Below are 115,343 nucleotides of genomic sequence, written 5' to 3'. Positions count from 1 at the left end.
TCAAGGAACGGTTGAGCCTGGAAGGCACCGATCTTCAACCAACCAAGATACGCTATGTACCGCTCGTCGCTGAATATACGCTGAGTGGCGGAAACGTGAGCGAAACCTATGGGCTGACGCTCGGCGTTACTGGCGGCCTCCGGGTGGTTAGGCGCAATGTTTGCTTCGAATCGCCCTATTCGGAAGGCTTCATTCCAGAAGGTGTGCCGACCTGCTCTCTGGGCAACGGACAGACCGGCATTCCGCAAGATCAGTTCACCGGCCGCGCCGTCGATGCCAGTGAAAACTTCGTTCATCTTAAGCTGGACCTGAACTACACTCGTATGTTGCGCCGCGACTGGCAGGTTGGGCTGCGGTTCGCCGGCCAACTGGCCGACTCCAGTCTCGTCACGAATGAGCAATTCTCGCTTGGCGGTATGTCCAACGTTCGGGGCTACTATGTCTCCGAAGCGGTCGGTGACGACGGTTTCGTTTCGTCGATCGAAGTGCGCACTCCGAATTTTGGGACATCGCTTGCCAGCTTTGTCGACGAAGTGCGCGTCTTTGCCTTTGGCGATGCGGGTTATGCCCGTGTGCGCGCACCCTCCTCGGGGCAAACCGAAGAGTTCCGGCTGTTCAGTGTCGGCGGCGGCTTGCGGTTTGATCTGCTCAAGCTGTTCACCGGTGAAGCACTGATCGGCATTCCGCTGCGTGCCGGGCCGACCACCGACAAAGGCGATCCGCGATACAGCTTCACCATCAGGGGGGAATTCTGATGGTGATGCAGGGTTACATGGCGACGCCGCATTCGGCCGTTTCGGTGTTCAGTGTTGGTCGGAGCCCGCCTCACCGGGTCGTCTTCCGGCGATCGCCCTTCTCCGACCAGTCGGGGCGATCGTGGCCATCGATCGGGCCAGGATTTCCCCACGGGCAGCTTGGACGCTCCCCCAACTCCCAGCGCCAGGGATCCCCGGAAGGCAGGTTGGAGCAATCCGGCCAAGGCGAACGAAATCGACATGAGGGGAGGGCGGCGAACCGTCGCCCTCCATCGGCAATGGGCGCCATGAGCGCCTGCAGATTCAACGCCCAAGCGAGGGCAGTCAAGTGACAGGAAGCAGGGGCGGCAACATGGGTCGACTGAAACTAAAATGGCTTATCCCGGTGGTTGCGATGACCGCCTTCTCGACGCCAGCCATGGCGTGGTGGGAGGCGGATTACAGCTACCGCACGAAGATCAATCTCAATGTGGATGCGGCGGGCATCACAGGTGAAGTGTCGCGCGCGCCGGTGCTGGTACGTCTGCACTCGGGCAACTTCAGCTTCAAGGACGTCAAGGCAGACGGGTCTGACCTGCGGTTCGTGGCGGGCGACGATCGCACACCCTTGAAGTTCCACATCGAGAAGTGGTCGCCAGCGGACGAGCAGGCGCTGGTCTGGGTCGACGTGCAGGGTCTTCAGCCGGGTGCGGCATCGGCGATCTACGCTTATTATGGCAATGAAAAAGCGGCGGCCGCGCAGGATGTGGCGGGCACCTATGGGGCGGATTACCGCCTTGTCTATCACTTCAACGACGAAGGCGCCGCCAAAGACGCCACGTCGAACGGCAATAATGCCACAGGAATAGCGAGCCGCAACGGCGCTGGTCTGATCGGGTCGAGCCTGCTGCTCGACGGCACGACGCCGGTGGGCCTGCCTGCTGGCGCGTTTGCCAATGGCCCGCTGTCGATCAGCTTCTGGGTGAAGCCGGGTGGCAACGGCACGGTGTTCAGCCTGCCGGGCAGCGTCAGCCTGGTCGCCGAAGGTGGTCAGCTGTATATCGATCAGGGCGGCAATCGTTCGTCGGGTGGAGCTCTCGCCGCTGACAGCTGGGCGAACGTCGCGCTGGTCAATGACGGCACGAAGAGCGCGCTCTACATCAACGGTCAGCCTGCCGGTGAAGTGACCGGTGCGCTGGCCGCCGCCACGGGCGCTGCCGTTCTCGGCCAAGGCTTTGCCGGTGAAATCGACGAACTGCGCGTCGCAGGTGCTGCGCTGCCGCAGTCGGCATTCCAGCTAGCAGCCGCCAGCGAAGGGCAGTTGTCCAAGCTGGTCACGACAGACACGCCCCAGCAGGTCGAGACCGGCGGCGGACATGGCCATTTCGGCATATTGTTCGGCGCGCTGACGTTCGACGCCTGGGTGGTGATCATCATCTGCGCGTTCATGCTGCTGGTGGCCATCGCGATCATGATCAGCAAGGGCCTGCTGATCGGCAAGGTTCGCTCGGCGAATGAAGCGTTCCTCGAAGCCTACCAACGTTACGTGAACGAGAATGGGCGCGGGCCTCGCAATCCTCATGACGGATTGCCGGCGTTCGATCCCGGATCGGCGGCGACGGACTCCACCTTGGGGCGTCTGTATCAGATCGGTCGTCGTGAACTGACCGAGCGTCTGAAGGAAGGCAAGGCGACCGGTAGCCGGTTCGCGATCCGCAGCCAGTCGATCGCGGCGATCCGCTCCGCGCTCGACGCTGGCCGAGTGCGCGAGGGGCAGAAACTGAACGCGCGGCTCGTGCTCCTGACCATCGCCATCTCGGGCGGCCCGTTCATCGGCCTCTTAGGCACAGTGCTGGGCGTGATGATCACGTTCGCAAGCGTGGCTGCCGCCGGCGAGGTCAACATCAACGCGATCGCGCCGGGTATCGCGGCGGCGCTGCTGGCGACGGTGGCGGGTCTTGCGGTCGCGATCCCGGCGCTCTTTGGCTACAACTATCTGCTCAGCCGCATCGAGGAGATCACCGCCGACCACGACATCTTCGTGGACGAGCTGGAGAAGCGTATCGCCGAGACATGGCAGGATGTGCCTTCGGCTCCCACCCCAGTTCCCGCGCACGCGGCCTGACCCTAGGGCAAAGGAGACTGAGCCATGGGAATGCAGGTCGGGGGTCCGAAGAAGCCCTACAATGAGATCAACATCACGCCGTTCGTGGACGTGGTGCTGGTGCTCCTCATCATATTCATCCTTATGACGACAGCGGCGGTGCAGGGGATCAAGGTGGACTTGCCTTCCGCCTCCTCGGCCAAGACGCTCGAAGCCCAGAAGAGCCGGGTGATTGCGGTGAGCAATGACGGGACGGTGTCGATTGATGCGATCCCGGTGTCGATGAGCGAACTCGAAGCGCAGCTGCGTTCCTCGATCGCGACGACACCGGACCTCGCGGTGATCCTGCGCGGTGATCGCGCTGTCCAGTACGACAAGGTCATGCAGGTGCTCGACCTGTGTTCCAAGGTCGGTGTGCCGAGCCTTGGCATGGCCTCCACGCGTCCGCCTGGCGGCGGGGCTTGAGAGGGAGCGATGTTGACCATCGACCCTTCAGCCAGCCTCAGGGCAGTGGAAAAGGTCGGGTGTGTTTCCCGACGTCTCCCTTATGGCCTGCTGGCGTCAACTCGGGCGACGTATAGCGCACCCGATGAACGTCAGTGCGTGCTCATGCGAGGAGCACACTGATGGCAGCCGCATCGTTGATGCTACCGGAAGGTCCTGACGGGCAGCGTCGCAAGAAATCGCCGATTACCTTCGGACGAATACTTGCGGTGGTGGCCGTTGGGCTTGTCCTTGCGATAGGCTATAATTTCCTGGGCACGCAAACGGTCAGCGATCGACCCAATGAAATGAAGACGACGCAGGTTATCCTGCCGCCGCCTCCACCGCCACCTCCGCCCCCTGAGACCAAACCTGTGGAGCAGCCACCCGAGCCGACGATCGCACCGCCGATCGAGCAGCCGGTCGATACGCCGCCGCCCGATCAGGCCAACAGCGACCCCACTCCTGGAGACAACGCGCTTACGGCGCGTGAAGGCGCCGGGCCGAGCAACTATGGCCTTGGGGTGGGCGATGGCGGCGGCGTTCGCATCGGTGGGCGGCCTGGCGGCGGTGGAGGCTCAGGCGGCGGCATGTCCGTCGGCATGTACACCAGCTACCTCAAGTCCACCTTGCAGGAGCGTGTTCAGGACGATCCGCGGCTCAGTCGGCTCGTTTTCTCGGCCGATTACACCCTGACGGTTACACGCGATGGTCGCATCACCGGCGTAACCTTCAGAGATGCGAGGGGTGGAAGCGATGCGGACATGCGGAAGCTGACGGCGCTTCTGCAGGAAGTTCGCGGGCTCGATCCACCGCCATCGACCATGGTCTTTCCACAACTTGTCACAGTTCGAGGGCGCAAAAGCTCTCTCTGATTATCGAAGCCCGCGCGGGCAAAGGGGATTTGGAATGTCACAGCGATTGAAGTTTCTGCGAACAGGGCGGTTGATGCTTACCACATCGCTGTGCGCAGCGGTGTTGTCTGCGGCGCCGGCGTTCGCGCAGGAAGCTCAAGGCCAGGCCGCGCAGCCTGACAGCGCCGTGGCGACCATGGTGAAACTCCTCGTAGACGAAGGCATCGTCACTCCGGAAAAAGGCGCAGCGCTGATGCGGCGTGCTGAAGCCGAGGCGGCTCAACGTGCGGTGAACGCGCCGCCGCCACAGTCTGCCGAGTTGGCGCCGCCCCCTGCCGGTGCGGTCCGTGTACCCTATGTCCCTGAGACGGTGCGTGCCCAGATCAAGGATGAACTGCGCCAGGAAGTGCTGGCCCAGGCTCAGGCCGAACGCTGGGCTGCGCCCGACAAGGCTGCGCCGGACTGGGTCGACAACATCCGTATCCATGGCGACTTTCGTTTTCGCTCGGCATCGGATTTCTATTCCAAGGACAATGCCATCGGCCACTATGCCGACGTCGCAGCCTGGAATGAAACAGGTCCCTATGACCTTTCCGGCATATCCCGGCAGGCCTTCCCGTCGCTCAATACGACGCGCGACAAGATCAACAACATGCAGATCCGCGCGCGTATCGGCATCGAGGCGACAGTGGCAAACCGCTTCCAGCTCGGTTTCCAGCTCGCCACAGGTGATGACGCTGGGCCGATCTCGACAAATTCGGGGCTGACTGGCGGATTCCGCAAACGCGATCTGTGGATACAGAACGCTTATGTGAAGGGCGAAGTCTATCCCGGTCTGACAGCAATGCTGGGCCGGTTCGACAATCCTTTCCGTACCACCGATCTCATGTTCGATCCCGATCTGGCGCTGGACGGCGTTTATGGCGAGGCGAACATCACGAAACTGCTAGGAAATGAGGATTTCCGCTTCGCGGTCCGCGGCGGCGCGTTCCCGCTCCAGTTCGAGCCCGGCAATTTCCCGTCCACATCGACGGCCAAGCGCAACTGGCGTGATCGCTACATGTTCTCGCTGCAGGCTGAAGCCGGCAAGGAATTCGCTGGCGGCATAGACGTGAACCTCTCCGCTGCTTTCCATAACTTCACCTACATGCGCGGTCATGTCTCGACACCCTGTGACATCTTCTCGACCGTCAATGTCGAATGTTCGACCGATATCTTGCGGCCACTCTGGTCCAGCAAGGGCAATACGCTCATGTATCTGCGTGACATCGACTATACCTATGCCGACCCTGGCGATGAGCGTGAGCCTCAATATCTGGGCCTGAAGTATGCCTATCGCGTGCTTGATATCAACGGCTCGGTCACGGTCCCGATCAGCGAACGCGTCAAGGCGCGGCTCACTGGCAGCTATCTGTACAACTTCGGATTTGATCCGGAGAACAACTGCCTTCGCGGCAACGTCGGCGCACCGATCACCAACGTCGAGATCACCGACCCGACCAACGTGAACCAAGGGGTCTGCGACGCAACCAATCCGGCGAAATTCGTAGGCGGCAATCAGGGCTACGGCGTTTACTTCTCAATCGGCGACCCGGCGCTTTACAGCGTCAATCCCCGCCGGGCAAAGCGCGGCTCGTGGGCAATCAATGCCGCGTACAAATATCTTGAAAGTGACGCCGTCCCCGACGCGTTCACCGACTCCGATTTCCGGCTCGGGGGCACCAACGTCAAGGGTTACGTGATAGGCGGGGCTTATGCACCGTTTGACGGCGTGACGCTCGCCGCGCGCTGGTTCTCGGCGAACGAAATCGTCGATGCGCCATTGAGGATCGATGTGCTGCACGTCGATCTGGGCTTCGCCTTCTGAGGTCGCGATGATGATGCCTTTTTCCTCCCTTCCTGAACAGGCCGGACGGTTAGCGAGGCGTCCAGATTCAATCCTCATGAATGTATGGCGGCAGGCTCCTTTTCCAGGCTGCCCTGCACGCGTTCCCAATCAATTTATCTTTGCCAGAGCCGAGATTTTGTCGGCTGGAGCCTTGTCATGATCGCATCTTCGTCCCTGCGTCCGGCCTTTGGTCGCCGTTTTCTCTTCCTGGGTGCGAGCCTTGCGGCGATTGCAACCGCACTGCCCGTGGAGGTTCAGGCGCAGACGCTGGGTGCTGCCGTTGGCAAGCAGACGCAGGTTGGCACGCCGCGACCGCAGACCACGGTGCCGGTACGTTCGGGGACAATGCAGGGCGCACTCCAGCGACAGCAGACAACGCAAGGTCGGGTTGACGAGATCCGCGCCTACATCACCTCTATCCGGGAAGCAGCCAACCGTGGACCGGTGGTGGACGGGCTCGACCGCAATGGCCTCGACCCTACCGACGCGATCCGCGAGGCGATCGCCGCAACGCGCGCGGGTAATACGCAGCGCGCCAGCGAACTGCTGGTCAGCGCCGGTGCGCAGTACGACATCACGGGTCTCAAGAGCTGGCAGGGAGCGGGATTACCTTCGCAGACCACGGGCGCAAACGGACATGTGACGGTCACGATCGACCAGACGCAAGAGCGGGCGCTTCTGTCGTGGAACCGGTTCGATATCGGTGCCAACACGACGCTCCAGTTCAACCAGAAGAGCAACGGCACCGCGCAGCCGGGCTGGGTCGCGGTCAACCGGGTCACCAACGCCACCGATCCGAGCCTCATCCTAGGCAACATGAAGGCCGACGGCACCGTCGTCGTGCTCAACCGCGCCGGGATCATCTTCGGCAAGGACAGCCAGGTCAACACGCACTCACTCCTCGCGTCGACGTTGGAGCTGGGGAACGCGGCGCGGTTCGTTGCGGGGAGCAACACGACCCTTCGTGCTGCAACTATTGCAGAACGCAACTTAACGTTTCTGGAAGATGGTCTTTTCACAGCACCGGACGGAACCGCCTTCGCCAAAACCGGCAACGATGTGTCCCTCCTTGTGTCGTCCGATTTGGATCCGACTTCCGGCGGCACTGGTGGTCCTACGAGCTTTGTTGATCGTCCCGAAGGAGGGATTGTCGTCGATGCTGGAGCCCGCATCGGGTCCGGGCAGGGCGGATATCTGTTGCTCGCCGCTCCCTCGATCAGAACTGCAGGCGCTCTCAGCGCTATCGACGGCCAGGTCAGCCTTCAGGCTGGGCGCGCCGTCAGCTTTGCGCAAAGCTCCGGTGCGGCGACTAGCCCGGACCCCAATGTGCGGGGCTATTTGTTCAACAGTTTCGTTTATGATGGCTCGTCAAATATTCTCGTAGATCGCCCTGCAAATCCGAGTGACGGTCACATTCAGGTATCGGGATTGATCGAATCCCGCCGCGGCTATCTTTCTCTCGGCACCAGCGCGTTCGGGTCCATTGATCTCTCGGGCCTGCTGTCCACGACCACAAGCGTTTCGCGCAACGGGAAAATCACGCTCTTTGGCGGCGACATCACGCTGCATGGAAATGCCAATCCCGCACTCGCCAGCGGGATTGCAATGTTCGCTGACACCAATGGTGAAACGATACCGATCGGGACGCCGAATGAACCTGCGGGCTTCAAGAGGTCGCAACTCGAGATCGGCGCTCAAATCAGCGCTCCTGGGGTACCGTTTGGAGGGTTGGTGCCGGCCAACGTCTCGATTGGCCAGAATGCTGTCATCTACGCTCCAGGCGCAGATGTTTCGGTTGGTCGCACCACGACGAATCTCGTGCCTGCTCTCGGTCGCGGCAGCGTGCTGATCGCGCCAAATGCCATCATCGATGTAAGCGGCTTGAAGGACGTCAAGCTGGACGCTTCGAGGAATTCGATCGAGATCACTCCGGTAAAACGAAATGAGCTGCGCGACACCCCTAACTACCGCGAAGTCGAAGTCGACGGCAACTTCTCGCTCAATGGCAAAACGATCTTCATCGACCCTCGCCTCTCGGGCGTACGCGAGGATGGCGTCGCCTGGGTCGGGTCGCCGCTGATCGAAGCCGCCAGTATCGCAGGTCAGCTCCCGGCTACAGCCCAGGAACTGATGACGAAGGGTGGCTCGATTTCATTGCAGGGCGAGCGTGTCGACGTTGCCAATGGCGCCACGGTCGACATCTCCGGGGGTTGGGTAAGCTACGCCGCCGGCGCACTCAAGACAAGCAAGCTGGTGACCTCCGATGGCCGTGTAGTCGATATCTCGCGGGCAAATGCGAACGACGTCTATGTGGACGTGATCACCAGCACTACCGAGGTTCGCCAGCCCCGCTCGGGCATGCTCCGCAACTGGATGATGGGCGTCGGCCAAGGGCAGAAGTTCGATGCCGCCTACGATGAGGGGCGCGACGCCGGCGCGCTGACGATCAGCGCCGCGGCTGTTACGATCGATGGTGCGGTCCATGCCAACGCTTTCGCCGGTGCACGCCAGATAGCCAAAGGTGACCGACCCAGCGTTGCGCCTTCGGGCTTGGGTCGCGGGTTGCAGGCGTCGACATATGAGCTCCCGGCAGGCGGGGCGCTCAGTGTCCAGACACTCGGCGATGTTCTAGTCTATCATGGCACACGTGGGACGGGAGCAGCCTACCCCGCGGAACTTCTGCTTTCTGACAGTATGCTCAACCTTGCTGGTCTCGCGCAACTCGACATCGTTGCTGCGGGGAACGTGACCTTTGCGGATATTGGCGCGCAGAATTTACAATCGCCTGATGCGTTGTCGATTACGGGCAAGTCCCATCTCATTCTCAGCCCAGGTGGGGTTTTGTCCGTACTGGCGGGCCGAACGATCCGGTTCGACGGGACGGTAGAAGCCCCCTCAGGCTCGATTTCAGCACGTACCGTCAACGGGTTCGAACCGAGCGAAGAAGATTTTCCGATCGTTTTTGGCGCGGCGGGCTCTATTCACCGCTCGGATGATGATGTCGCCACGCTTTACGCGACCGACCCCGGAACGCTGAGGCCCTTCGATATTATCGTCACCGGCAAGCTCTCAACCGCCGGACAATGGGTGAATGATAATAACTCTCAAAGCGGGCCGCGCGGAGGCGCCTGGCGCGACGGCGGCAGCATCTCACTGCGATCTGCCCGAAATGTCATCGCTGCGGTCGGCGACAGTCTCGAGACGGCAACTCAGGCTGTAGACCTTTCGGGCAGCATTCGCGTGAGCGGAACACTCGACGTCAGCGCGGGCGGCTATGTCACGCCGACCGGCAGCCTGATCCTCGACGGCAAGGGCGGCGATATCTCGCTGCTCAACGAAACGGTGTACGCATCGTCGAAGCTGACCAATACGGACCCGAGTTCAGCTATTGGCTTGCCTGCCGACGATCCTCTCTATGGGGCCAACCAATCGGTCGAATTTACGCCGCGCCCGTCAGCCGGCTCCGGACTTTCAGCGACATTGCCCCATCTGGTCGCAGATCCCCGTTCAACAGTCGATATCTCGCAAGCGTCGATTCTGGGGTTCGGCTTTGCCGGTGGCGGGACGTTCAAGCTCGTCGCGCCCGATGTGAGCTTCGGCTCGGACACTCGCGCCGGAAGCACGCACATCGGCCTCGATTTCTTCCAGCGCACTGGGTTCGGCACGCTCGACGTATCGAGCTACCGCTCGCGCATCGTCGATGATCTCTTCGCCAATGACCGGGTAGCGAAGTCCGCTTTCCTCGAGACCACCCGCTTTGTGGTCAAGAAAGGTGAGACGTTCGACCTCACGCAATGGATGCTACCGACGCTATTGACGGCCGATCAGAGCAAGGCGCTGCGTGGGCTCGAAACCGGGTCTGATCTGCTGACCCAGTCGTTCCTGGTGCCGACCACCAACGTCGCCCTGTGGGACCGCAAGGCCGCGCATCTGGTGCTCGGGGGTCTGACCGAACTCGACGTGATGGCCGGTGGTTCGATCATCGGTGCGCCTGAAGCGTCAATCACTATCGGCAAGCTCTACAATGCCGGCAATATCACTCTGCACGGCGGGTCGATCCGCCAACGCAACGATCTTTCTGACAGTCTGATCGTCGGCGGCTTTGGCGTTCGCGATACCGATCTTGGCGGGAACGGTCTTGCCGATGCCTTCGGCGGCACAGTGGACAGCCAAGGGCGCTTTCTGGAAAGCGCGGTTAGCGCAGCTGATCCCAGACTGACCAATGGGCAATTGGTGTCGGAAGTGGGCGCAGACCGGATCGTTCATATTCTGGGCGTGTTGGATGCCGAACAGGGCATTGTACTTGATCGTGGCAGTGTCACCGATCTTTCCGGCGTGGCTCTTTTCGATCCCCGCGCGGTCACGGTTGGAGGAAGAATACTTCGCAGCGGCCGTGTGGTTGATGGCGGCACGATCGCGCTTGAGGCCGTTCGTCTGATCAACCGCGTTCCGGGCAGCGGAAGCGCATCTTCCGGGCGCACTCTCGTGCGCGACGACCAGGCCCGTCTCGACATCAGCGGAGCCGCTGCAACATTCGAGATCAGCAATGGCAGAGGCGGCTTCAGTCCTTGGCTCGAATGGAGCAGGGGCGGGTCCATTTCTGCGCTTGGCGGTGGATCGCTCGGCTCTACCGCAATCGACGCCCGCGGCGGCGATATCCGTGCCGAGGGTGGGACGCTGGAATGGCTACGACCGACCGTGGGGACAGGTTCGGCCGACCAAGCCGATTATCTTCCTGTCGGTTTGATCCAGGGTAGCGATTTCGACACGTTGATAGCGCGTGGCTCGCTCACGCTTGATGGCGATTTCGATCTTTCACTGCGCAAAGCTCTGATGGTGACGTCGCAGGATCGCACCCAGTCCGCGAACATCGGAAGCGAGGCAGTCAGTCTGGGGGTAACGGCGGGTTCGAATGTGCGACTGGCTTCGAGGTACATCAGGCTTGCAAGTACCTATTCCGTCTCGACGGCAGGCATGGGCGGCGACGCCGCCAGTTCGCTCGTTCTTCAAGGCGGTCTGCAGGGGATTGATGTCGTTGGCGGGATTGCAATCGGCCAGATCGGATCATTCGAACTACGCACGCCGGGCGATGTCCGCTTTACCGGCGTGTATCATCCGTCCACCGGCCAGATTGCCAACTATTCGGGCCAATTCAGCGTTGTCGGCGACCTCACGATCGACGCGCGTCGCACCTACGCCACAACTGGCACCGGTAATCTCCAGGCACTTCTCGAGAACACAAACGGCACCATTAAGACGCCCTACGATATCGCCGTCATCGGTAACCACACCATACGGTTTGGGAATCGTTATCTCGACCCGGCGGCGCCGCTTCCACTCACAGCCGGTACCCATCTTCGTGTGTTGGCGGCCCGAATTGTTCAAGATGGATTTCTGGCGGCGCCACTTGGTCAACTGACGCTTGGCAGCACCTCGACCGTTTTACTTGAGGGCGGAGATTTGCGACAGGTCGCACCAACCGAGACGCTCACTTTCGGTCGTGGCAGCGTAACGTCTGTATCCGGTGCGGGCCTGACGGTGCCCTATGGCACGACCACAGATGGGGTTGAGTATTATTTCCCGACCGTAGCGACCCCGCTGACCAAACTCCCTGTCGGCGAGCTTGCGTTGTCAGCAGGTTCGATCGTGCAATCCGAAGGTGCGCTGATCGATGGCCGGGGCGGCGGAGACGTCTACGCCTATGAGTTCCAATCGGGCATAGGCGGCTCACGCGACGTCCTCGACCGCTTCAACCGCGACGCGTTCAGCTCGAACCACTACGATCCCGTCACCGGGACGGGCTACCAGTTTCCCGACCAGCGGCAGGTTTATGCGCTGGTGCCGGTGTCCGATGCTGGCAAGATCGCGCCGTACGATCCGATCTATTCGGCCGATTATGGCGATCTCTATGGCGCGCAGGCGGGCCGCTCGGTGCATCTCGAGGGCGGCAACGGCATCGCTGCGGGCGAGTATCTGCTGGTCCCGGCGAAGTACGCGATGGCGATCCCCGGCGCGCTGCGCCTGGTCGAGAATACGGGTGCTGCATCCCCGCTGCCTGGAAAGAGCACGAAGCTGCTCGACGGCTCGATCGTGCTCGGCGGCACCTTCGCCTTTGCAGGGACCGACATCGCCGAATCCACGCGGCATAGCTTCACCGTGCAGACGAAAGACGTCTTCACCAAATACTCCACCATCAAGACCACGCCGGGCTCGGACTATCTGACCGGCCTCAACCCGGATGCGCGGCCGCGCCTACCGCTCGACGCGGCGCGCGTGGTGCTGGCCCCGCTCAATGAACTGAAGGTCGCCGGGGTGTTCGACCTGACCGCGGGCGAAGGCGGCCAGGCCGGGCAGATCGACATCCTTGGCTCCAACATCCTGATTGCGGCGGCCGATGCCGAAGCGGCCGAAGGGATGCTGCTGATCTCGGATACGACGCTGGCCAAGCTCAACGCGCCCAGCCTCCTGATCGGCGGGCGGCGCACTGACAATGCCGACGGCACGACAAGCATCGCGGCAACTGCGACCAATATCACCGTGGCCGGAGGCGCGAGCCTGCAGGCCTCGGAACTGCTGCTCGCGGTCGGCGGCGACGGCTCGGCGCTGGCCATCGAGGACGGCGCGACCCTCACCGCGGTCGGCGATCCCGGCATCCTGACCGATGCGGACTACAAGGCCACTGGCGCCGGCTCGATCCTGCGCCTCGCCAATGGCCCCGAGCGTCTCGTGGCGCGCACGAGCAGCGGCACGTCGACCCTCGACATCGGCGCGGCGTCGCTCACCGGTGAAGTCCTTGCCCTCGACACCAGCGGCAACTTCGTGGTCGCCGAAGGCGCGACGCTCGATGCCAGGTATGCCGCGATCTCCGGCGCGGACATCCGCTTTGCCGGCGGTGGCGATGTTGCCGGTGAACCCGGCGCGATCGGGACCAGTCTCGCTGCCAAACTCGGCGCGGCCGAGCGCCTGACCGTGCGCTCGCCGGGTTCGATTCGCTTTGCGGAAGGATCGTACCAGTTCAACGACCTGGTGCTCGACACCGCGAGCCTCGCCGCCGACGCGCAGGCAGCAGCCGGATCGGCCGTGCGGATCGAAGCGGGCAACGTGCGCCTCGCCAACAGCGGCAATGCGGCCGATGGCTGCGTCAGCAGCGCGCTGTGCGGCTCGGCGGGCAGCCTGACCCTCGATGCGACCACGATCAGCCTCGGCAACAATGCCGTGCGCGCGGCAGGGTTCACCGACAGCCTAACGCTGGCGGCCAGCGATGGCCTCTATGTCGAGGGCAAGGGCAGCTTCGATACCGGCGGCGCCGGGCTCACGCTCAACACGCCGTTCATCGCCGAACGCTCGGCCAAGGCAGATCCGCGCAATCAGACGGTGCGGCCCGACTATACGTTCCTCAGCACGGGGACCGTAGCAATCTCCTCGACCGGCGCGAACCCTGAGGCAAAGATCGAGGGCAACGCGGCCCCCGGTGCGCGTATCGCGTTCGGCACGATCGACGATCGGGTGCAGTCGCTGGCGATCAGCGGCACCGCGATCCGCGCGACGGCGGGCATCATCGATGTCCAGTCCGCAGGCGATGTGAGCCTTACAGGCGCGACACTCAGCGTCCTCGGCTACGAGAAGGTGTTCGGCGACGAGGTCGATCCGGTGACCGTCGCTGCCGGTGGCGGCACGATCAACCTGTTCTCGGCCAATGGCGGCATCACCACCGATGCGGCATCCGCGCTGATCACCGACACCGGCAAGGGCAATGCTGGCAGCCTCAACCTGCTGGCTGGCAACGGCGCGGTCACCCTGCTCGCCGCGCTCAACCCCGGCCTCGCGGTCGATCCCGAAGCGGAAGGCGTTGATCCCGACGCCAAGCCGGTTCTGCGCAGCGGCTCGTTCACGTTGGACAGCGGGACCGGCAGCTTCGACTTCGGCGGCTTCGTCGAACGCTACGGCACGCAGTTCGGCGGCGACGTCTGGGTCCGCACCGGCGCGGGCGATCTGACGCTGGCCGAGGGTCAGTCGCTCAAGGCCGAGAAGGTCACCCTCACCGCGGACGGCGGCAGCATCGGCATCGCTGGCACGCTCGACACATCGGGCGTCGACGTCACCGGCATGACCGCCGATGCCGCGCGCAACGCGCGGGTCAATGGCGGCGATATCGCGCTCTGGGGCCAGAACGGGGTGACTCTCGCGGCGACCGCGAAGCTCGATACCCACACCAAAGGCTATGCCGATACCGACAGCCGTCCGGCCAAGGCCGGCGATGTCATCCTCGGCATCGGCTCGGAGAGCGCGTCACTTACCATCGCCAGTGGCGCCACCATCGATGTTGGCGCGCGCCGGACACAGGCAGCATTGGTAGCAGGAGAAAGCGGCGGCCGACTGATCCCCAAGATCGTCACCGATACGGTGACCGGCAATGCGGTGACCGTCTATGAGTATGCTGCCCCCGATCAGGGTGGTGACGTTATTTTCCGGGCTCCAGTCATCGGGACCGATCGCAACAAGGTCGCGCTCTCGCAGCGCGGGGCCATCGTCGGTGCTGACAGCGCCCAGCTCGAAGCGTTCCAGCGCTACGATCTCGACGCGATGGCTGACAGCGGTTTCTACTCGGGCATCACGCGCGACGCCGATGGCGCGATCCTGCTCGACTTCGGCGCCACCGGCGCGAACCCGTTTACCACCGATATGGCGCTTGCCGACGGCACATCCTCGCTGGTCCGGTTCATCCAGGACTTCGACGTATCGACCGTCGACGGCTCGAGCCTTGATAGCATGCGCCTGCGGCCCGGCGTGGAGCTCGCCTCGAAGGGCGCGATCGAAACGGTCAGCCAGTGGAACCTCGCCGCCGCCACCTTCTCGCCGGAGCAACTGCAGGCAGCGGTCGATGCCGGCGTGCTCGAACTCATACCCGAGATCTCCGGCGGCACACCACGTTACAAGGTCGTGCCGGGCAAGGAAGGCCAGCTGCTCGATCACCACGCCACGTTCCTCTATCGCACCGATGGCGGCTCCGCGCGCGGCGAAGCGCCTGTCGTGACCCTGCGCGCAGGCAACGATCTCACAATCAACCGCTCGATCTCCGACGGCTTCTTCACCTTCCGGGATCAGTCAGATCCCAACTATATAGATCAGCAGCTCGGTGGCGGTGATCGGACCTACCAGCCGGCGATCCAGTTCGGCTGCGGCAATAGTAGCTCGACCGGCGTGTGTGGTGAGATCGCAAACTATGTTGTCGGCGGGCCCCGGCCGACTACGAACGCTCGTATCAATATCTCTCTCAATCTCGCTGCGCAAAAGGGCAACACGTCGGGCGGTGGCGGGGGAGCGCCGATGACACTCGCCGGCAATGCAGCCGACGCTGGCGGCGAAGACCGGAATTCGCTGGCCTTCGCTGAACTGTTCCCCCTGCTCGACGGCGATGTCGCGATGCACTCCTCGGACCTGCGCCTTGTGGCAGGGACCGGAAGCACCCTGTCCGCAAATCCTCTTGTAACTGATCGCGCAAGTACCGCCGACCTGAAGATACGAGGTGAGTATAGCTATGACGTCACCGCGACAGCTGGAGCCATAGGCTATGGCGGAGCCTTGCAGTTCCGCCTTCAACGTCCAACCGGATTCGACGCGATCTCGGTGGATATCGGTGATCTGCTCTCGGGCTCTGATCCCGATGGCGGCCTGGGGGCGCTCGACCCGAACGCCTATACTTTCCTGAACTGGGGAACTGGAAGCAGCGGGCTCGCCGCCGATACACGGGCTGCTGCTCGCGCATATTTCGCAGGAAAAGGCTACAGCTTCATTGGGAGCGCGACAAATCCAAGCGGCATCGATGCTCCGCTGAGCGAAATTGTCGGGTTTCTCCAGCATTTTGAGAGCCGCTATGTCGCAGGCGTAGTAAGTGGCGCCTATGCGTCGGATCGGTCCGCGCCTCCACTTCTGGCATACGAACAGCCCAAAGCCTATGTTCGCTCGGTCGTACGCAGCGGAGACGGAAGAATTTCCGCAGCGGCCGCGCGCGACATCGATCTTCGTGCGACGACCGACACTGTCTACCGAGACGACAAAGGAATTGAATTCGCCGCTCCGAACTATGGGAACCTGCAGGAAGCACTGCAAGTCGGTGGAAGCGCGCTCTATACGGCTGGCATCCGCGTTTCACCCGCCGCTATTTCTGCCCGGATCGTCGGCGGCGACACCGTTTCGATCCTTCCGGACAGTGTCTATTTCACGGGTGCTGCAGAAGATCCCGATTTCACGGTATCGCCCAAGTCTTTGAGCAACATCGGGCCGGTCCTTGCCCACGGTGGCGGGAACGTCGAGGCTAGTGCGGGCCGGGACATTCTCGCTCGCCGTGACGTGTGGAGCGAATACTTTCTCCGCACGGGCGGTCAGCTCACGGGACGTCGAAGCACGCGCGACGAGAATCTGATGGGGAGTCCCACGCAGCCTTGGCGTGTGGGAACGATCGGTTGGGACACTGAAATAGGCATTGCGCCGCAGTATTTCACGAGCGGGATTGCCGCGCTTGGCGGCGGCGATGTGTCGATTTCCGCTGGGCGCGATATTCGCGAACTCATTCTCGCCCTCGATACGAGCATAACGACCACCACGACTTCGGTCGGCGCCGCGATGCTAACTTTTGGTAGCGGTGATCTCACCGTTGCGGCAGGGCACAATATCGCTGCTGGCCGGTATGATATCGCAACGGGTCGAGCAACAGTCCGTGCCGGACAAGACATCACTGCGTTCGGAATTGAGCCGCAAGCCGGGAGCGTGGCAGCGCCCCAGCATCTCCGCATTCGGCTTACGGATGCCGTCGTCGATGTGTCAGCCGGGGGATCGGCTACCATCGCGAGTGTATCAGCCCTCGGTGCCGGGAGAGACATGGCGTCGTGGGGAGTGAATGGTTTCTTCTCTGCAAGCGGGGCATTCAGTCTCAGTGCCAACGAAGATGTCGCTACGGCTCCGACCGGGAATTTGGTCTACCCCGATCAGCGGACCTCGCGAGGGCGCCATATCCTTGATTTCGGGCAGAGCGAGCCAGACGTCGAGTTTCGCTACACACAGATTCTCCCGCCCTCAGTCTCGATGACTTCGCTATCGGGCAGTGTGAAGCTTGCCGAAGGGGTTCCTCACCTTCTGTTCCCTTCCTCGCTGGGACAACTGCGGATCTACAGCGCAGGAAGTGTTCGCAATCTGGCAATAGCGATGAGTGATGCCGACCCGTCGCTGATGGGCGGCGCCTGGTCGGATCAACGGATCCAGCGCGTGAGGTTCGAACTTCCCTGGGTCAATGCGCTCACCAGCAATGCCGAATTGCGCCTTCAGCACAATCGGCGGATCACTCACCTCGGAGACCCTGAGCCCATCCGCATCCACAGCGGCGGCGATATCGACAGCTCGGCGCTTTTCCTGCCGAAGCAGGCCCGCGTCACTGCTGGCGGCGATATCGTCGATATGTATTTCATCGGTCAGAATATCGACGCCGAGGATATCACACGGATCAGAGCCGGCGGCGATATCAAGGGCACGATCCTGGGGAACAGCGGCACGCTACCCTATGTGAGATCGAACAATTTTGTTCTGGGCGGTCCTGGCTCGCTTATTGTCGAAGCCGGGCGGAATATCGGGCCATTTGTCACTTCGGCAAACATCAACCAGATAGAGTTCAATTCCGATGGCAGTTCCGCCGGCACGATCGCCGTCACTTATGCCGGCGGCATCCGGACGGTTGGCAACGACCTCAACCCCTGGCTGGACCGCGACGGCGCTGATCTTAGCGTGCGTTTCGGTATGGCGGGAGGTGCGAACTATGCCGCGCTACGCGAAACCTATCTCAACCCGGCAAACTTCGCGAAACTTGATGGTGATCTGTTTGAGCAGGTGACCGATACTCTGGGGAACCAGCGTCCAGATCGCACCAAGCCGATATACGCGCCGCTGCTTGCCACATGGCTGCGTGAGAACCAGCCGGAGGCCTTTGCTGCGATATTCGCCGGCGAGAGCTTCGAGGATAGCGCCAGTGGGCAGGCGGCGCTCGCAAACGCGGCCTATGGCAAGAGCGGCGAACTGTATGCGGCTTTTGCGAAGATCGACCTGCTCCGCCAGCAGGGTTTCCTGATCGACCAGCTCTATTTCAATGAACTCGCCGCTCCAGCGGACCCCAACGGGTCATCCTATCTTCAGTATGTGCGCGGCTATCGGGCCGTTAACACGCTCTTTTCGCCGGAGCGTGGCTACACGGATAACCTCGCTCCCTATACGCTCGACCCATCGACCGTGAACGAAGATCATCCGCTCGGCGTTCCGGTTCGAAACATCGTAAATGGTCAGCCGCAAGCGGCTGAGCGGATCGTAACGGGTAATGCCGATCTTCGCCTCGCGACGATCCAGACCGCGCGTGGAGGAGACATCTCCATCCTGGCCCCGGGCGGCGACATGATTGCGGGTTCGGTGGTTCGCACCTCCGAGCAGGTGGCACGACGCTATACAGCGTTCACGGGCTACAATCCCGCTGGACTCCAATCATTGCCAACCGGCAATTTTGCACGGCCGGAGTCGGCCCGGATCGTTTCCATTCCGGCTGGGTTCGAAGGTGTCCTGACGCTCGAGGGCGGCAAAATTTTCAGCTTTACTGATGGCGACTTCATCCTGAACCAGAGCCGCGTTTTCAGCCTTGCGAATGGCGACATCACCATGTGGTCATCCAATGGCGATCTAGCCGCGGGTCAGGGACCGAAGAGTGCTTCGAGTTTCCCGCCCGTGACGGTCCGCTTCGATGAGAACGGGTTCACAGAGGTCGACAGCGCAGGGAGCGTATCCGGTGCAGGAATCGGCTCGTTCAAGCGCGCTCCGAATGATCCACCGTCAAATGTTGTTCTGATTGCGCCAGTTGGTGAAGTGGATGCGGGCGATGCCGGCGTGCGCGCATCAGGCAATATCATCGTTGCGGCGGCACGCGTCGCTAATGCCGACAATTTCAAAGCATCCGGCGATATTACCGGCGTGCCCACGACTACGGCTACGATGGCGGTGGCAACGCCGCAGGACGCGGCCTCGTCGGTCGCAGCACAAGCCGCTCAGGCCGCTCAAACCAACAGGCAGAGCGATCAGCGCTCGTTGATCACGGTCGATGTACTCGGGCCGGCAAGTGACGGGCGCTGCGATCCCAACACCCCCGGCGATCCGGATTGTAGATAACAGCATAGTTTTTAATATTTGGCCGGAATTTCTGGCTTAAGAAATGGGAAAGGTAGAGCAAATGGCTACTAATATCGAAGACCTGTCCGGAATGGTCGGATTAACGTTTCGTGCCGACTGGGAGGCTGCATACATTAATCCCGCGCAGCTAAACGCAAACGGGGATGGATCTTATACAATAGGCGCGTTTGATGTAAATGACCATTCGGCCAATCCAGAGAGTTGGAGTAACTTTACCTTGGATATTCAAGGCGCAACAGGTGACGGCTTAGATATATATATACCTGAGTTCGATATGGCCGTGGCGGCAAATGTTCTGGCATATTCCCAAGAAACCCTTCTAATATACATACCAGACTTGGATGAGCATCGATTGTTATTAACCGAAAACTGGCGTAGCGATCCGAATTACAATTTCTCACATTCTAGTGAAGGATCAGGATTTACAAAGTATTATGGCGCCATCTCGGTCTCGGAAACAAGCCCTGATGCACCTTTTGACCTGCCGGTTGTGTGTTTCGCGGAAGGCACGATGATTGCGACCGCCGAGGGCGAGCGCCGTGTCGAAATGCTAGAGCCGGGAGATCTTGTTTTGACTGCGTCTGGTGCGCTTCGCCCAGTGAAGTGGATCGGAACGATGCTGGTGCGCCCGTCGCGCCGCGCGAATCCCGTGCTTGCTCATCCAATTCGCGTCCGGGCTGGCGCCTTTGCTGACCACTTGCCGAAGCGCGATTTGCTACTCTCGCCGGGCCATGCGGTTTATGTCGACGGGGTGTTGGTGCCGGTTGGCCTGCTTGTAAATGGTGCGACCATACTACAGGACGAAGTGGAACAAATCCGCTACTTCCACGTCGAACTCGATAGCCATGACGTGCTACTTGCAGAAGGGTTGCCTTGCGAATCTTATCTCGATGACGGCAACCGTGCGAGCTTTGTCAATGCTGGTCAAAACACGGAGCTGGTCGGTCGCCTAGATCCAAAATCATGGGACGATGCCTGTGCCCCAATGGTTGCAGCCGGGCCGCAACTCAGTGCGGTGCAGCAGATACTGGTGGAGCGCATGAGTGAAATGGGTTGGATGCAATGCGAGGAAGCCGATCTACGCCTTCTGGCTGGTGGGACCGAGATCTTTCCAACGGCTGTTCACGGCAATCGCTTCTGCTTCCGGGCGCCGATGGCTGCTTCGCTCAAGCTGTCATCAACTAGCGGGATCCTTAGCCATGTGATACCCGCACTCGCCGATACGCGCCGTCTCGGCGTCGCTGTCACCGAAGTGAATATCGACGGAAAAGCTCTTCCACTAGACGATATAGCCTTTGGAGCGGGGTTTTATCCACTCGAAAGCCATGACGCGCTATCTTGGCGCTGGACCAACGGTGAGGCTGAGATTTGCTTGTCGCTTGCGGCGACTGCGGAGGTGGAGGTGGTAGTGGCTATGGTCGCGCCAATTTGGAGAACTCGATTGCCGAAGCCGGCCTTGGCGGCGGCCTAGTATCAATTGAGCGGAAGTAGTTCCCCGCTGTTATTTTGAAAAAGGCGGGGGATTGCTGTCTTAGATGTTCGCTACTTAGTTACGTGCGTGTCAGAGTACGCAGCGCTCAATACATGAAGTGTTCAACGGTCTTCACTATATTGTGAAGGCGGGTGCGTCGGTCATCCACAGCCGGACATTGGGATCCACGCCGGAGGGCGGCAAAAGGACTTGCCATAGGTGCCAAATGAAAGAGTGGGTCAATGCTGCAAAACACGGCATTATTCTGCTGCCGCCCCCCTTACTTGGTCAAATGATCGTTCATCTGGGCAACCCGATTTCGAAGGTTCGTCAATGACTTCGAGTCATAGCTAGGATCAAGCCCTCGGTGGGCACCATCTTGTTGCCTTCAGCACTCACGACCAAACAGGCGACTGTTATCATCGGCGCTTTGACGTCTCGTGGACTGGACTATCCGTAAGATTGGGCACTGGCCTGTGCGCGTTCCCCGCAGTTGATGACTGACAGACACCGAATACACTAAGGCCAATGTCTTCAGTTCACCAGGTACACGAAAGCGGCCCCGGAATGATCCGGGGCCGCTAAGACTATCTAATGGACTGCGGCCTCAAGCGCCGATGGCCGAACTGCCACTGCCACAGACCGTCGTGTTCGCAACGGTAGTTCCGCGAGAAGTGCTGTTCTGCATCCAGAGGTTCAGGGCGCCGAGGCCACCCGAGGTGTTCTGGAAGAAGGTTTCGCGGATCGCACGCTGCCAGTTGTTCGGCACGACGCCGATGTTCGAGTTCGAAACAATGCTGCTCGACCCACCACCGAACATATCCACCGGTAGTGCAGTTCCGGTGCTCGTGGTGCCAAATAGATCGAAGGTGTCCATGACGAACTCGACGATCGAGCGACGGTTGCCAGCCTGATAGCACTGGTGACCCAGGAACTGCGTCGTGCCGGTGATTGCGTAGCCATTGTTTGGATCTGGCAGGATCGACATTGGATGGTAAAGCAATTCATACCATGCGAGTGGATTGTTTCGGCGTGCCTGGATAGGAGGGCCGCCCTCCGGGTTGCTGACCATGCGGCCGTCGACAGGGTTGTAGCTGCCGTCCGCATTCGACTGTGGGGGGAGAAGCGTGATGCCGAAGGCAGATTGTGCGTTACCAGCAGTCGGCATATGGTAGGAGTTCGGCGCGACTGACGGCTTCTGCTGCAGGGCGGCAGCGAAGAGAGCCGGATTGGCTGAAGCTGAACCAGCCACGAAAGGTGAACCAATATAGCCGATTTTGCCGTTCACCCTAAAACCGGTGCCGATATCGGGTGCCGCGAGGATTGCATCACGAAGCCCGCTACTGCCGTCAGCCATCAAAAAGCGCCCGGTTCCACTCGTGCCCGGAGATGGGTTTGAGGGCAAACCGCCGGATACAGACAGGATAGTACCAGTTCCCCGGTTGAAGTACTGGTTGCCGATCATCGGCGCCGTGCCGGAAAGCGCAGCGGACGAGCCGAGCGAGTAAGGCGTATCGGCTCGCACACCGCTGAAGTCAGGCGCCCCGGCGACACGAGCATAAGGAAGAGCTTCGGCGTTCGTCACGTAGTTGTTCGTTCCGTACGAGTCGCACTGCTCGGCGAGGGCACGCGTGAAGATATCCGTTGTACCAGAGCGGTCGAGACGGCCGACAAGCCGGACCGGAATGCCCTGGACTCCCCAGCGACCCGGATTGTCGATTTCATCCTGCGGATCGCGCAACGGCATTCCGCCATTGGCGGCGGTGAAGAGCGCATCGTTCCAATTCAGGACGGTGCCGTTGAACACCTTGCAATACAGTTCACGCGAGAGACGCAGGCCGCCGGCGTTGACAGAGTTGATCGTCTGAGGGTTGGTGACGTTGAAGCGATAGTTGGTCGCTCCCTGCGTCGCGTAGATGGGATTGTAGACGACCGCGACAGGCAGAACATAGATTGGGAACTGGATCGGTGCGCCACCAACGGTCACCGCGCCGGTGCTCATGTTCTTGTACGCCCGGATATCCGAGGGGCTTGCACCACCTTCAGAGAAGGCGAACTGCACATGCGACCAGAGGGGTTTACCGCTGATGTTCACGAAGGGGTTGTGCACACCAGCCATGCCCGTGCCGGCGTTGAAGAACTGGTTGCTGTTCGAGCGCCAGGCTTGACGGCCGAAGCCTGAGCCCGTGGCAACATACTTGCCCTCGAAGTTCGGTTGAACTTCCGTGGTGGCGCAGTTGAACGAGCCGATCGTAGGCTCGGCGATCGTGGTCAGCTGACCGTTGGGGTTCGGTGAGGAGACGCCGAGTTGATTGTTGCCGCCGATGCAGTTCAGTTCCTGTACCAGGACGTTCTGAATTCCACTGGCGCCGGCGCCATGCAGTGCGCCGTCGCTCTGAGAAGGGCTAGGAATAGTTTGAGAAATTGCACTACCACCTGAAAATACGCATAGGGTAAATGCCCAAAAATACATTGATGTATCGCTCTTCATTTGCGTACTCCGAGGCTGTCGTAACTATATAGGTTTCGTGGAACTATAATCGTGAAATACGGTGTGCCGACGATGAAACGCTTCCCGTGATTTGGCGTTAGTACGCTTCGAAAGGTGCGGCCCCGGAATGATCCGGGGCCGCTAAGACTATGTAATGGACTGTGGCCTCAAGCGCCGATGGCCGAACCGCCACTGCCGCAGACCGTCGTGTTCGCAACGGTAGTTCCGCGAGAAGTGCTGTTCTGCATCCAGAGGTTCAGGGCGCCGAGGCCACCCGAGGTGTTCTGGAAGAAGGTTTCGCGGATCGCACGCTGCCAGTTGATCGGCACGACGCCGATGTTCGAGTTCGAAACAATGCTGTTCGACCCACCACCGAACATATCCACCGGTAGTGCAGCTCCGGTGCTCGTGGTGCCGTATTCGTCAAAGTTGTCCATGACGAACTCGACGATCGAGCGACGGTTGCCGGCCTGATAGCACTGGTGACCCAGGAACTGCGTCGTGCCGGTGATAGCATAACCGTTGTTCGGATCTGCCAGCGTAGCGACCGGATTGTAGAGCACGTCGTACCAAGCAACCGGGTTGTTCCGGCGTGCCTGGATGTCCGCGCCGCCTGCCGGGTTCCGAACCAGGCGGGTGTCAGTGGTTACGTACGCACCTGCCGAGTCCGACTGCGGCGGCAAGATCGATGTGCCGAAGGCAGATTGTGCGTTACCAGCAGTCGGCATATGGTAAGAGTTCGGCGCGACTGACGGCTTCTGCTGCAGGGCGGCAGCGAAGAGAGCCGGATTGGCTGAAGCCGAGCCGGCCACGAAGTCAGATGCGATGTAACCGATCTTACCGTTGGCGAACAGCGTTGCGCCGGTGGTTGCATTGGGAACATCGGGTGCCGCCAAAATCGCGTCACGGACACCGCTGCTACCATCGGCTACCAGGAAGAGACCAGTCCCGTCACCGATCACCGAAGGCGTAGATGCCGATCCGCCGCTCACCGAAACAATCGTACCAGTTGAACGATTGAAGTACTGGTTGCCGATCATCGGCGCCGTGCCGGAGAGTGCAGCCGACGAGCCGAGCGAGTAAGGTGTATCGGCCCGAACGCCACTGAAGTCAGGCGCCCCGGCCACACGGGCATAAGGCAGCGCTTCAGCATTTGTCGTGTAGTTGTTCGTGCCATACGAGTCACATTGCTCGGCGAGGGCACGGGTGAAGATATCCGTGGTGCCGGAGCGGTCGAGACGACCGACCAGACGTACAGGCACCCCAATCGTGTTCCACCGCGTCAGATTGTCGGCGGTATCACGCAGCGATGTTCCGCCATTGGCGGCGGTGAAGAGCGCATCGTTCCAGTTCCGAACGGTGCCGTTGAACACCTTGCAATACAGTTCACGCGACAGACGCAGGCCGCCGGCGTTGACAGAGTTGATCGTCTGAGGATTGGTGACGTTGAAACGGTAATTGGTCGCACCCTGAGACGCGTAGATTGGATTGTAGACGACTGCGACCGGCAGCACGTACTTCGGGAACTGGATCGGTGCGCCACCAACGGTCACCGCGCCGGTGCTCGTGTTCTTGTACGCCTGGATATCCGAGGGGCTTGCACCACCTTCGGAGAAGGCGAACTGCACATGCGACCAGAGGGGATTGCCGCTGATGTTCACGAAGGGGTTGTGCACACCAGTCGTGCCCGTGCCCGTGCCGGCGTTGAAGAACTGGTTGCTGTTCGAGCGCCAGGCTTGACGGCCGAAGCCTGAGCCCGTGGCAACATACTTGCCCTCGAAGTTCGGTTGAACTTCCGTGGTGGCGCAGTTGAACGAGCCGATCGTAGGCTCGGCGATCGTGGTCAGCTGACCGTTGGGGTTCGGTGAGGAGACGCCGAGCTGATTGTTGCCGCCGATGCAGTTCAGTTCCTGTACCAGGACGTTTTGAATTGCACTGGCGCCGGCGCCATGCAGTGCGCCGTCGCTGTTGGACGGTGCCGGGATCGACTGTGCCGAAGCACCCGAGGCGAGCGCCATGCTGGCGACTGTCGCCAGGAAGAGCGCGGAATTGATACGCTTCATTGAATTTCTCCAAATTGAGGTTTGAAAACAAAAAACGTCCATTCTTCAGCGCGCAGATCATCGTTCACCAACCCGAAGATCGGCGCGCCTGATCCTTGCAAATTCCCGGTCACGCAAAGTCCCGACCGCCAAATCGCAAGAAGTGGCGCGGACCCTCGTTCTATACGCAGCGCCAGCAGGCTTCGTCGCAAGGACTTCAACCTACCCGCCATTACCCGAATATTCGGGCGACTCATCCGAAAGTAATATTCGGATTAACATAGTTGCCGGATCACGACTCGATCATTTTCCGACAATCACATGCTATCGAGTCTAAATGACATTTTTGTTATAGTGAGGTTTTGATTGTGCTTGGCTTGGATATTTATTCTGTCCATTATGGTTGGACATTATTGATATAGTAAAATTCGCAATCGTGATGGTGCAACTATACTGTAGCAATACGCGGATATAACTTGTATCCAATTAGTTCCTTTGGAACTTTCCCTTGCCCTTCACTAGGGGCCGCAACAGGAGGCGCGGGTAGCGATAGCATGATCCGAGCGGCAAATATTGCACGATCCTGGCATAAAGTTCGGGGTGCTGAGGAGGTGGGCGAGGGTGGCTCAGGCCCCTTGAATCCTTCGGGATTCGAGGAAATGTTGCGCGCGCGGGCCTTGCTCTCGGACGACGCTCTGCAACGCGCGCTTCTGGTTCAGGCCGAGACCGGAGAGCGACTGGATGCTGTCGTCACCCGCCTCGGGCTTCTGTCGGAAGATCGAGTCGCAAGCGAGATGGGCGCTTATACCGGGCTGCCGGTGGTCGATGGCTCTGCCTTCCCGTCCCAGGCGATCGAGGGACCGGATCTGCCCTCTGATTTCCTACGCGAGAATCGCGCTGTGCCAATTGCGGCGGAAGCGACTTTCGTGCGCGTCGCGGTCAGCGATCCGTTCGATTCCTTCGTCGAACAAGCCTTCGGTTTCACCTTCGGGCGTCATGTCGAGCGCGTCATCGCCCGGTCAAGCGATCTCGATGCTGCGATAGAACGCCTCTATCATGGGGCAGGTCCCGTCGCCGAAGACGCTGATGGGGAGATCGACAGCGACGATCTTGAACGGCTCAAGGACCTCGTTAGCGACGCACCTGTGATCCGCGCCGTCAATAGACTGATTGCGCGTGCGTCCGACGAGCGCGCATCCGACATTCATATAGAGCCCAGCGATGACGGCCTGGCAGTCCGGTTCCGAGTCGATGGCATGTTGCGCGAGGCTGCAAAGCTGCCGCTCGCGATGCGTGCGCCCCTGGTGTCACGTATCAAGGTGATGGCGGGGCTGAACATCGCCGAGCGGCGCCTGCCCCAGGACGGCCGTCTGCGCATTTCTGTGCGCGGCCATGAAATCGACCTTCGCGTCGCAACCTCACCCTCCATCCATGGCGAGAGCGTGGTCATGCGTATCCTTGATCGGTCACGCCTGGCCCTCGATTTTACCACGCTGGGCTTCGATCCCGAACTGACAAGCCGGATGCGTGAAGCGATCGCCCGCCCGCACGGCATCGTGTTGGTGACCGGTCCAACCGGCAGCGGAAAGACCACGACCCTTTATGCCGCGCTTTCCGAGCTGAACGCGCCCCACCGCAAACTCCTCACTGTCGAAGATCCGATCGAATATCGTCTCCCGGGCGTGATCCAGACGCAGGTCAACCCCGCGATCAGTTTCACCTTCAGCACCGCGCTGCGCTCGTTCCTGCGCCAGGATCCGGACGTGATGATGGTGGGCGAGATTCGCGACGCCGAGACAGCTCAGATCGCTGTCCAGGCCGCGCTTACCGGCCATATGATTCTTTCCACCCTCCACACCAATACGGCCGCGGGCGCTATATCGCGTCTTCTCGATATGGGCGTGGAGCCCTTCCTTCTCGGATCGGTTTTATCTGGTATTCTGGCCCAACGCCTCGTGCGGCGCCTCTGTCCGGATTGCCGTCGACCCTACGTTCCGGACGACGACATCCCCGAAATCCTTGTCCCCATGCTTCATACGGTTGGGCCGAGGCAGTTCTATCACGCTGAAGGATGCAACCGGTGCGGGGGCAGCGGCTACTCCGGCCGTGTCGCCGTTCTCGAATTTCTGCGCGTCGACGATGCGGTGTCCAAGCTTATCCTGCATAGCGCTGATACCCCTGAAATCCAGGCGGCAGGCGAGGCCGGAGGAATGCGCAGCCTTTTTGCCGATGGCGTTGCCAAGGCGGCTATCGGCCTCACGACGATTGAAGAAGTGCTTCGCGTAAGCAGCGGGGAGGGGGGATGACCACTTTCCGCTACCGCGCCGTCAAGGATGACGGTTCGAGCCTCACAGGTGAACTTGAGGCCGGTGATCGCCGCGATGCCGTCGCGGCTCTACGCCGCAATGGCGCACGGCCACTCGACTTGGTCGCGATGCCGGCAGAGCGCGGAAGGAAGAGGTCGAAGGCGGGCGGGAAGGGGCGTGAGGCAGCGGCAATCACCGTCGGGGAGCTTGCGGTTTTGCTCGAAGCGGGGTTGCAGCTCGACCGTGCGCTCGCTCTCGCGGTGGAGAATGTCGAGGACAAGGCAGTCGCCGCCCACCTCGCCGATATCCTGCGTGAAGTGCGCGAAGGCGCGCCTCTGTCACGCGCTATGGCCCTGAAGCCCGACCTGTTCTCTCCCACAGCTGTCGCGATGGCGGAAGCCGGCGAAGCGAATGGCCGTCTCGGCGAAGCCTTGACCCGGCTTGCCGGCGCACTCGAGCAGGAGGCTGAATTGCGCCGCCTGGTTGTATCGTCGATGATCTATCCGATCGCGCTCATCGTCATTGCCGTCGGCGTCGTTCTGCTGATGCTCCTCTTCGTCGTGCCGCAATTCGAGCGCATGTTCACCAGCACGGCCCAGAAGCTACCGACCGCGACGCTGGTTGTCATGACAGCCAGCCAGATCGTCCGGCAATACGGCCTTGTCATGCTCTTGGCCCTAGGGGGGGCGATCATCGCTGGCGCCTTCGCGCTGCGTCAGCCAGCAGTCCGGCTCGCTCGCGACCGGATCGCGCTTCGTATGCCGCAACTGGGCGAACTCATCCGCCGTATCGAAACCGCCCGGTTCGCTCGCACGCTCGGTGCGCTCATCGAGGGAGAGGTGGGACTCCCTGCGGCGCTGGCGCTTTCCCAGCGAACCCTGTCCAATCAGGTGTTGGCCAGCGCGATCGGCAAGGTCGCCGATGGCGTCAAGGAGGGTGGGGGCCTCACCGCACCATTGGCGGCTTCCGGTGTGCTCCCCAGGCTGGCGATCGGCTTCCTGCGGACCGGCGAAGAAACGTCGCAACTCGGCATGATGCTGACGCGCCTTGCCGACGTACTCGATCGCGATGTTCGAACCCGCCTCGAACGCCTGATCGGCATCCTCACCCCCGCCATTACGGTCCTGCTGGGCGTAACCGTCGCGGCGATCATCGCATCCATCATGTCGGCGATCCTCGGCTTCAACGACCTGGCGCTGTCTTCATGAAGGGAGAAAGCAGAATGAGAAAGAGACCCGGAAAAGACACCGGACAGGAAGCCGGCTTTACGCTCCTGGAGCTCCTTGTCGTGCTGGCGATCCTTGGATTGCTAGCTGCGATCGTCGGCCCGCAGGTGATCAAATATCTCGACAGTTCCAAGTCGAAGACAGCCCAGGTCCAGGCGAAGAATGTCGTTGCCGCGCTCAACCTCTTCAAGCTCGATGCCTCGCGCTATCCCACGGAACACGAGGGCCTGGAAGCCCTGGTAAAGGCCCCGCAGAACCTGCCGAGCTGGAATGGGCCATATCTTCCCGAACAGTCTGCGATCATCGACCCCTGGGGGCGGCCCTATCTGATGCGGATCCCCGGCGAGCATGGTGAGGTTGACGTCTACAGCCATGGATCGGACGGGAAGGCTGGCGGGACGGGGGAGGCCAGGGATGTGGGGAGCTGGTGAGCATTCCTCGATCCATTCCCACGCGGAAGCCGGTTTCACGCTGATCGAGGCGCTGGTCATTTTGGCGGTACTCGGCCTCGCTGCTGGAATCTCGTTCCCTGCCGTTGGCGCAGCCCTACGCTACCAGGCATTCATGGATGGTGCGACGCGCTTCGAGGCGTCGTTACGCAGCGCCCGGATGCAAGCATTGCGCCGGGGCATCATTGTTCGATTTGAGGTGTCTTCCGACCAGCGCGGCTTTGGCATCGGCGAGGCAAGGGACCTCCTCCCGGACCGGCTACGCGCCATTCCGCGGGCCGGCGGGATCACCTTCTATCCGGATGGCACCGCCACGGCCGGCGAAGTGGCGGTCGAAGACGGTGTGAGGGCACGGCGCTGGCGTGTTCGCCCGACAACCGGCCTGATCGAGCGCATATCATGAGCGGCAGGGCTGCAGAGGCAGGCTTCAGCCTGATCGAGGTATTGGTGGCACTCGCCGTCATCGCCGGCATGTCCTCGATGTTGTTCGACTCGATCTCGACTCATGCCCAGGCTGCGAGCCGAACCGCACAAAAGCGCGAGGCGGTTCTGCTCGCGCGTTCGCTGCTTGCCCAGGCCAGTATCGCCCCCGGACCCGGCGAACTGGCAGCTACCGGTCATTGGCGCGATCTCTCATGGCGTTTCACGCGACATGGCGTCGGAGGCGGCGCCCGCGATACCGCAGTAGCCCTCCAAAGGGTTCGGATCGATGTCCTGGATCGCGGGACAGGGCGCAGACTCGTTCGCGTCGAGACGCTGCGGTTGGATCAGTGACCGATGGCGGCAAGGGACCATATCCACGCAAACTGCGCCGCAAAGGAAGATGGCTTCACACTTGTCGAACTGCTGGTCAGCCTCGCGCTGATGGGACTGGCGGCCGTTCTCCTCGCGCAGGGGTTGGCTAGCGCCGGGATCATTGCCCAGCGCAGCCGGGCGGTGAACAACAACTTCGAGGAAATCGTCGCGGTGCAAAATGTGCTGCGAACCTCGATCGAACGATTGCGCCCGATTACCCGCACAGATTCCGCGATTCCGATCGTGGAAATGCGCGGAACCACCGGTGTGTTGACCTTCGTGGGTCCATCTTTCGACCGCGAAGGCGCGGATGCGCTGCAGCGCTATCGCCTGACGCGCACTGCAAATGGCGATCTCGTTCTCTATACGGCCCACAGCCGAAAAATGGGAATTGATCGCAGTGGAACGGAGCTCGTTGGCTGGACTCCCAACAGGCTCCTCTCGGGCGTGCGTGATCTTTCGATCAGCTATTTTGGCCCGCCCGAGCCTGGCGCGCAGCGGGTCTGGCAGGACAGATGGTGGGACCGTTCGACGACCCCCGAGCTTATCCGCGTCCGGCTTGTTTTCGGAGAAAGGGACCAACGGGTCTGGCCGGACCTCGTCATACGGCCTCGATCAACCAGCTACGGCCCCTGCCGGATCGATGCCCTTACCGGAAAATGCGGAGAAGAGCGATGAGCGCGAAGCGCATTCTTGACGCCGATATGACGACGATCGGTAGCTGGCTCTCGCAGGGGCTGCGCTGGTGGGTCAGCGAACTGGAACAATTGCTACCCACGCGTTTGCGTCAACGCCGTGTCGACAGTCTGGCCCGGTTCGCTTTTGCGGAGGGAGGTCTGACACTGTTTCCGAACGGAAAGAAGGTCAATCGGGAGAGAGAGCCTCAGCCGGGCGAACGGATCGCCGTCGTCGTGCAACCCGACCGGTGCCTCACTCGGACGATCGAGCGTCCTGCCTTGAGCGACCGGGATTTACAGCGAATGGTAGCATTCGAGGGCGAGAGCCTGCTGCCTTTCCCGAACGGCGCCATCATGGTCGCCGCACGGCGGCTTGGCCCGGCCGCAGATCCCGCACGAGTGCGTGTAGAGGTTGCCGGGCTTCCGGCCGATACGGCCCGCGCGATCGCGGATGCCGTCGCCGAAACAAAGGCGGTCGCCATGCGCGTCCAGCTTGAGGACAACGGTACTGTGGCGCCGATCGATTTTGCACCCGCCATGCGTGACGCGAACCTGATTGCACGGCCCCGCAGTGCCACGCCGATAGTCTGGGCGGCAGTCGGCTGTTTTGTCTTGCTCAACATCGCCTTGTTCATCTGGAAGGACGTGCAGGCGGTGGAGCGGCTTGAGCAGGTTGTGCAGGAACAGCAGCCGGCCGTCACCGTCGCACAGACCATCATCAAAAGAACCGAACAGGACCGCACGTTGGTTGCGCGATCCCTCGGGAAGCGCCGGCACCATGATGCGCTTGGCGGGCTCGCGGCGACCAGCGAGGCTCTGCCGGAAGGAGCCTGGCTTCAACGCTTCGTCTGGGACGGCGCTACGATGAAGATCACCGGCTACAAGCCGCCCCGCACGGATGTCGCGAGCGGTTTGCGCCAGTCCGGCGCCTTTACGGATGTTCGCGCCCTCAACGACGAAATCCAGGCCGAGGTTCCGGCAGGCGAGCCGTTCGATATTGGCGCGCGGATCAATCGCCGATGATGCGCCCGGTCTCTCCTCGCGAGCGCCGTCTCGTCGCGTTGCTCATTCTGGTGGGGCTCATCGCGCTTGTCTGGTTTCTGATCGTGGCGCCCATCGCTGCCGGCTTTTCCGCCCGGGCCGAGAAGCGCAACGAGTTGAACCTTCTCTACCTGCACAATCAGCGCACGATCGCGGCCGTTCCGCGGTTGCGGCGCCAGGCCGAGGAGGCTCGGCGGCGGATCGATACCTATGTGATTGCCGCGCCCAATATCGAGCAGGGGCGGGAAGCCTTGAAGCAGCGCCTGCAGCGCGTCGTCGAGCGAAGCGGCGGCGAAGTTCGCGCACTTGGCGATGCCGAGGGCGACGCGGGATGGGCCCGGGCAAGCATCAGTGCGCGGATGACGCTGCCCCAGCTCGTCGCGACCCTCGACCAGCTGCAGAACACGCCACCGTGGCTCGTTGTCGAAACTCTTTCGGTCGAGGCGAACGACGCCCTCGTCACCGGCCAATCCTCCATCATGGATGTTCAAATTGAAGCTGCGATTCCCTTCCGCGCTGCCGCCGCTCGATAAGACGGCGAGCCTGCCTCTGGTGCTCTGCGCGCTGCTGGCGGGCGCTGTTGCTATCCAGTTGGCGGGTGGCGGTGACGTAGAGCTGCCGCCCCCCGGTCCAGTCGGCCGTGGGGCGCAATCAGCCTTACCCGCTGGCGAGCCTGAACGCGCAGAGGGCGGCGCGATCATTCTTGCCCGATCGATGTTCGCTCCCGCGGGCGGTCCCGCCGCAAGCGGGGCAGGGCAGGTTGGCGATCGCAAGATCGTTGGATCTGTCCGCGTCGGCCGCGCCATTTATGCCGTCGTGCAAGGGGCTGACGGACGCGCTGTCAGCGTGCCCCTCGGAGGACGCATCGGTGACTGGAGGCTGATGGCGGTTCGTACGAACGAGATTCTCCTCACGCAAGGCGAAGAGAAGATCATTGTCCCATTCGGTGCAGGGGCCCCCCTTCCTGCAAACGGGGCGACGACGGGGAGTCCAAGATGAAGATCAAGCCGAATTTGCTGTCAGGTATTGCCCTGATAGCCCTCACTCTGACCGGATGTGCAGCCCAGCAACAGCCACTGCCGATCCAGATGCCTCAGCCGCCCGCAATCGTCGCGGAAGCGGAGCGGGCGGAGCCACAAGTGCGTTCGACCCTCGTTGAAGGGGAAGGGACGATTCCACGCCCCGGTGCCGGAGCGACGCCGCGCCCGGTTCGTGGCGGCAATGTCAGCCTCAATCTCCCTCAGGCGGACGTCCGCGCCGTGGCATCGTCTGTCCAGCAAGTGACGGGTATTCCGGTCAGCGTCGATCCCGGTGTGAATGCACAGGTCTCGCTCGTGACGCCGGGATCGGTCGCGCGCTCAGAAATCATCGGTCTGTTCGAGACGGCACTTCGCTCCGCGCAACTCGCCCTTGTTCCCATCGGCAATGGGTTTGTTGTTCGGCCCGAGGCATCCGCCCGTGTGCCCGTAGCGCCCGATGCCCTCGGATTTGGGACCGAAGTCATCACGCTCCAGTTCATCAACGCGGAAGAAGTGCGCAAAGTGCTCGATAGCGCGATTCCAGGTGTGGTGTCGGATATCGACCCTGCCGGCAATCGGGTCACGATCGCGGGCACGACCGGCCAGCGCAGCAGCGCGCGTGACATGCTCAAGCAATTCGATGTGAACTGGCTCCGAAATATGAGCTTCGGACTCTATATTCCGGAACGCACCGACGCCCGACTGATCGTTCCCGAACTCGACAAGCTCATCAATGCCGAGAACGCGCCGACACGCGGGCTTGTTCGCCTCATCACCATGGAGCGGTTGAACGGCATCCTCGCGGTCAGTGCGCAAGGCCAATATCTCGAAGACGTCCGCCGCTGGGTCGAAATCCTGGATCGCGAAGGCGAGAATGCCGAGAAACGCATCTTCGTCTATCATGTCCAGAATGGCCGTGCTCGCGATCTCGCGCGCACCCTCAACCAGGCATATGGCAACAGCAGCGGAGAAAGCGACGATCTGTCCGAGCCATTTGGTGGAACCGATGACGGACGAGCGCGCTCCTCGGGCAGTTCGTCCTCGCAGACGCCTCGCGCCGCTGGCGCCGAGGGTTCGTCCGGCAATCGGAGCGGATCCCGCGACGGCGCATCGGACGCGGATCGCCAGGCATCGTCGTCGAACGGCAGCGGCGGGAAAATCACAGCCGACGAGATCAACAATGCGATCGTCGTGCATGGGACGCCGCGCGAATATGCGATAATCGAAGATGCCTTGCGCAAGCTCGACATCGCGCCGCTGCAGGTCATGATCGAAGCGGCGATCACCGAGGTCTCCTTGACCGACACCTTGCGCTACGGTGTGCAGTGGAACTGGCTGACCGGCGACAGCAACTTCCGCGTCACCGATGGCGCGGAGATGCCCACCGGTCCCACCCAGTCCGGCTTCAGCTACTATCTTGCCGGAACCAGCATAAACGCCGCGCTCAACGCACTCGAGCAACGCACCAATGTTCGGGTCGTGTCAGCGCCCAAGCTTGTCACGCTCAACAACCAGACGGCGGCGCTTCAGGTTGGCGATCAGGTTCCCGTCTCTTCGGGCAATGCTGTCAGCGTCACCAATCCGGACGCGCCCATCGTCAACGCAATCGAGTACCGCGATACCGGGGTCATCCTGCGCGTAACGCCTCGGGTCAACGGGAGCGGCACGGTGCTTCTCGACGTCTCGCAGGAGGTGAGCGACGTCAATGTCAGCAGTGCGGTGGCGAGTGCCGGTGCCGCAATCGCGACACCGACGATCTCCACTCGGCGGATATCGACCACCGTCGCGGTGCAAGACGGGCAGGTCATCGCACTCGGTGGCCTCTTTCGGGATTCGCAGACATCGGGCAAAAACGGCATTCCGATCCTTTCGCGGATTCCTGTCATAGGTGGTCTGTTCGGCAGCCATGACAACCGCCAGAACCGGACAGAGCTTATCGTGCTGCTGAAGCCCCAGGTCATTCGGACGCCGGACGACGGGCGTGCGGTCACCGAGGAACTGCGCATGAAGCTTCGGACACTGGAACCCTTCCGGACTCATGGCACCATCCCGTGAACAAGGGAGAGGAAGGCTATGCGCTGGTCGCAGCAGTAGCCAGCATCGCTGTTTTTGCAGCCATGGCGTTGACTGTTCTGACGGCGACACGGATGGGGATCGATGAAGTTGCTGCGGAACATGATCAGCTTCAGGCTGGTGCTGCGGCGGACGCCGGCGTGGCGCGCGCGCTCAGCAGTCTCATGGCCACTGATATCACGCAGCGCTGGCCCATTGACGGTCGCGAGCAACGGTTCACCTTCAACGACGCCCGCATTCGCGTAAGGATCGAAGACGAGCGCGGCAAGGTGCCTATCGGCCAGCTTGACGAGGCGATGGCGACGCGCCTCCTCGAAGAGGTCGGTCTTGAAGGAGACAGGCTGCTGATCGCGCGAGATTCGCTGCTCGACTGGACCGACGGCGACGATGAGGTTCGCCCGTTCGGCGCGGAGAGCGCCTATTATGAACGGGCGGGAATTCGTCCCGCGAACGGGTTCCTTGCATCGATCGAAGAGCTCGGCAGCATCCGCGGTTTCGATACCCGGCTCGTGGAACTCATCCGCCCGATAGCGACCGCCTACACCGCGAGGGCGGCGTTCGATACAAAATTTGCCGATCCGCGCGCGATCGCCGTCATGGAGGCAGGAGGGCAGGTGGGGAGCCCCGTCGCCATCGATCGTGCCCGCGAGCGCGCCGGGCAGCGCACCGCTCTGGCGTTTACCGACGCCACCGATGTTATCGGCAGGCCGCTCACGATCATTGTCGAAGCGAGATTGCCAGATGGTGCGCGGGCTGTGCGCAGGGTCGTCGTGGAGATAACAGATCGACCTGAACGGCCATATTTGATCAGGGCATCGAACTGAACGAAAGGCACGTAGAGACACCCTCGACACGGTCTGCGCTGGTTTACGCATTCTCGATAAGGCTAAGTTTAGCTTAGCAAATGTCGGAATAGGTTAAACCGACCGCAACAGAAACTCCCAGTTCCAAGACTTTCGTAGCCGTTTCTACGTCTGCACGGGAGCTCCGCGTCTTGGGAATTCGCTTGCGTTCCCGCTGCGCTAACCCGCAAGCTGGGGCGCTATGAGGTTCCAGTCTTTCGCCTTGGACGTTTTGCTGTTGCCCACTCCTTTGATAGTCACGATTACAGCGCAGATTGGTGGCCTCGCCCTGGTGATCGACGCAAGGGAAACCGCCGCCGCCCGCTGGTATGGGCGTTTCGGCGCAATGCCATTGCTGGACGGAACGTCGCTGAAATTCATTCTGCCGTCGCAGACGATCACTAATGCTTTGGAAGCAATGAAGGCCGAAGCCATATCGCTGCAATGACAGGAGTTATGCCGATGAACTGCGGCTCATGGGGCTCGGTATAACACTCAAGACTCCCAACAGCTCGGGAACCTCCAACACTGACAGCAGGTTCCGATAAGACACCGGTGTGGGTCTTGAATTTGTCGGTATATTGCCGTACATGGGTGGCGAAGGAGTATTGTTATGGTCGCCGGGGTTCAGGAGCGCCGTTCGGAAAGACTTGAGGTGCGAGTGCCGCCCTCGCTGCACAGCCGGGTAAGCCATGCGGCAGCGTTGCGCGGGCAAACCCTGGCAGCGTTCGTCACCGCTGCGGTGCAGGATGCCGCGCAGCGTGCGATCGACGACGCCGAGGTGACACGACTCAATCGAGATGATTTCGCGGCGCTGATACGCGCGCTCGATACCGAGGCGGAACCCAACCAGGCACTGAAGGCTGCCGCAACGCGGCATCGCGCAATTACAGGTCATGTGTGAAGGGTGAGATTGAGGTCCGGTTCGAACGGTTGTCTGCGGCGCATGACCGAAGCGGGTTCGTCTGTGAACAACCATCGCTCACCGACTATCTGTTGAAATTCGCTGGCCAGAACGAGCGCGGTGACATTGCTGCCTGCTTCGTGGCGGTAGCGCCGGATTCCGCCAAAGTTGTAGGCTATTATACCATCTCGGCACATGCGGTGCTGGAAAACGAACTATTGCCTGAACAGAAGAAAGGCTTGCCGGGTTATGATCGGATTCCGGCCTTTCTCATAGGCCGGCTCGCGCGTGACGTCACGATGAAGGGCAAGGGGTTGGGCGAACTGTTGCTGATCGACGCGCTGACGCGTCTCTGTTCGATTGAGGCAGCTGCGCGCATGATTGTCGTCGACCCGATCGACGAGAATGCCGGAGCCTTCTACGACCGTTATGGGTTCACGCCGCTTGGGCAAGGAACGACTCGACTCTCCTTGCCGATGAAAGTCGCGCGCAAGGCGGTAGCCGCATTGCGATCAGGACCCGCCAGCTAGCGAGGTTCAGGTTCGGAAATCGCAAATCAGTCCGACATCTGCAGCAGTCGAACTTGCCAACGATGTACATGCCGAGATCGCGGCGCTCGTGGAATTTTGGTCTCGGTTTGAAACGCGCCGATTATCGAAACTATTCACACCGAGCTTGTCCTGCTTCCTGCCTGATCGCTGATTTACGGCTCCTGGGCTGCCATTGCATCCAGACCGAGTCCCCACGGAGCGAAATTGGCGGGCGCCGCCTTCAATGTCTGTGTGTTTGTGGACGAACTGCGATAGGCGCTCGCCGAAACGGGCGTACCCGCAAAATTGACCGGACCGTAGGGGGCGGGTTTTCCAGGCGTATGGTAAAAGATGTGCGCCCCGATCTGAGTTATGCGGGTGAGGCTCGGCGCCCAATAGGGACTGACATAGTTCGCATGATAATGTGTCGCGCCTGGAGCGCGCGCGGGAATGCGGTTTGCAAGCGCGTCCTCTGCGACCATTCTGGCTTCAATCATCACGCGCTCCGGCAGCCTGCGCCTGAGCGAGCCGTCGCATGTAAAGCTGAACTGGCAGCCCGTGCGCCGGGTTGATCCCTCGAAAACCACGTCGCAGACGGTGCCCTGGAACGATCCGCTTCTCAGCCGGTTGAGCACAACCTCCGCGACCGCCTGCTTCCCTTCCAGGCTCTCGTAGCCGGCTTCATAGGCAATAGCGAGCGTCAGGCATTCCAATGCCCGCGGATAGTCCTCCATTGCTGGCGGAACGGGAAGCTGGGCATGGGCTGGAATAGTGCTGGCAAGCGCGACCCCGGCAGCGAAAGCGCCGATGGTTCTGCTCGACTTTGCGATTGCGCTCGAAATTCGATGCCGACCACCAGCCGCTCGGAAACTGGGAAGGGCGATCCGGATGGTTTCGCGGGGTACGGCATATCCATCCTGCATAGTCAATCAACCCTAGTGCAACACGCCTCCTCAAAGAAGTCCGCGTCTATTCGAGATTTTGTGATTCGATTTTCTGTAGATGTATTTATAATACACATTACAATTTGTGGCAATATATATAGAAATAGTTATGAAAAAATGCGGTTTAATTTGAATGTGTCATCTAATTGAAAGAGTGAATTGCGATATGTCTCGATCACTATTTCATGGAATCGTGATGTAATCGACGACAGAATGATGAAATTTGTAGAATCCTGGCATAAAATTATCTCCATTCTGGCTGCTTGCGGTGGCCCATTCCGTCATGACTGATCCTGGGAGCAGAAAAATGATCTTCAAGTTGGGCGCGATCGCGGCGGTGTCGGCTCTCGGGCTGTCCCTATACGCATTTCAGTCGGCACCTGATGCCCGACCCGTTGAAGCGCAGGGCGCTGCATCGGCGGGAACCGCCTCCCAAGGTGCCAAGATAATCCCGGCGCGTTTGCTCGACTGCACGCTCGGACGGATTTCGAATTTCGACACACAGCGAGAGCAGGATCCATCGGAATATACCTATTCCAGCCGCCACAAGTTCAGCCTTTTCCTGCCCGAAACGCCGGTTCGCACCACACCGCCGCCTGAGGCGACCGAGCGGCCAGAACCGGTTAATCCTCAGACCAGGATCGTCGCCGATCCTGACGGAATCGCGCGTGATGCAGAGGCTCACGCCTTTGATCGTGTCGTCGATTTCTGGCCGCAGCGTGTCGAAATGACCAAGCCCATCAGCAATATCGCGGTGAAGCTGGTCATCATCGATGGCGTCGATCCAAGCCAGTCCTCGGCGACCATGTTTCTGACGAGCGCCAACGACGCGGTCACCTTCGATCTCAAGAATCTCTATTATGGTCGTTGCAGCGTCAAACTCGGGAAACAGGCGCTGGTCCCTCAGGCATCATAGATTTGAAGCCCGATCAGCTTTGCTAACCATGCATCTGATACACCTTGCTCTAAGCAGGGCGTGTCCGATGCATCGGCGCTCAGTTACATCTGGGCATGCCGGGAGTATCACGGGGGCGAGGCCATGTCCGCTTTTCAACAATCACTGAGGATTGCGGATTTTTTCATCCCTCATCGTGCACCATTGTCGAAACCGTTGCGCGATTCCCCTAGAAGCGGCGATTCCAGCGGGTTGGCGGGAGTGCGTCGCAACCTGCTAAAATATCAGGATAATTTGTCAACGGCGGAGTAAAAGTCGGCCATTGGGCGGCGCAAAATCAGGCCGGGTGATCCGTGTGCTGGCGAGCGCCGCGAGGGCGTAGCCCGAGTGGGGGTCGCCAACACACGGATGGTCTTTTCTGTCAGGGGTTGGAGCGTGCCTTGCGCGCCTGGCTTTGGGCCAGACGATAGCTCTCTCCGTTCATCTCGAGTATGGAGACGTGGTGGGTAAGCCGGTCGAGGAGCGCGCCTGTCAGGCGCTCGGAGCCGAACGTTTCGGTCCACTCGTCGAACGGCAAGTTGCTGGTGATCAGCGTCGAGCCGCGCTCGTAACGCTGCGAGATCAGCTCGAACAGCAGTTCCGCGCCGGTTTTCGAGAGCGGCACGAACCCCAGTTCATCGATGATGAGGAGCTTGTATCCGGCCATTTGCTTGTGGAGGCGCAGAAGGCGGCGTTCGTCGCGTGCCTCCATCATCGCGCTGACCAGCGCGGACGCGGTGGTGAAGCCGACCGTCAGGCCCTTCTGGCAGGCGGCAAGGCCGAGGCCGATCGCCACATGGGTCTTGCCGGTTCCCGAGGGACCAAGGGCTATGACGTTCTCGCGGCGGTTGATCCAGTCGCAGCGTGCCAGTTCCAGCACCTGCATCTTGTTGAGCTTGGGGATCGCGGCAAAGTCGAAGCTGTCGAGGCTCTTGGCGGCCGGGAACTTCGCAGCCTTGATCCGGCGCTCGACCATCCGGCGTTCCCGGTCGATCAGCTCCAGTTCGACAAGCCGGGCAAGGTAGCGGACGTGATCTGCGCCCTCGGCCGCGCATCGCCGGGCCAGCTTGTCATGCTCGCGCAGGAAGGTTGGTAGCTTGAGCGTCTTGAGGTGGCTGGCCAGTAACAGCTCGGGGGACGGACTGCTCATGCCGCATCCTTCGCATCGCCCGAGAGCAACTGCATGTAGGAGCGCGCCGATGTCGTCTCCACCCTGGCTCTGGGCAGATAGGGATAGATCGCCATGTCCAATCGGGGTGGTCGGCGCTCCACCCGGCACAGCAGGAGATGCTTCACGGCATCAAAGCCGATCGCCCCGATATCGAGAGCCTGCTTTACGGCCGCATGCAGATCGGCAAGCGTGAAGCTCTCCAGCAGACGCAGCACCTGCACATACTCGCGCCGACCATGCTTGCCCATACGAGCTTCCATGAGGCGGCGCAGCGTTGCAAACGCTTCGGGCAGGTGCCAGCCTTGCAGGGGCGCTGCCTGATCGAGCGCATTGATCTTCTGTTCGATCAGGGGAAGGTAATGGATGGGATCGAAGATCACGTCCTCGCGCTCGTAGCTGCGCACATGACGGGCAATGACCTCGCCCCGGCAGCCGATCACCACCTCGCCGACATAGCCCCGGATCCATACCTCCTGATGGCCGAAGCGCACCGGCACCGAGTAATCATTGGTCCGGTAACGCACCAGCGCCTGCGACGAGACCTGGCCGCTGGTCTGGTCACAAGCCTCGAACGGGGCAGCCGGCAGTTCCTGCATCGCCGCCAGATCGCGCTTCAGCCTCTCGCCGATCGTCTCGCTCTCGCCCCGCAGCCGGTCGTTCTGACGCTTGCGGCATTGCTCCTCGAGCCACAGGTTGAACGCCTCCCACGTCGCGAACCGGGGGATCGGCACCATGAAGTTGCGGCGAGCATAACCGACCAGCCCTTCAACACTGCCTTTGTCGTTCCCCCTGCCGGGACGGCCGTAACGATCGCGGATCAGGTAATGCGACAGGAAGCCGCTGAACAGCCGGGCGCGCTGCCTCGTGCCGTCGGGCAGGATCTTCGAGACCAGGCAGCGGTCGTTATCGTAGACGATCGACAGCGGCACCGCGCCGAAAAACGCGAAGGCGTGCACGTGGCCGTCCATCCATGCCTCGGCAACGGCAGCGGGATAGGCGCGCACGTAGCAGGCGTCGCTGTGCGGTAGATCGAGCACGAAGAAATGCGCCTTCTGCACAACACCGCCGATCTCGACCATGGCCTCACCAAAATCTGCCTGGGCATGGCCGGGCGCATGCGCCAGCGGCACGAACATCTCCCGGCTGCGCTGCTCGCGCTGTCGGATGTAATCCTTGATGATCGTGTAGCCGCCGGTGAAACCGTGCTCTTCGCGAAGGCGGTCAAATACCCGCTTCGCCGTATGACGCTGCTTGCGCGGAACCTGACGGTCACCATCAAGCCATGCATCGATGATCGGAACGAACGCTTCCAGCTTGGGCCGCCGCACCGCCGCCGTCCGGCGGTAACCGGGGGGCTCCGAATACGACAGCATCTTGCGGACCGTGTCGCGCGATACGTTGAAATGCTTCGCCGCCTCACGCTGGCTCATGCCGCCCGCGCAAGCAAGACGCACCTTCAGGTAAAGATCCACGGTATATATCTCCACGCCCTCCCTGCTCGCGCAAAGAAGGCAAAGTGGACGACTTTTACGCCGCCCGCAGCAGCACTTCGCCGCCGCCACCGTGGTCTAATTTTGCACCGCCGTTCTCACGCGATCTCTCTGTTCCGCGAGGGCAATCTGACCGTGAGATCGCAGCACTTGCAGCAAATGTCGAACGGCGACCCGCAGTTCGTGGCGCAATTTGCGAACTGGCGGATGGCATGCGCAGGTTGGCAGATGGGTGTCGAGAAACTGCAGCTGGACAGTCTCATCGATCTGCAAAAGCCCCAAACCTTCCTCGGTGACCCACTTCGCGAAATGCGCCACGCAGGCCAAATACACGCGCACGGTGTTGGAATGATACCTGCCAGCACGGAGATAGGAGACATACTCTCCTTCGATCGCTGCAAGGACACTGGTCGATAGCCAGCGGCGTGGCTCTGGCTGCAAAAGATCCGGTTCCATAAAATCGCTCCTCTCCAGGTGGTCGGATGGAGAGGAACGATATTATGTGGAGTGGAAATCAGTCAGGCCGCGCCATAGCCGGCAGAAAAACGCGGGTTGGCCCCATCAGGCAGTGCCCACCTGCGCATAATCCGTCGCTGCGCATAATTGCGATTTAGGGCAAGAGGCCTAATCGACCGCTCGACGATGTTCGTGTCGAGATCGACGCGGCCGTCGTCGAGGAAGCGAGAGAGCCCGTCCCAGCGGCTTAGTGCATAGCGGATCGCATCGGCCAGTTTGCTCTTGGCGCTCACCTGCCGGAGCCGCGCTTCCAGATAGAGCTTCAGATCATCCACCGCCACACGGCTATGTTCAGCACGCATGGCGCGGCGCTGCTCGGCCGACGTGCCCCGGACCTCATCCTCGACGGCATAGAGCATGGCGATGCGACGCAGAACTTCGGTCGCAACCGGCGATTTAGCCGCGAGCTCAAAGAATTTACGCCGGACGTGCGACCAACAGAAAGCGAGGCGGACCTGCTGGCGGCGCTTGGCAAGCGCCGTATACCCGCCATAGCCATCCACCTGCAGGATGCCTGCGAAGTCTCCGAGATGGGCGTCGGGCCGTTCGGCCTTGCGGTCAGGGGCGTAGACGTAGGCGACCATCGGCGGATCGCTGCCACCCCATGGTCGATCATCGCGGGCATAGGCCCAGATCTGGCCGGTCTTGGTGCGCCCACGTCCGGGTTCTAGCACCGGCGCCGTCGTCTCGTCGGCAAAGAGGCGCTGCGATCTTCGTAGTTCTTCGAGCGTGCAATCCCGCAGGGGTCTCAGGTACCAGGCTGCTCGGCCGACCCAGTCCGCCAAGGTGGAACGGTCGAGCTTGATGTCTTGGCGGGCGTAGATCTGCGCCTGCCGGTACAGAGGAACATGGTCGGCGTACTTCGATACCAGAACCTGAGCTATCAGCGCCTCAGTCGGAATGCCGCCCTCGACTATCCTGGCCGGTGCCGGCGCCTGGACGACCGCCCCTTCGCAAGAACGGCAGCCGTAGCGTGGACGACGCGTCACAAGGACGCGGAATGTGGTTGGCACGACGTCGAGGCGTTCGGAGACGTCCTCGCCGATCACATGCAGCGCGCCGCCACAGCAGGGGCAGGCCTTGTCCTCTACATCGACCACCTGCTCGATCCGCTCGAGGTGGACGGGAAGCGAGCCGCGGTTGGTCTTGCGCGACTCATGGCTTTGAGCGAGCTGCGAGACCGCATCGCGGATCGCGCGTGCTTGACCTAGCGCCGTCTCGACATCCTCCAGGCCAAGCTGGAGCTGGTCAGGATCGAGCTGCTCGGAACGGGGGCCGAACCGGTGGCGCATGAAGGCGTCGATAATCGCCTGTAGCCGCTCGATCTCGGCATCGGCCTCACCTTTGGCAAGGGTCAGCTCAGCGACCTGGGCCTCCTTGGCGACCTGCACCTCGGCAAGCATCCGGGACTGCTCGAGGACCAACGCACGTAGCGTGGCAACGTCCTCGGGTAGGTCCGCTTCGGTGAGCATGAAGGCAGTGAATCAGTACGCGAGAGCCCCGTCAACCGGCAATCTGCGGCGCCTGTGGCCGGCGCCCACCATGTACGCGGCGCCAGTCCAAACCTTCCAGCAAAGCGCCGAGTTGGGCCGCCGTCACACGCATCGCGCCGTCCTGTATCCCAGGCCAACGAAAGCCGCCCTGCTCGAGCTTCTTCGCCATCAGGCACAGACCAGTGCCGTCCCACCAGATCAGCTTGATCCGGTCGCTTCGCTTCGCCCGGAAGACGTAGATGACCCCGGAAAAGGGATCGCCGCCGTACTCGGCTCCGACGAGTGCAGCCAGAGCATCCGGCCCTTTGCGAAAATCCACTGGCCGCGTTGCGATCATGACGCGCGCGCCAACACCAGGTCCGATCATCGCGTAGCCTTGAGCGCTTCGATCACTGCGGCGATCAGCCCTTTATCGGTACCGCGGGCAATCCTCACCGCTACACCATCTATCTCCAGCTCCACCGCGCTCGAAGGCGATCGGCGCTGACGCCGCGGACGCTTGGCAACGGCAGGCACCTCGCTTGGCGGCGACGGTTCTATCACAGCGGGAACGAAGAGAGATGCGGGCGCCGGGGCAACAGGAAGCGCGAAACCTTGGGCTTCCATCTGCTTGCGCAGTTCGCGGCGCCAGGTGAAAAGCTGCGAGGGGATCATGCCGTGCCGCCGAGCAACGGCGCTGACGGACTCTTGGCCGGAATAGCTCTCCGCGACGATCGAGACCTTGACCTCGGGTGGCCAGTCCCGACGCTTCCCCGCGCCGGTGAAGACCTCGAACCGCTGAACCTCGCTAGTGCCAGCATCGTCACATGACATCGTCATAGCACTAACGACCTCCGCCTGATCAAAGGCGGTGAAACTCGGCCATGCGCCTCACGCCCGCAAGGTGGGGCTCAGGCTTCGCTTACGCATTCCGGCGCCTGATTGGCATTACGCCGGGGAGGTGGCGCAGAAAACTCAGAGCCGGAGCGCTTCGTATCGAGGAAATGATCAAACTGAACTAGCTGGAAGGTTCAATGGGGCTTTTGCCTGCCATGCTCGCCGGAACGCCCTCTCGCCGTAATATCCGGTTGTTGGCCGAGCGTCCGGTCAATGGCCAGTTGCAGATGGGCGGTCGCCTCGTCATCATGGACACTGTCGAGCAGGCCGAGAGCCTCGATCATCAAGGCGATGGCCTGCTGGCGGGTTTGGGCGGACATCTCCGATTGCGGGTCGCGCTGAAGGCGCTGCTTTTTCCGATCGAGATTCTTTATATCCGTGTCGAGTTCGCGCAGGCGGCGCTCCACGATCAGATCGATCGCCATCGGCGAAAGACCGGCCCCGACGATGGTGTCTTTTGTTCCCGGCGCTCCTGTCGCTTCCGCGCGATCAACGCAGATATGCCCATCATTGACCAGCAAGGTCAGCGCGCGTTCGAGATGGGGCATTGCGATCGACGTTCCCGCGCGCACCTCCCGCAGGAGCAGGATCGCGTCGTTTACGGACTCAGCGGCAACCGCACAGAGGAATTCGTCGTTTTCCTCATTGTCTTCGGCCGGGGGCCCAGATTCAGGCGACTTCTCCATGATCAATCCTGCATGACTTCAAGTAAACACGTTCGTCCGTCTCGATTGGGCAGCCGGAAGCACGTTCCGAAATTGGAAGTGCTATAGCCCCGCGAAACCGGGCATTGGAAACCTGAGACTCAGTTCAGGCGCGAACGCCTTTAGGCCGGGGCCTTGGACATACGCGTCCGCTGCCCGGTAGCCAAAGCTGGCCGGCTCTGAGTCATGAGGAGGTTTCCACGCCTCCGCTCGCGTCTCCACGAGCAGCAAGGTCGGTAGGCAAAACCACGAGTGATTGCAAGAAGACGGCGTCTCACAACTGTCTCGCGGGGGTACACCGGAAACCCGACCGTGTCGCTGTGGCATCTCGAAGCTCGAGCGCGCTGCTTACATCCCGCACCTCCACCGGTTTACGATGCAAAATCCCCCTAGGAGAATCCCTAGCGGAAAATCTCTAGTGGGCTGGTGTGTCGCATGGATGACTTGGAGCGATCGCGACCGGCCAAGTGGCCGGGCCATCTCCAATGTAGTCGGATTTCGCCGTCTCGCGCGCTGCCGAACGGCTCTCCGAGGCTTTGAAGCACCGCCTCATAGAGAAAGGCAGGTCAGTTTTCCCGCCGAATTATTATCGGATTGCGGGAACCCGCAAATGGAAAGCTGACAAGAACCTGCTTCAACAGATCCCAGTTAGGCGTGCGTCTGTCGCCGCCGGATCTGGACAGGCGAGCAGGGGGCGTCGTGCGAGATATAACGCGACATATGGAACTTTCTTGGCAAAGACGTGCCGCGTCAGCGCGTTCTTCGCTGATTCCAGGCGTGGACCGCCAGTGCTTCGTCAATAGTCTCGTAGAAGGACAGCTTGCTGTCAGCGAGGACAGCACCGCGCTGGCAATATTCGCGCAGCGTTTCGGGCGCGTGGGAGGCCATGATAAGCGTCCCCTCGCGTCCGCGGCTCGCCAATGCCTCCTGCGATCGCTGGCGGAAACGTTCATCTCCGGCAGCGGTTACCTCGTCGACGAGGTAGCAGTCGAAGCGGATGGCAAGGCTGATTGCAAAGGCAAGTCGAGCCTGCATGCCGCTGGAGTAGCTCTTTACTGGCTGATGCAGATAGGCGCCGAGCTGCGCGAATTCCTCCACATCAGCGAGCAGGGGGGCTGTAGGACGGCGATAGATGCGCGCGATGAACCGCGCATTGTCAGCACCGGTAAGGCTCGACTGGAAGGCGCTGGTGTATCCGATCGGCCAGGAAACGCTCATCTGCCTGCGAATCTTGCCTGCGGTCGGATATTCGACGCCCGCAATCAATCTCAGGAGCGTCGACTTGCCGGCGCCATTGGCTCCGCAAATGCCGATCGATTCGCCGCGTCGGATCGAAAAATTGGCGTCGCGCAGGACCGTTTTTCGCAATTTCCGTGCGTGATAGGTCATGCCGACGTTCGAGAAGCGGATCATTGCACCGGCCCCTTGCAGAATAAACTGGGCTCTCTTGCCCGATCCGGGTTGATGCTACAACAAAAAAATTACCGATTTGGATTGTATGGTAAGTATAAATTCACCGGAGAGGTGAATTGACACAAGATCTCAGCAATATCGAACGACTCTCTCGTCTATATGACCCGACCTATGTTCATCGCGTCGAGACACTCAACGGGGGCGCGCCGGTCCAGGTCTGTATCGAGGGCAGAATGCTCAAGGATGGCCAGGGAACAGGTGTCAGCAATTATGCGCGGACTCTTAGCCAGTGCTTGAGCGAAGCGGGCGCAGAACCCTTGATTCTGGGTGATGGCGACAGCGATCGGCCACGCTCGCGCGCACTTCGCTGGCTCGCGGCAACACGGCGAGCGCCACGACTTGCACAAGCGCCCGTCAACGCACCCAATATACCCGCGGTCCCAGACCTCTTTCGGGAAGCGCAGGTCTTCTTCAATCTGCATGGTCGCACGCTGCCGGTGGCCTTCAAGGAGCCCCCGGTCGTGATGCACTGGACCTATCCGGTGCCACTTCACGTCATGGGGGCGCGAAACCTTTACACAATCCACGATCTTATCCCGCTCACCCACCCTGATTTGACGCCTATCCCACAGGACCGACACGCACGTATCCTTAAGGCGATCCTTGAGCAGGCGGATCTGCTTGTCACGGTGACGGAAGCGATGCGGGCGGAGATAATCGACCATCTCGGTGTCTCTTCGGATCGTGTCGTCAGTACCTGGCAAGCGGTCGATACCCCGCTCCAAGCCGATCCACCTTTGCCCCCAGGTATCCGAAGTGGGCGCTATTTTCTTTTTTGTGGAAGGGTCGAGAGCCGGAAGAATTTGATAGCCCTTGCCGAGGCTCATGCGCTTAGCAACGGAACATTGCCTCTGGTCGTGGTCGGGCCTCGCGTTCCCGGCGAGGAGGCGCTTGAGGAGATGCTAGGGACGTATCCCAGGGTTCGCCGGCTCGATTATCTGCCACGCCCTGATTTGCTTGGTCTGATCCGCCGGGCCAGAGCATTGCTATTCCCCACACTCGCAGAAGGGTTCGGCCTCCCGATCGCAGAAGCGATGACACTGGGTTGTCCGGTTTTGACCAGCGCACGCGGTGCAACGGCCGAAGTCGCTGGCGGTGCCGCCCTGCTCGTAGAACCCGACCGAGTGCCTGCAATTGCAACGGCTGTCGCCAGGCTCGAGCAGGATGATGCACTATGCGCGCGCCTCCGGACGGAAGGCTTTGCGCGAGCACGCAACTTCACGCCGGAGCGCTATGCCCGAAGATTGCGTGCCCTTTATGCGCGAGCGCTCACACAAAGCGACGAAAGCACATTGGTGCAATGACCGTTCCGCCAAACCTTCGCGTCGGAATAGACGGCTTCAATCTGGCGCTTCCGCATGGCACTGGCGTCGCGACATATGCGCGGACGCTTGCCGAAGCGATGCGCGGGCTCGGACGGCGTATCGATCTGGTTTATGGCTTGACCGTCAATCCCAATAGCACGCCGAACCAGCGGGAAACCCTTTTCTACGCCGCACTCGCCGAAGGTCATTCGGGGGGCGAGGCACCCGAACGAGTCACGCCCTGGGGGCGCTTGCGTCGCAACTTTCTGAACCCGGCGCCACGTGATCTTATCGAGATACCGCTTTCTGGTCGCGTGGTGCGGCGCGGTGTCGCCACACGAGTGCCGGATTGTGACCGGTTGTTCACGTTCAGCCGCTTGTTCTATGTCGGTCGCCGCTATCTGCAGCGTTATGGACGGCTGATGCCGGTTCGTATGGCTGAGCCGCCGGCGATCATGCATTGGACTTATCCAGTTCCCGTTCGGCTCCTCGGCGCCCGTAACGTCTACACGATCCATGATCTCGTACCGCTGCGACTTCCGTATCTGAGCCTTGAGGACAAGAGCTACCACGAACGTCTTCTGCGAGCTTGTATTTCCTCCGGCGATCACGTTCTCACTGTGTCGGAAAGCTCTCGGTCGGATATATTGACCTATCTGGAAGTGCCGGCCGAAAAGGTCACGACAATCCACCAAGCCGTAACAGGTCTTCCGGGCCTTGCCGCTGTAGAGGAAGCCGATAGGCGGCGATTGCGCGCGCTGTTTGATCTCGAACCGCAGGGCTATTTTCTTTTCTATGGAGCTACTGAGCCGAAGAAAAATGTTGGACGGCTTATCGAAGGCTATTTTGGTGCCTCGATCGACACGCCATTGGTGATTGCCGGGCCGACGGCATGGCTAGCGGAAGGTGAGCTGCGCCTGCTTGGGCGCGGAAACGGCACAACCCTTACACGCTCTGAGCGTGTACGCCGGGTCGACTATCTAACTCGAGAGCATCTTGGCATCCTGTTGAGAGGCGCTCGAGGTCTCGTATTTCCGTCGATCTATGAGGGCTTCGGCCTTCCGCCTGTCGAGGCGATGCAAGCGGGCGTCCCCGTGATCGCCGGCGACGCCGGAGCACTTCCTGAAATTCTTGGTGACGCCGGGCTGCTCGTCGATCCCTATGATCCAACCGCCATTGGCGAGGCCATGACCCGCATCGACGTCGATCCCGATTTGCGCGCAGAGCTCATATCGAAGGGCCGGCGTCGAGCCGCAGCCTTCGCTCTCGAACCATATCAGAAGGCCCTCGCGCGGTTCCATGCCGAACTGATGCAGATGCCCACAAAGAATCGTTCTTCAGTCTCAACGGGAGCCAGTCAGTGAATTTACCCGTCAAGCGTATGACAGGCCAACTGGCGATCATTCTCCTTCCTGTGTTGCTGGCAGGCTGCGCTTCGCTTTCCTCAAGCGGACCAACGGCCCACGAGATTACGAGGGCACAGCGCGACCTTGGACAATTCGAAATTGTCGAACTCGATGAGGCCGTCGTCACCGAGTTGGAAGCGTCGCCGTCGAGCGGGAGAGGGCGATTGGCGGTCCTAGCTCAATCCGGCGACGTCGACAGGATCGGTCCCGGTGATATCCTTCAGATATCGATTTTTGAGGTCGGCGCCGCATTGTTCGGTGCCCGGAGTGCCACGCTCGACCCTGCGGCCCCGGCAACCGGTTCAGGGGAAACCCTGCCACCCGTAATCGTCGGTCGCGACGGGATGATCACGCTTCCATGGGTCGGTCGAATCCAGGCGATGGGATCGACCCCGGACGAACTCGGTATGGTTCTTACCGGGCGCTATCGCGCAAACTCGGAAAACCCCCAGGTGATGGTCGCCATCAGAGAGAATGTGAACAACACGGTTGTGGTCCAAGGCGATGTGAAGAAGCCCGGACGTCTTCCTCTCACACTTGCCCGCGAACGCGTTCTGGACGCGATCGCGATCGCCGGAGGTCTTGCCAATCCCACAGCGGACTCCCTGGTTAACGTCAGCCGTGGCGACCGTAGCGCGGAAGGGCCGCTGAGCGCGATTGAACCTGGGTCGGCCGACGACCTCGAACTTCTTCCGCAGGACCGGTTGTCCATCACATTTCGTCCTCGCACCTACACGCTGCTAGGCGCGGCAGGAAAGCCGGCCGAAGTGCCGTTCCAGAATCTTCGTGTCTCGCTTGCCGAGGCCTTAGGCCGTGGTGCGGGCCCCAATGACAATCAGGCCGACCCGCGCGCCGTGTTCGTGTTTCGCTATGAACCCGCCAATCTCGACGGCTCTCCCGCCGAAGGAGCCGTGCCAGTCGCCTACCGGGTAAACATGCGCGATCCCATGGCCTATTTTCTGGCCCAGCGCTTCGAGATGCGCCCGCGCGATGTCGTCTATGTCGGCAATGCTGCAGCCAACATCCCCACAAAGGCAATGCAGATTCTCAACTTGTTTTTCTCGCCTTTCTATACCGCAAAGGTCGTGACCCAATGAGCCAGGAGCATGGAACGGCCGAAGCTGTCCAAACGCCGCTTCAGAACCAGCGGCGGCCGACACTCCTTGACGTCGCAAGGGGTTATAGAATGTTCCTTGGGCGCGAACTCGAAGGCACGGCTATTGCGGGTTTCCATATCTCCAATTCGCCCGACCTTTGGGACCTGATCGAAACGATCTGGCAATGCCAGGAAGCCCAGAACCGCCGCTTGGCGGATGCGATGCAAACGGCCCGACGTTATCAAGAGGCCGATATCGTCAACCTTGACGTCTCTCCCGAACAACTCGACCGACTTTACCAGATCACGTTTGAAGCGTGGCGTTTACGCGGGCTTGGATCTTACAGGGACGAGTTCCGGCGCAACACGGCCAGATTTTCGGACAGAAGCGGACGGTGGAACCGCGCTCACATCTTGGAGGCGGGGCGGTCTGAATTGCAGCAGCTGGCTACGGCTCTCTTCCGCTTTGGCTGGGAAACCGCGCCAGGTTCCGTCATCATGACAATGGGCCCGGAAAGCTTTCGGTTGTTGTACGGGGCGTCGGATATCGGGGCGAGATTGATCGGCTTCGAAATGCTCGCGAACGACCTGGCAGGTGCAGGTCAAACTCAGCTTGCCGAGGGCCTTTCCTCACCCAGTTTCCACCCGGTTGCGGACTTTCGCGATCATACGGACACGGCCGATCTGTTCTACTCGGTCGGTGGGCTCCAATATGCACCGCCGCCGATCGCGATCGATATCCTGCGGAACGGTATCAATCGCCTCAAGTCTGGGGGCATGGCGGTCTTTCAGGTTCCGAGTTTCCTGCATGAGTACAGCTTCAGCGCGGCCGAGTATCTTGCAGGGAAGGGCCAAGCTCTCAGCGGCGAACTGCACGCCGTACCGCAACATGCAGTTCTGAACCTGCTGGACGACGAGGGAATGCGGCTGCTCGAGGTGATACCAGATGCCAGCATTGGCATTCATGGTCTCTCCTACCTCTACTACGCGCGGAAGATCATTGGTCATGACGTGCAGCAATCCACGGGATCGGTGCCCGTGAAACTTCCAATCAAGAAGGACAACGACGTGGAACAGACTTTGACGGACAATGGACTCGAACAAATGGTTCAGTCGCGGCCCTGGTTTCATCGCATCGATCTGGGAAACGGCGTGAGCACACCGGGATCCGATGATACGCCCCACAAGCTATCTGCGATCGCCCTGCCAAGTGACCTGTCGGGGAAAACCGTGCTCGATGTTGGCGCGTGGGACGGCTTCTTTTCCTTCGAATGCGAGAGACGTCGCGCCAGTCGCGTTGTTGCCAGCGATTCCTATTGCTGGGATGGAGACGGAATCCAGGATGGCGGCGGTTTCCGCATGGCTCATGCGGCGCTTAATTCGCAAGTCGAGCGTCTGAATGTCAGCGTGGAGCAACTGGATCCAGCCATCCATGGCACGTTCGATTATGTGTTGTTTCTTGGGGTACTATATCATGCGCGTGATCCCCTCGGTTATCTTGCAAAAATGCGGTCATTGTGCCGCGAGGTGACCGTCATCGAAACCTGGGTCGACGGGCTTGAGATCGAACGTCCAGCGATGATCTTCTACCCCGGCGCCACCCTCAACAACGATGCGTCCAACTACTTCGGGCCGAACGAAGCAGCGGTGATCGCTATGTGCAGGGAAGTGGGCTTTTCCGAAGTCGAGGTTGTCAACCGCCACTATTATCCCAATCGGATGGTTTTTCACGCACGCGTCTGAATCCCAACATCGCTTCGCGTTGATGCCGGCCGAAGGGCGTATTGACAATCATGCTCCGGAATCCAACCCCAGCAGCCTGCCGCCCCCGGATGCGGCGGGGCCAACGGAATTCCGGAGCAGGTTGCCTATTCATTACCCGGATTGCGCGGAACTCGCACCAAACCACTACGCAGCCTTGTTGCCGCCCGTGCCGGTGCGAGAGGCTGTTCCAATATAGGTCCGAAGCATTGCGTTTGATGAAGGGATCATAAATCCCAAGTGTCTGACCATGTTCGTCGCTGCCAGTGGAGGCGCAACGCCTCGGATACGAAAGAGGATATGTGACACATGATAGCTAGTCTGGGCACGCACTGCTTTACGGCTCACCTGTTCAAGTCGTTGCCGTTCCAGAGAGTGAAATCGCCGTTTGACTGGTTGTTCTCTTGCCCGGCAATGGTGACTCATGTCTTGAGCGATAATTTCAATCTTTTGATGGATCCGAGCCAGCAAGTGACGGTACCCATAGAGCGCCGGCCAAATCCGAACTTCGGTCTATCGTTAGCGATGCGAGCGCCCCACGTGGACGGCGCTGATTGCTGAGCCAATGACCCTGCCTTTGAAATGGTAGCGGAGATGGCAAGATGCTCGACAATGACATCGGCGGTTTGAACGGCGATCTAAACAGTGCGGCACAGTGTGCGAATGCGGATTGGGACGGTGTGCCGCACAGTACGAAGTCGGATTTAGCTGAAGCGACAATTCTCGCCCCGCAGAAGCGCAACCGACGGTGGGATCCACGCGAGAAGGCGCGGATCACGGCAGAGAGCTTTGAGCCGGGCGCCAACATCAGCGCGGTGGCGCGGCACCACGGTGTGAGCCCTGGACTGCTCCATTATTGGCGGCGAACGGTGCGCGACCGGGCAGCGATGGAGCCGATCTCGTTTGTGCCGCTGGATGAGAACGGCGGTGCAAAATTAGACCACGGTGGCGGCGGCGAAGTGCTGCTGCGGGCGGCGTAAAAGTCGTCCACTTTGCCTTCTTTGCGCGAGCAGGGAGGGCGTGGAGATATATACCGTGGATCTTTACCTGAAGGTGCGTCTTGCTTGCGCGGGCGGCATGAGCCAGCGTGAGGCGGCGAAGCATTTCAACGTATCGCGCGACACGGTCCGCAAGATGCTGTCGTATTCGGAGCCCCCCGGTTACCGCCGGACGGCGGCGGTGCGGCGGCCCAAGCTGGAAGCGTTCGTTCCGATCATCGATGCATGGCTTGATGGTGACCGTCAGGTTCCGCGCAAGCAGCGTCATACGGCGAAGCGGGTATTTGACCGCCTTCGCGAAGAGCACGGTTTCACCGGCGGCTACACGATCATCAAGGATTACATCCGACAGCGCGAGCAGCGCAGCCGGGAGATGTTCGTGCCGCTGGCGCATGCGCCCGGCCATGCCCAGGCAGATTTTGGTGAGGCCATGGTCGAGATCGGCGGTGTTGTGCAGAAGGCGCATTTCTTCGTGCTCGATCTACCGCACAGCGACGCCTGCTACGTGCGCGCCTATCCCGCTGCCGTTGCCGAGGCATGGATGGACGGCCACGTGCACGCCTTCGCGTTTTTCGGCGCGGTGCCGCTGTCGATCGTCTACGATAACGACCGCTGCCTGGTCTCGAAGATCCTGCCCGACGGCACGAGGCAGCGCGCCCGGCTGTTCAGCGGCTTCCTGTCGCATTACCTGATCCGCGATCGTTACGGCCGTCCCGGCAGGGGGAACGACAAAGGCAGTGTTGAAGGGCTGGTCGGTTATGCTCGCCGCAACTTCATGGTGCCGATCCCCCGGTTCGCGACGTGGGAGGCGTTCAACCTGTGGCTCGAGGAGCAATGCCGCAAGCGTCAGAACGACCGGCTGCGGGGCGAGAGCGAGACGATCGGCGAGAGGCTGAAGCGCGATCTGGCGGCGATGCAGGAACTGCCGGCTGCCCCGTTCGAGGCTTGTGACCAGACCAGCGGCCAGGTCTCGTCGCAGGCGCTGGTGCGTTACCGGACCAATGATTACTCGGTGCCGGTGCGCTTCGGCCATCAGGAGGTATGGATCCGGGGCTATGTCGGCGAGGTGGTGATCGGCTGCCGGGGCGAGGTCATTGCCCGTCATGTGCGCAGCTACGAGCGCGAGGACGTGATCTTCGATCCCATCCATTACCTTCCCCTGATCGAACAGAAGATCAATGCGCTCGATCAGGCAGCGCCCCTGCAAGGCTGGCACCTGCCCGAAGCGTTTGCAACGCTGCGCCGCCTCATGGAAGCTCGTATGGGCAAGCATGGTCGGCGCGAGTATGTGCAGGTGCTGCGTCTGCTGGAGAGCTTCACGCTTGCCGATCTGCATGCGGCCGTAAAGCAGGCTCTCGATATCGGGGCGATCGGCTTTGATGCCGTGAAGCATCTCCTGCTGTGCCGGGTGGAGCGCCGACCACCCCGATTGGACATGGCGATCTATCCCTATCTGCCCAGAGCCAGGGTGGAGACGACATCGGCGCGCTCCTACATGCAGTTGCTCTCGGGCGATGCGAAGGATGCGGCATGAGCAGTCCGTCCCCCGAGCTGTTACTGGCCAGCCACCTCAAGACGCTCAAGCTACCAACCTTCCTGCGCGAGCATGACAAGCTGGCCCGGCGATGCGCGGCCGAGGGCGCAGATCACGTCCGCTACCTTGCCCGGCTTGTCGAACTGGAGCTGATCGACCGGGAACGCCGGATGGTCGAGCGCCGGATCAAGGCTGCGAAGTTCCCGGCCGCCAAGAGCCTCGACAGCTTCGACTTTGCCGCGATCCCCAAGCTCAACAAGATGCAGGTGCTGGAACTGGCACGCTGCGACTGGATCAACCGCCGCGAGAACGTCATAGCCCTTGGTCCCTCGGGAACCGGCAAGACCCATGTGGCGATCGGCCTCGGCCTTGCCGCCTGCCAGAAGGGCCTGACGGTCGGCTTCACCACCGCGTCCGCGCTGGTCAGCGCGATGATGGAGGCACGCGACGAACGCCGCCTTCTGCGCCTCCACAAGCAAATGGCCGGATACAAGCTCCTCATCATCGATGAACTGGGGTTCGTGCCGCTCTCGAAAACCGGCGCGGAACTGCTGTTCGAGCTGATCTCGCAGCGTTACGAGCGCGGCTCGACGCTGATCACCAGCAACTTGCCGTTCGACGAGTGGACCGAAACGTTCGGCTCCGAGCGCCTGACAGGCGCGCTCCTCGACCGGCTTACCCACCACGTCTCCATACTCGAGATGAACGGAGAGAGCTATCGTCTGGCCCAAAGCCAGGCGCGCAAGGCACGCTCCAACCCCTGACAGAAAAGACCATCCGTGTGTTGGCGACCCCCACTCGGGCTACGCCCTCGCGGCGCTCGCCAGCACACGGATCACCCGGCCTGATTTTGCGCCGCCCAATGGCCGACTTTTACTCCGCCGTTGACAGCTGGAAGTCGATGATGGCGTGCAGGCTCCAGAAGGAAGCCTCGAGATTGAGTTCGAAGGTGCCCATGTCGTGGTGCGCGGCGCGGTGGACGCGGGCGTGCTGAAAATTGTGTGCGAGGCGCTGCGGCAGGGATGATCGGCGGGCATAGCAATTTGAAGGTCGTGCTGGTGGCGGGACCGATCGACTTTAGGGCCGGTATCAACAAGCTCGCCTCGCTGGTGGCCAACGAGTTGGGCCGCGATCCCTATTCCAACAATGATGTCTTCGTGTTCCGGTCGAAGCGGATGGACCGTTTGAAGCTCCTGCATTTTGACGGATCGGGAACCATCATGGTGACGAAGTGGCTTGAGGCTGGAAAGTTTTTCTGGCCTCCCGTGACAGGCGGGGTGATCAAGTTAACCTCGGCGCAGATGACGCTGCTGCTGGGGGGAATGGACTGGCGTCGGCTCGAGCAAAACCCTGTAAAAAAGCCCGAGATAGCGGGCTGAAAGTGCCGGTTTTGTTGGGTTTTGGCATGATTGTGTGCTACCAAAATTGAGTGACCCGCCCCCCGGAAAATCAAGCTGCCGCACTGGATGCGATGACCCGCCGGGTGGCGGAACTGGAGGCCGAACTCGAGGCGACCTCCAGGCTGCTGAACACCTACAAGGCCATGTTGTTCGGCTCGCGATCCGAGAAAGCGCGTATCGTTCTGGAGGAGCAAGGCAGCCTCGATCTGGGTGACCTGAGTGCCGTTCGCGTGGCGCCCGCAGCCAATGACGATCCTATGCCCAAGGCGGCAAGGCCCCGTGCCAAGCGCAACATCGGCGCTCTGCCCAAACACTTGCCTCGGGTCGTTTTCGTCATCGAACCTGACAGCACCCAGTGCGCCTGCTGCGAAGGCCGCATGCACAAGATCGGCGAGGACGTGAGCGAGGCGCTCGACATCGTGCCGGCCATCCTGCGTGTGATTGCGACCGTCCGCCCCAAGTATGCCTGCCGGGCCTGCGAGAGCAGCATCGTCCAGGCGTCTGCGCCGCGCAGGATGATCGAAGGCGGAATGGCGACAACCTCGCTTATCGCCTGGATCGTGACACAGCGCTTCGCATGGTACCTTCCGGTTTATCGTCAGGCCCAGATGCTGGCGGGGCATGGCCTCCAGATTGATCGATCGACGCTGACGCGCTGGCTGAAGTGCGCGGCCTGGTGGCTCGAAGGGCTCTATGACCTGCAATTGCGGGCAATCCATAGTCACCCGCGCATCCATGTGGACGAAACCCGGATGCCCGTGATTGGAGGTGGCAACGGCAAAGTCCGCATCGACCAGTTCTGGGCCCATGGAACCGATGATCGCCCCTGGAATGGCCCGGCACCGCCGGCGGTGTGCTACGTCCATGCCCGGTCCCGAAGCCATCGCACGATATCCGAGCAGCTTGGTCGCTATCAGGGCGTGCTCCAGGTCGATGGCTATACAGCTTACAAGGGTTTTGAAGAACCGAACCGGTCGTCCGGAGCGATCCGGCTCGCGTTCTGTCTTGCTCACTTGCGTCGGCGCTTCGTGGACCTGCATAAAAGCACCCGGTCGCCGATTACCGCCCAGATCATCGCCCTACTGGGCCGCATCTATCGGATCGAGGCGGAAATCCGTGGCACCAGTGCCGAGCACCGACTGCTCACGCGTCAGGAGAAATCCAAGCCCGTCATGGAGGAGCTCAAGGCGCTGTTCGACGATACCTTGCCGCGGGTCTCAAGGACTTCAGAGCTGGCGGGACATATCCGGTATGCTCAGGGCCACTGGCGCGGCCTCAACCTGTTCCTCGATGACGGCCGCGTCGAGGTCGATAACAACATGATCGAGAGGCAAATGCGCCCGATTGGAATCGGACGCCGCAATAGCCTATTCGCGGGCAACGAAGGCGGAGCCCATACGTGGGCGGTGCTCGCTTCCCTGCTTCAGACAGCAAAGCTGAACGGGCTCGATCCCTACACCTGGCTGAACGATGTGCTGGCCCGGATGGTCTCGGGCGAAGTGCTCAACAATGATCTGGACCAGCTCCTGGCATGGAACTGGCGCCCCGCTGAACCGACCGCTATGCGACTGGCCGCATGAGCAGCACCAGTCGCTGCAAGCGCCCAAAGAAGCCCAGAAAAGCGCGCATACTCACGCATGAAAAGCTTGAGGAATGGCTGGCCACTCGCGAACATCCGATGCCGGGGGTATCGATGATCGACGGCTACCTCGCCGCACTCGTCGTATCGCCCCAGTTCATTCCTCCCGAAGACTGGCTGCGCCCCATAGTCGGAGACGGCATCGCCTGGGCGCCGGATGGGAGTATCGAGGAGGCTGTCCGCAACACGATCTTCCAGCGGTATAGCCAGATTGGCGCGACCCTGTCCGGTGGCCCGAAGCGTTATGCTCCCATCTACATGCGCACGGACGACGGCGAAGTTCTCCTGGAGGACTTCGCCAACGGCTTCTACCTTGGCATGCGGCTCAGCATTGACGACTGGAAGCCGCACATATCCAATCCGGAAATCGGCCACCCACTGACCGCCATCCTCGGCCATTGCACGACCATGATGCCCGAGGATCAACGCCAGAACGCACTACGCGGCCAGGCCGGTGAAATCTTGGCTCAGTCCTGGAAGGTCGTTCCAGAGCTGGTCGAGATGCTTCACGTCCGCATCGGCGGCGCCCGAAACATCGAAATCCGATAACCAGCAGCGTCAACGTGGGGTTCCCGCACCGCTAACGGTCTATCAGATCACCCATTTTATAGACGTATGGGTGTGCCAAGTGCGGTGTTCAATCACCATGACGTCGTCGGTGATGCCAGTGATAGAAAATATCTTCGGGACGTTGTCGAACAATTCCGTAGTATGCCGCGAAATGTCAAAAAGTTGTTCGTACTTGTTACTGTCTGGCCCGCCGATATATCGGTTTATCGATCTATACAGAAGGCACTGGAGCAATATGGGGATCACAGCCTGCTGATTCTGGATGTTCTCGGACCCGGGGAATCTAACCTTCAGAAGGTTGTAGACGAGGAAGCCTTTGAGCTGTTTCGATACGTGCCACATACCGATCTGATTGGCATCCATTTCGGTGATGATCGAGACTTTCAAATGCTTCGTGAGATTGTCATGACTCGCATTCCCGAAGGGACGCCACTTCACGATCCCTCAGTTGAGGATGATACACCCTATTTGCCGGTCACAGCGTCGCCAGCGCCGTAACCGTCCGGGGAGACCCGCCTTGCTTGGCAGGTGAGTGATCGGTCTTAAGCGTGCTCCTTTTTGTGCGCTTGGGAGCGGTCGATGGGGCAGATCACGGTGTTTTCGGGGCCGGTACGGCGCCGGCGTTGGAGTGATGATGAGCGGCTGCAAATTCTGACCGAGGCGTTTTCGCCGGGGGCCTGCGTCGCCGAAGTTTGCCGACGGCACGATATCTCGACGGCGTTGATCTACACTTGGCGGCGCAAGGTCCGCGAAGCGCAAGCCGATACGACCTCGGACATGTTGCCGGCGCCGAGCTTCGCTGAGGCTGTGGTCGTCGAGGACGAAGGATCGGTCCGCCCAGGTCTGCAACCCGCGATGATTGTCGAGTTGGCGCGTGGCAAGCGGGTGAGCATCTTCGCATCGGCCTCGCCTGCGCAGGTGGCTTCAGCACTGAAGGCGCTGCGATGATCCCTTCGGGCGCGCGGGTGTGGATAGCGATGGGCCACACCGATATGCGTCGCGGGATGCAGAGCCTGGCGGCGATGGTGCAGCACAATTTCTCGCGCGACCCGTTTGCCGGCGATCTCTGGGTCTTCCGGGGGCGCAGCGGCACGCTGGTGAAGATCATTTGGCACGACGGGATCGGCATGTCGCTTTACGCCAAGCGGCTCGAGAAGGGCCGCTTCATCTGGCCCTCGGCGAAGGACGGTGTGGTGTCGCTGACGAGTTCGCAGCTTGCCTGCCTGCTCGACGGGATCGACTGGCGCAACCCGCAGTATTCCTGGCGGCCACAGAGTGCCGGATAGCTGGTAAAGTCGGCGTATTTTCGGCTTGATCGGAGGGGCTGACGATGATTCACTCCCTCTCATGGAAGCCGCCGTTTCGCCCCTTCCGAACAACGTGGAAGCGCTTCAGGCGCTGCTCGCGATGGCGACCCAGAGGGCGGATGAAGCGGAGGCCGCCCTGGCCAATGCCCGCGCCCGTGAGACCGCAGCCGAGGCGATGATTGCGCATCTCAAGCTGCAGAATGCCAAGCTGCGGCGCGAGCAGTATGGCGCCAGCGCCGAACGCACCGAGCGGCTGCTCGCACAGTTCGAGCTTGAACTTGAGGATCTCGAAGCCGACGCGGCCGAAGACGAACTTGCCGCCGAAGCTGCCGCGGCGAAGACGACCACCGTCGTCGCGTTCGAGCGCAAGAAGCCGGTCAGGAAGCCGTTCCCCGATCACCTCCCGCGCGAACGTGTCGTCGTCTCCACGCCGTGCTCGTGCCCAGCCTGCGGCAGCAATCGGCTGTCCAAGCTCGGCGAGGATGTGACCGAGACGCTGGAAGTGATCCCGCGCTCGTGGAAGGTGATCCAGACCGTGCGTGAGAAGTTCGCCTGCCGGGACTGCGAGAAGATCACGCAGCCGCCGGCCCCGTTCCACGTCACTCCGCGCGGTTGGGCCGGGCCCAGCTTCCTCGCCATGCTGCTGTTCGACAAGTACGGCCAGCATCAGCCGCTCCATCGGCAGGCCGAGCGCTTTGCCAGCGAAGGCGTGCCGCTCAGCGTCTCGACGCTCGCCGACCAGATCGGCGCGGCCTGTCGGGCGCTCATGCCGATATACCAGCTCATCGAGGCCCACACACTGGCCGCCGAGCGCCTGCACGGCGACGACACCACCGTGCCGATTATGGCCAAGGGCAAGACCATCACCGGGCGATTGTGGGACTACGTCCGCGACGATCGACCCTTCGGCGGTAATGATCCGCCCTCGGTCGTCTTCTACTATTCGCGCGACCGGCGAGGCGATCACCCACGACGCCATCTTGCGGCCTGGACGGGGATTCTGCAGGCGGACGCCTATGGCGGCTACAACGAGCTTTACGATCCGAACCGGCAGCCGGGGCCGATCCTCGAGGCTGGATGCTTCGCCCATGCGAGGAGGAAATTCTTCGAGCTGGCCGACGTCGAGGGCGCGGCTCGCAAGAAGAGCCGCGGCGAGAAGGCCGGGATCGTCTATCCGATCGCACTCGAGGCCGTGCAGAAGCTTGATGCCCTGTTCGCCATCGAGCGCGGCATCAACGGCCAGAGCCCGGCCGAACGTCTCGCGGCCCGTCAGGAACTCAGCGCGCCGCTGATGGCCGAACTCAACGACTGGCTGAACGCGCAGCTCGCCCGGATCTCGCGCAATCACGATCTCGCCAAGGCGATCAACTACATGCTGCGCCGCTGGGGCGCGTTCACCCGCTTCCTCACCGATGGCAGGGTCTGCCTATCGAACAATTCCGCCGAACGGTCGCTGCGCTGTGTGCCCCTCGGACGCAAGTCGTGGCTATTCTGCGGCTCCGACCGAGGTGGCCAGCGGGCGGCGGTCGCTTATTCGCTCATCCAGACCTGTCGCCTCAACGACGTCGATCCCCAGGCATGGCTCACCGTCGTCCTCGCCCGCATCGCAGACCATCCCGTCAACCGGATCGACGAGTTGCTCCCCTGGAACTGGCGGGACGCTCGGGTCGCTCTCGCCGCCTGATCCAACTTCCCGCGGTCCTCGGCGTATGCTTACCCAGCGCCGAACCAGTAGTCATTTGGGGTGAGTGTCCGCCCAAGGCCATTGGCCATTGGGACGGGTCGTTGAAACGCCGAGGCCACGCGCCAAACGCTGATAACGAAAAGCTCGGCTGTCAGGTTCTCAGTCGGATAGCGAGAACTCATAGACGGTCGCATAGTGCGAATTGGCGCACGGGTGTTTCCTGAAGCGAAAACCAGCAGCTTCAAACAAGCGCACCAGAAAGTCCTCCTGGAAGCCGAGTTCCATCCAGCCACGGGCATGGGTCACCGCGACATTTTCCCCATCGAGGCGGATACCCCACGGATACGGCATGATATCAGGCGCGTTGGTGACGATTGGTTCGCCGGCGAGCAGAACCTTACCGCCAGGCTTTAGAAGTTCCACAAGACGATGAACCAACAATTGGAAATCGAGACAATGGTGGAAACTCTCGTAGAAGAAAACGAGATCATAGGCATGCGGTTGACCAGCGGGATTGTAGCCGAATGCCCCAATATGCGGAGTGAGATCGACCTTATAATGTTCTGATGAGGCCGCCACTGCATTGCAGTAGTTTGCGCTGATATCGACAGTCTCGACGCAAAAGCCGATTCGAGCGAACGTGAGTGCAATCTGCCCAAAGCCAGCACCATATTCCAGAATACGAGGGCGCTGACGTGCCGTGAGGCCGCTAATCTTGAGAATATGCCCCATTGCCATGAGATGGTCACCGGCAACTGCGGCATCATTTGCCGAATAGAGACCCGGACGCCGTAACGGATCGAGCGACGCGATCTCTGGGGTCTCTTCATCGCGGTCGGGTTGATATTCCGACCGCCCAGTGATCGCTCGCCAAAGGGCAAGCTGCTGATCCCTATATGGTGTATCGAGCGGATCCAGATCGTCCCTGTACCAGGTCGGAAGTCGAAAGCGTGCTTCCTTGATCTGCTGACTCGATGCGGGGACATTAAGCAGGTGCCACGCTTCGCTGGCTTGCTCGATCTCAAAGAGATGCGGTTGTGAACTCATTATGCACCCTGATGTTTAAGCGCGTCCGCCGGAACGCCCAGGATAGCGTTCGGAAACTGCTGGTCATCGAACCAGAAGCGACCTTCGCAAACGAGCGCCACGCGGGCTTCAAAACCGCGGGCAATCGCTTCTCGGGGCAGTTCCAACCGGAAGGGCAGGGTCGCGCCAGCCTCAAGGGCACCGCTACCGAAATAGAAGCGAGCACTGCCCGGCTGTGTGGGATCGTCACCGGGCGAGATGATCCTTGCGCCGATCCGAATCAAGTCTCGCTCGAACTGTCCGATTGAGAATGCTTTCGGCGAGCTATTGCGAAGCGTCCCATGCAACGCAAAACCGCCATCATTGGAAGGTGAGAGCCCCGGCTCGAGAACAATTTGATGTGCGAATGCTGACTGCCATGACCGCTGCAGATGATGAGGCTTGGGAAGCGAACGACCATGGTCAATCGCCGTGATCATCCTTGAGAGATAATTGGTCTGCGCCAGTGCTTGCTCCAGTGCAGAGTATGGGACTTCCTCAATCCTCTCCAGCCTGATCCCGACTGCGGGCCGCAAGCTCCGTGCAACTGCGATGTCGGTATCCACCGTGTCGGAACAGCTCGTGATGTGGACAGCAGGCGCGGAGGGTGAGGGTAAGTGGGGAGAGGGCGGTGGGGAAGCGGTGGTGTCGTATGTTAATGCAACCGCTTCGGCATCCAGTTTTCCAGCACCAGGTGCCGCCGAGGGCGCCCATGTTATCACACGTTCAGCGCGCAACACGCTGCCGAAAAGCAGCGCTGCCCTCGCACCTGCACCGATACCGAAGCAGATTATGCGGTGCCGATTGCGGACTCGCTCGATAAGGCGGGCACGCACCGTTGGCAGTTCAGAGGAGAGCCATTCCTCCGCAATCAGGAGGCGGTCGCCCAGCAATCCATCCAGATTCGAGAAGAGGGCGAGCGATGGGCGGCCCAACGGGTCGCTATCTGGAAAGCCGACCCACAATGGTCCCTCTCGGTTTTGCATTGGGACCCGAACCGCTGGCGCTGCTTCACCCATGGCGTTCATGCTTTTTTGCCGATCAGGATGACGCCGTAATGGCCACCATGATTGGTGTGCTGAACCGTCAAACGGTGGATACCAGCCTTGTTCAGAATGACCATGAGCTGACCGAGATCGTAGTCGTACATCGTCATGCCGCCGGCCGGCGCGTTGAATATGAGGGGGCGGTAGTGCTCCCCATCCCATCGGATTACCTCAGCGCCATCGTCCTGCGGCCGGCAGATGCCCATTTCGCGGCCAATCGTGACGTGCAAGGTGATGGCGCCACCGCTGCATAGCTTTGCGACGAGATCCGCGATGATCTTCGTGCCCCGGCTTGGATGAATGTGCTGAAACACGATTAGTGAGTTGATCCAGTCGACTTCGACGTCCGGCACCTGGTCCGTGTAGATGGTATTCTGGGGAGCGTTCTTCCGTGCGATCTCCAGCATTCCCGGCGCAACATCGATGCCGTAGACCTTCTCCGCGACCGTCGCCATCATGCGGGTGAGGCGGCCAACTCCGCAGCCGAAATCGATCGCGCTCCTGGGTTTGAAGGCGCCATATTGCGATTCGAGGATTTCGAGCTGCCATTCAATATCTCGGCGGCCACTTTCCCAGAAGCGTTCCAAGGCTTCGTCATTGATGTTGCCGCGCAAATAGGCCGGATCGGTGAGCACGCCGAAATAGGGCTCAGTTGCCGCAATTTCTGCCCAATCTGAGTCGGTATCCTTCATGTCTTTCTCTCCGGCAGGGATATTGTGCTGCATCGAGTTCCAGCCAGTAGAGGAGCTTGAGCGGCACGGTGCGACGGATGGCCAGCACCATCCAAAAATGCTTCATTCGGTCCAAGCATAGAAATCGACCTTCTCGACCTGAAGCTTGTCCGGCAGGCTTGCGAGCATAGCGATGTCCTGGCCGCACCCTATCGGCGGTTGATGGTCAGGGATCGCAACGAAGTTTGAATATCCGAGCTGGCGTAGTCCCCGCAGATAGTCGGGTGCGGCAATGCTCGAATATTTCGTGAGCAGTTTCGGTGCATAGACGGCCAGAAGATGTGGTCGCCACCGGGACAGCGTCTTCGACGCACCTTGAAGAGCGCGGTTGTCGAACCCGTCCAAGTCGATCTTGAAAACATCAACACGCTTGTCGATGGGAATGAGCGAATCGATCGTGCGCGCATATACAACCGTGGCGTCATCGCTGGATGTCAGATCGCTTTGCGCAACATCACGAGCCGTTGCGACGCCATCCTCGTCGATGAGCGTGATGAACCCATCTCCGTCGGCCGCGCCAAACGGTACCGCATCGACGTTGTTGGGAGCGTGCATCAAAATGTTCGCGAGAAGCGAACGCAAAGAGCCGGGATGTGGCTCAAGGGCCACGACGCGTCCGGAAGGGCCAACCTTCTGTGCAGCACGAACGGCAAACTGGCCTGCGCCGGCACCAACGTCCAAAACGTACATTGCTGGCTCCAGGATGCTGGAGATGACGCCAGCCAGATGTGGCTTGTGATAGCCTGTCGCCCGCATGGTGAAATCCGCAATGGTCCGCGGTGCGGGAAGGTGCAGTTCGATCCCATTGATGGCCATCTGCAGTGGCCCTGGTGGGTCAGGTAGGCGATAAAGGGCCAGAAACTCATGGCCGAGCACGAAACGCTCGACAAGTTGATGGATCGAAATGCCATCCCGGATCGCATCGAGATGATGCGGTGTGCCGATTGGATCAGGGACCCTATTCAGGAGAAGCCGATAGCAGTTCCATATATCAGCGAGCGTCGCAGGCGTCGTCGGGTCAATCTCGCCGGCGCCGTCGGCAGCGGTTTCACGCCATATTTTAACCAGACGAAGCATACGGTCTTCGTCATCGGTCAGGCTTTTCAATCCGGCCTCATTCAGTGATTCGAGGCTGAGATCAGGCGCGGCTTGGTCCTGTGGAGCGTCGCTATGCTGCCGATCTGAACCCTCTCCACTGCCCATCGGCAGTTTGCGGGTCACGCCTCGCACGGCGCACCCGCTTCGACAAGCCGCTCACGATTGAAGGCAAGCTCGTCGAGATTACCGAGCGCGAGGGCTTCCAGAAATTGTGAACGGGCCTCTGCATCTTCCGCACGGCATAGAAAAAAGCCAGCCACGCCAACCGACACGATCCTTGGATCCAGCCCGCCAGTGACCGTTGTGAGATCCAACGTCCCCTCACCTTCAACCATGACATGGAGACAACGATCGAGCGGAGGAGCGTCGATCGTCAACGATACCCATTTGAACGAGCCTGGGTCGATGACGCCATGCTCCACTGTCCCGCCCGTCACCGAGGCTTGCCACGCGCAACTGCCAGTGGGTAAGCCGTGTAGTCTCAGATAGAGGCGGAGAGGGCCGTTGACGTTCTCCGGGACTCCTATGCTCAATGCGCCGCCCTGCGCTTTCGTCCAGCAACCCCAGTTGTCAGGTCCCCACCAACCGGAACCCGATCGGAATATCTCGGCAGAGCGCATGCCCGGCCAGATTCTCGTCTCGAAGTTGCGTACCATCGGATGATGAGCGCCGAGTGTTGCGATTGGTGCACAATATCCCCCGTTGTCCACTAGGGGCGAGGTAATAGCCCGTTCAGCGGTGGCGCCTGCGATGTCCGCGGCAATGTCCCCCCATTTCCGGGGCAAGAAGTCCTTGCGGATTGCCGCTTCTTTGTCAGCCCGAAAGCTGCCGTCGAAGATCAGCTGCTCCAGCGCTTTTGTAAGGCGAGGGGTCGACCCTGCCTCGAAATAGTGGGCGAAGGCCCCACCTGCCTCCGGAAGAGAGGAAGCATCGGAAAGGAGCGGTACCTTTCCGTGGCACAGGGATTCTGTGACCGGCAGGCCCCAGCCTTCGTAGTTGCTTGGATAAAGGGTGAAGAGGCAAGAACGGTATAGAAGGTCGAGCTCGGCATCCGACAAGCCCGATAACATGACGACTTTATCACGCAGCCCTTCGTGTGACGCGAGACGCGCATAGACGGTGTCGTTCAGCCAGCCCTTGTTACCGACACATACGAGCTTGGGAACTGACCGCGGTCTGTGATTGCGCAGAAGACTGATCCAGGCATCAAACGCACCGATATGATTTTTTCGGGATTCTATTGTCGATACAAACAGAACGAATTCCGACCGTCCCAATCCCCATTTCGACAGGTCGCGCTCAGGCAAGGGTATGGTGGCCGGCTTGCGGAAGTCGGCATCCAGGCGAACGACGATGATAGCTCGTTCATCAACGGCATGTTCGAGCAGCGCCGCCACGCGCAAAAGGTCGCGTTTCGTGGCTTCGGAGTTCACCAGAAAGAAATCGGCATGGTCGAATGCGCCAAGCGCCCAACTGATGAAATCCTGCGTCAACTCGCGTGTGCAATGCTCGCTTGCCATGACCGGGATAAGGTCGTGGACGAAGGGCACATATCGTATGCCATATGCAGCCTTTGCCTGGCGCACATAGAGGAAATAGTTCTGCAACCACCAGGATGTGCCGAGGTTAACCAGGAAGGCGCCACGGGGAAACGCCATTGCGTCTGAAATGGTCATCGCCAGGCGCAGCTTCGTAAGGAAGGCAACCCATTCTGGTGCCTTGAGATCGCCGCTCATGAGACTGAGGCGGCATCCCATTTGGAACATGGCAGGTGTGATTTCTACCCACTCGTCACGATGTTCGAGAAAGGCGCAAATCTTTACCGTCCGCCTCTCTTGACGGAGCGCGGCCGATATCACCTCGATTTGCACGCGCTGAATGCCGGTCGGCAATCGGGCGTTATCGAAATAGGAAATGAGATCAGAAACGTCAAAAACGATCGCCGCCGCCGTGTCATTCCCATGCCCGCCTTCGGTCACGACATCGACCTGTGACCGTAAGTTTTCAATCAATTCGCGGGTGTCCTCGAAACGGACAGCTTCCTCCTCGGCCCCGTTTTCGCGCAGCACCGTTGCCAGAGTGTCGATCGCCGAACGTGCCCGGGCGGCGGCGGGCGCGATTGGATCACCGGTTTCGAAGATTTCGTCCGTCGTGTTGTCGGTGATTGCCATGATGTCCTCTGGGGTGATTTCGATGCCGCAGGCCATGAGCCGGTGAAGTTCGGCAAGGGCATCGCCATTCGTTGGATCAGCACGAGCTGCGGCAAGGTAGCTCTGTGCCGCTTTGCTGAACTGACCCCGGACCTTGTAGAGGTGCCCGAGATGCAGATGGGGATCGCTGGTTGAACCCCGTTTGAGCGCTTCCTTGTAGGCGCTTTCAGCCGTGGCGAGTTCGTCGGTTTCGCGCAGCATGTGCCCATATTGTACCCAGACATGCGCCAGGGACGGATCCCGATCGAGCGCTTCACGGAACAGTATCGCGGCTCGGGAAAAATCGCGAGAATCTCTCGCGCTGTTGGCTGCAAGCAGCACTTTATGGACGCGCGGCGTTACCGCGACCCCGGCTGATTTTCGATATTTAAGGAGATGCGTCAGCATGAAGGATACTCGTTACTCAGCATGTTCGCGGAAACCGGAGAGGATCAGCCATCCAATCGCGTAGGCGAACAGAAGCCCAAAAAACGCGGTTGCAATGACCATGAGCCGTTCGGGATAGAGGGACTTGCCCGGCAGATTCGGCTCGACGACTGAAATGATGAAGAGCTGCTGCTTGACCAGCTGCTCCCGCGCCGATTGAAAGCTCGCTTGCGCCGCCTCAAATCGCTTTGCCGCGAGTTGTTGGCGGACTTGGAGTTGCTCATACTCACCTAGTCCCGCGGCGACTGAACCCTCCGAGCCGGCGAGGCGGCCTTTTACCGCTGCAACCTGCCGTTCCAGTGCTGCGACCTTTCGCACCGTTGCGGAATATTGCGGCGCGCTCGGTGGAAGCACCGCGGCCATCGCGTCGAGCTGCGCCCTGGCTTGGGCTGCACGCTCCTGAAGCGACGTGGCAAGTTGGATTTCGGCACTGCTGGTCCGCTCTGGGTCGGCATCCCTGCGGGCCTGGCGGAATTGCGTCATCTGACGGTCGGCATTGTCGATCGCCGCTTCGGCTTCTTGGACTTGACGACTTGCCGCCGCTAACCCGTCCTCGAACATTCGCTGATTGAGCAGATTGACGCGCTGCTCCCCGAGCTTGAGCAAATCATCCGCAAGCGCCTTTGCATCGCTCCGCTCGAAACCTCGCACGGAGAGCAGCGTGATACCTGTTTCGGATGATGTCGTGACGTGCACTTTGCTGCGATAGTATTTGAGCAGCGTCTCAGGCTGGGGATCAGCATACCAGAGCCGTGTGACCGGATCGGCGTTTTCTCGACGGAACATCGAGACCAGTCGTTCATGGCCGAGTGCGCTCACCGCCTCATGCGATAGAAGATAGGCATCGACGCTATGCACATCCGCTGGTGCGCTCCCCGCACCGATACCCAGCATCTGTCCGAGACTGTTCACGGAATTATTCTGCTGAGGTGTGCGTACGATGAACTGCGCGCTGGATTCATATTGATCTGCTGCGATCAGATACTCGAAGCCCGCAATCAGAAGCGTGGGCAGGACGACGACCAGTATGAAGGGGTGCAAGAACCATCGCCAGCCAACCCGCGGTGACGGCTCATTACTCGCGAAGTCATCCTCATCGTCAGCCTCGACGAAGCGTTCGCTTCGGTCGTCAACTCCCGGAATGGGTGAGAGTAGTAGAGGTCTCAAGCTTTGAACACGAGCCTCGGTCGCATCCTCTTGCTCCTGGTTGGGAGATGGCGCGATTGGTTCAGGGGATGATTGGTTTTTCATAAGCATCAGCTCAAGTGGAGGTGACGGCGAAGAACGCGCAGAAGAAGGAAGCCGAGCACGGTCAGGACCATGCACCAGCCAATGATGTAGAGCGGATCGAAATAGGGGCTGTCGTAGCTCTTGAAGACGCCGCTATGCACCATCTCGAAAATCTGATTGAGCGGTGACCAACTCAACCATGTCCGATACGGTTGAGGTATCCACTCCAGAAGAAAGAAAGCGCCTGAAAGAGGCATGGCGATATATGTCGCCGGATGGACGAACTTGCTGAACGCTTTGCTGAAATGAACGCCCGTCGCGATACCCATTGAGAGTGCGAAAGCGAACCAGGCAAGCAGCACAATGGCTGACATCAGTCGAAGCGGACGTCCCGGCGGTTCGGCTAATCCAGTCGCGACGGCGAGACTGAACAGCAATGCTAGCGCCCCTGCCGTTGCGATCAGTTCAAGCAAGGCACGGGAAAAAAGCAGGTCGAAAATTGTGACCATGTGATGGAAGAGCAAAGGCCTGTTGGCTTCGAGCGCGGATTCCGCCCGTGTCACGATCGAGCGGAAGATCATGAAAACCGTGTAACCGGTAAGTGCGAAGGGAATGATGCGGATGTCCGAGCCAGGATGCCCATTTCCGCCATTTGCATGTAGAAACGCGACTGCTACGGCGAGCAGAAGCGGTTCAAGAAACATCCACATTGAGCCAATGTTGTCACGTCCATAACGTGTGTGAAGCTCTCGAATGAGTAGCGCCCCGATCACGTGACGCTGCACGTCAAATCCATCCAGCGTGCTGGAGCGAAAGCGCCGCGTCGGTCTTGTGTTCAGCATGCGACCACCTCATCGGCGAGATTCAGGACAGCATCGATGTGGGAGTCCCATGGCGTCGGTGACCAGGCCGCCATCCGATCAATCTGCGCACGCCGGCGAGCGTGGCCGGGGTCAGCATAGGCCAACACCGCCTGCTTCCAAGCCGGACCATCGAGGGGATCGATATAGTCCGGAACGTCACCGCCAGTCTCGCGATGAACGGCAAGATCGCTTGCGATCACCGGAATGCCGGCAGCTAGCGCCTCTGCGATAGGAAGCCCGAAGCCCTCTGCAAAGGATGGCATCAGGAGTGCTTGAGCTCCGGCAAGAATTGCTCGCAGTTCCTGGTCGGGAAGACGGTCAAGCTCTCGCACCACACCATGCAGGACCGCACAGCGATCAAGCATATCGATCACATTCTCGTTTTCCCAGCCGCGACGCCCAATGATCAGAAGCTGCGGGACGCCCGCCGGCCCTAGGCGCTCGCATAAGTCGCGCCAGATCCAGAGCAGCAGCAGATGGTTCTTTCTTGGTTCGATCGTGCCAAGGATTACGAAATATGGACGCGCAGAGGGCATGGGAGCCGGCACGCGAGGCACAGGCTCCACGCCGAGCGGCGCGACGCGAACCGGCTTACCTGCAAACGCCATGCCGCTACGTTGCATGAACGCATGAAACGTCGCCTGCGAGTTGACCAGAACGCCGTCTGCTTGGGCTACAATCGTGTTCAGTCGACGCTGATGACAATCGCCACCACCTGGCCTCGCATATTCGGGATGACTGACGGGTATCACATCATGGACGAGGCATATGAAGCGGGACTGCTCACGCCGGATTTTTGCTGCCATCCGGCGTGGGCGATCGAGGTGGTTGGGCGAGGGCTGAATCAGAACTCGATTTCCAGTTCTGCCTGGAACCGCCCCTGGCCTCAGGTGCCACAGCCACCGCAACGCTTGGTGATAGCACTCGACCGGATTCTCATGAGTGCCATAGCGTTCCCAACGCTGAACGGTGTGATCGATGAACGCGCGGACCTTTTCGCCGCAAAGCCGGCCATAGACGCCGCTCGGATGAACAGCCGCAAAAGCCGTTCGGTGGCCGGCCCGGTCGAGCAGTCCGCGCGCATAGGCCATTTCGACTCGATCCACGCCCGTTGGAGCGGGATGCAGAATACGGGATATCAGCCGTGATAGGTCGAGAACGAGTTCGGGGCGGATTTTCCGCAAACCGATATTTTGGACAAAGCGCCCGCCACCGCCATCCAGGGTTTCGTCGATCATCTTCATGCCGCCACCTTTTTGCAAGGTGTGACGGCCAGATGCGCCTCGTGCTCTCCGCCAAGGCGCGCAATCGCTTCGGGAAGCAGCAGTGAACGTGCTTTTGCGTTGCTGAAACCGCCATGAAGTAGGCAACGCGCGACAATGACACGGCAAAAGGCATCGTAGACGTTCCTGGAGGGGGCTGTTGGTCCCGTCCAAAAGTCATCGAGCGACTGCTGGTGGGTAACACCGGGCAGATCATAGATGGCCTTGCCCAGCACAATGACCGGTATACCGGAGCTAAGGGCCAGTGTTCCAGTCGTGCTGTTCACGGTCACCACACCGGCGGCCTGATCGACAATCGTGTAAAGATCGCCCTCAGCAATAAACAATGTCCGATCGGCGACTCCATGTTCCCGTGCCAAGTCCGCCACGATCCGACGCCAAGCCTGAAGGCCATTGTCGAGGGGATGCTCTTTCACGAGAAGAATAACGTCCCCAGGTGCGTGCGCTGCGAAGGACTGCAAGATGGACCCAAGTGCAGCCTTCATCCCTGAAAACGGGGAATGAATGCGGATCTGGTGGTCGGAGTCCAGTTGAAGAGGCACGAGGAAGTAGGGGTGCGATCCGAGGTTGGCTAAAGCCTTTCTCGACCGCCAACAGGCTACTGGCCGCGCCATCATGCGAGCGATCCAGCCGCGCAGTTCCGAGAGAACCGGGTAAGGCCGGTGCGACCGATAATTGGGGTAGCGCGGCGCCAACAGCAGGCTGGCGAGGAAATAGGCTACGGCTTCAGTCGCACGTTGCCGAAAATTGGGGGGAACCGGTTTATGACTGGGAACAGGCGGCAACTGCTTTGCCAGGCCGACATAGGCTTCCGGATCGCGTGGCAGATTTGAATTGCCATTCACACCGTCTCGCTCAAGTGTAACCCAGTCCGGGCGGATATATCCTTCCTCAAAGACATGAACGAGGATTCCTCGGCGGATTGCACACACCCGTGCGCTGAGATGATAGTGGCGACAGTCGCCAAACAGGACGATGTCGGTCACCTCATGGTGCTCAATCACCTCGTGAAGGTAACCCGGCCAACTATCGAGCGTGCCGCAGAAATTGTCGGATGACCCTCGCCAATCATACCAGTCTCCACCGTTCAAATTGATGCGGTGGCAACGATGCCCACGTGCGCGCAGGCCAGTGGCGAGTTGCTTGAAGAAGGGACCAGGCGGACCCTGCAGGAAGAGAAAGGATCGCGGCATCATAGGGCTTTGGCCCGTTGCCGACGAACGAGGTTGAATTGCCCCTGCATCGAACGAAGCGTCTGAAGGAAGCCGGGCTTGGGCATCATGCCCACCGAAAGGCGTTGCGTGAGAACTTCCGGCGGGCAGGGGAGCCGAGTCACCGGATCGACGTAGCGTGGGTAGAGTATCAGAGTCGCGGCAACGAGTTGTTCGAGCGTGAGCAGCCGGTTACGACGAGCAATAGGCGCGGCAAGATCGCGTGTCAGGCCCCAGCCAGCGTAAAATGGCTGCCCATGGGTGATCACTTCTCGGCCCCGCAGCAGAGCCTCGAACCCTGTCAGTGATGTCAGGACATGAACTGCGTCCACATCGTTAAGCAGTGCATCGATGGGCGTATCCGGCAGAATCAGATCGACATAGCGCCCGGCCTCGATCATGGGAACGTCCCCAGGCCTCAACCCGGCGACCACATCGGGATGTGGCTTGAAGATGATGTAGGCATCTGGTTCGATCTCACGAACGCGGCGCAAAAGGTCGAGTGGGTCGGCGACATCCGCATGTCCGAGCCGGACACTCTGGTCATCGGCCACTTGCCCAGCAACGAGCACCTTGCGTCTGGCGCCCATCAAGCCGAGCAAAGTGCCGCGCTCACCGCCATATTTTGTAATGCCGTGCCGCGTGACGAAGCGGATCAGGTTTGCGGCCCGTCGGCATAGATCCGGGCCGAACTCGGCGTCTGCAAGAAGACGTTCAAGATCGCTTGGTTCGCGCGGATCATAGTAGATGCCCGACCAGTCGACCACGATGGAGCACGGTGGAACCAGTCGCGCTCCAAGTCCGGCCGACCGGATGAAACCGTCTTCGATCTGGACGAGCTGACCATCTTGTACACGGACCCGCTTGCGATCCGCACGTGACACACGAGAAGGCCAGACGGCGACCGTCTTTCCGGGTGGGGAGGGGCCTTCAGGAGGTCTTTTTGAGAATTTCGGAGCCTCGCCGCACCAGAGATGCTTCGCGAGAGCAGAGCGCTTCCACGCTGCAATACCACAGACGACCGAGATTTCGCGATTTCGATCGATAGTACGCCGCCAGTCCGCGAGAATATCAATCCAGTCCGGTATGGATATGGGCTGCCCATTCCACGGATCGAAATAGTCGAACGCGGCAAGGTGAGCGCGGAGCCTGCGCAAGAGATCGGCGCGTGAATATAGGTGGTGGTCACCAGGGCGGAGAACCGAACGTCCGGCCGCAGCCGCAAGCAATGCGATCTCATCGTCACAGCGCGCTACAATCGACGGATTTGCCTCAATCGTTGGCCAAGGGTCAAACGCGACGGAAGCCTGCGCCGACACACCAAATGGACCCGATCTCATTTGCGGTGTTCGCGCGAGCTTCCAAAAATGCCCTCCTATGCGCGATCTCGTAATTTGCTCGGCGATTTCTTCGATATCAGCCGCCTGCAAATTCGGCGGGATCAAGCCTACGGACTTCCGCAACAGGGGCTGTCCGAGGGGCTTGGAAGCAGGGAAGGGGGGCATGCGCAGCACTGGCCGACGACCCAACCCAGGGCCGCGCCATCTTCGGTATCGTCCGAAACCCGCAATGCTCTCACTGCCCAGAATTGCTCCGCCCACCCTGTTTGATGCGCACGTCCATATGTGCAGGGCAGAGTGTCGCTAAAATGCGTCGCCGATAAAATTGCGGGAATCCGTAATCGTTCGCGATTGATCGCGGCAATAGAAACGGGACCAACGGGCAGTGAATTTTCGCTGCCAGCGCAGAGCGAATCGAGAGACCAGCCATGGCCGTATCCGAAACGAGTACCCCGCCAACCCTGCCGCTGTTCTACCGGTCTCTGCGGCCGCTTGACGCGGCTCTCCATTCGACGCTGCGACTCAAAGAATGCGACTATTCCTTCACCGCCGAAACATCGTCGATTCCCATCGTGGTGAGCGAATTTGCTCGAGCCTCGCGGCACTATCCCATAGTTTTCGCCAGCTCCGATTCTACCCCGCACGCAATCCTGGGCATCGAAGGACGCAATGTATTCCTCGAAGCAGGGGACTGGGCGAAAGGGATTTACATACCGGCCTACGCCCGGCGATATCCATTCGGGTTCCTTCGTATCGAAGACAGCGATCGCTACATTCTCTGCATCGACTCTGAATGTGACGGCCTCGGCGAAGAAGACGGTCAGCCTCTATTCGAGCATGGCCGTCCCACGATGGTCACGGAGCGCGCACTGGCCTTCTGCGAGGCTTTTCGCGGTGAAGCCGAAGCCACCATCGCTTTCATGCGAGCGCTCGAAGGTCGTGATCTGCTCGTCGAGCGGCGTATCGAATACGCTCTGCCCGATGGACGCAATATTGCGCGCGACGGCTTCAAAGTTGTCGACCCTGAGCGTTTTATGGCCCTCGACGGACCAACAGTGGCGGAGTGGCATCCCCGCGGGTGGCTGGGACTTATCACGCAGCACCTAAACTCGATCGACCTGTTTCCAGAGCTGTTGTCGCGCAGGTTTACAGAACCAAAAGAGGCGGTTCCGCCGACTGTTGGCGATGAACCTCCATTGCATGAGAAGGACTGATAATGTCACGCTTTTCCATTTTTCTCGCCATTCTTGCTGCTGGTGCGGCTCCCGTATCACTCGCAGCACAGACGGCTTCGCCGGCGCCAGGACTTGGCGGGCCGGTAATCCCAGGTGTTTGCCTGTTGTCGCGGGAAGCGATCTTTGCGAACGCAGCTGTCGCGAAGGCAGCCACCACACGCCTTGCCGAACTGGCGAGGACAGCGCAGTCGGAAATCGACCAGCAACGAACGCCTTTGGAAACAGAGGTCAAATCGCTGGAAGGCCAGCCAGACAACGCGCAGACCAAACAGAAGCGCGACGCACTTGCCACCCGTTGGACGGCGCTTCAGCGCAAGGCTGCTCACAACAGTCGTGAAATTGAAGCAACCCGTGCCAAGGCCATGGAGCGGATTTTGACTGAGGTGCAGCCCGTAATCTCCCAGGCGTATACGAACAAGAAATGCGGACTTCTCCTCGACCGGAGCGTGACGCTTGGCGGTAATTTCGCCAACGATTTGACTGCGGATGTCCTCAAAGGGCTCGACGCCAAGATTCAGACGATCACGTTCGAGCGCGAGCGACTGCCGGAGCAGCAACCATAAAATGTGCCCATCCTTGCGTCGGCACAGCTACTCGGCCGTGACAAAGGGCAGGGGAACGTAAGGCCATGACAAGCCGGAAACGCCATGCGCCCTATGTTGCGGTTGCACAAAAGCGTGCAGCATTGCGCGGTTGGTGGGGGATGATCTGCGGGCTTACAATGGGCGCGATAGGATTGGTTCTAGAATTTTACTATCTCGTCGCTTTGCTTAATTGGCATAATCAACTCTCCCACCCTGAGGAGGCGCGTATCGTCTTAAGAGGGCCGATCTGTCAACGGCGGAGTAAAAGTCGGCCATTGGGCGGCGCAAAATCAGGCCGGGTGATCCGTGTGCTGGCGAGCGCCGCGAGGGCGTAGCCCGAGTGGGGGTCGCCAACACACGGATGGTCTTTTCTGTCAGGGGTTGGAGCGTGCCTTGCGCGCCTGGCTTTGGGCCAGACGATAGCTCTCTCCGTTCATCTCGAGTATGGAGACGTGGTGGGTAAGCCGGTCGAGGAGCGCGCCTGTCAGGCGCTCGGAGCCGAACGTTTCGGTCCACTCGTCGAACGGCAAGTTGCTGGTGATCAGCGTCGAGCCGCGCTCGTAACGCTGCGAGATCAGCTCGAACAGCAGTTCCGCGCCGGTTTTCGAGAGCGGCACGAACCCCAGTTCATCGATGATGAGGAGCTTGTATCCGGCCATTTGCTTGTGGAGGCGCAGAAGGCGGCGTTCGTCGCGTGCCTCCATCATCGCGCTGACCAGCGCGGACGCGGTGGTGAAGCCGACCGTCAGGCCCTTCTGGCAGGCGGCAAGGCCGAGGCCGATCGCCACATGGGTCTTGCCGGTTCCCGAGGGACCAAGGGCTATGACGTTCTCGCGGCGGTTGATCCAGTCGCAGCGTGCCAGTTCCAGCACCTGCATCTTGTTGAGCTTGGGGATCGCGGCAAAGTCGAAGCTGTCGAGGCTCTTGGCGGCCGGGAACTTCGCAGCCTTGATCCGGCGCTCGACCATCCGGCGTTCCCGGTCGATCAGCTCCAGTTCGACAAGCCGGGCAAGGTAGCGGACGTGATCTGCGCCCTCGGCCGCGCATCGCCGGGCCAGCTTGTCATGCTCGCGCAGGAAGGTTGGTAGCTTGAGCGTCTTGAGGTGGCTGGCCAGTAACAGCTCGGGGGACGGACTGCTCATGCCGCATCCTTCGCATCGCCCGAGAGCAACTGCATGTAGGAGCGCGCCGATGTCGTCTCCACCCTGGCTCTGGGCAGATAGGGATAGATCGCCATGTCCAATCGGGGTGGTCGGCGCTCCACCCGGCACAGCAGGAGATGCTTCACGGCATCAAAGCCGATCGCCCCGATATCGAGAGCCTGCTTTACGGCCGCATGCAGATCGGCAAGCGTGAAGCTCTCCAGCAGACGCAGCACCTGCACATACTCGCGCCGACCATGCTTGCCCATACGAGCTTCCATGAGGCGGCGCAGCGTTGCAAACGCTTCGGGCAGGTGCCAGCCTTGCAGGGGCGCTGCCTGATCGAGCGCATTGATCTTCTGTTCGATCAGGGGAAGGTAATGGATGGGATCGAAGATCACGTCCTCGCGCTCGTAGCTGCGCACATGACGGGCAATGACCTCGCCCCGGCAGCCGATCACCACCTCGCCGACATAGCCCCGGATCCATACCTCCTGATGGCCGAAGCGCACCGGCACCGAGTAATCATTGGTCCGGTAACGCACCAGCGCCTGCGACGAGACCTGGCCGCTGGTCTGGTCACAAGCCTCGAACGGGGCAGCCGGCAGTTCCTGCATCGCCGCCAGATCGCGCTTCAGCCTCTCGCCGATCGTCTCGCTCTCGCCCCGCAGCCGGTCGTTCTGACGCTTGCGGCATTGCTCCTCGAGCCACAGGTTGAACGCCTCCCACGTCGCGAACCGGGGGATCGGCACCATGAAGTTGCGGCGAGCATAACCGACCAGCCCTTCAACACTGCCTTTGTCGTTCCCCCTGCCGGGACGGCCGTAACGATCGCGGATCAGGTAATGCGACAGGAAGCCGCTGAACAGCCGGGCGCGCTGCCTCGTGCCGTCGGGCAGGATCTTCGAGACCAGGCAGCGGTCGTTATCGTAGACGATCGACAGCGGCACCGCGCCGAAAAACGCGAAGGCGTGCACGTGGCCGTCCATCCATGCCTCGGCAACGGCAGCGGGATAGGCGCGCACGTAGCAGGCGTCGCTGTGCGGTAGATCGAGCACGAAGAAATGCGCCTTCTGCACAACACCGCCGATCTCGACCATGGCCTCACCAAAATCTGCCTGGGCATGGCCGGGCGCATGCGCCAGCGGCACGAACATCTCCCGGCTGCGCTGCTCGCGCTGTCGGATGTAATCCTTGATGATCGTGTAGCCGCCGGTGAAACCGTGCTCTTCGCGAAGGCGGTCAAATACCCGCTTCGCCGTATGACGCTGCTTGCGCGGAACCTGACGGTCACCATCAAGCCATGCATCGATGATCGGAACGAACGCTTCCAGCTTGGGCCGCCGCACCGCCGCCGTCCGGCGGTAACCGGGGGGCTCCGAATACGACAGCATCTTGCGGACCGTGTCGCGCGATACGTTGAAATGCTTCGCCGCCTCACGCTGGCTCATGCCGCCCGCGCAAGCAAGACGCACCTTCAGGTAAAGATCCACGGTATATATCTCCACGCCCTCCCTGCTCGCGCAAAGAAGGCAAAGTGGACGACTTTTACGCCGCCCGCAGCAGCACTTCGCCGCCGCCACCGTGGTCTAATTTTGCACCGCCGTTCTCAACATCGATCGAAGGGCCCACAGCCAGGGCCGCATCTACGGTACGAGCAATCAACGACCTCTCAGACCCCCCAGCCCCCTTGAGCCGAGCAAACGGCTTTCCGGGAAATCGGGTGGATTCGTATCGCGCCGGAATGACGATCGTAATGCGCATATCAACCGATTTCGAGACGCAGCAGATCGTGGATGTGAACGAGGCCAACGACCCGGCGATCGTCTTCGCTATTCACCACGAGCAATGACGTGATGCGCGCTCGAGAGAGCATTTCCAGGGCATCGCGAGCGAGCATATCCCCGCAAAGAACATGCGGGTTGCGCGTCATTATTTCACTCGCCAGCCCGTCGCGAAATGAATGCGCGTGCCGCCTGAGGTCGCCATCAGTGATCACGCCCTCAAGCGAGCCTTGGTCGTCGACAACCGCGGCGATGCCAAAGCCACCTTCGCTCATTGTGGCAACGACAGTCTCCATTGAAGCGCCAAGTGGAACGAGTGGCAATTCCTCTCCCCTGTGCATGAAACTCTCGATCGTCACGAGATCGAGACCCAGGCGTCCGCCGGGGTGGAGGAAATGCAACGTCTCAGCCGTAATTCCTTTCACTCGCATCAAGGTGATCGCGAGAGCATCCCCCAAGGCGAGCATCATCGCTGTCGATGTTGACGGAGAACTGTTGTGGGGACATGCCTCGGGACGGTTAGGAAGAAACAGGCAGGTCTCGGCCGCATTAGCCAGCCGCGAACCTCGCGCCGAGGTGATCGCGACAATCGGAATATTCATATGATCCGCCCGAAGAAGGATCGTGCCCAGTTCGCGGGTGCTGCCCGAATTAGAAAGGATGAGAAGAGTATCGGATTCGTGCAATGTGCCGATATCGCCATGGACGGCCTCGCTTGCATGAAGGAACAGAGCCGGGGAGCCGGTGGCGGAAAGCGTCGAGGCGATCTTTCGCGCAATATGCCCGGATTTGCCCAGGCCGCAGACACAGATGCGCCCCTTTGTCTGCTGGAGCGTCGCGATGGCATGGCCAAAGGATAGATCGAGCTCGTTTCCCAATGCCCAGAGTGCTTCCGCCTCCGTTGCAATGACGCTTCGTCCCATCGCCACAAGCCTCTCTGGGCCTGCGGAATAGGCCAAGCTTGGGAAGGGGGGGCAATCGGACATGGATGCTGTTCCTTCGGCAACACTGCCTGAAACGCCTATCCCGCAGACTTGCAGCCAGTAATTACGGCTTTCCGCAGTTTTGCGCCGCTGATGATTCTTGAATGGTGCAGCGCCTCAGGACGTTGCGGCACGATGCATCGACGGTGCCGCTGTCGGCCTGATGTTGGAACCTGGATCGGCCTCGAAGCCTAGGTAGGCGCCATCCTGATCGGTATCCGCGTCAATGCCGATTTTGGGAACAAAAGCTCAGCAAGAGCGATCGCTCTCCCGTTCATCAAGCTCCGTGATTTTCCGTGAAACCTGCTGTCACTATCGGGTTCGACCCGAACGAATCCGCGAGAACGGATGAGATCGTCAGCAAAAAAAATTGCCCGGCCATTGCCAGAATGACCAGCTCAAAGTGTCTAACGATATATGATGACATCGTTTGATTGCAAAAATGTGACTCCCATCCTGCCCGCAGGCACGCCCATGCCGCTGCGTGCTTCGCGTCCACTCCTAGAACGCACGATGGCGTTGACCGTGAGTGGGCCATACCGTCGCCAGGTCGACGCTACCGACAGGATTGCGGAGTCTCGTTCCAGCAAGGAGGAATCCTGTGTTTCTTGGACCTCACCTGCGCGACGTTCTCTCTCAGCTTCTGAAAGCGACTTCCTTCGATACGCTATGCGAAGGCCTGGCCCACGCTGCTAGAGAAATGGGCTTCGACCACGTCGCCCTGGTCCAGCATGGCAGTTTACCCCGTTTGGCCGAGCACGCGCTGGTGGTGACGAACTACCCGACAGAATTCATAAAATCCTATATCGAGAATCACCACTATGTGCTCGACCCCGTTTATGAGGTCAGCGAATTGTTGGACCGTCCCTTTACGTGGGACGAAATACCTGGACTTGTTCCGCTTCGTGAACCCCAGCTGGCGTTGTTCGGCGCAGCGCGTTTACATGGCATTTCGCATGGTGTGACGATCCCCTTGCACATTCCGGGAGAACCACGCGCCTCCTGTACCTTTGCGGCTTCGCGGGTTGTCGAGGCGACACCCGACCTATTGGCCGCGTTGCATGTCATCGCTTCTTATGGGTTCAATATGGCTCTACGCCTTTATCAACCCAAACGGCGGGTCGCCGGACCGAAGCTCACGCGACGAGAGGCTGAATGCACGACACTGGTCGCACTCGGCAAAACTGATTGGGAAATCGGAAAGATCCTCGGCCTTGGTGGAGCAACGGTCAAATATTTCATATCGGTCGCTATGCAGCGTTACGGCGTTTACAAACGTTCGGCTCTCGTCGCCCGAGCCTTATTGGACGGGCAAATATTGAACGAAGTGAACGACGGAGAATGATCTCATCGCGATCTGAAACGAGATGAGAAGCGCCACGACCCACGAGACAATAACCGGGTAAATTCAATCATTGAGTGACCGCAGCGCGGAGGGTCGGGGTTGAGCGGCGAGGGTAGTGCGAGGTAGGAGGGGGAGGGTTAAGCTCGATAGACCTGATAAATTTCCTTGCTCGAAGCCTTCTTCCGTGGAGAAAGAGGGCGGGGGGGCAGGGCAGGTCCTGTCAGGCCTCGATACCATATAGACCTGACAATCGCTCAATGGCTACCTGTTGCGCCCTCAAGCCAATTGTATCGGTCGGCAAGCCAAGAAAATTCAATGGTCCGGCCCGAACAAGCCAAGAGTGCGTTGCCCGGCGCGATGTCAACGCGACAAGTGTATGCACATAGGTCTGTGTGTCGATTGATGGTGAAGGTTCCCCATCCCCAAAGCTGCGGATGTTGAGCGGCGGATCGAAGTTCGGTCCCTCGAACGTGTCGGTAAGAGCAACCATGCCTTCCGTGTCGTGCAGCAGGGTGTGAATCGGGCTCGCCACGACAGACGGATAGTGATCCCGAAGGATGCCAAGGTTCACTCCAGCTTTGGCCAGGAACGCGCGAATGTGGTCTGAGGGTGCCGCCAGGGCATCTTGTGCGGTTTGGGGTATGGAGCAGAAAGCGCGATCTGTAGCACCATCGCTGATACCCGCACGTTGGACGAGCCGATGGCGTTCTTCCTCCCACCATTTCAGCGGAGGACGCCCGTCGATCTTGCGAACATCAGGCGTGAACCCCTCCAGCGCAGCGACGAGTCGCTCGAAACGGCATACAGGATGGAAATCGTTCCATTCCGCGCCCAGAGGCGAGCCATCATCCGGAATTCTCGGATTGAGGGAAATGTCGCATAGCAACAGCAGTAGTTCGAAAAAGCGATGGGGATCGGATAGGGGTGCCTGCTTCGCGTAGAACATCAGTGCTTTGGTGTAGAGAGACTGCCGATCGTCGAGGAAGCGCTCGAGTGACCACAGCGAAGCCCGCTCGGCATATTTGGCCTGCCGTTCATCGGTCAGCATTTCCGCCAGGCTCGCCTTTGTGATGAGTTGCAGCACGAGGGCCGCGGTTTCCTCGATATTGCGGACGGTCAATCCCGAAGTGGTCCTGAAGGCCCGGCTTGAATCACGCGGGCCAAAGGCTCGGGTCGTCTCCATGAACCCTTCATCCGGGGCATTGAAGACATCAATCGGTCTACTGCCGGCAACCGCATAACGAAGGCTCAAACCAACCATAAAGCGGGGATCGATAGGGCCGAGCAGTTCAGCCCCTGAATCCACCAGATAATGCTCTAGGGCAACAGTCGACCACCAGTGATCAAACAAGGATTGTAACGTTGGGGAATACCCAATCTCGTGGGAGAGCCTGCCGGTGCTATCACGCAAGGCAGGTGGGATCGAGCGCCGCCTTGCGCCGATGAGCATGTCCAATTCTCGGGGAGTGGCGGTGGTCAATATTGCGTCCGCGAGATCCCCGGTCGTGACGCGATTGGTCGCCAGAAACCGGCCGAACGTTGTGCCGGCTGTTTGCAACCAATGCAGCTGCTCGTGCATCCTGGCCGCCATGGCGACCAGGATACCCAGATCGCAATCGTCCCAAAATGTCAGCTCGTGATGATCGTAGCTTTGCACCTCGTCGGGATACGCCGACAGGTCGACGAACAGCGTATCCGGCCAAAAGCGAGCGCCTTGAACCTTCTCATGCCGGGAACCGGGTTCGAAGGGATCAGTCTTCAGAAGGCGGTCTGACAACGACACGATCCTTTCCGAACCGTTCCACGAGAGCGCTGGATGCCTTGCGCATGATGTCGTAGGCCATGCCGCTGGCGGCGGCTTGAGAAAGCCAGACAAGGATCGTCATGAATGAGATCGTTTCGCCGCGCTGATCGGCTTCGAACGGATCCTGCGGTTGTTCCTGTTCCTTGATGTCGAACATGGACAATTCTTCGGGAGCGAGTGCGGATGCAAGCACCTCGCGCACATCCTTTTCGTTAGCATTTACAATAATTTGATTGGTCGTCATCACTCTGCCTCACGTTGAATAGACGCATGCCCAAGCGTTGATAATAGCTGTGCTATCCTCAATGGTTCGTGTCGGCGCTGCTCCCGAATTCCTTGGGGGTCGCGACCGTCAGGTCCGGGAACAGATCGCGCATATGGCCGACGTTCCATGTCACAATGACCGGAATATCATGGACCACCGCAGCCTCACCGATCAGCAGGTCGTAAAGCCGCGCACCAACCCCGCCACTTTGTGCAAAGCCCCTGACGGCATCGAAGGATTGCGCGGGTGTCAGCCCGACCAGATCCGTGACGGCGCGAACGCTTTCGAGCGCCGCCCAGGCTTCCTCCGCGGCGAACCGGAACGGCGACCGCTCGCCCCGGCGCGTCAGCGTGCTGTAGGCTTCCGCATAGCTATGGGCCGCCACGGCAAATCTGCGGCGCGGTTCTCCCGCGACCAGCGCGAGCGACGGCTTGTGGTGTTCATGGGCTTCGGCCAGCATTGCGATGATCACATTGCTGTCGAGCAGCGCCTCGGCCTTCAATCGTCACGCTCCCGGGTGGCCTCGAGCGCGGCGTTGGCCTCCTCGAGACTGACCCTGGCGCCGCCGGACGGGCGCACCAGGATCGGCCCGCGCTTAACGAGCTTTCCGACCTTCGCCGCCGTGCCTGGCGGAACATAACCGCGCAGGGCGTCCTCGACCACCTGCGTCGCGGTCATACCGGTCAGGCGTGCTAGCTCCTGTGCGCGGGCGCGCGCGAACGCGGAGCGGACATTGAGCTGGATATGTTCGGTACGGGACATGGCGATTCTCCTGCGGGCAATATAGCGCACCGGGTCGCTTGCGGCTAGCCGTATCGGAATTTGGCTAGACATGCCTGTCCCGGTCTCAACGCTAGGCTCTACGCACGTCCGTCTTGTCTCAGGCCCACGCGCCTAGCCGCTGCCAAAGTCCGGGAAATTTCCCGGACAGTCGCCCTTGTCGATGCCGAACCACCGCAGGATCGCAACGAGAGCGATGGCGCTCACGGTCCCCCAGACACAAATCCATCCCTCGGCCTGATACCAAGCGTGCGTTCGCGGCCGAACAGAAAGCAACGGACGGATCATATAATTCCGCACCAGGATCGTCGTTCAGTTCGCCAATTCTGCCGATGTCGTTGTCATGGCGACCCCAAGTAGGTTGCACACGAAACGCAGCGCCTTTTCCTGAGCGTCCTGCAACCGATCATAGGAGCTCCAGAACCCGGCTTCGTAAGCAACATCGCCTCGATAGAGCGTGTCAGTACCAAGTGTCTCCCAAGATAGACCATGGAGGGTATCGCCGCACCCGATGCCGGTCTCATCGTCCAGCAATTCAACGACTGCAAAGCCGCTATCGTGCTGCACGACCACAAACCCGTCATGGGGTGTGTAAACGACGATACCTAGCTCACTCATGGCCGCAATTTCCCACCCAGGAGGAATGTTTGCAAGGCACAATGCCCCGATACGCAAGGTGTGCAGTCGAGGCGGAACAGGAAGCAGCGAGCGCGCGACGATAAGACGGCAAGCAGAAAGTTGCCTCGGCCTAGTCGGGGGCGGATTTTTCTCGGGAGAGGGGGTCGACCCCGGAGACGACAATAACGAAATGAACGACGGCGAATAACCTCATCGTGGCGACAAACGAGGTCAGGCAACGGCTATAACGCGCCAGATTGAGCAGGTCGCATACCGCACTGAGTGTTCGCAGCGCGGAGGGGTGGGGTTGGGCAGTGAGTGTAGTGCGAGGAGGGAAGGGGAGGCTTGTGGTGGAGAGGCTCGGAAAATGCGCTTACGCCAAGGCAAGCTCATAGGCGCAAGGAGGGCCGCCGCTTCAAGTGTCGCAGGAAAGTCAGGAGACAACCGGACTTGCTGGACGTGTTTGCTGGCCAGCCCATCCATATCACTCATCCTTGAAGTTGCTGCTAGTATGAGCTATTTATTTGCTCAAAGGAGCAAATGATGACACGCGCTGGAACCGCCATCACGACGAAGGTCGAAGCCCCCACTGGGAATCTTGTGCCAATTGACCTCTTCCGTGCCGGAGCGGCCGAAAAAATCGCCTTCATCAAGAAGGGGGTGCCCGCACGAACGGCCAAATATCTCATCAGGGGATTCAACCTCGACCAGAAGGTTATGCTCGATGCCCTGAGTCTGAAGACGGCGACGATCAATCGGAAGGCGACGAAAAATCAGGTACTCAGTGCCGATGAAAGTGAACGCGTCATCGGCTTGGCCGAGTTGCTTGGGCAGGTCGAAGCGATGGTCGAGGAGTCCGGCAATCCCGAAGGTTTCGACGCTCGTACCTGGCTCGCCAATTGGCTGCGACGGCCTGTTCCGGCCTTAGGCGGTGCGAAGCCCCTGGAATATCTCGACACCATGAAAGGGCAGATGCTCGTATCAAAGCTCCTTCAGCAGATGCAGACCGGAGCTTTTGCGTGAGCCAATCCCTTTGGCGGATAGGCACAGATACGCGAAGCTATTCTGCGAGCGATCTCTCAGGCACTGGGGCAAAACTCAGTGGAGGACGCTGGAACGATGAAGGTGTCGCGGTCGTCTATACTGCCAGCACCCGATCGCTGGCTTGCCTTGAAACCGTCGTCCACCTCGCCGCTGACGAACTTCCGCTCAACCGGTATTTGGTCGAGGTGGTTGTCCCCGACGACATCTGGGGTGGGGCTGAGCGTCTCGATCATCGTACTGCTCCAGTTGGGTGGGACGCCCACCCCGCAGGCATCGAGAGTACGGCTTACGGCACGGAGTGGGTGATCAGTCAAAGGACAGCGCTTCTCTTTGTCCCGTCAACGATCGTCCCCGAGGAACCGAACGTTCTCATCAACCCAGCCCATCCGGATGCCGCGCGTATAACCGCCACGAAGATACGCAAATGGATCTACGACCATAGGCTATAATTTGAGTGCAACATGCGTGCCGCGCAAATCTTTGATATTTATTCGGAAAAATAACATTCCGTTTGAGTAGGAGGTCGGCGGTTGAAGATCTGGGCACAAGCCCTCACGATTCAGATCGGTCAATCAAGCGGGCTTGCAAAAAACTTTGATCTCGATCTTGCCAGAATCCGCCCTCCCGCGTGTCTAGGTAATGGAAGCCTAGAAGAGAGCCACCAAACGACTCTCACTTTCTGGAGGCTCCTGCGGGGGTAAACTCTTCATGAGGGTCGTCGAGCCAATATCAGGGCGATCGTCCGGTTCTGCAGGCTCGGGTGGGCACAGAGGCGCCCATCCTTGCGGCGGAAGGAGGAGTGATGGACCCTGCCAGTAACGGATCACTCGGCGAAAGCGAGCCCGTCGAGGATTCCGGGCTGGCGGTTCTCGTTCTTTTGCTTGGTGTCCACCAGATTGCCGCAGACCCGGAGCAATTGCGCCACGCCCTCGGAAAGGGGGAGCTTTCAGACAGTGAAGATTTGCTCCGGCTTGCCCGGCGCTTTGGCGCTCGCGTTCGTCTGTCCACGGTCGCCCTAGCCCGCCTTGGCGATGCGCCACTTCCCGCAATCGCACGATTGGCGGATGGCTCATATATCCTGATCGGAGCGGCGCGTGACGGCGAACTGCTGATTCAGCGACCGGGACAGCCACCGGCCGCCTGCTCTCTCGATGAGCTTGAGTCATCATGGACAGGCGAAATGCTCCTGATGACAACGCGCGCGGGTGGCGGTGTGGAGGGCCACTTTGACCTTTCATGGTTCGTGCCGGCCTTGATGCGCTACCGCGGCCTGCTCGGAGAAGTGCTGGCCGCAACCTTCGTCCTGCAACTCTTCGCGCTCGCGACGCCGCTGATCTTCCAGGTGGTGATCGACAAGGTGCTCGTGCATCGTGGTCTGACGACGCTCGATGTGCTGGGTATTGCGCTGGGCGGGATCATCCTGTTCGAGGCATTCCTTGGCGGACTGCGCGCGTGGCTGTTCACGCATACGACGAGCCGGGTCGATGTCGAATTGGGCGCGCGCCTCTATCGCCACACGCTTGGCCTGCCGCTCGCCTATTTCGAGCAACGGCGGGTGGGCGACACGGTGGCGCGTGTTCGCGAACTGGACACGATCCGCGAGTTCCTCACATCCTCGGCTATGACGCTGGCGGTCGACCTCCTGTTCACCTTCGTCTTTCTGGCGGTGATGTGGTTCTATTCGCCCTGGCTGCTGCTGATCGTGCTGGTGACGATCGTTCTCTACGTCGCAATCTGCTTGGCGATCACGCCGACACTCCGGCAGCGGATCGAGGAACGGTTCCGGCGCGGCGCGGAGAGTCAGTCGTTCCTCGTTGAAAGCGTAACGGGCGTCCAGACGCTCAAAGCGGCTGCGGTCGAACCGCAAATGCAAAGTCGCTGGGAAAAGCTGCTTGCCGCCTATGTCGGCGCCGGCTTCCGGGCCGCGCGAGCAAACATCATCGGCAACCACGCCATTCAGCTCGTCAACAAGCTGTCGATGGCCCTCATCCTCTATGTCGGCGCAAGGCTGGCGGTCGCTGGCGAATTGACCGTGGGCAGCCTCGTTGCCTTCAATATGCTGGCGGGCCGTGTGGCGGAGCCAGTGCTACGGCTTGCCGGCCTATGGCAGCAATTCCAGGAGGCGCGGGTCGGTGTCGCCCGGTTGGGCGATATCCTCAACACGCCGGCGGAGACGGCCTTCTCGCCTTCCCGGTCTGCGTTGCCGCAAATCCGTGGCGCCATTGCCTTCGACAATGTGACATTCCGGTATCGGGCAGGCGGGCGCGAAGTGCTGCGCGACGTCAATCTGTCGATCTCACCCGGCGAGGTCATCGGGATCGTCGGCCCGTCCGGCTCGGGCAAATCGACGCTCACCAAACTCGTCCAGCGCCTTTATGTGCCGGAGCGTGGCCGGGTGCTGGTTGATGGGGTCGATCTGTCGCTGGTCGATCCCTCATGGCTGCGGCGCCAGGTCGGTGTCGTGCTGCAAGAGAACCTGCTGTTCAATCGGTCGGTGCGGGAGAACATCGCGCTCGCCAATCCCGCTCTGCCAATGGAAGCGGTGATGGCGGCTGCAACATTGGCCGGCGCGCATGATTTCATCCTCGAATTGCCCGAAGGCTATGACACGCAAATCGACGAACGGGGCGCGAACCTGTCGGGCGGTCAGCGCCAGCGCATTGCGATTGCCCGTGCCCTCGTCACCAATCCCCGCATTCTGATCTTCGACGAAGCCACCTCCGCGCTCGATGCGGAAAGCGAAGCGATCATCCATCAGAACATGCGCTCGATCGCGCGCGGACGCACGGTGATGATTATCGCTCACCGCTTGTCGGCGATCCGCATGGCGAGCCGCATTATCACGATCGAGGCGGGCGAGGTCGTCGAGGAAGGCACGCATGAGAGCCTGATGGCCACCGGAGGCCGCTATTCCCGGCTCTGGCGGGCGCAGATGCAGGGGGCGGCGTGATGGCGATCGCCGCGCAACTCGATATGGTCGTGCAAGCCTGGCGCGAGGAGACGGCGCGACGGCAGGCGAACAATCGCCGCCTGATCGAAACGGATTTCCTGCCGGCCGCGCTGGAAGCGACGGAAACGCCGCCATCGCCGATCGGGCGTTCGATCATCTGGACGATCATCGCGGCAGCCCTGCTGGCGTTGCTTTGGGCCTGCCTCTCGAAAGTCGATGTCGTTGCCGTCGCTGAAGGGCGTGTTGTGCCGCGGGCGCGCCTTCAATCGGTCGAGGCGGCGGAGGCGGGCGTCATCCGCGCCATCCATGTTCGCGAAGGGCAGCGCGTCCGTGCAGGGCAATTGCTCATCGATCTCGATCCGACATTCGCCGATGCCGATGCCGGTAGTGCGCGCACGGAACTGGCCACCGCCGCTTTGACACGCGCGCGGTCGGGAGCACTCCTCGCCTATGTCGCTGGCCAGCCACCTGAGTTCATCGAGCCCGAGGGGGCCGATGTCGCGGCTGCTGCTGCCGAACGGCAACTCGTGGATGCACGCATCCGTGAATATGACGCCCGCCGCGCGTCCCTTCTGGAGAAAAGGACGGGCGCGGGCGCTGCGGCGGAGATGGCGGCCCAACAGGCCGCGAAGCTGCGCGAGACACTGCCGCTTGCCGAAGCGCGCCTTGCCGCACTCCGCGAGCTTGAAGCCAAGGGATACGCCGCCCGGCTGCGCGTCATGGAGGTCGAGGAACGCGTGATCGCGATCCGTCGAGACTATCAGGTGGAAATGGCACGGCAGAATGAAGCGCGCGCGCAGATGGCGGCGCTCGACCGCGATCTGGCACAGGCCGAACAGGAGTTCCGGGGCGAGGCCGCCAAGGAGAAGGCGGAAGCGGAATCGGTGTTCGCCACGCGCGCGGAAACGGTGCGGAAGGCTGACCAGAGGCAAGCGTTGCAACGCCTCGTTGCGCCGGTCGATGGCGTCATCAACGAAATATCGGTGACGACGATTGGCGAGGTCGCGGAGGCCGGCAAGCCCTTGGTGACGATTGTTCCGGGCGGCGACGAACTGATTGTCGAAGCGCTGGTGCTCAACAAGGACGCCGGGTTCGTCAAGCGCGGCGATCCTGTCGTGGTGAAGCTCGAAGCCTATCCGTTCACGCGCCACGGCACTATTGCCGGCAAGCTTGAAAACATCTCTGCCGACTCCATCGTCGATGAACGACGCGGATTGGTGTTCCCGGCTCGTGTAACGCTTTCGAAAAGTGCGCTCCGGGTCGAAGGGCACAATGCCGAGCTGTCGCCTGGGATGGTGGCGATTGCAGAGATCGTCACCGATCAACGGCGTGTCATCGATTTTCTTTGGTCGCCTGTTGCTCGCGCGGTCGCGGAAGCTGGGAGGGAGAGATGATCTGCAAGCCGACAGCCCGACTTTGCCTCCCCGGCTTACTCGAACTCTCAATCAGTTTCTGTTTTTTGTGCAGATAACGTTACCGAAACGGCGTTCTCAAGGGTCTATCTATTGTCAGCAAAATCAACAATTTTGGAGATAAATGATGGAAAAGACTGGATCTACACCACTGCCGACCGAAAAAGAGGTCCAGCAGCAGTATTACATCACGACAGTTGAAGAAATGCTCGCTTTCGCTCGGATCATTGCTGCTGATCCTGTCCTTGCCCCCGCACTTGCGGCAATTGATCCGGCGGAAACTGAACTGGACGATGATATCCGGCGTAGGATTTGGCAGCTCGAAGATTCGTTCGTCGCGACGCTCCCCGCACCGGAACATATCCGCGAAGATAGGCACAACAAAATATCTGACCTTGCTTCACCAGTTGCTTTGGCCAGATCAGTATTGCACGGCCAGGGGGTCATTGATTCGCAGGAATCGATTGAATTCTTAGAACAAAGACGAAAATTTTCCCTGAATTCCCGCCGCTTTGACGTCCGGGACCAAAAAATGCAGGGAGGTCTCTGATGGTCGACTCAGTCGTCGTAGACACGCGCGCTCTGAATTCACTCGCGCGATCCAATCCTGCGAATATGGCGGAAGGGCTCAACCTGCTCCTGAGGAGCGGGTATGATATCTATGTTCCCCAGCAGGTCGTCGATGAAATATTACGCGCCGGGGGGGCGATAAGCCAGGCGCAGTTGACGTGGATCGATGAGAACCGAGCGCTCGACCGCGTGAAATCTCCCCCAGCGGGTTTCACGTTCGTTGGCGATCCATTGAAATCTCAGGTAGGCGATGAAGCCGTTAAGCAACTCACCCAATACATCAATAATCACGGCGGTTCGGCGACATTCCTGACCGACGACGTTCGTCTATTCAACGGAGTCAACAATCTCTCGGATTCTGCTGCGTTGCGGCAGGGCTACAAGCAAAAGCCTTTCGCAGGGACGCCTGAGTTTTTGAACGAGATGCTGGTCAAGAACCAGATCACGGAAACCGAGTTCCGCAGTGCTCGTGATGCGATCTCCGCGCAGCCCAACTATAGCGGGCGGTTTGTGCAGGAATTCCTGTCCGATGAAAGCATTGCCAAGATTCCATCCGGTGGATTGGGCAATGTGCGTCTGCGTGGAGGGATCGTCGGCGGTCTGCTGGGTGCTGTCGGCGTGCTGGCCGACCCCATTGAACTTATCATCGGCATTGCCCATGCGAGCGATCTGCGGAACCAAGGCCGGAAGCAGGAGGGGTATCGCGATCTCGCCGGAACCATCGGCTCGATCATCGGCGGGGCGGGCGGCGGCGCACTTGGCAGTGCGGGTGGACCTCTCGGCACTGTGGGCGGCGGCGTTGCAGGGTCGCTCGCTGGTGATGCCCTGTTTAAGAGTGCCTACGACGCCTATCCAGATGCTTTCGATGCGGTGTTCGATACTGCGTTCGGCGCAGCGGATCATGTTTCAGATGCGTTCAACCGCGTGGGCGATTTTGCTGCGGATATGTTCCGCGACGGGCAAGTTACCGTCGATAATTTCAGCGGTACGGCGTCTGCCGTCGTTCGCTTTGATGCAACTGGGCGCTTTCTGCCCGCAGAGCATGTTCCGAACTACGGGCAGTTGTTCGGAACGAATAACGGAACGGTCGCTAACATCCAGGCGGCTATGCAGGCGCTGGATCGCACCTACAACAGCATTCGCAATCCTGGAGTGACTATCTCGATTGAAATTCCGGGCTATGGCGGCACCGATGCAGTGATCGGAAATGTTCAGAGCTTGACGACTACGCCGACCTTGGATGCAAGCCATACGGCGCAGTTATTATCTAATGGGGCAACAAGCTATTACGATTCAGGCTTGGCCAGTAATGTGACCGCAAGACTGATGGGGGTAATAGGCTCTGATCAGATTGTGGGTTTCTACAAAGGCAACGAGACGGCACCCTATCGGGTAACGCCTCTGGTTCCGATGCAAGTCCCGGATGGTCAAAATGGCGAACAGGTAATTTCCAAGGTGGCAAATGCTACCGCAGGCCTTCCCAATCCGAATGGCGCTGCCACTGGCACGACGGATAATAGCAATTTCAACCTTGTCCTTGATACACAATCCGGCGCACCGGGTAACCAGCCTATCCTGAATGAAGGCGAGATGCCGTGGCTGAATGGATTGATCTACCGTTCAGGAACCTACCAGGTCACGATGAATCCGAACGTACTGAACGGGGATGGTCTTTTCAACGTCGGCCCGTCTCTTATTGCGGCGGACAGTTGGCGTCCGGGCGGCCAGCATCTTGCGCCCGACACGAACCTGTTCATCAACAACGAGAATATCCTGACGCGCGGTTGGTCTCCAACCTCCACCAGTTCGGCAACCAACCTGCTCATGGGGTCGAACCGGATATTCCTGAACATTGATCCGTTCGTGGTCGACCTGGACGGTGATGGAGTGGAACTGCGGCCCTTCGACGCGATGAATGTCCTGTTCAACGTGGATAGCGACGCGCACAAGGAACGCACGGGCTGGATCAAGGGCGACGACGGCTTTCTCGTTCGGGACATCAACGGCAACGGCAAGATTGACGACATCAAGGAGATTATGTCCGACTACTATAACGGTCGGACGCCCGACGGTGCCGCTGCAGTCGATGTTCTCAGGACTCTCGATAGCAATGCCGATGGCAAATTCACCTCGGCTGACAGTCAGTGGAGTTCATTCCGTATCTGGCAGGACGCGAACGAGAACGGCGAAACCGATGCCGGGGAACTCAAGACGTTCGCCAGCCTCGGCATCACCGGCTTCGACCTGACCAAGACCTCGACCATTGGCCTGATCCGGGGTGGTGCTGACGTGCTTGCGCGGCATGATGTGATCATGTCCGATGGAAGCCGCCGCGAAGCGCTGTCGGTGGAGTTCGTGACCGATCCGTTCGGTGCGATCATCGAGGCGTTTGGCAGCAATTATAAGGCTACCTTCCAATCGTTCGACGGGGCGTCGGATTTCAAGGCGCTCATCGCTGGATCATCAGCCCTTACGGTCGGCCTGCTTGGATCAAATCCAGAAGGATTCCGCCACGTCTACGGGGGAGATGGCGCGGACGTAATTACAGGCGATGCCAACGATAACTGGATCATTGGCGGGAAGGGCGCTGACACTTTGCGAGGGGCGGGCGGAAACGATTTCCTGATCTTCGACGCCGAAGATGTGCTGGTCTATGGCGGTCCCGGCTTCGACATAGCCCAGGCCGTGGGATCGAAGGGCGTGGTTCTCAACCTCACCCAGTCCGCGATCGAAGTGGCGATCGGTTCGTCCGGCTCGGATATTCTGATCGGCGGCGGCAACAGCAACGTGTTCATTGCCGGAGGCAAGGGTGCCGACTTCATCTATGGTGGCGGTGCCGATGACGTGCTCTCCGGCGAGGATGGGGACGATCTCATCGAAGGCATGGCGGGCGATGACCTGATCCGTGGCCATCGCGGGCAGGATCTCATTCGCGGCGGCCAGGGCAACGATATGCTCTATGGCGGCGATGACAATGACGTGCTGATCGGGGCGGATGGCGATGACCTCCTCTCAGGGGGATCAGGCGACGACGCGCTTTCCGGTGGTGCTGGCACGGATACAGCCGAGTTTTCCGGCGACATGCAGGATTACAGCTTCACGAAGGTCGGCGCCGAATGGATCATCAGGGACCTTCGGGAAGGTAGCCCGGATGGAACGGATCGGCTCGACACGATCGAGCGGCTCAATTTCCGCAACCTCAAGGATGTGGCCTTCGATCTGGTCAATCCATTGCCGGTAAACGACCTGATCAATGTCGCGGCGTCCGGTCCCTATACGATCGCCGCATCCACGTTGCTCGGCAACGATATCGACCTCCAGGGCGGCGCGTTGAGCATCACGTCGGTCCTCAATCCGGTTGGCGGAACCGTGGCGATCAGCGGCAGCAACGTCATTTTCACGCCCACCGCAGGCTCGGGCTTCATGTCCTTCCAATACAAGATCAAGGATGCGCAGAACAATCCGGGTGCGCTGATCGGGATCATCGGCGATCCGGGTGCAGGCACAGCCGAGGCAAAGGGCACGGTGTTCCTCCGAACGCCAGATATGCCGCTCGATCCGCTGCTGCGCGATCAGTGGTATGTCAATGAAATCGATCTTCTCAAGGTCTGGAAGGACTATAGCGGGCACGGCGTCAACATAGCGGTAACCGATCCCGGCAATTTCGATCCGCTCCATGTCGATCTGGACGACAATTTCGGCACGGCTTGGCGAGAAGATGGCTCCGGTGGTGTTCGTGATACTACCACGCATGCAACAATGGTCGCGGGTGTGATCGGTGCGGAACGAAATGGAGTTGGCAGTGTCGGGGTCGCCTATGGCGCGACGCTGAACTCCATCGCTGTCCCCCAGACGTCCGGTGGTGACTTGAGCAATATGCTCCTCTGGAAGAACTACGATATCGTCAACAATAGCTGGGGCTTCAGCAATCGTTACGGCGCCAACTTCCTTGTCGATACCGGCATCGCCAGTGCTTTTGCTCAGACGGCCGCGTATGGGCGCGGCGGTCTTGGAACGGTGAACATATTCGCTGCCGGCAATTTGCGGGCAGACGGCGGCAACGCCAACGATGCCAACGTCACCAATTCGCGCTATGCCATCGCGGTTGGTGCGGTCAACCATCGGGGTGATCTCGGCGCACTCGTGATCGGCACCAACCCGTTCAGTTCGCCCGGCGCGAATATCCTCGTGTCGGCACCCGGATCGAACATCAGCTCAACCGGCCGATTGGTGCAGAATCCACAAGGCTCGACCTTTGGGGATGACTATGAGACGGCCCAAGGCACATCGTTGGCCACGCCGATCGTCTCCGGCGTGGTGGCGCTGATGCTCGAAGCCAACCCCACACTCGGCTATCGCGACGTGCAGGATATTCTCGCTCTTGCTGCGAAGCGTGTGGATGATAGCAATCCAGGCTGGGCATGGAACGGCGCGAAGAACTGGAATGGCGGCGCCATGCACATCAACCATGACTACGGCTTCGGGGAAATCGACGCGAGAGCGGCGGTGCGGCTTGCGGAAACGTGGACCACTAGCCATGTGCTGACCGACAGCAATCCTTCGACATACGACCTTTACACGCAGACTCTTTCGAGCGGCACGCTCAATGCGGCCGTTACGGACAACGGCACGATCACCCGCAGCCTGTCCGTCTCGGCCGGGCTGCTGGTCGAACATGCGGAAGTGCGCCTGCAACTCGATCACCAGCAGATCGGTGATCTCGTCGTCACGCTCATTTCGCCGTCGGGAACGCGCTCGGTGTTGATGAATCGTCCCGGCAAGACCCCCGGCAGTACGGATGCTACTGATCGCGGCGATGGTGCGACAAACCTCGACTATGTGTTCATGACGGCCCTGTCGCGCGGCGAGGCCGGGGGTGGCACCTGGACCATCGAGGTCAAGGATGCCGCCAGCGGCCAGACCGGAACGCTCAAGAGTTGGGAACTGACCCTGACCGGGAAGGCAGGCGAGGCAAATGAGACCTTCGTCTATACCGATGAGTTCGCAACGCTCGGAACAGGAACCCGCGCGACGCTCACGGCATCGGGCGGAAGCGATGCCATCAACGCTTCTGCCGTTTCGACTGCCATGACTATCAACCTCACTCCTGGGTCTACCAGCACGATCGCCGGCAAGTCCCTGCTGCTGGCATCGACGTCTACGAGCGTCGTCAATGCTTTTGGCGGCGATGGCAATGACACCATCACCGGATCGGCAGGCGCCAATCTGCTGTATGGCGGTCGCGGCAATGATACGCTGAACGGCGGCAATGGCGACGACATCCTTGTGGGCGGCGCAGGGGCCGATCGTTTGAATGGCGGCGCGGGCATCGATACGGCCCATTACTATGCCACCGGAACAGCGGGCGTGACCGTCAACCTCGCCCTCACGACGGCGCAAACGGGCGGCGAAGCGCAGGGCGACATTCTCAACAGCATAGAGAATGTCAACGGGACGCGGTTCAACGATGTCCTGACCGGCAACGGCTCCGCCAACATCCTCGTCGGTTACGAGGGCGACGACACGCTCGCAGGCGGGCTTGGCCCTGACACGCTCGTCGGAGACGAAGGGTTCGATACCGTGACTTACGCGGCGTCGAACGCAGCGGTCACAGTAAGCATGGTGACGTTCAACAATCTGGGTGGCCATGCGGCGGGCGACCAACTCTACGGGATCGAGCGCGTTATCGGTTCCAACTACGATGACAATTTCCAGACTGGAGCCGATGCAATGACCTGGGTAGGCGGACAAGGCTCCGACTTGCTCGTCATTGGCGTGGGGGCGGAGCGCTTCGAGGCCGGCGCTGGCATGGATGTCGTCGATCTCGCTTTGTCCAACGCTGCCGTCACGTTCGACATGGTCACCGGCATAGCCAGTGGCGGCTATGCGACCGGCGACGTCTATCTTGATGTAGAAAACGTCTATTCGACGGCCTATGGTGACACGCTCAAAGGCAACGCGGCTGAAAATTACTTCCTGTTGTGGTCGGGTGTCGATCATATCGACGGCAGGGGCGGCTATGATGTGGTTTCCTACGCGGCCTCCACGTCCGGCGTCACCGTAAGCCTCACGACATCAGCGGGCAGCACGGGCGATGCCGCCGGGGATACGTTCGTCAATGTCGAGGATATCACTGGCAGCAACTACGCCGACACGATTACCGGCGATGGCGGGGATAATGTCCTCGCCGGACTGGCGGGCAATGACCGCTTGATCGGAGGTGGCGGTTACGACCTGCTGTTCGGCGGTGAAGGGACTGACACGGCCGTGTTTTCCAGGGTCCGGTCCGCTTATGCGCTGTCCACCAGAAGCGATACGAACGGCGCCTTTACGGATGTTCTGGAGAACTCGACCGGCGTGGTCGATCGTCTCTATCAGATCGAGTTGATCGAGTTCACCGATCAAACCGTCTCCGCACCGGCTGGCGCAATGTTGCGCACATCACTGGGGCAGCCCCAGGCTTTGTCCCGGAGCCTGCCTCGCGAGGCGATCGACCCTGAGATGGTGGCAAACAGACTGGCGATATCGGGCGCGCGAAGCCAGGCCCAGGATGAAATTCAGCAGGGTCCACAAGCGAATGACAGCGTCGCACATCAACCGGAAACACCGACTGCGAACATGCAGCCGCCATCAAACGCGACCGGAGTGGCGCAAGCCGAAGCTGCATCGGGCTATCTCGGGGAAACTGCGTCGATCGACACGGGGGCCGACGCTTCCGCTAACGATGAGGCGGACAAGGCCGCCGAAAGGCTTGCGCAACAGGAGGAAAGCACCTGGGGCAGCGAACTGCCGACCCTTGGCGGTTCGACAAGCTCCGGCTGGTGGCGCGAGGATGGCCGGCAGCGGCCAAGGCGCGAGCTTCTCGCTGCCGGTGATCTCGCCGGTGAGCCGGGGACGCTACAAGAACTTGTCAACATGCCCTCGGTGAGCGATCGCCAGCGTCTCTTGCAGGCGATGGCGGCCTTTCGCGGTGATGCCGGCGCGGCCCCGGCCATCTGGCGGCGTCAAACGGGCGAGACGACCGATGCGATCACGGCAACCCCGGCATGGAAGGTGGACTCGCTCGATAGGGCAGGACGCTTTGCGGCCTGACATTTGACGGATGATATGGGCGGGGGCGGTTTCGGCCGCCCCCGTCTTTTTGGGGCTGTGCATATGGGAGAAATATGGTTCGAGCGATTGCGCCGGTCCAAGGCCGGAGCGTTCATCGCCGCGGCTTTGCTGCCGGCTCCAATCCAGAATGGGGTCGCCCGGTCGGAGGATTTGGCAGGAAGTCAGACCCAACCTTCGAGCAAAGGAGCCGAGAGTGCAGAGCAGTCCCTAGACATATTGAATTTCTGCTAGATCACGGTCCGCTTCACTGCCCATGAAAAGCGGCGTGTCATTCTCGCGCGCTTCTGCTCGTCACCGTCCACCGCGCGCGCCATATCGCGCTTACCTACCGTTCAGTAGTCTCATAGCCTGCCGTGTTTCGTGTGAGATTAAGGCTCGACGTAGATTTTTCCGAAATGATGGGCCAGTATGGTTGCTTGCGCTGGCGTAATAGGGATTTGGTTCACTTCCGTTGTCGACAAGGCGGCTGCCGCTCGCTCGAATAGCGCGATACAATGCCGATTATCGAAACGTGAGGTATAAAGAATCCCGTCTGCCGACGTCGTGTCATGGATATGTGCGCTGACCTTCCATGTCTCCGCATAGGCATCGCCATGCAGGTCCGTGAAAGAAAGGCCAAGTGCAGAGACCCCGGCGTCGATTAATGGATAGAGCTTCAGCGTCCTTGTCGTGATCAGTTCGCTTCGCACACGCGCCTGAACCGCGCTCGAAGTGACATAAGAAATGGCAGGCAACCGGACCAAGGTTTCCCCAAACGCCGTTTCCAGGGTTCGCGCCGCGTAAAGCACCTTGTAGCTGCCAGCCGGAGCATCAAAGCGATGCTCTGGTTCGGAACCAACCGGGCCGAAAAATATAGGGTCATGATGGGGCCGGTGTATTCGATGCAGGCGAACGCCAGCCTTGATCCGGCGACAGGTAACGGCTGCCATTGGTGCTCAGGCCGTCCAGGACGACACAAGGGCGATGATTTGACGCAGCTCTTCCTGATCTGGCCTCCGCGCGAGAATTTGCAGGACCGTTCCCTCACCGTCGGCAAAGCCTTTTAGCGGCGTTGTCAGTAGCATGAGTTGCTCCCAGGGATCGGTATCCCCGAACGCTTCCAGGACGCGCTTCAACTGGCTGAGGGTCTCCCCATCGACGAATTGTCCTGCGGGAAAGCGGATCTCAGAACCATAGGGGACGCCCAGAATTTGTCGCCGCTGGCGCTGCTTCTCGATCGCGGCAGGGGTTACCCCCAGCATCGCCGCGACATGGGCACGATCATACATCCCGCCAGATCGCGCTGCCATATCTTCACGGAATTGCGCCGTGCGCTCTCGTGCGGCCTTGATCGCATGCAGGTCCGCCGGCGACTCTGGTGCTATGTCACGCGGCGCAATGGCCAATGCATGGCGAAGATCGGCCGTTCCGACGATGTCGGCTAGCGTCTCATCACTCGCCGACTCGATCGCCTTCGCAATAGCCAATGTCAGCTTTTCCAACGCCTTGCGCTTCAGCGTGTCGCCCGTCGCAAGATTTCTGCGACGACTCGACCGGGAGAGATCAGGTGATATGGGAGCAGTGCTGGCCATGGTTGTCCTTTCTGTCTCAGAAATAGTCCATATTGACAAAAAAGACAAGTCTGCGCGGACGATTGGTATGGCTATTCCAGCAATTTCCGCTATAGTCGCTTCATGAGGACGAAGCGATGGATACCGACACCAAAACCGTAGTGCATGGAACGGGGCAGCCTCAGCGAAAGCTCGCGGATTGGCTCTGGCGTCCCTGGTTTGCCAAGCTCTGGTGGATAGCGATCCCGGCTTGGTGGGTGGGCATGGCCGTTTCCAGCGTGGTCGCACCGCTGGAGTCATTCTACGACAGTGCGCTGGCCGGGTTCCTCAATGTTCTGTTCTTTCCAATGACGGCGCTGATGGTGCTGGGGCTTGGCTTTGCGCAGCAGTGGTTGGCTAGACGCCCCATCTACGGCGATGGAGAAGGGAGCCCTCAGTTCGACATCAATCCCGATCCTTTTTGGAGTGAGATTGGTACTCGAAAGATCGGACACCCACTTCCATTGGTGGATATGTATGATCCGCGATCGGGAGGGCTCTTTATTGGAAACCCTGAAAGCTTTCAGCATCCTGATCGCTCCTAACGTTTTTTGAAACTACTATCGCCATCACCCGGGCTTCCGTCGATATCCGTCGAGAAGCGACCAGACTTCAGAACGGAGTTCTGTTCGATAGATGTGAGGGGACCGGTCACGTCGAACGTAGCGCGGCCTGCATCCGCATCATGCAAATAGCGATTGCGCATACCCGACGGGCCCAGAATCCGTTCCGACAATTCGCGAGAGAAGGTCTCTTCCGGACGACTGGATCGTGCAGCGGCGCTCTCAGCTGCGGCTATGGCGTTACGAACATCGTGATTGACGACATCGAGAGATGCTCTTGCCGTCTCGTTGGCGACGCCTACATCCTGACTGGTGAAACCAACCGAAGCGCCGACACGACCATTAGTCGTGTGGGACTTCTGAACTGTCGGTCCCTGCGATCCTCTTGGCCCATTTGGAGATCCTTTACCCCTAACGCCAGTCGATTCCGCTTCGGTTTCCGAATTGGAGATGCCGCCGCCTAGCTCCAGGCCGACATTGGTTCCCATGGTCACCTGATCCTGCGCGGATCGTGTCAGGCCCCGCTGCCAACCGGTTTGCCCAATGATCGACTGCACATCCCGCGTGAGCGTATCGGCCACCTGGGGTTTGAGGCGCCAGTTGCCGTGACGATCCATCTCGAACCCACCCTGCAGCCAGTTCTGCATCATCGCCCGGCCTTGCTCGCCGCCACCCAGGAAATGTTCGATCGTGTCGGGGCCGGCTTGCTTGCCAGCCTCGAAGCGCGTGCTGGTGTCGTTACGGGCCGACTGCTGAAACCCGACCGAACTCGACACCAGCACATCGTTGTCGGCAAAGCTGAACCGGGCGCGTCCACCATTGGCGACCGCGCCGAGCTGACTTTCGTTGATGAGGCCGCCACGCCACATCTGCGCCGCTGTCTCCGGCGTCAGGTTGAGGCTGAGGTCGCCATTCTGTGCCATGGCGATCTCGCGCTTCGACATATCTACGCCATGATCGCGCAGCAGGTTTTGCATACGCGTCAGTCGTTCATTGTCCACGATCCGGGTGAGCCGTTCGTTACGTGCGCGGTCGGCGATCCCCGCCGCGCCGCCCTCGGCCATGTCGGTCTGGTTGCCGACGCCCTGGCTCAAAGTGCGAATGAAGCTGTCGAGCCGCGCCGCCTGCCGCACCGACATGCCCGCAGCGGCCGCGCCCTCGGCATAGCCAGCATTGTCAGCTTGCCGCCGCTGCTCGCCGATCCGGGCGGCTGAACGCGTGCCGTCGTGGCCGACCTCTCGTTGTGCATCGAGCTTTCCTGATCGCTCGGCGAAGTCGTACCCCGCCGCTTCACGCGTGCGTCCATAGACACTCGTGCCCTCGCGCGCGGCCTCCGCCGTCGCGCCATCGGCGGTGCCCACCTGCACGGCCGCATTATATGTTTCCAGTGCGCGCAGTACTTGCGCTTCATTTCTGCCAGTTGCGCGGGAGAGTTGGGAAATGGCGGAGGAGCGGGCTTCGCCTGAGAGGGCGTTGATAAAGGCGATGCGGCGGGAGGTTTCCTGAACGGGGAGACCAAGCATCGATGCAGCGTTGCGCTGCCCCTCATTGCTTCCTGTCCGGTGAGCTTGCTCGGTGGCGACGTTCCGCCGCTCGATCGGTGCTACATTGTCGCCTGCGAAGTCCCGCCGCCCTTCCATCGCGCCAACCTGGATTTGTGCCCCTGTGAGGTCGTTGCGCAGCATCTGTTCCTGCTCATAGGTGTTGGCTATCAGCTTGGCGAAAGTGGGATCGGCTGAAGCCTGGCTGATGACGGTTGAGGCCTTCAGCGCTGCATCCTTCGCGTCATAACCACCACGCTCGAAATGACGCTGGGCGCCTGAGTGCATCATCTCATAGGCGCGCTGGTCGCCGAAAGCGCGCCACTGGACCATCCTTTGCGCGAAAGCGGCAAAGGTCCGCTCACCCGATTGTCCCTCACCGAAATAGCCCGTGCCGAGCGCGCGGAGGGCATCTTTTTCAGCGAAATTGTGGATGGCGGCGGTGGTGGCGTTGTCGCGCACGGCACGAACGGTTGCGGGATCGGAAAGGCTGCGTCCGGTGAGGGCAGGGGAGAGACCGCCCATCTCGCGTGCGGCATCGAGGCCCCCTAATCCGAATGCCGCCGTTCCGGCCGCACCACCGCCATGTTCACCTATCACCCGACTTGCCGCCCCAAAGGCCCGATTCGCACCGAAATTGGAGCGTTCCCCAAAATCCCCAAAGCTTGATGTTGCGCTGCGCCGTGCCATCGTACCGGCTGCATTGGCTTGCGCCTCGAGCGCCCCTGCATAACCTTCACTCGTCGTGAGTGGCGCGGCGGCCGCGGTGCCCTGGCCCTGGACGCCGAGCGCACCGCTGGTGAACGCGGTGAAGACGTTGCCCGAGAAGCGGAACACCGTGAACACGAATGCCCCGGCCAACCCTGCGGCGGCCGTACGAAACGATCCGAAGATCGCCAATGCCTTCATCGCCGAGGAGGGGGCCAGCATCCAGGCATTGGCCGCCACGTTGTTGGCGCGCATCTCGGCCAGCACATCGGTCGCGCGGCCGAGTGTGAGTTGATAGATCCCGGCGTCGATCACGCCCCAGAGCGCTACGAACACGAACAGGCCGAGCGCGAAACTGGCGACCCGCAGGTTGATCGGGGTCAGGATGAACAATAGCGCGATTGGCATCATGAACAGCATGATCCCGAACACCGTGGCGCGGATCGTCGGCATCCACTCGTTCGCGGTGGACATTGTAGCAAGACCGCTCGACACAACGGCGCGATTGGCCATGACGCGGGCGGCCGTGGCTGGACTGTCCTCGAACAGAACGTCGCCGATCGTGCCGCCAAGCATCACGTTGGTCAGGAATTGCTGGAGCGAAGCCGGATTGTCCATCATCATCCCACCGAGCTCGCCAATATTAGCCCGGCATCGCTGAAGCTGAGTAGTGTTGGTGATGTCGTAGCCCGTGCGCGTGCATACCTGCGCGACATAGTTGTCAAAGAGCGCTGGCTCCGACAGCCGCGTCGAAATATGGTCCCAGGCCTCATTGCAGCTCACCGTAGTTCCCCCCTTATCGGCGGAGGTGAATACGGTACTGAACGTCGCTGGACCCGCCATTGCCGCAAAGGCAGAGGGGAGGTCCGTTGTTGTCCTGAAAAGCTGATCGTCGTCGACACCATAGGCGGGCGATACGCGCGCCACCGGATAGCATTGCCGCACATAGTCCTTGATCGTTGAATCCAGGAATACATCGGTCATCGGACCACGCGGGCTTGCGGCGTTCAGGAACAGGTCGAAACTATGTCCGCCCGCACCAAATTCCAGCTTGGCATGGGGATCGGTCGTGTTGTCGTCGATGACCTCGGCCAGCGCGCGTTCCATCATGTTGGTCATGCCAGCGACGAGTACAATCAGGTTCGGGACGTCGCCGACAGGTTGGTAGGCATTGCGCACCCGGTCATAGACATGAACCGTGCCCGTGGTGGCGACGAGCCCGACGAAAAGCCCGACGCCGATCAGCATCTGGAACCCGAAGGCCACGATTCCCATGCCGGAACCTTTGACGCTCGCGAGCAGCGCGCCAAGCGCGATGCCGACCACCGCGACGATCAGCACCAGCATCTCATATCTGGGATCGCCGAAGATCATCGAGACAAGACGGAATGCGTCCACTGTCTCGGCAAAGCCATCATAGGTGTGAAAACTCGTGTCGATCGCCAGCGCGGGTGTCGCCGCGAAAGACATCGTGAACAGGGCGATCAGGACCGATAGGGCGCGGAGAATAGGGTTCATGGGACAGGTCCCGATCAGCGGTTGCGGTTGGCGGCGGCGCCGGCGGCATCGCGGGCATCGCGGTCGCGCTGGCGAACGACACCGGCATAACTGGCCGAGAGATTGGCCTGGTTGAGGGCGGCCATGTAGGACTGCCGCATCTGCGCACGTTGGCGCAGCACTTCGTCACGCAGATCGCGCAGTTGCTCGATCCCCTTGGTCAGGATGCGAGTCTGGCAAACCTTGGCGTTGCCTGCGTCGCTCGCGCCAGCCACACTGACACCGCGTTCGGCGTTCGACACGGCGAAATCGATACTGCGCGTCAAATCGTTGAGCATCTGATAGGCGAGCGTCAGCGCAACGAGTTCGTCGGTATCGCCGATCACGCTGTCGACGACACCCTGCCGCACGCCCCATTCGAGCAGGCGGTAGATCGGCAATGTTTTCACGTTGGCGACGAACTGCCGCTCATCGGCCGTAAGCGCGCTGCGGGTGCGGATTTTGGTGGAGATCGAGTCCATCCGTGAGCGGGCGAGGATCAGCGCGCCTTTGCCGGCCCCATCGACCGAGCAATCGGCGGCCGTGGGCGGGATCGCCAGTGTCCGAGACTGGACCTTACCGGTGAGAAAATCGTCGACGCTCTCGGTGTCCTGGCGCGGACAGGCGGGGATGGCTGAGAATATGGGCACCTTGTCGGTCGCATCCCAGCGCATATAGACGTCGCCCACACGGGCCCGCATAACTCCGGCCCAATCGGACGCACCGACGCGCGCCGAAGCATGGGCGAGCAGCGACCCGGTTTTGAAGATCTCGGTGACCTCCGCAGGACAGTTCTCCAGCGCGTCCTTCAAATCTTCGGTCGGGCTGTTGGCGTTGGCCTGAATCTTCTCGCGGCTGTGCTGATAGCTTTTGGAGAAGCCCTCCTTCACTGACTTGTAGCCGGTCATTTCCTCAATGATGCCTGACATATTGTCGTCGCCTTTGGCGATCTGCACCATGCGATTGGCGAGGCGGCAATCATTGACCTGAATGCTGTTCAGGAAATTCGTGGCCGCTTCCATCTTGGAGATGATGTTGCCCATCTTCTCGTCGAGGGTTTCGAGCAGGTACTGGAACGCCACCGCGGGCGCTGCCTGAAGGATGCTCTCCAGCTTCTGGACGAGGTAATCCGGATCCAGAAACGACATGCCCCCGAGGAACATGTCGATCCCGCCACAACCAGCCTTCACCTTGGGCAAGGTCACGCTCATCAGATAGTCGTTGTGGACATCGACCCTGCCCGACATGCCGCCCGCCGTCACATAGCCGCGGGTCTGGTCTTCGAAGCTGCCAGGGCTGGTATAGGTCACATTGTCGAACCAGCTTTCCGCCCAACCTTGGGCATGGGCTGGCGCGGCAAGGCTGCCAAGAGCAACAAATGGCAAGGTGATCAGGCTCAGACGACGATGCAGGGTGGCCATGGCGGGCACCTTTCGATGGTTGGAGAAAGGAAGCGGCGCCCCATGTCAGTTCCTCTCTCGATTTGAGGATGGGCGCATGGGCACGCCCACGATCCCGGTGAACTTGGACATGCCGCGCACGCCGACAGCGGGCTTCACGCCCGTCAGCATCTTGGCGGCCAGATAAAGATTGCGCGCCAGGTTGGGCGCATGGTCGGTGCCGATGGCGATCGGAATGATGCGATTGGGGTCTGCGATTGGCCGTACCCAGGCGACTGGATGGCCGACCCAGGGTAGGCCGAGCCGACCGGAGCGAACCATCGCCTCTTGCGTTCCAATCGTGCGAACCTGCCAGCGATAGCGATGTCCGAGTGCGCCAAGTCTTGCCCACAGATCCGCACAGGGAACACAGCCTGGTGCAGTGCTCATTTCTACGACGAAGGCAGGTGCCTGACCTTTGAGTGTTTCGGCAAAATCGGGCGGCCAGTCGCGCGTAACCGGAACGCGGGCCAGCCATTCGCGCATCTCGGACTCTGTGGTGACGGGATGGATAGCGGCCCGCATCGCCTGTTCGCGTGTGACCGGTTGCGCTGACGCCGCCGGGATCAGCACAACCGAGATCAGCAACGCGAAGGTCGCCCGGCCATTCATCGTTGGGGGTCCATGCTTGCGCCGACCAGATCACCGCCGAGGACGCGCGGATCGGTCGCGGACACTGGCCCATTGGCAAGCGCGTCGAAGAACCCGTCTTCCTCGCCAGCACCGGTCATGAACTGCTCTGGGCGGATGTCGCCCGCAAGCAGTCGGACCGCCTGATAGGCCATCTGAATGAGGTTGGGGTACGCCTCAACTCCGCTAGCGATCACCATACGCTGCTGGCTATTTCGCCGAATGATCATCGTGGTCGGCGTAACCTCGACACCGAAGCGCTGGGCGAGTTCCGGCTTGCGATCGATGTCCTGCATGGACACCTGCCAGCCCATTTCTTCCTGAAAGCGCTGAACGATGGGCCACTGGACCCGGCAATAGCCACAGGTCGAGCGTGAGAACATGACCAGCGCGAATTCGTTAGCGCGGGAGCGCAGATATTGACGGCGCACCTGATCCTTGTGTGCGGAAAGCTGGTCGCGCGCGTCGCCCACCATGGGATTGGCAGACTTGGCGTTGAGTTCCGGGTGCTGGAGCATCGCGATCTGGGTGACGCCGGCGAAGGCGCGGGCCTTTCGCCTCGCAAAGTCCTGCAAACGCCAGAAATCGGCGACGGCATCGACCGTCAGCACGGTCGCGGCATAGTCCCGCTGTTGTTCGATCAGCTTGCGAATTTTGGGTGGTGTCCATGTCGCGAGCTCCGCCATTGGCGGGATCGCTGGCTTTACCAGTGCATCGGGATCATCCTTATCTTCCTCAGGCTTGGCAGGCGCCTGATACCACCAATAGCCGGTGCGTTGATCGGCTGCTGATTGCGCGGTTGCGGGGGTGGTGGACACCAACGCCATGGCGAGCAAAAGGCCAGCACGCCTCACAGCAACTTCTCCATGCGACGAAGGCGTTCGATCGTGATGGGGCCATAGTAGCGGCTATCGAATCCGCTGGCATGAGAGGAACCGACATAGATGGTGCCGGGCAGGACCTCGCCATAGCGGGGCTGCCAATGCTCGAGCGCCTGTCCATTGTGCCCATAAGGCTTGCTCACGCCCAGCAGGCGTTCGTTGCAATAATACCAGCCATCCCATTTGCCGGGCGACATCGAGGGCTTCTCTATCATCGAGATGCGATCGCCGGGCAGGCACAGGGCATATTTGGTGACCGTGACCGGCTTTGGCCCCGCGAGTGGATGGGACAGGGTGAACGATACGAGGTCGCCCCGTGCTATCGGCCCGGGCGCCTTGCGGATCAGATACGCCGCGACCGAAGGGCTCATAACGATTGTCACTTGGGGCAAGGCCCAAAATGTGATGAGGCCGATCGGCAGGACGATGCCAAAGGCCTTCCAAAGCTGTTCCGGGCGTGGGGGTTGGCCAAGTCCCGAACTGCCAAGCGCCACCGCTGCCTTGAGCGGCAGTACCTTGAGTTCGGTCCAGCCGGATCTAGCGAGCCTGAAGGCGAGCCTGAGCATCGCTGACCTCCTGCTTGCCGCCAAGGCGGGCATATTCTTCGAGCAAGCCGGAAAGCGCAGCATCGCCATAGATGACGTGCGTGGCGCGTGGACTGTCATCCTCCCGCTCGCAATAGGGAAGCGCCGGATCGCCGGGCACCATCGCCATTGCCGGGACGCGGCTGACGCCATGCTGGCGGAAGATCAGTGGATCGACGATCAGTTGCACATCACGCATTGCGCAGGCGGGGCCTTCGCAACCTGGGTCGAGCCGAAGCACCTCGGCCGAGAGCTTCGCCATCGGCTCGACTTTGCGCATTCCGCCGGGCATTCCCCGAAAGGCAAGCACACCGCGAGCACGTTCGAGCTGCGCCGCATAGGTCCGCAGCGTTGTGACTGGCATCGAGGACGAGACAAACAGCACCGGCACCCAGCCTTTGGCAGTCGGTGGGGCGGCAACATCAGCGACTGCCAACATCTCAGGCGCTTCGAGACCCAGCGCTTGGCTGAGGCGCTGAGCCATGACCTCGCGCTCGGCTGCCATCGCTTCCTTGCCCTGATCGAGCGCAGCACGGGCGCGGCTATCCATGGCTGGCGAAGAAACCCGGCCACGAAGTCCGTCGAATGCGCGGCGGCGGGTTTCCGACGACGGCGTGGGGAGGGTGGTCGGCCCGCGCGTTTCGGCTTCTTGTCGACGCTCCGCAGTTGCTCGTTCCAGGCGATCGAGTGCAGCATCGCCTTCGGCCGCGACGCTGTCCCGCACATTTGCCTGTGGTCGGCTCTCCTGCTCCAGCGCGGCCGTCGACGTGACCATCAGCGTTGCTAACGCGAGCGAGACGCGCGCGTTACTTGCCGATAACCTGCATATAGGCATCGATCTTGTCCTTCATGTCTACTTGAATGTCGGCCTGGGCGCGGGCCTCGATTTCGGAATAATATTCCGAAAGGTCCATTTTGGAGAAATCCAGCGCCTGGAACTCTTCCGGGGTGAAGCCGCGGCAATAAGGCTGCTTGGGCGTGCCCCAGCCGAGCCCGTTGAAGCTCTTGAGCTGCGGGCGGCCCTGTTCCTGGATGATGCGGCCGAGCTTGGTGTTGAAGCAGCAATGGCCGCGGGCCTTCTGGACGCAAATGCCAAGGATCTTCGAGGAGCAATAGCTGCCGACCTCGTGGCACATGCCCGAGCCGCGCAGCATGCCCACTTCCATGTCCTGCTGGTCACAGCCGCTCAGGAGGAAATCCATCATGAAGTTGATGGCGAGGCTGATCGCGATCGAGGTCGGATCGATGCCGACGATAATCGCGTTGGCGCCCGCGCTCGCAGCCTGGCCGGCGGTCGCGCCCGCCCGGAATGCGCCGTAGGCGGCCTTCATTCCGGTGAACACGCCCTTGGCGACCGCGATCTTGGTGCCGATCGACGAGACCGAGCCGCCCATGCCGTCCTTGACGATCTTGCCCTTGTCCTTGCAGCAATTGGAGAAAGTGGTGCGCAGGCCCGCGGGACGGCAGCGCGCGGCGCGCCCCGAGAAGATCTCGATATTGCCGAGGCAGGCGCCGTCCGCATCGACCGCGCCGTCTGCCGGAACGCCGGGATCATCGGGGGGCGGTTCGTCCTCGATCGGCGTGACGGCAAGATCCGTGCAGACGTTGGGCGAGCAAGCCGGACCGCCATCCTGCGGCAGACAGGCGAACTGTGTGCCCAGCGGGCAGCTAAAGGCGCCGTCCTGTTCCTGGACGCAGGACACTTTCTGCAGCGGGCATTGATACTGGCCGAGCGAAGTGATCTCGCACGCTGCGGTTTCGCCGGGACCGTCGGCATCACCGTTTCCGTCGAGATCGGCTGCGCAAAGCTGCTGAGCTTGGGCTGGGACAGAGCTGATTGCGGCAAAGGCGAGCAGCGCCAATGCGGCGAACAGGAAGTGGGATAGCGAGGATATGAACGGGCGCATCAGCGGGACTCCGATGTGCAGATCATGTCCGCGCCCCCGAGCCGTACGGTCTGCATCATCACCACGGCTTCCGGAAAATCGTCGAGGCACCCACAGGCTGAAACAAGCTCTTCACCGTCGCCCAACGGGCAGACGTTACCTCCGGAGCTGTCGGTTGTGCAGGCGTGATAGAATGTGTCCCAGCCTGTCGGCGCATTTTGCTTTGCGCCAATTAACCCATCCACGGCGGCGGCAGTGTTCGCCTTGGGCGCGCGGGTCCTGCAGATTGGCTCACAGGTTGGAACCGTCCCCCGGGCGGGCAGATTGAAGGCGCGGGAAGATGTTGAGTAGCTGCCGTCGTCGGCCTTTACCCGGTCTGCCAACAGCGTCTCGGTCGAATGGTCGATAATATAGGCGCCGCGGCTCAGGTCCGGTTCCGGCAGCGATCCTGTATCGACGATACAGCGATAGCGACGATCTCGCTCGAACCACGGCCGCGCCAGGCTGATCTTGCAGGCGCCACTCTCGAACAGGCGGGTTTGCGGCAGCGGGGTTAGCCCGGTGCCGACACCATTGCGGAAGGTCTGGACGCCATCGACATTCTCGTCGTGAAGCTGACAATTGGCGTCGGCGGAATAGCCGGCGCACAGATCGACGAGCTTCTCGGTAGGATTGCAGCTCAGATCCAGCGTAGCGTCGATCCGCGCCGACACCTCGCCTTCGCCGCCGACCGCGACCCGCACCCATATCTCGTGCGAGCCTTTCGTCAGATAGGGCTTCAGGTCGAGATTGGGATAGCCATACCAGGTCCGTCCGCGTTCGCATTTGCCAGGCGGAAGTCCGGTTCCGGTCCAGCCTCCCGGATCGGACAATACCAGCGCGCCATCGATGCGGACTTGAATCCAGTCGTCGAACAGATATTGCGACAGCTGCGCCGAGATGAGGCGAGCGGGATCGCCGACATTCAGGGTCATCCTGAAATCGTAGATCCGGCAGCTTCCACCGCTCAGGCTGTCGTCGCGCGGCGAGCCCAGCAGGAATGAACGTGTGTCGGGCGTATAGGCGTAGGTCGCGTAGCCACCCGCGGTGCGCGTAATGATGTCGTCCGGCGTAACCGCCTCAAGCTTCACCTCACGTCGGATTGTGCAGGCGCGGATCTGCTCGGCCTTGCCAATCCCTGCGGGCGACCCCTGCAGTGCCTGAAAGATGCTGTTCGACGCAGCTACACTCGCGGCATCGCCCTGGATCGCCGCCGGACTGGAGCGGTAGCCGGTCTGCGGCAAGGACGGGCTGGCTGAACAAGCGGTGCTTTGCACACCTGTATAGCGAATGACCGGGCCGTCGATGACGGCTTGTGCCACCCCAATCCGAGGATCGGCGGTTGTGAGCGCACCGATGACGCCGCCGCCCAGGTCTTTGAGCGCCGAGGCCATATTGCCCCAAACAAGATTGCTTCCGCAGCTATTGTTGACACAGTAGCAGCCTGCGAGATCGGTCAGATCTACTTCCGTGAGCTTGAGATCGCCGCCGGCGGACACGTCCCACTTATAGGTGTGGCACTGATTCCACGTGCCGGGCTGGCAAGCGATCACGCCATTGGCGCAAATGCCGGAAACCGGCATCGGCAGCGTGAGCGTCTGATCGACCGTCCCATCAATGTCCTTGTCGCGCGATATACGCAGCGTGCCGATGTCGCCGGTCGGTGACGGTTGGGCCAGCAACTCGATCAACGTCGCCGATTTTTGACAGGCGATGTTCGGATTGAAAGTCTGGCTGTTGTCGACTGTGGAAATGGTTTGTCCGGCAAGACCGGGCGTCACATAATTCTGCTGGAGTGTGTCGCTGTCGGAGGTCTTAGCACGCGAAGCCTCGGCTGCGGCTCGCGCGCGCTCCTCAACGGTCTGCGCGAATGCAGGGAAGGGCAGCAAAAACGCCGCAGTCAGCAGGAGCAGGCCTCGCCCGGTCATGATGACCTCGCCTTCGTGCTGCGCGAGCCATAGGCGAAGCGGAACACGTCTCCCGCCCGGAACGCGGTGGATCCGGGCGAGAGTATCTGAAACACAGCCTGGCCCTCAAAAATGGTCAGCGCGGCCGCTACCGGAATCGCGACGGGAGGGGGTGCCGCCGGCCCCGATAGGGGGCTATCGGCCGCGCTGACCGAGGGTGGAGCGGCGACGGCAGGGGCAGCCGCCGCCACTCGAGCCGCGCGTCCACCAACGGTGGGGAGCAATCCGTGACGAGCGGACCGGCCGCCCGCGCGAGACGCGCGGTTTGGGGGGAGCGATCCGTTCATGGGGTTGATACCCCCGCGCAGCAGATCGCCTTTTCGAAGAGCATGAATTGTGCGTTGTCTTTGCCGGGCGCGTGCTTGCCGCTTGTCCAGAGCGCGCCGGGCCGCCCGATATTGACGCACTTGCCGCCCTTGACCGGCTCCATGATCTGGAGCTTGTAGCGGCTCTTGGTCCAGATCGGCTGCGGCTTGAACGAGCAGCCGTCTTCCGAATGGATGGTGAGCGCGCCAAGGCGCCCCATCATGAAAGTCGAACGCGCGGCAAGGCCCGCCCAGGCTTCAACCCGATCACCCATGTGAATGTCCCCGGCAATCGGATAGGTCGCGCCCCAACTTCCCATGCACCAGAACAACGGGTCGATGGTCTTGCCGGCTGCCGCTGCCGCGCTGTCCGCCATGCAGGCAAGACCCGCAGCGGGATTGCCGAACAAAATGCCCTCGGGCTGGATGATCGCGCCCAATGTCCCCGACTGCCAGGTCGGCAGCACCTCGGTGATCATCGCGACGTCGAACCCGTCATCTTCGATGCAGGGTAAGTCGGTGAACATGTCGAGCATTTTCCAGACCGGCGAGATATAGTAGTGGGCCTGAGCGAAAAGCTTGGTCGTGTTGGTGCCGTCCGAGATCGACGATTGGCTGCCCTGGAGCTTGCCGCCGGTCGGCAGGAGATCAACGCCAAGCGCCATCATGCAGCCCGGCTCGGTCACAACATCGATCATCCGGTTGGGCGACCAGAAGCTGACCTTGACGCCGAACCAGAAAGTCGCACCCTTGCGACAGGCACACAAAGGCTTCGATGCGGATTGTGCGTCGAGTTCCTTGTCGAGCTTATCGAAGCTGCCCACGCGAACGCCGCCGATGGTAATCGGGAAGATGCAGTTCCAGCGAACCTTCGTGATCGGGTTAAACACCGTGCCCGTCGGGCATTTCGATGCGTGTGCAGGCGCGGCGGGAACCAGGAAGCTCGCGAGGATCGCGGCGGCGCCTGCGCGCAATTTTGATGCGAGGCGGGTCATGGCTTGCGTCCTCCCTTCCGTTCGAGGCGAACCTCGGTCAGTTCGAACTTCTGGCCGGACTGGCGCACGATGACCGGGGCGACGGTGAGACCGAGCCGCTCCTTCACCCGCTCTTCGAGAATGAAGAGCGCGCGGCCGTGCTTCTCGCCGAGCGAGAGCGCATCGTCCTTGGCGTCGCCGTCGGCAGTCAGGATGATCCAGTCGGTGAGTGCCGCCGTCTTCAGCGCCCAGCCAAGATCGCGCGGATGGACAATGATCAGGCGCTGCGGAAGCGACACGTAGGTCAGCGGGTTGAAGGTGAAGCCCTTGGGGTAGAGCAGCTTGCCGTCCGGCAGGCGGATTTCCTGGTCGAGCGTGTAGAACGGGACGACGCTGCGGACGCGGTCCTTCTCGGCGACGCCCAGAGGGGCCGCTTTGAGCGCGCTCCACTGCGATCGCGGCCCGAAGCGCGGCGCGATGTCGGCGGGCTGCTTTGCGGCCGCGGCCTCGATCTCGGCCATTGCATCGGGTTCGGCGATCGGCCAGGTGCGCCCGATTGTCGAGGTCTCGGCGCGCGCCGAACCGGCCAGGATCATCGCGCCGACGATCATCGCGCCGATCAGCGCCGACTGGATCGCGACCACATGCCAGCCCTGCGGGTAACCTTCATCGTCCACGGCGGCGCTCCCTCCAGCTTGGCGGTGGATTGCGGCTCTCGCCCCGGACGGCGCAGCCGAGGCCCGCCGTGCCGACGAGAAGCGCGAGCCAGATGAGCGGGCGGGTGCCGTCGAGGTCCGCACCCGACCAGATCAGAAGGAATGCCTGGACGAGGAGGATCAGATGCGTTCCGACCAGCAGGCGGATCGACGACTGGCAGGGCGCGGCAGAGAAGATGCCGTTCATCGCCGCCTCCACCAGCGGCCAAGACGTCCAAGGTTCGTGCTGATCAGGTCGGCAGCAAGGACGAACAGGCCGCCGCCGACAAGGCAAAGCATGGCGACCGCCACACTATCTTCAATCAGGGTGAGCCATGGTGTGCCGCGCGCGATCTGCACGCAGACGAAGGCGATGACGATGATCGCGCTCTGAACGGCAAGCCATCGCGCACGCCAGAAGAAGGCTTCCAACTCCCGGTGATGAGCAATGATTTCCTCGACGGCGGCGTCGATGGTCTCCGGGCGGCTTGCGTCGACCCATGCGGGTAGCCGTAGGTGCGTGGGCTTATCCTCGACTGGCCATAGCCATTCTGCCGCGCGCCACGCCTGGCGCTGCGCCGCCTGAAGTGCTGACCTGGGGCTTTCTCGCACCGCGAGCAAGCCGATGGAGGCGATCGCGCCCAGCAACGCGCATAGGCCGAGCAACAGCGCGGCTGCGGCTGGGGAAAGTCCCGACCAGGCGAGCAGGAGATAGCCAACCACAACAAAGCCAGCTTCGGCGCTTATAATGAGGATCATGCGGCGCCGCCAGCGGGCGCGCTCATCGAAGAAGATCATCTCCTGGCCGTCGCGGACCGTCTCCAAGAGGTGGATGCGATCGCGCATTTCCCACTGGGTACGGACCAGATAGTCGTGAAGCGTTTCGCCCGGTCGCCGAGCGCTGGGGGCGAAGCGCCCGTTAGGGGGGAATATACGCTGGCTCATGTCCGCCTCCGGGACCATGCCAGCAGCCGGCTCGCAGCGCCGGTGAGACCGATCAGCATCAGGCCGGTGAGGAAGCAGCCAGCGCCGACAATGCCGGCACCGCGCAGCACGTCTTCCGCTGGCAGTTCGAGCATAAACCCGGCAGCTAGGATCAGCGACGCCATCATCACGGATTCGATTATGATCAGGCGGAAACGCCAGCGCATCGCATTGGCCTCCGCACGCTCGGCCACACGCGCTTCGATGACCGCTTCCAGTTCATCGTCGGGCGCGAGTTCGAGCGCTAGTTGATCGGGATAGGGCTTGCGGGTCAGCATTGCGGCCTCCCAAGGTCTGGCGTGGGTGTGAGGATTTCGGCGGGATCGACGCCGGCGAGATCGCAGACCGCTTCGAGCGGCGAGCGACCCTTGCGTACCAGCGCCTCGAAGGCGGCGACCTCTTCGGGCGCGGAGGTGTTGATCCAGTAGCTGAAGGGATCGACGACAAGGCGAGCGATACCCAGGCCCAGCGGGCTGTCGATGAACACTTCCGAATAGTTCGGTTTGTTGTTCCGGACCGACTTCAGAAGGTCGAGGACGAAGCCAGAATAGTCGAGAATCTTGTTCTCGACCGCCTTGTCATAGGTCGAACCCTGCAACAGGAAACGTGTAGCGGCATTCTCAAGGATTACCTGGCCGGTGCCGCCAAACAGCAGCAGATCATTCATGCTCTGGAGAATGATGCCGAAGCTGCCGCGATACTTCCGCGCCCGGCGATAGCCTTGGCTGATCGCTTCGGCGAGGCGCGACAGGTCCTGACCCTCGTTCCGGGTCATGAATTGTGCGGCCTCATCACACAGCACGAACCGGGGACGGTCGCGGGCTGACAGGTAGAGTTCCTGCGTCACCGCGTTGATCACGACCATGATCACGACGTTGAACAGGTCGGGCATCGCCTTAAGGCGTTCCAGCTCCAGCACGACAAATTCATCGCGAGAAATGTCGAAGGTGGAGGGACCGTTGAAATAGTGCCCGTAAGCGCCGTCCGACCCGAAATCGCGCAGGTTGAACGCCAACTCGCGAGCTGTCGGCACCAGATGGTCCACCCGGTCAAGATCCGAGGCGGTGTTGGCTGGATAGACGCCGAGCCATTCGCGCACCGCGTCGATGCCCGCTTCGGCACGACCGCTGTCGATCGTCCATTGCACGGCCGACTTCAGCAGGTTCCACTCGGAGGTGGTGACTGGCTTGCGGGTCGCGGCGTTGGCCATCTCCGCGACGATTGACACCGCCATGGAGATAGCGGATTCCCGGTCATCGCCATCGAGCGCGAGGCCGAGATCGAACGGGTTGAGAACGAGATGCTCTTCGCCAAGGTCGATATAGCGGCCAGAACAGAGCGTGCAGAGCTTCTTGTAGCTGCCTCCGATGTCGATGATGCGGATCAGCGCGTTCTGCGCGAAATATTGTTGGCACAGGTTGTTGAGCAGGAAGCTCTTGCCCGCAC

Annotated in this window: 90 protein-coding genes and 1 pseudogene (2 of these 91 running past the window's edge); 45 read left to right on the top strand and 46 right to left on the bottom strand. The window is 60.7% G+C overall.

Features of this window, described 5'->3' with window-relative positions:
- From LDB29_RS15260 to LDB29_RS15230, 7 genes are all read left to right on the top strand, one after another.
- A protein-coding gene (locus tag LDB29_RS15260) for a ShlB/FhaC/HecB family hemolysin secretion/activation protein (protein WP_257554661.1) crosses the window boundary here: on the top strand, nt 1-755 show its end. 817 nt of this gene lie to the left of the window's left edge; the window shows 755 of its 1,572 coding nt (coding positions 818-1,572); its start codon lies beyond the left edge, outside the window; its stop codon occupies nt 753-755.
- A 352-nt stretch (nt 756-1,107) separates the two neighbouring features.
- Nucleotides 1,108-2,859, top strand: coding sequence for a DUF2341 domain-containing protein (locus tag LDB29_RS15255; RefSeq protein WP_257554659.1), 1,752 nt, complete (start codon nt 1,108-1,110; stop codon nt 2,857-2,859).
- 24 nt (nt 2,860-2,883) lie between these two features.
- Complete coding sequence (locus LDB29_RS15250; RefSeq protein ID WP_257554657.1) at nt 2,884-3,303, top strand: biopolymer transporter ExbD; 420 nt, start codon at nt 2,884-2,886, stop codon at nt 3,301-3,303.
- Nucleotides 3,304-3,464: 161 nt separating this feature from the next.
- Nucleotides 3,465-4,196 (top strand): TonB-dependent receptor, encoded by a 732-nt coding sequence (locus LDB29_RS15245; RefSeq protein ID WP_257554653.1) that lies wholly within the window; start codon nt 3,465-3,467, stop codon nt 4,194-4,196.
- A 34-nt stretch (nt 4,197-4,230) separates the two neighbouring features.
- Nucleotides 4,231-6,042: a putative porin gene (locus LDB29_RS15240; protein ID WP_257554652.1), complete on the top strand. Its 1,812-nt coding sequence runs from the start codon at nt 4,231-4,233 to the stop codon at nt 6,040-6,042.
- Between the two features lie 177 nt (nt 6,043-6,219).
- Nucleotides 6,220-19,257, top strand: a complete 13,038-nt coding sequence (locus tag LDB29_RS15235; RefSeq protein ID WP_257554651.1) for a filamentous haemagglutinin family protein — start codon at nt 6,220-6,222, stop codon at nt 19,255-19,257.
- 61 nt (nt 19,258-19,318) lie between these two features.
- On the top strand, nt 19,319-20,749 hold the full coding sequence (locus LDB29_RS15230) for a Hint domain-containing protein (RefSeq protein WP_257554650.1): 1,431 nt from the start codon (nt 19,319-19,321) through the stop codon (nt 20,747-20,749).
- Between the two features lie 607 nt (nt 20,750-21,356).
- On the opposite strand, the gene LDB29_RS15225 is transcribed toward LDB29_RS15230, so the two are convergent.
- Both LDB29_RS15225 and LDB29_RS15220 read right to left on the bottom strand, forming a co-directional pair.
- Complete coding sequence (locus LDB29_RS15225; RefSeq protein ID WP_257554649.1) at nt 21,357-23,240, bottom strand: substrate-binding domain-containing protein; 1,884 nt, start codon at nt 23,238-23,240, stop codon at nt 21,357-21,359.
- Between the two features lie 167 nt (nt 23,241-23,407).
- A complete protein-coding gene (locus tag LDB29_RS15220) occupies nt 23,408-25,303 on the bottom strand; it encodes a substrate-binding domain-containing protein (RefSeq protein WP_257554648.1) in 1,896 nt (631 codons plus the stop codon).
- A 638-nt stretch (nt 25,304-25,941) separates the two neighbouring features.
- On the opposite strand from LDB29_RS15220, the gene LDB29_RS15215 reads away from it, so the two are divergent.
- The 13 genes from LDB29_RS15215 (at nt 25,942) to LDB29_RS15155 (ending at nt 37,144) form a co-directional block, all read left to right on the top strand.
- The gene (locus LDB29_RS15215; protein WP_257554647.1) at nt 25,942-27,588 is read left to right on the top strand and encodes a GspE/PulE family protein; all 1,647 of its coding nucleotides are present in this window, start codon (nt 25,942-25,944) and stop codon (nt 27,586-27,588) included.
- Nucleotides 27,585-28,796: a type II secretion system F family protein gene (locus tag LDB29_RS15210; RefSeq protein WP_257554646.1), complete on the top strand. Its 1,212-nt coding sequence runs from the start codon at nt 27,585-27,587 to the stop codon at nt 28,794-28,796. The genes LDB29_RS15215 and LDB29_RS15210 overlap by 4 nt, the downstream gene beginning before the upstream one ends.
- 14 nt (nt 28,797-28,810) lie before the next feature.
- Nucleotides 28,811-29,245: a type II secretion system major pseudopilin GspG gene (gspG, locus tag LDB29_RS15205; protein ID WP_257554645.1), complete on the top strand. Its 435-nt coding sequence runs from the start codon at nt 28,811-28,813 to the stop codon at nt 29,243-29,245.
- A complete protein-coding gene (locus LDB29_RS15200) occupies nt 29,229-29,666 on the top strand; it encodes a GspH/FimT family pseudopilin (protein WP_257554643.1) in 438 nt (145 codons plus the stop codon). The genes gspG and LDB29_RS15200 overlap by 17 nt, the downstream gene beginning before the upstream one ends.
- On the top strand, nt 29,663-30,037 hold the full coding sequence (locus LDB29_RS15195; protein WP_257554641.1) for a type II secretion system protein: 375 nt from the start codon (nt 29,663-29,665) through the stop codon (nt 30,035-30,037). Before LDB29_RS15200 ends, LDB29_RS15195 begins: the two co-directional genes overlap by 4 nt.
- Nucleotides 30,038-30,040: 3 nt before the next feature.
- Entirely contained in the window at nt 30,041-30,736 is a 696-nt protein-coding gene (locus LDB29_RS15190) for a prepilin-type N-terminal cleavage/methylation domain-containing protein (RefSeq protein WP_257554639.1), read from the top strand.
- A complete protein-coding gene (locus LDB29_RS15185; protein ID WP_257554638.1) occupies nt 30,733-31,758 on the top strand; it encodes a PilN domain-containing protein in 1,026 nt (341 codons plus the stop codon). Before LDB29_RS15190 ends, LDB29_RS15185 begins: the two co-directional genes overlap by 4 nt.
- Complete coding sequence (gene gspM / locus LDB29_RS15180) at nt 31,755-32,309, top strand: type II secretion system protein GspM (protein WP_257554636.1); 555 nt, start codon at nt 31,755-31,757, stop codon at nt 32,307-32,309. Before LDB29_RS15185 ends, gspM begins: the two co-directional genes overlap by 4 nt.
- A gap of 462 nt (nt 32,310-32,771) precedes the next feature.
- The gene (gene gspD, locus LDB29_RS15175) at nt 32,772-34,850 is read left to right on the top strand and encodes a type II secretion system secretin GspD (RefSeq protein WP_257554634.1); all 2,079 of its coding nucleotides are present in this window, start codon (nt 32,772-32,774) and stop codon (nt 34,848-34,850) included.
- Nucleotides 34,847-35,692 (top strand): general secretion pathway protein GspK, encoded by an 846-nt coding sequence (locus LDB29_RS15170; protein ID WP_257554632.1) that lies wholly within the window; start codon nt 34,847-34,849, stop codon nt 35,690-35,692. The genes gspD and LDB29_RS15170 overlap by 4 nt, the downstream gene beginning before the upstream one ends.
- A gap of 220 nt (nt 35,693-35,912) precedes the next feature.
- Nucleotides 35,913-36,158: a hypothetical protein gene (locus tag LDB29_RS15165; RefSeq protein WP_257554630.1), complete on the top strand. Its 246-nt coding sequence runs from the start codon at nt 35,913-35,915 to the stop codon at nt 36,156-36,158.
- A gap of 165 nt (nt 36,159-36,323) precedes the next feature.
- Complete coding sequence (locus LDB29_RS15160; protein WP_257554628.1) at nt 36,324-36,614, top strand: DUF1778 domain-containing protein; 291 nt, start codon at nt 36,324-36,326, stop codon at nt 36,612-36,614.
- Nucleotides 36,611-37,144 (top strand): GNAT family N-acetyltransferase, encoded by a 534-nt coding sequence (locus LDB29_RS15155; protein WP_257554626.1) that lies wholly within the window; start codon nt 36,611-36,613, stop codon nt 37,142-37,144. Before LDB29_RS15160 ends, LDB29_RS15155 begins: the two co-directional genes overlap by 4 nt.
- 173 nt (nt 37,145-37,317) lie before the next feature.
- Here the strand turns inward: LDB29_RS15155 and LDB29_RS15150 are convergent, their stop codons facing one another.
- Nucleotides 37,318-38,067: a cell wall hydrolase gene (locus LDB29_RS15150; protein ID WP_257554624.1), complete on the bottom strand. Its 750-nt coding sequence runs from the start codon at nt 38,065-38,067 to the stop codon at nt 37,318-37,320.
- Nucleotides 38,068-38,395: 328 nt separating this feature from the next.
- Between LDB29_RS15150 and LDB29_RS15145 the strand changes: the two genes are divergently transcribed.
- Complete coding sequence (locus tag LDB29_RS15145; RefSeq protein WP_257554622.1) at nt 38,396-39,004, top strand: hypothetical protein; 609 nt, start codon at nt 38,396-38,398, stop codon at nt 39,002-39,004.
- A gap of 400 nt (nt 39,005-39,404) precedes the next feature.
- On the opposite strand, the gene istB (LDB29_RS15140) is transcribed toward LDB29_RS15145, so the two are convergent.
- The 8 genes and pseudogenes from istB (LDB29_RS15140) to LDB29_RS15105 all read right to left on the bottom strand — a co-directional run bounded on the left by istB (LDB29_RS15140) (nt 39,405) and on the right by LDB29_RS15105 (nt 46,685).
- A complete protein-coding gene (istB, locus tag LDB29_RS15140) occupies nt 39,405-40,172 on the bottom strand; it encodes an IS21-like element helper ATPase IstB (RefSeq protein ID WP_054944222.1) in 768 nt (255 codons plus the stop codon).
- Complete coding sequence (gene istA / locus LDB29_RS15135; RefSeq protein WP_082430708.1) at nt 40,169-41,665, bottom strand: IS21 family transposase; 1,497 nt, start codon at nt 41,663-41,665, stop codon at nt 40,169-40,171. The genes istB (LDB29_RS15140) and istA (LDB29_RS15135) overlap by 4 nt, the downstream gene beginning before the upstream one ends.
- A 96-nt stretch (nt 41,666-41,761) precedes the next feature.
- The gene (locus LDB29_RS15130) at nt 41,762-42,139 is read right to left on the bottom strand and encodes a hypothetical protein (protein WP_257554620.1); all 378 of its coding nucleotides are present in this window, start codon (nt 42,137-42,139) and stop codon (nt 41,762-41,764) included.
- A 140-nt stretch (nt 42,140-42,279) separates the two neighbouring features.
- Nucleotides 42,280-43,671 (bottom strand): annotated as a pseudogene (locus tag LDB29_RS15125) (IS66 family transposase); the annotation flags it as partial.
- Nucleotides 43,672-43,702: 31 nt separating this feature from the next.
- Nucleotides 43,703-44,059: an IS66 family insertion sequence element accessory protein TnpB gene (tnpB, locus tag LDB29_RS15120; protein ID WP_257554618.1), complete on the bottom strand. Its 357-nt coding sequence runs from the start codon at nt 44,057-44,059 to the stop codon at nt 43,703-43,705.
- A complete protein-coding gene (locus tag LDB29_RS15115) occupies nt 44,056-44,511 on the bottom strand; it encodes a transposase (RefSeq protein ID WP_257554616.1) in 456 nt (151 codons plus the stop codon). The genes tnpB (LDB29_RS15120) and LDB29_RS15115 overlap by 4 nt, the downstream gene beginning before the upstream one ends.
- Before the next feature lie 191 nt (nt 44,512-44,702).
- A complete protein-coding gene (locus LDB29_RS15110) occupies nt 44,703-45,260 on the bottom strand; it encodes a hypothetical protein (RefSeq protein ID WP_257554614.1) in 558 nt (185 codons plus the stop codon).
- Between the two features lie 762 nt (nt 45,261-46,022).
- The gene (locus LDB29_RS15105; protein ID WP_257554613.1) at nt 46,023-46,685 is read right to left on the bottom strand and encodes an ABC transporter ATP-binding protein; all 663 of its coding nucleotides are present in this window, start codon (nt 46,683-46,685) and stop codon (nt 46,023-46,025) included.
- A 116-nt stretch (nt 46,686-46,801) separates the two neighbouring features.
- Between LDB29_RS15105 and LDB29_RS15100 the strand changes: the two genes are divergently transcribed.
- From LDB29_RS15100 to LDB29_RS15035, 14 genes are all read left to right on the top strand, one after another.
- Nucleotides 46,802-48,049 (top strand): glycosyltransferase family 1 protein, encoded by a 1,248-nt coding sequence (locus LDB29_RS15100; RefSeq protein ID WP_257554612.1) that lies wholly within the window; start codon nt 46,802-46,804, stop codon nt 48,047-48,049.
- Nucleotides 48,046-49,413 carry a glycosyltransferase family 1 protein gene (locus tag LDB29_RS15095; RefSeq protein ID WP_257554611.1) on the top strand — a complete coding sequence of 456 codons (1,368 nt, stop codon included), beginning with the start codon at nt 48,046-48,048 and terminating at the stop codon, nt 49,411-49,413. Before LDB29_RS15100 ends, LDB29_RS15095 begins: the two co-directional genes overlap by 4 nt.
- Nucleotides 49,410-50,552, top strand: a complete 1,143-nt coding sequence (locus LDB29_RS15090) for a polysaccharide biosynthesis/export family protein (RefSeq protein ID WP_257554610.1) — start codon at nt 49,410-49,412, stop codon at nt 50,550-50,552. Before LDB29_RS15095 ends, LDB29_RS15090 begins: the two co-directional genes overlap by 4 nt.
- A gap of 89 nt (nt 50,553-50,641) precedes the next feature.
- Nucleotides 50,642-52,294: a DUF1698 domain-containing protein gene (locus LDB29_RS15085; RefSeq protein WP_257554609.1), complete on the top strand. Its 1,653-nt coding sequence runs from the start codon at nt 50,642-50,644 to the stop codon at nt 52,292-52,294.
- A 620-nt stretch (nt 52,295-52,914) separates the two neighbouring features.
- Nucleotides 52,915-53,292: a transposase gene (locus tag LDB29_RS15080; protein WP_257554608.1), complete on the top strand. Its 378-nt coding sequence runs from the start codon at nt 52,915-52,917 to the stop codon at nt 53,290-53,292.
- A 55-nt stretch (nt 53,293-53,347) separates the two neighbouring features.
- Nucleotides 53,348-54,844 carry an IS21 family transposase gene (istA, locus tag LDB29_RS15075; protein WP_082430708.1) on the top strand — a complete coding sequence of 499 codons (1,497 nt, stop codon included), beginning with the start codon at nt 53,348-53,350 and terminating at the stop codon, nt 54,842-54,844.
- The gene (istB, locus tag LDB29_RS15070) at nt 54,841-55,608 is read left to right on the top strand and encodes an IS21-like element helper ATPase IstB (protein ID WP_054944222.1); all 768 of its coding nucleotides are present in this window, start codon (nt 54,841-54,843) and stop codon (nt 55,606-55,608) included. The genes istA (LDB29_RS15075) and istB (LDB29_RS15070) overlap by 4 nt, the downstream gene beginning before the upstream one ends.
- A 258-nt stretch (nt 55,609-55,866) precedes the next feature.
- Nucleotides 55,867-56,223, top strand: coding sequence for an IS66 family insertion sequence element accessory protein TnpB (tnpB, locus tag LDB29_RS15065; RefSeq protein ID WP_257554607.1), 357 nt, complete (start codon nt 55,867-55,869; stop codon nt 56,221-56,223).
- Between the two features lie 92 nt (nt 56,224-56,315).
- A complete protein-coding gene (locus LDB29_RS15060) occupies nt 56,316-57,824 on the top strand; it encodes an IS66 family transposase (protein WP_257554606.1) in 1,509 nt (502 codons plus the stop codon).
- Nucleotides 57,821-58,432 carry a UPF0149 family protein gene (locus LDB29_RS15055; protein WP_257554605.1) on the top strand — a complete coding sequence of 204 codons (612 nt, stop codon included), beginning with the start codon at nt 57,821-57,823 and terminating at the stop codon, nt 58,430-58,432. Before LDB29_RS15060 ends, LDB29_RS15055 begins: the two co-directional genes overlap by 4 nt.
- 84 nt (nt 58,433-58,516) lie before the next feature.
- Nucleotides 58,517-58,951, top strand: a complete 435-nt coding sequence (locus LDB29_RS15050) for a hypothetical protein (protein ID WP_257554604.1) — start codon at nt 58,517-58,519, stop codon at nt 58,949-58,951.
- Between the two features lie 81 nt (nt 58,952-59,032).
- Entirely contained in the window at nt 59,033-59,401 is a 369-nt protein-coding gene (locus LDB29_RS15045; protein ID WP_019054852.1) for a transposase, read from the top strand.
- Nucleotides 59,398-59,739, top strand: a complete 342-nt coding sequence (gene tnpB / locus LDB29_RS15040; protein ID WP_019054851.1) for an IS66 family insertion sequence element accessory protein TnpB — start codon at nt 59,398-59,400, stop codon at nt 59,737-59,739. Before LDB29_RS15045 ends, tnpB (LDB29_RS15040) begins: the two co-directional genes overlap by 4 nt.
- 61 nt (nt 59,740-59,800) lie before the next feature.
- Nucleotides 59,801-61,444 carry an IS66 family transposase gene (locus LDB29_RS15035; RefSeq protein ID WP_019054850.1) on the top strand — a complete coding sequence of 548 codons (1,644 nt, stop codon included), beginning with the start codon at nt 59,801-59,803 and terminating at the stop codon, nt 61,442-61,444.
- Nucleotides 61,445-61,603: 159 nt separating this feature from the next.
- Here LDB29_RS15035 and LDB29_RS15030 read toward each other — a convergent pair whose 3' ends face one another.
- From LDB29_RS15030 to LDB29_RS14985, 10 genes are all read right to left on the bottom strand, one after another.
- Nucleotides 61,604-62,491 carry a bifunctional 2-polyprenyl-6-hydroxyphenol methylase/3-demethylubiquinol 3-O-methyltransferase UbiG gene (locus LDB29_RS15030; RefSeq protein ID WP_257554603.1) on the bottom strand — a complete coding sequence of 296 codons (888 nt, stop codon included), beginning with the start codon at nt 62,489-62,491 and terminating at the stop codon, nt 61,604-61,606.
- Entirely contained in the window at nt 62,491-63,537 is a 1,047-nt protein-coding gene (locus LDB29_RS15025) for a hypothetical protein (RefSeq protein ID WP_257554602.1), read from the bottom strand. Before LDB29_RS15025 ends, LDB29_RS15030 begins: the two co-directional genes overlap by 1 nt.
- Nucleotides 63,534-64,247 carry a class I SAM-dependent methyltransferase gene (locus tag LDB29_RS15020; RefSeq protein ID WP_257554601.1) on the bottom strand — a complete coding sequence of 238 codons (714 nt, stop codon included), beginning with the start codon at nt 64,245-64,247 and terminating at the stop codon, nt 63,534-63,536. Before LDB29_RS15020 ends, LDB29_RS15025 begins: the two co-directional genes overlap by 4 nt.
- Before the next feature lie 102 nt (nt 64,248-64,349).
- Nucleotides 64,350-65,507 carry an FkbM family methyltransferase gene (locus LDB29_RS15015; RefSeq protein ID WP_257554600.1) on the bottom strand — a complete coding sequence of 386 codons (1,158 nt, stop codon included), beginning with the start codon at nt 65,505-65,507 and terminating at the stop codon, nt 64,350-64,352.
- The gene (locus LDB29_RS15010; RefSeq protein WP_257554599.1) at nt 65,504-67,981 is read right to left on the bottom strand and encodes a glycosyltransferase; all 2,478 of its coding nucleotides are present in this window, start codon (nt 67,979-67,981) and stop codon (nt 65,504-65,506) included. The genes LDB29_RS15015 and LDB29_RS15010 overlap by 4 nt, the downstream gene beginning before the upstream one ends.
- 12 nt (nt 67,982-67,993) lie before the next feature.
- Nucleotides 67,994-69,271 (bottom strand): capsule biosynthesis protein, encoded by a 1,278-nt coding sequence (locus tag LDB29_RS15005; protein WP_257554597.1) that lies wholly within the window; start codon nt 69,269-69,271, stop codon nt 67,994-67,996.
- Nucleotides 69,272-69,276: 5 nt separating this feature from the next.
- On the bottom strand, nt 69,277-70,092 hold the full coding sequence (locus tag LDB29_RS15000) for an ABC transporter permease (protein ID WP_257554595.1): 816 nt from the start codon (nt 70,090-70,092) through the stop codon (nt 69,277-69,279).
- Nucleotides 70,086-71,357 carry a glycosyltransferase family 1 protein gene (locus LDB29_RS14995; protein WP_257554592.1) on the bottom strand — a complete coding sequence of 424 codons (1,272 nt, stop codon included), beginning with the start codon at nt 71,355-71,357 and terminating at the stop codon, nt 70,086-70,088. The genes LDB29_RS15000 and LDB29_RS14995 overlap by 7 nt, the downstream gene beginning before the upstream one ends.
- A complete protein-coding gene (locus LDB29_RS14990; protein ID WP_257554590.1) occupies nt 71,354-72,382 on the bottom strand; it encodes a capsule biosynthesis protein in 1,029 nt (342 codons plus the stop codon). The genes LDB29_RS14995 and LDB29_RS14990 overlap by 4 nt, the downstream gene beginning before the upstream one ends.
- A 206-nt stretch (nt 72,383-72,588) precedes the next feature.
- Complete coding sequence (locus LDB29_RS14985; RefSeq protein ID WP_257554588.1) at nt 72,589-74,052, bottom strand: hypothetical protein; 1,464 nt, start codon at nt 74,050-74,052, stop codon at nt 72,589-72,591.
- A 323-nt stretch (nt 74,053-74,375) separates the two neighbouring features.
- On the opposite strand from LDB29_RS14985, the gene LDB29_RS14980 reads away from it, so the two are divergent.
- Together LDB29_RS14980 and LDB29_RS14975 are read left to right on the top strand one after the other, a co-directional pair.
- A complete protein-coding gene (locus LDB29_RS14980) occupies nt 74,376-75,161 on the top strand; it encodes a SapC family protein (RefSeq protein WP_257554586.1) in 786 nt (261 codons plus the stop codon).
- Nucleotides 75,162-75,163: 2 nt separating this feature from the next.
- Complete coding sequence (locus tag LDB29_RS14975) at nt 75,164-75,745, top strand: OmpH family outer membrane protein (protein WP_257554584.1); 582 nt, start codon at nt 75,164-75,166, stop codon at nt 75,743-75,745.
- 395 nt (nt 75,746-76,140) lie between these two features.
- On the opposite strand, the gene istB (LDB29_RS14970) is transcribed toward LDB29_RS14975, so the two are convergent.
- Genes istB (LDB29_RS14970) through LDB29_RS14955 form a run of 4 tightly spaced genes read right to left on the bottom strand, consistent with a single transcriptional unit; the run spans nt 76,141 to nt 79,615 of the window.
- On the bottom strand, nt 76,141-76,908 hold the full coding sequence (gene istB, locus LDB29_RS14970) for an IS21-like element helper ATPase IstB (RefSeq protein ID WP_054944222.1): 768 nt from the start codon (nt 76,906-76,908) through the stop codon (nt 76,141-76,143).
- Complete coding sequence (gene istA, locus LDB29_RS14965; protein ID WP_082430708.1) at nt 76,905-78,401, bottom strand: IS21 family transposase; 1,497 nt, start codon at nt 78,399-78,401, stop codon at nt 76,905-76,907. The genes istB (LDB29_RS14970) and istA (LDB29_RS14965) overlap by 4 nt, the downstream gene beginning before the upstream one ends.
- 55 nt (nt 78,402-78,456) lie before the next feature.
- Entirely contained in the window at nt 78,457-78,672 is a 216-nt protein-coding gene (locus tag LDB29_RS14960) for a cytidylyltransferase domain-containing protein (protein WP_257554582.1), read from the bottom strand.
- A gap of 1 nt (nt 78,673) precedes the next feature.
- Nucleotides 78,674-79,615 carry an SIS domain-containing protein gene (locus tag LDB29_RS14955; RefSeq protein WP_257554579.1) on the bottom strand — a complete coding sequence of 314 codons (942 nt, stop codon included), beginning with the start codon at nt 79,613-79,615 and terminating at the stop codon, nt 78,674-78,676.
- 661 nt (nt 79,616-80,276) lie between these two features.
- Between LDB29_RS14955 and LDB29_RS14950 the strand changes: the two genes are divergently transcribed.
- Nucleotides 80,277-81,020: a LuxR family transcriptional regulator gene (locus tag LDB29_RS14950; RefSeq protein ID WP_257554578.1), complete on the top strand. Its 744-nt coding sequence runs from the start codon at nt 80,277-80,279 to the stop codon at nt 81,018-81,020.
- Between the two features lie 220 nt (nt 81,021-81,240).
- Here the strand turns inward: LDB29_RS14950 and LDB29_RS14945 are convergent, their stop codons facing one another.
- The 5 genes from LDB29_RS14945 to LDB29_RS14925 form a co-directional block, all read right to left on the bottom strand.
- A complete protein-coding gene (locus tag LDB29_RS14945) occupies nt 81,241-82,797 on the bottom strand; it encodes a hypothetical protein (protein WP_257554577.1) in 1,557 nt (518 codons plus the stop codon).
- Nucleotides 82,772-83,068: a hypothetical protein gene (locus tag LDB29_RS14940; protein ID WP_257554575.1), complete on the bottom strand. Its 297-nt coding sequence runs from the start codon at nt 83,066-83,068 to the stop codon at nt 82,772-82,774. The genes LDB29_RS14945 and LDB29_RS14940 overlap by 26 nt, the downstream gene beginning before the upstream one ends.
- 58 nt (nt 83,069-83,126) lie before the next feature.
- A complete protein-coding gene (locus LDB29_RS14935) occupies nt 83,127-83,591 on the bottom strand; it encodes a PIN domain-containing protein (RefSeq protein ID WP_257554573.1) in 465 nt (154 codons plus the stop codon).
- On the bottom strand, nt 83,588-83,851 hold the full coding sequence (locus LDB29_RS14930; RefSeq protein WP_257554571.1) for a type II toxin-antitoxin system VapB family antitoxin: 264 nt from the start codon (nt 83,849-83,851) through the stop codon (nt 83,588-83,590). Before LDB29_RS14930 ends, LDB29_RS14935 begins: the two co-directional genes overlap by 4 nt.
- A 330-nt stretch (nt 83,852-84,181) precedes the next feature.
- On the bottom strand, nt 84,182-84,487 hold the full coding sequence (locus LDB29_RS14925) for a hypothetical protein (RefSeq protein ID WP_257554569.1): 306 nt from the start codon (nt 84,485-84,487) through the stop codon (nt 84,182-84,184).
- Between the two features lie 540 nt (nt 84,488-85,027).
- Here LDB29_RS14925 and LDB29_RS14920 point away from each other — a divergent pair.
- The 6 genes from LDB29_RS14920 to LDB29_RS14895 all read left to right on the top strand — a co-directional run bounded on the left by LDB29_RS14920 (nt 85,028) and on the right by LDB29_RS14895 (nt 97,555).
- The gene (locus LDB29_RS14920) at nt 85,028-85,510 is read left to right on the top strand and encodes an antitoxin Xre/MbcA/ParS toxin-binding domain-containing protein (RefSeq protein ID WP_257554567.1); all 483 of its coding nucleotides are present in this window, start codon (nt 85,028-85,030) and stop codon (nt 85,508-85,510) included.
- A complete protein-coding gene (locus LDB29_RS14915; protein WP_257554566.1) occupies nt 85,507-85,980 on the top strand; it encodes an RES family NAD+ phosphorylase in 474 nt (157 codons plus the stop codon). Before LDB29_RS14920 ends, LDB29_RS14915 begins: the two co-directional genes overlap by 4 nt.
- A gap of 353 nt (nt 85,981-86,333) precedes the next feature.
- Nucleotides 86,334-88,481, top strand: a complete 2,148-nt coding sequence (locus LDB29_RS14910) for a type I secretion system permease/ATPase (RefSeq protein WP_257554563.1) — start codon at nt 86,334-86,336, stop codon at nt 88,479-88,481.
- Nucleotides 88,481-89,875 carry an HlyD family type I secretion periplasmic adaptor subunit gene (locus tag LDB29_RS14905; RefSeq protein WP_257557044.1) on the top strand — a complete coding sequence of 465 codons (1,395 nt, stop codon included), beginning with the start codon at nt 88,481-88,483 and terminating at the stop codon, nt 89,873-89,875. Before LDB29_RS14910 ends, LDB29_RS14905 begins: the two co-directional genes overlap by 1 nt.
- Nucleotides 89,876-90,017: 142 nt before the next feature.
- Nucleotides 90,018-90,443, top strand: a complete 426-nt coding sequence (locus tag LDB29_RS14900; protein ID WP_257554561.1) for a hypothetical protein — start codon at nt 90,018-90,020, stop codon at nt 90,441-90,443.
- Nucleotides 90,443-97,555, top strand: a complete 7,113-nt coding sequence (locus LDB29_RS14895) for a S8 family serine peptidase (protein ID WP_257554559.1) — start codon at nt 90,443-90,445, stop codon at nt 97,553-97,555. The genes LDB29_RS14900 and LDB29_RS14895 overlap by 1 nt, the downstream gene beginning before the upstream one ends.
- Before the next feature lie 389 nt (nt 97,556-97,944).
- Here the strand turns inward: LDB29_RS14895 and LDB29_RS14890 are convergent, their stop codons facing one another.
- Both LDB29_RS14890 and LDB29_RS14885 read right to left on the bottom strand, forming a co-directional pair.
- Nucleotides 97,945-98,505, bottom strand: coding sequence for an RES family NAD+ phosphorylase (locus LDB29_RS14890; protein ID WP_257554558.1), 561 nt, complete (start codon nt 98,503-98,505; stop codon nt 97,945-97,947).
- A 6-nt stretch (nt 98,506-98,511) separates the two neighbouring features.
- Nucleotides 98,512-99,147, bottom strand: coding sequence for a hypothetical protein (locus LDB29_RS14885; protein WP_257554557.1), 636 nt, complete (start codon nt 99,145-99,147; stop codon nt 98,512-98,514).
- A 116-nt stretch (nt 99,148-99,263) separates the two neighbouring features.
- Between LDB29_RS14885 and LDB29_RS14880 the strand changes: the two genes are divergently transcribed.
- Nucleotides 99,264-99,710, top strand: coding sequence for a hypothetical protein (locus LDB29_RS14880; protein ID WP_257554556.1), 447 nt, complete (start codon nt 99,264-99,266; stop codon nt 99,708-99,710).
- Here the strand turns inward: LDB29_RS14880 and LDB29_RS14875 are convergent.
- From LDB29_RS14875 to LDB29_RS14810, 14 genes are all read right to left on the bottom strand, one after another.
- Complete coding sequence (locus LDB29_RS14875; protein ID WP_257554555.1) at nt 99,707-103,495, bottom strand: conjugal transfer protein TraG N-terminal domain-containing protein; 3,789 nt, start codon at nt 103,493-103,495, stop codon at nt 99,707-99,709. The two genes, LDB29_RS14880 and LDB29_RS14875, sit on opposite strands and share 4 nt — an antisense overlap.
- A gap of 14 nt (nt 103,496-103,509) precedes the next feature.
- Complete coding sequence (locus LDB29_RS14870) at nt 103,510-104,934, bottom strand: conjugal transfer protein TraH (RefSeq protein WP_257554554.1); 1,425 nt, start codon at nt 104,932-104,934, stop codon at nt 103,510-103,512.
- A gap of 45 nt (nt 104,935-104,979) precedes the next feature.
- The gene (locus LDB29_RS14865) at nt 104,980-105,564 is read right to left on the bottom strand and encodes a hypothetical protein (RefSeq protein ID WP_257554553.1); all 585 of its coding nucleotides are present in this window, start codon (nt 105,562-105,564) and stop codon (nt 104,980-104,982) included.
- Nucleotides 105,561-106,409, bottom strand: a complete 849-nt coding sequence (locus LDB29_RS14860) for a conjugal transfer protein TraF (RefSeq protein WP_257557043.1) — start codon at nt 106,407-106,409, stop codon at nt 105,561-105,563. The genes LDB29_RS14865 and LDB29_RS14860 overlap by 4 nt, the downstream gene beginning before the upstream one ends.
- Before the next feature lie 23 nt (nt 106,410-106,432).
- Nucleotides 106,433-107,029, bottom strand: a complete 597-nt coding sequence (locus tag LDB29_RS14855; protein WP_257554552.1) for a S26 family signal peptidase — start codon at nt 107,027-107,029, stop codon at nt 106,433-106,435.
- The gene (locus LDB29_RS14850; RefSeq protein WP_257554551.1) at nt 107,001-107,882 is read right to left on the bottom strand and encodes a type-F conjugative transfer system pilin assembly protein TrbC; all 882 of its coding nucleotides are present in this window, start codon (nt 107,880-107,882) and stop codon (nt 107,001-107,003) included. Before LDB29_RS14850 ends, LDB29_RS14855 begins: the two co-directional genes overlap by 29 nt.
- Nucleotides 107,854-108,954, bottom strand: a complete 1,101-nt coding sequence (gene traN, locus LDB29_RS14845) for a conjugal transfer protein TraN (protein WP_257554550.1) — start codon at nt 108,952-108,954, stop codon at nt 107,854-107,856. The genes LDB29_RS14850 and traN overlap by 29 nt, the downstream gene beginning before the upstream one ends.
- On the bottom strand, nt 108,954-110,900 hold the full coding sequence (locus LDB29_RS14840; RefSeq protein WP_257554548.1) for a hypothetical protein: 1,947 nt from the start codon (nt 110,898-110,900) through the stop codon (nt 108,954-108,956). The genes traN and LDB29_RS14840 overlap by 1 nt, the downstream gene beginning before the upstream one ends.
- A 322-nt stretch (nt 110,901-111,222) precedes the next feature.
- On the bottom strand, nt 111,223-112,239 hold the full coding sequence (locus tag LDB29_RS14835; protein WP_257554546.1) for a TraU family protein: 1,017 nt from the start codon (nt 112,237-112,239) through the stop codon (nt 111,223-111,225).
- Complete coding sequence (locus LDB29_RS14830; protein WP_373886279.1) at nt 112,236-112,895, bottom strand: conjugal transfer protein TraW; 660 nt, start codon at nt 112,893-112,895, stop codon at nt 112,236-112,238. Before LDB29_RS14830 ends, LDB29_RS14835 begins: the two co-directional genes overlap by 4 nt.
- Nucleotides 112,885-113,121: a hypothetical protein gene (locus LDB29_RS14825; protein WP_257554545.1), complete on the bottom strand. Its 237-nt coding sequence runs from the start codon at nt 113,119-113,121 to the stop codon at nt 112,885-112,887. The genes LDB29_RS14830 and LDB29_RS14825 overlap by 11 nt, the downstream gene beginning before the upstream one ends.
- Nucleotides 113,118-113,759 carry a hypothetical protein gene (locus LDB29_RS14820; RefSeq protein ID WP_257554544.1) on the bottom strand — a complete coding sequence of 214 codons (642 nt, stop codon included), beginning with the start codon at nt 113,757-113,759 and terminating at the stop codon, nt 113,118-113,120. Before LDB29_RS14820 ends, LDB29_RS14825 begins: the two co-directional genes overlap by 4 nt.
- 95 nt (nt 113,760-113,854) lie before the next feature.
- On the bottom strand, nt 113,855-114,175 hold the full coding sequence (locus LDB29_RS14815) for a hypothetical protein (protein ID WP_257554543.1): 321 nt from the start codon (nt 114,173-114,175) through the stop codon (nt 113,855-113,857).
- Nucleotides 114,169-115,343, bottom strand: the final stretch of a protein-coding gene (locus tag LDB29_RS14810; protein ID WP_257554542.1) for a TraC family protein. 1,327 nt of this gene lie beyond the right edge of the window; 1,175 of the gene's 2,502 nt are visible here — the last part of the coding sequence; its start codon lies beyond the right edge, outside the window; it ends in the stop codon at nt 114,169-114,171. The genes LDB29_RS14815 and LDB29_RS14810 overlap by 7 nt, the downstream gene beginning before the upstream one ends.

Origin of the sequence: Sphingobium sp. CFD-2 (assembly GCF_024611135.1) — a bacterium.
Classification (GTDB): domain Bacteria; phylum Pseudomonadota; class Alphaproteobacteria; order Sphingomonadales; family Sphingomonadaceae; genus Sphingobium; species Sphingobium fuliginis.
This window is presented reverse-complemented; position numbering and strand designations above follow the sequence as displayed.

Coding starts and splice junctions, on each gene's coding strand:
- LDB29_RS15255 (WP_257554659.1), top strand. CDS start 1,108: ATGGGTCGACTGAAACTAAAATGGCTTATCCCGGTGGTTGCGATGACC.
- LDB29_RS15250 (WP_257554657.1), top strand. CDS start 2,884: ATGGGAATGCAGGTCGGGGGTCCGAAGAAGCCCTACAATGAGATCAAC.
- LDB29_RS15245 (WP_257554653.1), top strand. CDS start 3,465: ATGGCAGCCGCATCGTTGATGCTACCGGAAGGTCCTGACGGGCAGCGT.
- LDB29_RS15240 (WP_257554652.1), top strand. CDS start 4,231: ATGTCACAGCGATTGAAGTTTCTGCGAACAGGGCGGTTGATGCTTACC.
- LDB29_RS15235 (WP_257554651.1), top strand. CDS start 6,220: ATGATCGCATCTTCGTCCCTGCGTCCGGCCTTTGGTCGCCGTTTTCTC.
- LDB29_RS15230 (WP_257554650.1), top strand. CDS start 19,319: ATGGCTACTAATATCGAAGACCTGTCCGGAATGGTCGGATTAACGTTT.
- LDB29_RS15225 (WP_257554649.1), bottom strand. CDS start 23,240: ATGAAGAGCGATACATCAATGTATTTTTGGGCATTTACCCTATGCGTA.
- LDB29_RS15220 (WP_257554648.1), bottom strand. CDS start 25,303: ATGAAGCGTATCAATTCCGCGCTCTTCCTGGCGACAGTCGCCAGCATG.
- LDB29_RS15215 (WP_257554647.1), top strand. CDS start 25,942: ATGTTGCGCGCGCGGGCCTTGCTCTCGGACGACGCTCTGCAACGCGCG.
- LDB29_RS15210 (WP_257554646.1), top strand. CDS start 27,585: ATGACCACTTTCCGCTACCGCGCCGTCAAGGATGACGGTTCGAGCCTC.
- gspG (WP_257554645.1), top strand. CDS start 28,811: ATGAGAAAGAGACCCGGAAAAGACACCGGACAGGAAGCCGGCTTTACG.
- LDB29_RS15200 (WP_257554643.1), top strand. CDS start 29,229: ATGTGGGGAGCTGGTGAGCATTCCTCGATCCATTCCCACGCGGAAGCC.
- LDB29_RS15195 (WP_257554641.1), top strand. CDS start 29,663: ATGAGCGGCAGGGCTGCAGAGGCAGGCTTCAGCCTGATCGAGGTATTG.
- LDB29_RS15190 (WP_257554639.1), top strand. CDS start 30,041: ATGGCGGCAAGGGACCATATCCACGCAAACTGCGCCGCAAAGGAAGAT.
- LDB29_RS15185 (WP_257554638.1), top strand. CDS start 30,733: ATGAGCGCGAAGCGCATTCTTGACGCCGATATGACGACGATCGGTAGC.
- gspM (WP_257554636.1), top strand. CDS start 31,755: ATGATGCGCCCGGTCTCTCCTCGCGAGCGCCGTCTCGTCGCGTTGCTC.
- gspD (WP_257554634.1), top strand. CDS start 32,772: ATGAAGATCAAGCCGAATTTGCTGTCAGGTATTGCCCTGATAGCCCTC.
- LDB29_RS15165 (WP_257554630.1), top strand. CDS start 35,913: ATGAGGTTCCAGTCTTTCGCCTTGGACGTTTTGCTGTTGCCCACTCCT.
- LDB29_RS15160 (WP_257554628.1), top strand. CDS start 36,324: ATGGTCGCCGGGGTTCAGGAGCGCCGTTCGGAAAGACTTGAGGTGCGA.
- LDB29_RS15150 (WP_257554624.1), bottom strand. CDS start 38,067: ATGCAGGATGGATATGCCGTACCCCGCGAAACCATCCGGATCGCCCTT.
- LDB29_RS15145 (WP_257554622.1), top strand. CDS start 38,396: ATGATCTTCAAGTTGGGCGCGATCGCGGCGGTGTCGGCTCTCGGGCTG.
- istB (WP_054944222.1), bottom strand. CDS start 40,172: ATGAGCAGTCCGTCCCCCGAGCTGTTACTGGCCAGCCACCTCAAGACG.
- LDB29_RS15130 (WP_257554620.1), bottom strand. CDS start 42,139: ATGGAACCGGATCTTTTGCAGCCAGAGCCACGCCGCTGGCTATCGACC.
- tnpB (WP_257554618.1), bottom strand. CDS start 44,059: ATGATCGGACCTGGTGTTGGCGCGCGCGTCATGATCGCAACGCGGCCA.
- LDB29_RS15115 (WP_257554616.1), bottom strand. CDS start 44,511: ATGACGATGTCATGTGACGATGCTGGCACTAGCGAGGTTCAGCGGTTC.
- LDB29_RS15105 (WP_257554613.1), bottom strand. CDS start 46,685: ATGATCCGCTTCTCGAACGTCGGCATGACCTATCACGCACGGAAATTG.
- LDB29_RS15095 (WP_257554611.1), top strand. CDS start 48,046: ATGACCGTTCCGCCAAACCTTCGCGTCGGAATAGACGGCTTCAATCTG.
- LDB29_RS15085 (WP_257554609.1), top strand. CDS start 50,642: ATGTTCCTTGGGCGCGAACTCGAAGGCACGGCTATTGCGGGTTTCCAT.
- LDB29_RS15080 (WP_257554608.1), top strand. CDS start 52,915: ATGCTCGACAATGACATCGGCGGTTTGAACGGCGATCTAAACAGTGCG.
- istB (WP_054944222.1), top strand. CDS start 54,841: ATGAGCAGTCCGTCCCCCGAGCTGTTACTGGCCAGCCACCTCAAGACG.
- tnpB (WP_257554607.1), top strand. CDS start 55,867: ATGATCGGCGGGCATAGCAATTTGAAGGTCGTGCTGGTGGCGGGACCG.
- LDB29_RS15060 (WP_257554606.1), top strand. CDS start 56,316: ATGACCCGCCGGGTGGCGGAACTGGAGGCCGAACTCGAGGCGACCTCC.
- LDB29_RS15055 (WP_257554605.1), top strand. CDS start 57,821: ATGAGCAGCACCAGTCGCTGCAAGCGCCCAAAGAAGCCCAGAAAAGCG.
- LDB29_RS15045 (WP_019054852.1), top strand. CDS start 59,033: ATGGGGCAGATCACGGTGTTTTCGGGGCCGGTACGGCGCCGGCGTTGG.
- tnpB (WP_019054851.1), top strand. CDS start 59,398: ATGATCCCTTCGGGCGCGCGGGTGTGGATAGCGATGGGCCACACCGAT.
- LDB29_RS15035 (WP_019054850.1), top strand. CDS start 59,801: ATGGAAGCCGCCGTTTCGCCCCTTCCGAACAACGTGGAAGCGCTTCAG.
- LDB29_RS15030 (WP_257554603.1), bottom strand. CDS start 62,491: ATGAGTTCACAACCGCATCTCTTTGAGATCGAGCAAGCCAGCGAAGCG.
- LDB29_RS15025 (WP_257554602.1), bottom strand. CDS start 63,537: ATGAACGCCATGGGTGAAGCAGCGCCAGCGGTTCGGGTCCCAATGCAA.
- LDB29_RS15020 (WP_257554601.1), bottom strand. CDS start 64,247: ATGAAGGATACCGACTCAGATTGGGCAGAAATTGCGGCAACTGAGCCC.
- LDB29_RS15010 (WP_257554599.1), bottom strand. CDS start 67,981: ATGCTGACGCATCTCCTTAAATATCGAAAATCAGCCGGGGTCGCGGTA.
- LDB29_RS15005 (WP_257554597.1), bottom strand. CDS start 69,271: ATGAAAAACCAATCATCCCCTGAACCAATCGCGCCATCTCCCAACCAG.
- LDB29_RS15000 (WP_257554595.1), bottom strand. CDS start 70,092: ATGCTGAACACAAGACCGACGCGGCGCTTTCGCTCCAGCACGCTGGAT.
- LDB29_RS14995 (WP_257554592.1), bottom strand. CDS start 71,357: ATGAAGATGATCGACGAAACCCTGGATGGCGGTGGCGGGCGCTTTGTC.
- LDB29_RS14980 (WP_257554586.1), top strand. CDS start 74,376: ATGGCCGTATCCGAAACGAGTACCCCGCCAACCCTGCCGCTGTTCTAC.
- LDB29_RS14975 (WP_257554584.1), top strand. CDS start 75,164: ATGTCACGCTTTTCCATTTTTCTCGCCATTCTTGCTGCTGGTGCGGCT.
- istB (WP_054944222.1), bottom strand. CDS start 76,908: ATGAGCAGTCCGTCCCCCGAGCTGTTACTGGCCAGCCACCTCAAGACG.
- LDB29_RS14960 (WP_257554582.1), bottom strand. CDS start 78,672: ATGCGCATTACGATCGTCATTCCGGCGCGATACGAATCCACCCGATTT.
- LDB29_RS14955 (WP_257554579.1), bottom strand. CDS start 79,615: ATGGGACGAAGCGTCATTGCAACGGAGGCGGAAGCACTCTGGGCATTG.
- LDB29_RS14940 (WP_257554575.1), bottom strand. CDS start 83,068: ATGACGACCAATCAAATTATTGTAAATGCTAACGAAAAGGATGTGCGC.
- LDB29_RS14930 (WP_257554571.1), bottom strand. CDS start 83,851: ATGTCCCGTACCGAACATATCCAGCTCAATGTCCGCTCCGCGTTCGCG.
- LDB29_RS14925 (WP_257554569.1), bottom strand. CDS start 84,487: ATGAGTGAGCTAGGTATCGTCGTTTACACACCCCATGACGGGTTTGTG.
- LDB29_RS14920 (WP_257554567.1), top strand. CDS start 85,028: ATGATGACACGCGCTGGAACCGCCATCACGACGAAGGTCGAAGCCCCC.
- LDB29_RS14910 (WP_257554563.1), top strand. CDS start 86,334: ATGGACCCTGCCAGTAACGGATCACTCGGCGAAAGCGAGCCCGTCGAG.
- LDB29_RS14905 (WP_257557044.1), top strand. CDS start 88,481: ATGGCGATCGCCGCGCAACTCGATATGGTCGTGCAAGCCTGGCGCGAG.
- LDB29_RS14900 (WP_257554561.1), top strand. CDS start 90,018: ATGATGGAAAAGACTGGATCTACACCACTGCCGACCGAAAAAGAGGTC.
- LDB29_RS14895 (WP_257554559.1), top strand. CDS start 90,443: ATGGTCGACTCAGTCGTCGTAGACACGCGCGCTCTGAATTCACTCGCG.
- LDB29_RS14890 (WP_257554558.1), bottom strand. CDS start 98,505: ATGGCAGCCGTTACCTGTCGCCGGATCAAGGCTGGCGTTCGCCTGCAT.
- LDB29_RS14885 (WP_257554557.1), bottom strand. CDS start 99,147: ATGGCCAGCACTGCTCCCATATCACCTGATCTCTCCCGGTCGAGTCGT.
- LDB29_RS14880 (WP_257554556.1), top strand. CDS start 99,264: ATGGATACCGACACCAAAACCGTAGTGCATGGAACGGGGCAGCCTCAG.
- LDB29_RS14875 (WP_257554555.1), bottom strand. CDS start 103,495: ATGAACCCTATTCTCCGCGCCCTATCGGTCCTGATCGCCCTGTTCACG.
- LDB29_RS14870 (WP_257554554.1), bottom strand. CDS start 104,934: ATGGCCACCCTGCATCGTCGTCTGAGCCTGATCACCTTGCCATTTGTT.
- LDB29_RS14865 (WP_257554553.1), bottom strand. CDS start 105,564: ATGAATGGCCGGGCGACCTTCGCGTTGCTGATCTCGGTTGTGCTGATC.
- LDB29_RS14860 (WP_257557043.1), bottom strand. CDS start 106,409: ATGGCGTTGGTGTCCACCACCCCCGCAACCGCGCAATCAGCAGCCGAT.
- LDB29_RS14855 (WP_257554552.1), bottom strand. CDS start 107,029: ATGCTCAGGCTCGCCTTCAGGCTCGCTAGATCCGGCTGGACCGAACTC.
- LDB29_RS14850 (WP_257554551.1), bottom strand. CDS start 107,882: ATGCCTATATGCAGGTTATCGGCAAGTAACGCGCGCGTCTCGCTCGCG.
- traN (WP_257554550.1), bottom strand. CDS start 108,954: ATGCGCCCGTTCATATCCTCGCTATCCCACTTCCTGTTCGCCGCATTG.
- LDB29_RS14840 (WP_257554548.1), bottom strand. CDS start 110,900: ATGACCGGGCGAGGCCTGCTCCTGCTGACTGCGGCGTTTTTGCTGCCC.
- LDB29_RS14835 (WP_257554546.1), bottom strand. CDS start 112,239: ATGACCCGCCTCGCATCAAAATTGCGCGCAGGCGCCGCCGCGATCCTC.
- LDB29_RS14825 (WP_257554545.1), bottom strand. CDS start 113,121: ATGAACGGCATCTTCTCTGCCGCGCCCTGCCAGTCGTCGATCCGCCTG.
- LDB29_RS14820 (WP_257554544.1), bottom strand. CDS start 113,759: ATGCGCGATCGCATCCACCTCTTGGAGACGGTCCGCGACGGCCAGGAG.
- LDB29_RS14815 (WP_257554543.1), bottom strand. CDS start 114,175: ATGCTGACCCGCAAGCCCTATCCCGATCAACTAGCGCTCGAACTCGCG.